Genomic DNA, 115,343 nt, shown 5'->3' on the forward strand with positions numbered 1-115,343 from the left:
CCGCCGCTCGCGGCCGTCCTCGTACTCCCGGCGCATGCGCGCAGGATCGGCGAACACCGCGCCCCCTGGACGTCCCGCAGGAGCGGCTGGACCGTCGTCGTGCACGGACGGGGCGCCGTCCGCCGCGACGCCGGCCATTTCAGGTCCGGTCCGCACCGTCACCTGCTCGAGCGCCTCACCAGCACCGCGCACGAGCGCGGCGCCCTTGCGGAACAGATACAGCGCACCGAGCAGGAGCACTGCGAGAGCGCAGGCGCCCAGCGCCACCCAGATGAGGATCCACGACCACCACGGCACGCCTGCCAGCCTAGCGGGTGCTGGAGGGGCCCGAGTACGCGGAGAGCGCACGCACGAGCCACCCTCGGCACGCCTCCACGGCCTGCGGCGGCCCCTCCAGGGCGGCCGCTCCCCCGAATGGAGCGAGGAACGAGGGCAGCCAGTTGAGGTCGGCCACGCGCAGCCGCACACGGCGGCTGCCGTCGGCCAGATCGCGCCCGTCCTGGGAGTCGAAGCTGGTCTCCGCCCATCGCGCCTCAGGGGCGAGACGCACCATGACGTCGAGATCGCCCGGTCCGCCCATGAACGAGGTGTCGGCTCCCCGGTCGATCTCCGGGGGAAGGGGCACCGGATCGCCCTCCTCGGCCGTGAGGATCCTGTCCACGCGGAAGATCCGGCGCCCACGGGCCCGGTGGCAGAAGCTGTTGACGTACCAGCGGTCGGCATCGGAGAAGATCCCCAGCGGAGTGATGAGCCGCTCGGTCACCTCGTCCTTGGTGGTGTTCAGGTACTGCAGCCGGACGGTGCTCCCCGATGCGGCGGCGGCGGCGAGCATCGGGAGCAGCTCTGCGTTGCGCTGAGGCTCCGAGCGCACATCGACCTGCGGGAGGCCGCGGCGGCCCTCCACGGTGCTCGCCCCGACGCGGTCTGCGAGCCGCAGCAGCGCGGGGGCCGACTCGCGCGGGGCGAGGGGCAGGAGGGCCTTGAGGCCCAGCTGGAGCGCCACTGCCTCCCCGGGGGAGAGCCTCTTGGGCCTGGAGAGTTCCTCGGCGTTGGCCAGGGTCACGACGCCGTCGTCCTCCCGGACGTCGATGTAGCTCTGGAAGCCCGCCGAATCGATGGGTCCGGCCTCGGCGAGGAGCTCCAGCTCCTGGCGGACGCGTCGCGGCGTGATGCCGAACCGTTCGGCGATGGCGTCGACGGTGACCGGTCCCGCGACGAGGAAGGGCACGAGGTCCATGAGGCGCTCGAGCCTTTCGGAGCCGGAGGTGACCCGGCGCGCCTCCTGCTTCGTCTGCTCCTCGGCGGCACCGGGCGTGCCCAGAGCGGCCAGCGCGCCGCGCAGCAGCCCGGCGACGGCGTCTGCCAGCTCGGGCGGGTCCAGGACCGCAACCGCGTCACCGAACCCGGCGAGCCGCTCGGCGGCAACGCCGAGGTTGCGGAACGCGAACGTGCCTTCGTCGAACCCATCGCCGGCTCCCGACGGCTTCCACTCCCGGCGGAGGTCCAAGGCGCGCCCTTCCGCGATCCGCAGCGTCGCAATCTGCTCGGGAAGCTCGTCGAGCCCGTTGAGGGCCTCATGCACGGCGCCTTCGCCTGGCGGGTCGAAGGCGTCCGGCGCGCCGATCTCCACACCGCCCCGTACGCGCGAGAGCCGGAACACGCGCAGTGCCCCGCGGTCCACGTCGTGGCCTGCGAGATACCACTGCCCGTAGCGCTGGCCCAGGCCCCATGGCTGGACATGCCGACGCCGGGTCTCGCCTGTGCTCGTGGCGTGGTAGTCGAACGTGACCTCCGCACCTCGGGTGGCGGCGTCTGAGAACGCCGTCCAATGGGGGTCGAGCCGTACCCGCGGCTGGACCTGGGACGGCGGGGTCTCCGGCAGCGCGCCCGCGGCCTCGAGACGCCGCAGGGCCCGCTGCGCGTCAGCACCGGCCACGGCGTCGTCGCACGCGAGGGCGGCGAGGGCCAGCCACGTGGCCTCCTCGGGCGTGAACTCCTGCGGTGGGAGCCGGAAGCCCTTGGGGTCGATCCGGTATTTCGGGACCTCTTGGTCGCTGTCCCAGCGCTCGAACCCGAGCTCCTCGAGGATCACCGCGCCCATGGCGCGCAGGTCGGCCTTGTCCCGCTCGAACTTGCGGAGCACCGCGGCGGTCTCGGGATCGTTCTCATCGGCCGTCTGTCCGAAGGCGATGGGATGCTCGTAGACGTCCCTCAGGATCCTGTCCCTCGACAGCCCCAGCTCGGTATGGAGCAGTGCAATGAGGAGGTTCAGGAGCCGGGACGTCTTCGCTTCGGACACAGTCAGCAGGCTATCGGCAAATCGGCGGCGGTGATGCGGACGGGCGGCGGGCAGCATGCGCTGCCCGCCGCCCGTCGTCGTGCGTGGTGGGACTCAGCGGACGCCGACGAGGTCCACCACGAAGATGAGCGCCTCGTTCGGCTTGATTGCCCCGCCCGCGCCGCGCGAGCCGTACGCGAGCTCGGAGGGGATCTCGAGGCGTCGGCGGCCGCCGACCTTCATGCCGAGCAGGCCCTGGTCCCAGCCCTGGATGACCTGTCCCACACCGACACGGAAGTCGAGCGGGGTGCCGCGGTTCCACGAGGAGTCGAACTCCTCACCCGTGGACCAGGCCACGCCGACGTAGTGGGTCGAGACGGTGTCCCCCGCGGTGGCTTCCCGGCCGTCGCCCTCGATGAGGTCGATGACCTTCAGCTCGGTGGGAACGTCGCCCTCGGGGAACTCGATCTCGGGCTTCTGGCGGTCGTACTGGCGCTGTCCGAAGGACATGGGGCCTCCTGATGGGGTGGTGCGGTTACCTGACGCGAGGCAACACTACTTGACGCCGAGGATGTCGACGACGAACACGAGGTCGCCCTTCGCCTTCCCCTGGCCCTGGTCGCCATAGGCCTGGGCCGCCGGGATGACAAGCAGTACTCGGGAGCCGACGGTCTTGCCGGCCAGTCCCTTAGTCCAGCCGGGGATGACTCCCTGGAGGCTGAACGTCGCGGGCTGGCCGCGGTCGTAGCTCGAGTCGAACTTCGTGCCGTCCGAGAGGTTCACGCCGACGTAGTTCGCCACGATGGTGTCGGTCTCCTTGACCTTGTCCCCGTGGCCCGTGATGAGGTCCTGCGCCACCACGTCGGTGGGCTTGTTGGCGCCCTTGACGTCGATCTGCGGAACACCCTTGTCATCCGTCGTGACCTTCGGCAGGCCTGCCGGCAGGTTCGTCACGGCGTCCCCCTCAGGCTTGGTGAGGGGCTGGACGGTGTCCTTGACCGAGAGGATCTTGATCACGAGCAGCGTCGACGCGGCGGACTCGGGGTCCTCGCTCGTGGGCTGGGCCGGGGTCGCGTACGCGACGTAGGAGCCGACCTTGGCGCCGACCAGGCCGTTGTAGACCACCGCGCTGCCCTGCTTCAGCTGGTCGCTGAGCTCGACCTTCTCCGAGGTTCCCTTGCTGAAGGTGTCCTCGAGAACGGAGCCGTCCGCACCGTTGAGCGCCACGTAGCCGATCTCGACGGTCTGACCCGCCTTCGCGGCGTCGCCGTTGCCCTCCTGGAGCATCTTGAAGGTCTCATCCTTCACCGACAGCGGCTTCGGGAAGTCGACCGTGGGGGCCTTGTCGCCCGGGGTCACCTTGAGCTGGTCGAGCGCGGCCACCTGGCCGGCGTTTGACGGCGTCGGGGCCGACGGCGCGGGAGAGCTTCCGCAGCCGGCCACAAACAGGGCAAGCGGCAGCAGCAGGGCGAGGAGACGGCGCACTGGTCAACTTCCTGTGGGGGATCCCGCCACGCGGCGTGGCGGCGGACTGCCCGAAAGGGCCTAAAGCAGGGTACCCGGTCAGCCTGTGAAGGGCCTGAGGGTATCGAGGAGCTCATCCACCCGCGGATCCTCATTCGCAAACGGATCCTTGCACAGGATCGTGTGGTGGGCCCGGTCATTGAGCTTGAGGTGCACCCAGTCGACCGTGTAGTCGACCCCGGCCGCCTGTGCGGCCTTGACGAACCGGCCGCGCAGCCGGGCCCTCGTGCTCTGCGGGGGCGTAGTGGTCGCCTCCGAGATGGCGGCCTCGTCGACCACCCGTGCGGCCGCGCCGCGGCGCTGGAGCAGGAAGAACAGGCCTCGCTCTGGGCTGATGTCGTGGTACGTGAGGTCCAGCTGGGCTATCCGTGCCGAGTCGAGGTCCACGCCGTGGGCCTCGCGGTAGCGGTCGATCAGCTTGCCCTTGATCGCCCAGTCCACCTCGGTGTCGATGGCGCGAGTGTCCTGCGACTCGATGGCCTCGAGGGTACGCTCCCACAGGTCGAGGATGCGCTCGACATGCGGGGTGTGGGCACCGTGGGCAGCGACGAAGTCCTTGGCCTTCTCGAGGTACATCTGCTGGAGGGCCAGCGCGCTTGACTGCTGGCCGTTGGCCAGGCGCACGGGCGCCTTGCCCGTGAGGTCGTGGGAGATCTCGCGGATGCTGCGGATGGGATTTTCCATCCTGGCATCCCGCATCACGGTGCCGGCCTCGATCATGCGCAGGATGAGGTCAACGGTGCCGACCTTCATCATCGTGGTCGTCTCGGACATGGTCGAGTCGCCCACGATGACGTGGAGGCGGCGGTAGTGCTCGGCGTCGGCGTGGGGCTCGTCCCGGGTGTTGATGATGGGGCGCGAGCGGGTCGTCGCCGAGGAGAGGCCCTCCCAGATGTGGTCGGCCCGCTGGGAGAACGCGTAGACAGGACCCTGCGCCGTCCTCAGCACCTTGCCCGCGCCGCACAGGAGCTGCCGCGTGACGAGGAACGGTATGAGGACCTCCGCGAGGCGCGAGAACTCGGTGCGGCGCGGAATGAGGTAGTTCTCGTGGCTGCCGTAGGAGTTGCCAGCGGTGTCGGTGTTGTTCTTGAAGAGGTAGACGTGGCCGTCGAACCCCTCCTCGGCGAGCCGGTGCTCCGCCTCGGCGATGAGGTCCACGAGGATGCGCTCCCCCGCCCTGTCGTGGGCGATGAGCTGGGCGATGTCGTCGCACTCGGCGGTCGCGTACTCGGGGTGGGAGCCCACGTCGAGGTACAGCCGCGAGCCGTTTCCGAGGAAGACGTTGGACGAGCGGCCCCAGCTGACCACCTTGCGGAAGAGGTACCGCGCCACCTCCTCCGGGGCCAGTGGCCGGCCCTGGGGACTCGAGTAGGCGATGCCGAACTCCGTCTCGACCCCATAGATGCGACGATCCATCGCCTAGACCGCCTGCTCGGGAGTGCCGTCGAGGATGCCGCCCAGCTCGTCGGGGCTGATGCGGCGGAAGGCCCGCCGGCTCCCCCGCGTCGTCTCCGAATCGCGGTCGAGGACGGCGACCTCGAGGGTGATCGGCTCGGTGCGGTCCTCCTGGAGCGCGCGAGCCGCGAGCCGGATCGCCTCGTCGAAGGCCGCCTCCGAGGTCCAGCCGCCGATCACGGCCTCGGCGACACGCTCGGCGTTGCCGCCCATCACCACGAATCGCCTCTCGTCCGCGATCGAGCCGTCGAACGTGAGCCGGAAGAGGTGGTCGTGATCGACGTCGCTGCCGACCTCGGCTACGGTGAGCTCCACTTCGAAGGGCTTCTGCTCCGCCGTGAAGACGGCACCCAGGCTCTGGGCGTAGACACTGGCGAGGCCGCGGCCCGTCACGTCTTCCCGGTCGTAGGAGTAGCCCCTCACGTCCGCATAGCGGACGCCTGCCTGCCGCAGGCTCTCGAACTCGTTGTACTTGCCGACCGCCGCGAAGGCGATCTTGTCGTAGATCTCCCCCACCTTGTGCAGCGAGGGTGACGGATTCTCCGCGACGAGGGCGATGCCCTCCCTGCAGCTGAGGACCACCACCGAGCGGCCGCGCGCGATGCCCTTGCGCGCGAAGTCCGCCCGGTCCTTCATGAGCTGCTCGGGCGAGACGTAGAACTGCTGCGTCATCTCAGGCCTCCCGTCGGGCGATGCTGCGTTCGGCGAGGATAGCTTCCGCGGTGGTTGCGAGCTCCCGCTCGGCGACGCGGCGGCTTCCGAGCCGGGTGACGGTGTAGACCACGGGCCAGACCTGCCGGACGGGATCTGGCCCTCCGGTGGCAGAGTCGTCGTCGGCGGCGTCGTACAGCGCCTCGAGCGCGACGTGCACGGCGTCCTGCTCCGCAAGGCCAGGACTCCAGAGCTTCTTGAGCGCGCCTCGTGCGAAGACTGAGCCGGAGCCGACGGAGTGGTGCTCGAGCTCCTCGTAGCGGCCGCCGGTCACATCGTAGGAGAACAGCCGACCTGTGGCGTTCTCGAGGTCGAAGCCCGCGAAGAGGGGGACTGCCGCAAGCCCCTGCATTGCGAGCGGCAGGTTGCCGCGCACCATGGCTCCGAGCCTGGTCGCCTTGCCCTCGAGGCTCAGGAGCGTGCCCTCGATCTTCTCGTAGTGCTCGAGCTCGACTTGGAAGAGGCGGGCGATGTCGATGGCGATCCCCGCGGTTCCGGCGATGCCCAGTACAGAGAAGCGGTCCGCCGGGAACACCTTCTCAATGTGCCGGCTCGCGATCATGTTCCCCATCGTCGCGCGACGGTCCCCGGCCATCAGGACACCGCCGGCGAACGCGAGAGCGACGATCGTCGTCGCCTGCGGGGCGGCGTGCGGCAATGCCGCCGCGGCGTCGACTGGCAGGGTCCTATTGAAGGGCAGGAGGTCCGGTCTGGTGGCCGCGAGGTGCTCGGTGAAGGAGGAGGTCGCGGCGGAGACGACGCGCTCGGCGAGGAAATCGTTCATGTGTGCCCTACTGCCCGCCCTTCTGGACAAAGCCTCGCACGAACTCCTCGGCATTGGTCTCGAGGACGTTGTCGATCTCGTCGAGGAGATCGTCCACGCCCTGGGTGCTGTCGCTGTCTTGGGCGCCACCGGGGGCGGCCGCGGGGACGTCGACGTCCACGGCCTCCTCTTCGCCGCGCGGTTCTGTGCTCTTCTGCTCTTGGCCGGCCATGGCCGCCTCCTTGCGTCGGTGCCCCGAGCGGGGCCGTTCCTGCTAGGTCTCCTGATCCCTATACTGTCACTTTTCCCCACCGTGTCATCGGGGACGCGCCCGCATGGCAGTGCTCCCTAGGTGCGTCGTTCGCCGAGCAGCGCAGCGAGGAAATCCTCGATCCGGGCATGCTCGTCGAAGAGCGCGTGGGTGAGGGCCTTGGTGCCGCGCAGCGGCTCGCGGGTGGGCACGCGCTGCAGCCGGTAGCTCCCCGGCTGGGAGAAGACCACGGAGTCCCAGCTCGCGCTCACCACGCTCCCGGGGAAGCGCTTGATGCTCGTGCCGCGGAACCAGGCCCGCGTGTCGGGCGGGGGCTCGACGACGGCCGCCGCGATCGAGCTGTCGTCGACCATCGTCTCGAGGGCCCCGCGTGCGGCGAGCCTGAGCGCGATCCCCCGTTCCGGACGGACATCGGACCACTGGATGTCGACGAGGCCCAGCCGTGCGTCGCCCCATGCGAGCCCGTCCCGCCTGCGGAAGCCCTCGAGCACCCGCAGCTTGGCGAGCCACTCGACATAGCCGGCCGCGGCGTCCCGGTCCCCGCCCAGGTCGGTGAGGGCCTTCTCCCAGCGGCGCAGCACCTCGGCAGTGTGCCCGTCGCCCCCGTCGGCAGACGCAACCCCGGTGTCGGCGGCCAGCTTGGCCGCGGCCTCGAAGTACATCCACTGCAGCTCGAGCCCCGTCACGTGCCTGCCGTCGAGGAGGCGGACCTTCTCGACCAGATCGGTGTCGTGGCTGAGCCGGTGCATGGCCATGACGGGCTCATGGACCTCGACCTGGGGGGCCCTGCCGGCCTCGATCAGGCTCAGGACAAGCGCCGTCATGCCGAACTTGAGGTAGTTGGCCACATGGCTGACGTTGGCGTCCCCGACGATCACGTGGAGGCGCCGGTACTTGTCCGCGACAGCGTGCGGCTCGTCACGGGTGTTGATGATCGGGCGCCGCATCGTCGTCTCGAGGCCCACCTCGGCCTCGAAGTAGTCGGCCCGCTGGCTGATCTGGAAGCCGGGCCCGGAACCGTCCTGGCCGAGGCCGACGCGCCCGGATCCGCACACGAGGGGCCGCGAGACGAAGAACGGGATGAGCCCTGCCACAAGATCGGAGAACGGCACGGCACGCGGCACGAGGTAGTTCTCATGGGAGCCGTAGGAGGCTCCCTTCCCATCCGTGTTGTTCTTGTACAGGTTGACCGGTTCCCGCGCGGACTCGGCCGCGAGGGCCCGCACCGTGGACAGCGCGACGGCGTCGCCGGCGAGGTCCCAGAGGAGGGCGTCGCGGGGATTCGTCACCTCCGGGGAGGAGTACTCCGGATGCGCGTGGTCCACATAGAGCCGCGCGCCGTTGCCGAGCACGAGGTTCATGAGCGCCGGCTCCTGGTCGCCGTCGAGCTCGATCTCCGCCGGCCCGTGCGCCAATGCGACGGCCTCGGCGGTGAGGATAGGCTCGTCCGTGAGCTGGTCGGGGTGCGCCCGGGACCGGGGCACCGACCAGCCGCGTGCGTCCCGCAGGGGCGTCTCGTCGGTGTAGTCCCAGCTCGTGCCGGGATCAGCCGGCCGCGAACGGGTCAGCCGCGCGTACGCGGCGATCACCTGCGAGGACAGGTAGGTCGCGTTGGCGCCCGGCGAGTTCGGGGCGTGGATCCCGAACTCGGTCTCCGAGCCCATGACGCGCTGGGCTCCCCCGGCCGGGAGGCCGGGGCTCACATCGCTGCTCACGGCACCCCCTACAGGTACTGCCCGGTGCTGGGCGTCGTCTCGATCGTCCGGCCCGGCTCGGCACCGCCCTTGCCCTGCACGATCGTTCGGATGTAGGTGATCCGCTCGCCCTTCTTGCCGGAGATACGCGCCCAGTCGTCGGGGTTGGTCGTGTTGGGCATGTCCTCGTGCTCGCGGAACTCGTCCGCGACGGCGCGCAGGAGGTGCTCCATGCGCAGTCCCTTGGAGCCCGTGGTGAGGAGCTCCTTGATCGCGGCCTTCTTCGCGCGGTCCACGACGTTCTGGATGACTGCCCCGGAGTTGAAGTCCTTGAAGTACAGGATCTCGGTGTCGCCATTGGCGTAGGTGACCTCGAGGTACTCGGTGGACTTCTCGGTGGCGTACATGGCCTCGACGGTGCGCTGGATCATCGCCGCGACGGTCGCTTGGCTGTCTCCGTGGTGCTCTGCGAGGTCCGAGGCATGGATCGGGAGGTCGTCCGTGAGGTACTTGGAGAAGATGTCCGCGGCGGCCTCGGCATCCGGACGCTGGATCTTGATCTTCACGTCAAGGCGCCCCGGGCGCAGGATCGCCGGGTCGATCATGTCCTCGCGGTTCGAGGCGCCGATGACGATCACGTTGTCGAGCCGCTCCACACCGTCGATCTCGCTCAGCAGCTGCGGCACGATCGTCGTCTCGACATCGGAGGAGACGCCGGTGCCGCGGGTGCGGAACAGCGAGTCCATCTCGTCGAAGAAGACGACCACCGGGCTGCCGTCGGAGGCCTTCTCACGGGCACGGGCGAAGATGAGCCGGATGTGCCGCTCGGTCTCGCCCACGTACTTGTCGAGCAGCTCGGGTCCCTTGATGTTCAGGAAGTAGCTCTTGACGTCCGCGTTCCCCGCGCGCTCCATGGCGCGGGCTGCCAGGGAGTTGGCGACGGCCTTGGCAATGAGGGTCTTGCCGCATCCGGGAGGGCCGTAGAGCAGGATGCCCTTGGGGGCCTTGAGGCCGTGCTCCCGGTACAGGTCGGGGTGGAGGAAGGGCAGCTCCACCGCGTCGCGGATCTGCTCGATCTGCGAGGCGAGGCCGCCGATGTCCTGGTAGCTGATGTCCGGGACCTCTTCGAGGACGAGGTTCTCGACCTCGGATCGGGGCACCTTCTCGAGGGCATAGCCCGTGCGGTTGTCCACAGACACGGCGTCGCCGACCCGGAGCCGCTCGAGCTGGAGCGGGCCCGAGAGCCTCAGGACGCGCTCCTCGTCTCCGCGGCCGATCACGAGGACCCGGTCGTTGCCGAGGAGTTCCTTGATCGTCACGAGCTCTCCGGAGCGCTCGTATCCGAGTCCGGCCACCACCTCGAAGGCCTCGTTGAGGAGGACCTCCTGGCCGACCGCGAGCTCGGCGAGGCTCACGAGGGGGCTCAGCCCCACGCGCATCTTCCGGCCGCTCGTGACGACGTCGACGCTCTCCTCGGTCACGGCCGCGGACGCTCCTCCGGCTGGCCGCCTGCGGTTGAGCTGGACGATGCTTCCGAACGAGTACGGGGGCTGCCCCTCATGCTCGAGTGCCGCCTTGAGGCGCAGGATCTCCGCCTTGGCGGTCTTGAGCATCTCGGTCATGCGCGTGTTGTTCCCGGTCGCGGCGGCGAGCTGCCGGTCGACGGCGCGCAGCTTGTCCCGGAGCACGTTGATCTGCCGCTCGGCGATGCTCAGCTGTTCCGCATGTGCGCTCGGGGGCACCGCATCGGGGCCGGTGCCTGCCTGTCCGTTCTCCACCATCGCAACCACGTCCTCTTCGTCCATGCCGCCCGTCGGGCCGCCGGGGTCCCCGGCGCGAGCGCCGGAACCCCTCATAAAACGACACTAGCGCGGCATGGTCCCGAGGTACCCCTGCGACAGTCCTTGGAAACCGAACAGTTACATGCAGGTTTCCGCATGGTGGACGGGAGGCATCAGGCCTCGGAGTTCCCGGCCCTCGCGTCGCGTGCGGCACGGCGCAGCTTGCGGTCGGAGACAGCGCGTTCGCCCATGGATTCGGGCGTCCAGGCGTTGAGGTCCTCCTCGCTGAACTCCGCCTTGTTCCTCTTCTTGCGCACGAGAGGCTCGACGCCCTCGGCGAGTCGGCGGGTGACGAGGAGGAAGCCCGTGTGGCCGACCATGCGGTGCTCGGGGCGCACCGCGAGGCCCTCGAGGTGCCACCCCCGGACCATCGACTCCCACGCGTCCGGCTCCGTGAACCGGCCGTCGGCACGGATCGCCTCCGCCGTGCGGGAGAGCTGCGTCGCCGTCGCGACATAGTTGATCCACACCCCTCCTGGCGCCAGGACCGTGGCCACGGCGTCGAGGCACTCCCACGGGGCCAGCATGTCCAGGACCACCCGGTCCACGCTTCCGGGCTCCTCCGCCGCGACCACCTCGTCCTGGAAGTCGCCGATGGAGATCCGCCACGCGGGGTGTGGGCCGCCGAAGATCGTCTCCACATTCCCCTGTGCGATGTCCGCGAACTCGCGGCGCCGCTCGAAGGAGTGGAGGTACCCGCCGTCGCCCACGGCGCGCAGGAGGGAGATCGAGAGCGCACCGGAGCCCACGCCGGCCTCAACCACCCGTGCGCCCGGGAAGATGTCCGCCATGGTCACAATCTGCCCCGCGTCCTTGGGGTAGACCACGGCCGCGCCGCGGGGCATGGAGAGGACGAAGTCGCTCAGGAGCGGACGCAGGGCCTGGTACTGGTGCCCGGCCGTGTTGGTCACGACCGAGCCGTCCGGCCTGCCGATGATCTCGGAGTGGTTGAGGAAGCCCTTGTGGGTGTGGAATGCCCCGCCCTCGGCCAGCGTGATCGTGTTCATCCGGCCGCGCTCGTCGGTCAACTGCACGCGCTCGCCCGCGCGGAACGGTCCTCGGCGCGACGCCGCGCCGGTGGGTCCGTCCGTGGTGGTGGGCTGGGGGCTGGAGCTCATGGGGTCCTCTCGGGGGCTAACGGGCGGGGCGGACGGGACGGCCGGAGATGACGGAGACGACGTCGCGCTGGCTCAGCAGACCGACCACGCGTCCACTGCCGTCCACGACGGCGTACTCGGTGCCGGCCAGCTGGGCAAGGTACTGGACCAGCTCCTGTCCGGCCGCGGTCTCGGGAACGTAGGCACCCGGGGCGAGGGCATAGCCGACGGCCGTGACCGGCGTCGTGCTCCGTGCCGCCTCGGGCACGCGCGAGACCGCGGAGGGGTCGACGACTCCCTGCGGCTTGCCGTCAGGCGAGCAGAGGACGACGGCGATGCCCGCCTCCGCGCCGGCCCGCACCGCTTCCTCCACGGTGGCGAAGTTCGGCACGCCGACGGCGGGGCGCGCGAGCTGCCCGGCGACCACGCCCGGCAGGCGCGACCTGAACCCGGCGTGGCGGATCGAGGCGGTGGCGCCCTGCCAGAGGAAGGCCGCGACGAGGAGGGTGATCATGGTGAAGGGCAGGTCGAGCTCCTGGCCCCTGGCGACCGGGAGGGCAACGGTGAGGACCACGATGCCCACAACGATCGCCCGGCCCGTCCAGCCGGCGGCGATGGTGCCCTTCTCCTGAGAGCCGGTGGCCCTCCACACCGCGCTCTCCACGATCCGGCCGCCGTCGAGGGGAAGGCCGGGGAGCACGTTGAACACCGCGATGAGGAAGTTCGCCCACATGAAGATGTTGACCAGGATGTCCGCGACCCCGGTGAGCGTCACGCCGCTGACGACAAGCCACGCGGCGGCCGCGAGGACGAAGTTCGCGGCGGGTCCGGCGAGGGCGACCAGCACTGAGCGGCCGGGCGAGGCGGTGAACGCCTCGAACTGCGTGTGGCCGCCCCACAGGTTCAGGACGATCTTCTGGCTCGGCCACCCGAAGGCCCGGGCAGTGAGGGCGTGGGCCAGCTCGTGCACGAGGACGGACAGGAGCAGCAGGACCGCGTAGGCGAAGGCGACGAAATAGGCGGCGGCACCGAGCTGGGGCTGCCGGTTCGCGAGCGTCGGCCCGTAGACGACCACCGTGAAGGCGGCCACGATGAACCACGAGTAGGCCAGAACGATGGGCACGCCGGCGATGCGCCCGAGGGGAATGCCCTCACGCCTGCTCTCCGCCTGGTGGCCGCCGCTCACGCGGTGCTCCCGGCCTGGGCCGTCGCGAGGGAGGCGCGCAGTGCGGCGGCGAGGTCTCCTGGCGTCCGCCCCTCGAGGGTCTCCCAATGGCGGGCGCCGAGGTGCACGGGCACCGCGAGGGCGTTGGGCACGACGACGGTCGCGAGCCCCGCGGCGACGGCGGAGGTGGCCCCCGGGACGGAGTCCTCGATGGCCACGCACTCGGCGAGGGCCAGCCCCGGGACACTGTGGGCGAGCCGCTCGAAGCCGAGGCGGTACGGCTCGGGGTCCGGCTTGCCGCGGGAGACAGAGTCGCCCGTCACGACGGCGGTGAAGGTCCCCTCGGGCAGGTGGTCGACGATCCGGTGGGCCATCGGCGCTTCGGACATGGTGACCAGGGCGCACTCCACGCCACGCGCCCTCAGGGCAGCGAGCAGGTCGCGGGCGCCCGGCCGCCACGGCACAGCCTCACCGAGCTGTTCGACGACCCGGGCGGTGAGGGTGTCGATGATCTCGCGCACGCCGAGCTCCACTCCGCCGTCCTGGAGGAGGCGGGCCGAGGTGGGAAGTGCCTGTCCCACGAGCCGCATGGCCTGCTCGTGCGTCCAGACGCCGCCGAAGCGCTCCACGAGCTCCCGTTCCGCGGTGATCCAGTAGGGCTCAGTGTCGACGAGGGTGCCGTCCATGTCCCACAGGACGGCACGCAGGCCGGCTCCTTCCTCGGGGCGGCCACCGTCCTCACGCACGCTGGCGGCACGGCGAACAGTCGGGTCGGCAGTGGGATCATCGGCGGGCAGACGCATATGGACCAGTCTACGGGGGCTCCCGGAGCGCTCTGGCCGCGAGGGTTAGGCTGGTCCGATGAACGAGTTCGACGCAGACGCCCCGGCCCCGCACCCCGGCCTCTTCCCGACGCCCGCGGAGGGCGAGAGGGTCACCGTCATGCTCGCAGCGTTCGAGGGCTGGAACGATGCCGGAGAGGCCGCGAGCGACGCGCTGCGCTACCTGCGCCGCGCCTTCGGCGCGCAGCGTGTAGGGGCGATCGACGCCGACGACTTCTACGACTTCCAATTCACGCGCCCCACGGTGCGCCAGACGGGGTCGGGACGCCGTCGCATCAAGTGGCCGACCACGAAGGTCTCGACGGCCCGCGTCGAGGGGCATCCCGTGGATCTCGTGTTCATCCAGGGGACCGAGCCCTCCTACCGCTGGCGGGCGTTCACCGATGAGCTGATCGAGTATGTCGACGACCTCAACGTCGACTACCTCATCGTGGTGGGCGCACTCCTGGCCGATGTGCCGCACTCGCGGCCGATCCCGGTCACGGCGACGAGCGAGGACGACGGGCTGCGCGAGAGGCTCAACCTCGAGGCCTCCCAGTACGAGGGCCCCACCGGGATTGTGGGCGTCTTCGCCGACGCGGCGGACCACCACGGGACCCCGACGGTCTCCCTGTGGGCGGCCGTTCCCCACTATGTGGCGCAGGCGCCCTCCCCCAAGGCGCAGCTCGCCCTCCTGCACCGGATCGAGGAGCTCCTGCAGGTTCCGCTCGACACGAATGAGCTCGCCGAGGACGCAGAGGCCTGGGAACGTGGCGTCAACGAGCTCGCGACCGAGGACCCGGAGGTGGCCGCCTACATCCACCAGCTAGAGGAGGCGAAGGACACCGCCGAGCTCCCCGAGGCCACCGGCGAGTCGATCGCCCGCGAGTTCGAGCGCTACCTCAAGCGGCGGGGCAAGGACAACCCGCCCGCCGGCGGGATGAACTGAGCCTGCCGGCCTGGGCCTGCCGGCCGGCGGCCACGCAGTCCTAGAGCTTGACGCCGAGCAGCGCGTCGACCGCCGAGGCGACCAGTTCGCCGTCGTGCGCGCTCGCCTCGGCGCCCGCGAGCGACTCCTCAGCCCACTTGTCCACCGCGGCGAGGGCGCGCGGCGCGTCGAGGTCGTCCGTGAGGGCCCCGCGGATCTCGGCCAGCAGGGGCTCGCCGGAGCCGGGCACCGCGCGGGCGACGCCGCTGCGCCAGTCCTCGAGCCGGCGCACCGAGGCGTCGAGCAGCTCCTGCGTCCACTCCCAATCCGAGCGGTAGTGGTTCGCGAGGACCGCGAGGCGGATCGCGGCCGGCTCGACGCCCGCCGTGCGCAGCTTCGAGACGAGGACGAGGTTGCCGCGGGACTTGCTCATCTTCTCCCCGTCGAGGCCCACCATGCCGGTGTGGGCGAAGTGCCGGGCGAGCGGCACGTGGTGCAGGCTCCAGGCGTGGCCAGCACCCATCTCATGGTGCGGGAACGCCAGGTCTGACCCGCCGCCCTGGACGGTGAAGGGCGAGGGCAGGAACTTCTGGGCGATGACTGTGCACTCGATGTGCCAGCCCGGGCGGCCGGCCCCGAGGGTCCCGCCGTCCCAGTGCGGCTCGCCGAGGCGCGCCTCGCGCCACAGGATCGGGTCGAGGGGGCTGTGCTTGCCTGGGCGCTCCGGGTCGCCGCCGCGTTCGCCGAAGACCGCGATCATCTCGGCAACGGTGAGGTGCGAGACCGTCCCGAGACGCCAGGCCTCGGGGGAATCGGCGCGGCGCGTGGCCTCGGTGACGTCGTAGTAGACGTCGCCGTCGGGCTCGCCCTCGGCGCCCGCGAGCTGGTACGCGAGGCCGTCCTCGAGGAGGCGCTCGACCTCAGGGACGAGCCACGGGATCGACTCGACGGCGCCCACGTAGTGATCGGGGGCCAGGACCCGCAGGGCCTCCATGTCGGACTGGAAGAGGTCGATCTGCTGGTGGGCGAGGGTCCGCCAGTCGACGCCGGTGGCATCAGCGCGCTCAAGGAGGGGATCGTCGACGTCGGTCGTGTTCTGCACATAGCGGACGGTGCTGCCCGCGTCGCGCCAGATCCTGTTGAGCAGGTCGAAGGCGAGGTAGGTGGAGGCGTGGCCGAGATGTGTGGCGTCGTAGGGGGTGATGCCGCAGACGTACATCGACTGCTCGGGTGCCGTGGCGATCTCGACGGTGTCGCGCAGCTGGGTGTCGTAGAGCCGGACGGGGCCGGCGGCGCCGGGCAGCTGCGGGACGGGGGTCTGCCTCCAGGTTTTCACCTGTCCACTCTAGTGCTCGGCGGAGATGACCCCGAATCCGAGCAGGACGTAGAGGAACGCGCCCAAGGCGATGCGGTACCAGACGAAGAGGCGGTACGAGTTGTGGGAGACGTACTTGAGGAACCAGCCGATGATGATGTACCCGACCACGAAGGCGACGATCGTGGCGAGGGCAGTGTCCACTGGTCCGTAGGGGCCGGTGCCGAACCCGTCTTTCAGGCTCTTGTACAGCTGGTAGAGGCCCGAGCCGAACACCGCGGGGATCGCGAGGAGGAAGGAGTACCGCGCTGCGGCCTCGCGCGTGTAGCCCATGAAGAGGCCGGCCGTGATGGTGCCGCCGGAGCGCGAGACGCCGGGAATGAGGGCCAGCGCCTGCGCGAAGCCGTAGATGATGCCATGCCTCGTGCCGAGGTGGTCGAGGGTGCGGGCGTGCCGGCCGACGGCGTCCGCCACGGCGAGGATCAGGCCGAAGACGATCAGGGTGGTGGCGGTGATCCAGAGCGAGCGCAGGACGGTCTCGATCTGGTCCTGGAAGAGGAGGCCGAGCACCACGATCGGGATGCTGCCGATGATCACGAGCCAGCCCATCCGGGCGTCCGGATCGTTGCGCTGCACCCGCCCCACGAGGGAGCCGAACCATGCCCCCACGATCCGGACGATGTCCCGCCGGAAGTAGATGATCACGGCAGTCTCGGTGCCGAGCTGGGTGATGGCGGTGAAGGCCGCCCCCGGGTCCTGGGCGTTGGGCAGGAACTCCCCCACGATGCGCAGGTGGGCGCTGGAGGAGACGGGCAGGAACTCCGTCAGGCCTTGGATGAGTCCGAGGAAGGCGGCTTCGAGTAGGTGCACGCGTGCCACTCTAAGGGCAGGCGTGCGCCTTCTCAGAAGTCCCGGCCGGCCAGCGCGTCCTCGCCGTCGTCGGCGTTCTCGTCGTCATCGCCGTCGTCCCCGTCGCTGTCATCCTCGTCATCGTCGTCGTCATCGTCGTCGTCGTCCGAGTCGAGCAGGTCCATCGGCAGGTCTTCGCCATAGGCGTCGTAGAGCGCATCGGCGTAGGCCTCGAACGCGTCGGCGACGGAGAAGAAGGCGGCCTCGACCGCTGGGTCCTCGTCCCCGCGCCGGTTCGAGGCGGCGGCGAGATGTTCCTCCAATGCAGCCGTAAGCGAACCGAGGGCCACGCGGGGATCAATGCTCATGGGTGCCACGGTAGTCTGAAATCAGTGGGCGTGCCTAGGGAACCTGTCGTGGTTCTGGGGAGCGCCGGTGCAGCAGCAGGAAGCGAGGGCCATGAAGGAACGGATCCTCTCCACCGCGGAGTCCTCCGGTCACGGATCGCGGCCCGCGGGACCCGGCCGGGCCTACGAGTACCTCGTCCTCTCGGTGGGTCCGGGCGATTCGATCGCCGAGGCTCGCCAGCGGGTGCGGGAGCACTCGGAGTACGGCCGGTGGGAGCTCGAGCGCAGCCGCCTGTACATCGGCGGAGGCCGGCAGTATGTGCTTCGCCGGAAGGTCATGCTCGTGGAGCGGACGGCCTAGCTACCCCTCCAGGGGGCCGAGGAGGTTGGCCGCCACGGTCGCGTGGGCCGATTCCGGATCGGATGGGTGGTACAGGCCGGCCAGCGCGTCCCGGTAAAGGCGTTCGAGCTCGCTCCCGCGGAAGTATCCGCCTCCCCCGCCCACGCGCATCGCCCCATCCACCACGGACTTGGCCGTCTCGCTCGCGCGGTGCTTGAGGCCGCTGAGCGCCCGGAACCATGCCGGCCCCCGGTCCACGAGCCCGTCGAGGTCCGCCGCCACGGCGTCCAGCTGCGGGATCATGGCGTCCACGGCCATGCCGAGCTCGGCGATCTGCCAGCGGATGTCAGGATCCTGCGAGTAGGCCCGGCCGCCGTTGCGGTGCGAGCGGCGGCGATGAGCGGCGTCGACCGCCAGAGCCAGCGCCCGCTCGGCCACGCCGGTGTAGACCGCCGCGAGGAGCGTCTCGAAGACGGAGAAGATCCCGAAGGTCAGCAGGTCCGGCGTGGGGCCCACGGGCAGCTTGCGCACGATCCGGTCCGGGGATGCCGTGGCGCCCTCGAGCACCGTGGTGCGGGACTGGCTCGCCCGCATGCCGAGGGTGTTCCAGTCGTCGAGGTGCCGCCATCCGGGCCGGTCGCGGCGGATGAATCCCCAGACCAGCAGGTCCTCAGGGCCCGTGGCGTCCTTCCCGAAGGTGCCCATACGCGTCCAGACGGGTGCGAGGCTCGTGAAGACCTTGGTGCCGGTGAAGCTGTAGCCGCCGTCCGGCTGCGGGACGGCGTCAGTGATCGAGTCGAACAGCACCGCGTCGTTGCCCGCCTCGGAGACTCCGAACGCGAACACTTCCCCGGCGGCGGCCTCCTCGAGCACGAATTCCAAGGTCTCGTCGCCGCGGTCTGCGAGGACCTTGGCCACGCCCGTCCAGACGAGGTGCATGTTGACGGCGAGTGCGGTGGCGGGGGCTGCCTGCGCGAGGCGGCGCTGGAGACGCACGACGTCGGCCATGCCGGCTCCGAGGCCGCCCTCGCCTCGGGCGACGAAGGCCTTGAGGTAGCCGGCGGCCACGAGGGCATCGAAGTCTTCCTGGAAGAACTCGTTGCGCTCGTCGTACCCGCCGGCACGGGATCGGATGTCCTCGATGAGCGCGTCGGGCAGCACGGCCCCGGGATCCAGCGGCACGGCGTCCTCCTCAGTAGGTGGTGAGCAGCCGGTGCAGCACGCGCGCGCCGAAGGTGAGCGCCTCTGCAGGCACCCGCTCGTCCACGCCGTGGAACATGGCCGGGAAGTCGAGGTCCGGCGTGAGCTTGAGGGGGGCGAAGCCGTAGCCGGTGATGCCCAGCCGGCTCAGGGACTTGTTGTCGGTGCCTCCCGAGAGCGTGTAGGGCAGCACCACCGCGTCCGGGTCCTCGGCGTTGAGCGCGCCGACCATGGCGTCCACGAGCGGCCCCTCGAAGGGCGTTTCGAGGGAGACGTCGTGGTGGATGTAGTCGAACTCGATGCCGTCCCCGGCGAGCTCCTTGAGCTTTTCGAGCACGAGCTCGTCTTGGCCCGGCAGGGTGCGCGTGTCGATGCGGGCCTCGGCGGCGCCGGGAATGACGTTGTCCTTGTAGCCGGCCTTGAGCACGGTGGGGTTGGATGTGTTCTGGAGGGTCGCCCCGACGAACCGGGCCACGGTTCCGAGCTCCCGGAGGAGGATGTCCGGGTTGTCGGGATCGAACTCGACTCCGGTCAGCTCCGTGACGCCGTCAAGGAAGCGCCGTGTGGTGTCGGTGAGCTCGATGGGCCAGCGGTAGTCACCGATCCGGGCGACCGCGCGGGCCAGACGCGTCACCGCGTTGTCGTCGTTCACGTGAGAGCCGTGCCCGGCCCGGCCCGCCGCCCTGAGACGCAGCCAGCCGAGGCCCTTCTCGGCCGTCTGCAGCAGGTAGGCGCGTTTCCCGCCGATCTGGGCGGAGTAGCCGCCGACCTCGCTGATGGCCTCCGTGGCGCCGTCGAACAGCTCTGGACGGTTGTCCACCGCCCAGCTCGCACCGTATGCGCCGCCGGCCTCCTCGTCGGCGAAGAGGGCGATCACGAGGTCGCGCCGCGGTTTGGTGCCGGTGCGCTGCATCTGCCGGACCACGGAGAGGATCATCGCGTCCATGTCCTTCATGTCCACGGCGCCGCGGCCCCAGATGAGCCCGTCCTTGAGCTCTGCGGCGAAGGGGTCGACGCTCCAGTCCTCCTTCTGGGCCGGTACCACGTCGAGGTGGCCGTGCACCACGAGGGCTCCCGCGCCCGGGTCGGTACCCTCCAAGCGCACGACGACGTTGGCCCGCCCGGGTGCCGACTCGAAGAGTTCCGGCTCGAGGCCAACATCGGAGAGAAGCCCCGCCGCGTACTCGGCTGCTGCCCGCTCCCCCGGGCCGGAGCCGTCCCCGAAGTTGGACGTGTCGAAGCGGATGAGGTCCTGGCAGATGGCCACCACCTCGTCTTCCGCAGTCAGCTGCTTCTCGACGGGCGTCCGGTTCTCGGCAATGCGGTCAGTCACGGGTCCTCCTGGAGCTCCTGGCGGTGGGTCCAGCCTAGTCCCGGCGGTCACGCGCCTCCGATTTCAGCCTCGGGCCGGTCATCGTGTAGAGTCTTTCTCGCTGCCCGGGAGGGAAACGAGTGATCGTGATGCTTCCGGACGTGCCGCCTGCGCGGGTGGCGGAATGGCAGACGCGCTAGCTTGAGGTGCTAGTGCCCGAATAGGGCGTGGGGGTTCAAGTCCCCCTCCGCGCACCACGGGAAGCCCCGGTCTTCGGACCGGGGCTTCCGTGCGTTTGTGCCCGGCTCGGCGCCCGGCTTCCCCCGCGCTCCGGTCCGCCGCGGCACCGTTGATGGTGTATGGTTGGATATCGCTGCCGGGGCCGGAAATGCATCATGAATCCGATTCTGGAGGCCGCCTGCGCGGGTGGCGGAATGGCAGACGCGCTAGCTTGAGGTGCTAGTGCCCGAATAGGGCGTGGGGGTTCAAGTCCCCCTCCGCGCACCACGGGAAGCCCCGGTCTTCGGACCGGGGCTTCCGTCGTCTCGCGGTATTCCCCTGGGCAGAACGGCCCATGTCCCTGCCTTCCAGCAGACCTAGAGTGAGCAGAGTCCACAGGGGATTGATCCGAAGGAGATTTCCATGAAGGCATGGCAGTTCACCGGCACCAACAAGCCGCTTGAGTTCAACGAGGTCCCGGAGCCGCACGCCGGGCCGGGCCAGGTCGTCGTGGAGGTGAAGGCCGCGGGCGTGTGCCACTCGGACGTCACCGCGCTGGACGACCCGGGCTGGATGCCCCTCTTCCCCGAACTCCCCCGCACGATGGGGCATGAGAACGCCGGCGTCATCACCGAGGTCGGCGAGGGGATGGAGCAGTGGAAGGTCGGCGACCGGGTCGGCCTCGCGCCCGTCATGAGCGACGGGGATGCGCTCGGCTACGGCAAGTGGGACGGCGGGTTCGGTCCGAAGCTCGTCGCGACCTCGGACAACCTTGTCAGGCTGCCCGATGAGGTCCCGTTCGATCTTGGCGCCATGGCCACGGACGCAGGCCTGACCGCCTACCACGCGATGATGAGCGCGGGCGGCGCCAAGGCGGGCATGAAGGTCGGCGTGATTGGTCTCGGCGGCCTCGGCTACATCGGCGCCCGCGTCGCGGTGCTGTCTGGGGCCGAAGTCTACGGCGCGGAGATCAACCCGGAGACGCAGAAGCTCGCCGACGAGATCGGCCTGGCAGGAGTGGCGGACTCGATCGACGCGTTCAAGGACAAGAAGCTCGAGCTCATCGTGGACTACGCCGGGTTCGGGACGACGACGGCCGCGGCCATCGAGACGCTCGGCGAGTTCGGCACCCTCGTGCAGGTGGGGATGGGCCGCCTTGAGGCGACCATCAACACATATCCGATCATCATCAACCAGCTCGCGATCAAGGGCTCCAAGTCCGGCACGAGGGAGGACCTCGAGGGCATCTATGAGCTCATGAAGACCGGCAAGCTGAACCCGCCGATGAACCTCATCACGCAGGCGGACATCCCGGACGCCATCGACAAGCTGCGCGCCGGCGGGGTGATCGGCCGCTTCATCGCGATGTACGAATAATCCGTCGCATCGAGCCCCCGCCCGAAGAGACTGGCGGCTCGAATCCCGCGCACGACGGCGCCGCCGCTCACCTCGGTGGGTTGCGGCGCCGTCTGTGCGTCGCGGGACCACCGATCCGACCAGCGCATCACGAGTCGGTCGCAGAGCCCGTCCTCATGCCGCCGTGTGGAAGACGTACTCCCCGCCGGGGAACTCTACTCGGTGGCCAACGATCTCCCGGTTGCCTGGCAGAGGCGGCGCCGTGGACGTGTAGCGATGGCCAGTTGGTGTGGTCACCGTGACTGTATGCCGGGTGGCCGGAGTGGTCGTCTCATGCCACCCGGGCGCCTCCTTGGCCTGGTTGCAGTGTTCGCACAGGCCCTGGCCGTTCTCCACGGTGGTGGGGCCGCCTCGCGCCGCCGGAATGACGTGATCGAACTGCCGGATGGGTGCATCGCACCACGGATTCAGACAGGTCACGTCCCGCGTGGCGATGAACTGCTTGAGCCCGTCCGGGAAGGCCCGCGAGCGCGATTCCATCGCGACCAACGCCCCGGCTCCTGGCTTCGTGTAGAGCCGGCGGAGGGCGGCTCTGCCCTCGGCTGTCGCATTGCCGATGAGCTCCCTCCCCACTTGAGCCGGGATCATCCCATAACCTGCGAGCACTGCTGGATCCGCGGACCCACCGAGGAGGGAGGCATCGGTGATGACGACGTTCGCCTCGATCCGGACGTCCTTGGCGTTGCACTGCCCTGTCAGCCGCTCGACCACAGTGTCCGCCATGAACTGGTCACGGGTCCGGCCGGCGAGCTCATCCGTCCCTTCGGCCCGCGCCGAGTCCGCCGCCGCCGTCAGCGCCTTGTAGGCCGCGATCGCCTGAGCCGCCGGAAGCAGGCACGAGAGCACCGCCATCGAATCCGGCGCCGGCCTCACGGTCACGCGCCGCTCGGATTCGGCCCTGCGGGCACGCTTGACGGCAGCGGCGGGGTCCAGACGCTGCGCATGGGCGCGCGCCTCCGCAACCAGCTGACGGTCCCCTACGCCGCCACGCGCGTATACCGGCACCATGGCCTCATCGACCCGGACACGGTCCTCGACGCTCAGGGATGCCGTCTCGCGGGCCATGAGAGTAGCCCGCCATTCGTTGGTCCGTCCGCCGGCCAGGGCGTTGAGGGTGTGGGGCATCTCGTTGACGAGCGCTTTCGCGAGGCCGACCAGCCGGCCGCCCCTTGATGGCGACTCGCAGCGGGCCAGGGCGACCGCTTGACCGGCCTCGATGCCAGAATCCACCTCCCGGGGTCCCTTGCCGATTTGCTCCCCCGAGGGCCCCGGAGCCTGGGCCGCACGCCGCTCGCGGATCCGCTTCTCGAGGAGCACCGTGTCCCGCGCCTGCCGTGCCGCGGCTGCGGCCTTGAGCCGCTCCGTGGCGGCAATCCGGTCCACGAGCTCGGCCTCGCCCAGCGCGGCGTCCTCATCGAATGGCGTGCCGAGCGCGGTCGTCCACGAGGTGAGCTCCGCGACCGTCGGGCTTCCGCCCGCGCCCAGTTCAGAGGCCACACCCGCGAGAACCCGCGAGAAGTCGGCAGGGTCATGCGGAAGCGCCACCCCTGCAGGCCTCTCGAGGGGCTCCGCCCTCGCCACCTCTTCGAACATGTGTTCGAGTCTATTCGAGCGCCGTACTCCCGGCCACCCCTGTGGAGGACAAGTGGGCTGACTATGAAGAAGGGCGGCTACCGTCAGTAGCTCCACTCCCAGCCCGCCGGTGCGCCCGGTGCCGTATAGACGAGGGTTCCGGCTCCGGCGGGCACATCGAACGCGAGCTTTCCTGTGGCCTTCTCGCCCGGGCCCATCGTGTGCGGCAGTTCCTCGGCGCTGTCGAGGCACATGAACGGCACGATGTTCCCGTTCACGGTCGTCCCGTTCCCGACGATGGCCTTCCAGCCGAACATGTTCAGCGAGAAGTCCTTCGTGATGGTCTTGGCGAGGGCCGCGGTCGTCTCGACATCGAACGTCGCGACGACGATCTGTCCGTTCTTCGGCTGCTGCGCGTACTGGGCGGTGCACGCCGCCCCCGCGTCGATCGACTTCACGACGAACGTCGCCACCGTTTCGCCGTTGTAGGTCTGGCTGGCCGGCTCGCCCACCTTCTTGATGAGGTTGCCGCGGCTGCTCTTCTCGCCAGCCGGAGCGGACGACGGCGCCGACGCACCGGGCGCTGCCTCGCCGGCCGCCGCCTGGGCCGAGAACAGGCATCGGATGGTCAGCCGGCCGGGTGGCCGAGACACGGCGGAGCGCTCCCTTCTCGATCAGAGCGAGCGGTACCAGGACGCGGCCGCCCGACCCAGGCACTGCAAGGTCCGAGGGAAGCGTGAATTCAAAGGAGATCGCGCGGCGGGTGGCGCCGGCGACACCGAGGCTGATCGAGTCGACCCGCCGGTGCACCCAGAGGGGCGCCCCGAACAGCAGCGCGGCGATCCGCCGGCCCCCTCGCGTGACGGGCCGACTAACCACTCAACCTGCAAGAACTGACCACTCACAGTGCCCACAGCAATCCGCGCCGAGCACCACAGAAGGTAAGCGGCGCCATCGTGCGCCAGGCCGCGGAGGAGAACTGTCAGACGGCGCGGATACGGTGCCTTCGTAGGCTGAATCTGGTGCGGGGAGGAACCACAGTGCGCGCTGTTGAGGTGACATGTACCCGGAGCTCGACGTGACTGGTGCTCCGGCCGAGTGGTGGCAATGGTTCGCATTGTTGGGCCCCGTCGCGGCACCGCTCATCATCGCCGCGGCGACACTGACCGCAGCCGGTGTCGCGGCCAGTATCGCCCTGCGCACGCTCCGTCAGCGCGACCTCGCGGATCGCCGCGCCGAATGGTGGAGGAGCACCCAATGGGCCTTCGACGCCATCGAGTCCGGCGTCTCAAGCCGAAGGCAGCTGGGCCTCGGGGTCATGGAAGTTCTCGCAGAGAGCGAGCTGCCCTCCACGGAGGAGGTCGGATTGTGGCCCGAACGTGGCGTTCCTGGCTCCGCGCCGCCGAGCACAATCTGGACGCCCAAATCATCATCGAGAACAATGGAAGCAGCGATGCAGAGAGCGAGGGCCAGGATGACGATGATCATTCCCCCGAGGGCGGCGCCGAAGGACGGAGCGAAGCCCCGTGTCGTGCACATGACGAAGGATGAGCTCCGCGAGCAGATCCTGGCGGCCCGCCTCCGCGTGACCACTGACAAGCGTCTGGGCCTTGAGACTCCAGAGTGGGTGAAGGACTTGGCGAAGCTCGAGATCTGACCACACAACGACGGCGCCGCTCACCACGCAGGTGAGCGGCGCCGTCGTGCGCCAGACCGCGGTGCGTGAACCGAAAGACTCAGGCGAGCCGGGACACCGACCCGACGAAGTGCCGCCGGCCCGACTTGGCGTTCCAACCCACGAACTCCGACCGCTCCCACGCCCCATCCGCGGCGACCGAGTCGGCGATGTTCACGGACACCCGCGCCGGCAGGAACACCGGGGCCTCGAACTTCACGTCCCAGGCGAACGAGTCGCCCTTGCCGGCTCCGACCTCGGCGAGCGCGCGGGAGGCCGTGTACATCCCGTGCGCGATGGAGCGCCGCATGCCGAGCGCCCGGGCCGAGAGCGAGCTGAGGTGGATCGGATTGAAGTCCCCGGACACCGCCGCATACTCGCGACCGGTCTCCGATCCCAGCTGCCACACGGCGGTCGGCAGGGGCGCCCGGAAGTCCTCGCGCGGCTCCGACGCACGGGGCTTGTCGATCCCGGGCAAGAAGACCCCCCGTGCGATGTTGGTAGAGACCCCGCGCCACACAGGCTCTCCTCCCCCGGCCCGGCGCACCTCCGCGACGACGTCCACGAGCGTGCCCGCGCGGTGGCCCGCAAGGTTCTCGGCCCAGGCCGTGATGTCGAGCTCGTCGCCATACGCGATGGGCTCCCGATACTCGACGTGATTGCGCACGTGCACCAGGCCCAGCAGCGGCAGTGGGAAATCCTCGCGCGCCAGGACGCTCGTCGCCACGGGGAAGGCGAGGGTGTGCACGTACCCGGCGGGCACCACGTCACGCGCGGGCTCACCCAGCAGGTGCTGGTAGCTCGTGAGCTTCCCGAGGTCGGGGCGCACGACGGCGACGTGGTGCCTCGCGCGCGGAAGCCGCCTCGCGCCGTTGTTCTTCGACACCATGAGCCGGGCTGCACCCGCCGCAGCGCCGGCGAAGAGCTTTGTGAGGCTCGGGGACTCGGGAAGCTCAACCGTCTCAATCCCCCGGGCGGGAGCGCTCATTGGCCCATCCAATACTGACCGCACACGCGCAGGACGTTACCGGAGATCCCGCCCGCCGCATCAGAGGCCAAGAACCCTATCGCCTCGGCGACGTCCACGGGCTGGCCGCCCTGCTGGAGCGAGTTGATCCGCCTCCCGACCTCGCGCATCGCGAGCGGGATCCTCGCGGTCATCTCCGTCTCGATGAACCCGGGAGCGACGGCGTTGGCGGTTCCACCGCTCCCGGCGAGCCGGGCAGCGGTCGAGCGCACCATTCCCATCACGCCGGCCTTGGATGCCGCGTAGTTGGTCTGGCCGCGGTTGCCCGCAATGCCGGACGTCGAGGCGACCGAGACGATGCGGAAGCCCTCACCGAGCCTGCCGGAGGCGAGCAGCGCGTCGTTGATGCGCAGCTGCGCGGCGATGTTCACGGCGATCACGGAGTCCCACTTCGCGGCGTCCATGTTGGCCAGCAGCTTGTCCCGCGTGATTCCGGCGTTGTGGACGAGGATGTCCAGGCCGCCGTGCCGGGACAGGGCGTGCTCGAGGATCCGCTCCCCCGCGTCCGGTTTGGTGATGTCCAGCTGGAGCGCGGTGCCGCGGACCTCGTTGGCCACCTTCGCGAGCGAGTCGCCCGCGGCGGGGACGTCGACGACCACGAGCGTGGCGCCGTCGCGCGCGAGCGTCCTGGCGATCGCCGCACCGATCCCCCGGGCCGCGCCGGTGACCACGGCGACCTTCCCCGCGAGCGGCTTGTCAGGATCGTCCGGCAGCTCGCCCTTGGCTGTGCCCACGGTCAGGAACTGCCCGTCCACGAACGCCGAGCGGGCCGAGAGGAAGAATCGCAGCGCACCGAGGGCGCTCGGCGCGTCCGCCTCGACGCCGTCCGCGAGCAGGATCCCGTTGCCGGTCGCCCCGTTCCGCAGTTCCTTGGCCAGCGAGCGCAGGGTGCCCTCGACCCCGGCGCGGGCCGCGGCGAGCGCGGGCTCGTCCGCGGTGGAGGAGCGGCGCGAGACCGTGACCACGCGAGCACTCGGGGCGAGGGCGCGCAGCGCTGCGCCGGCCGCGAGCACGGGGGCCGAGAGGTCCTCGGGGCCCGAGACGCCGTCAAGCGCAATGACGATCCCGCCCAGCGTTGTCCCTGCCGCGGGCGCGTCCCGCAGGATTTCGAGGTCCCAGCCCTTCATCGCGGTCTCGAGCGCGTCCGCCCCGGCGCCGGATCCGACGAGGAGCACGGGCCCGGGCACGAGGGGGGCTCCGGGCTCGTACCGGCGCAGCCGCACGGGCTGGGGCAGGCCCAGCCTCTTGGCCAGGTCGCGGCCCCACCCCCGCGAGACGAAGTCGGTGTACTTGTCTGCCATGTGTTTCCCTTCCCCCGTCCTACTGCTCAGCGGCCCTCGAGCACGGCCACGACGCCCATGCCGCCCGCGGCGCAGACGGAGATCAGGCCGCGTGCCGGCCGGCCGAGATCCCCGGCCTGGGTGCGCTCGTGCAGCTGCTTCGCGAGCGTGGCGACGATGCGGCCGCCGGTCGCCGCGAAGGGGTGGCCCGCCGCGAGCGAGGAGCCGTTGACGTTGAGCTTGGCACGGTCCACCTTGCCGAACGCGCCGTCGAGGCCGAGCCGCTCTCGGCAGAAGTCGGCGTCCTCCCACGCGGCGAGCGTCGCGAGGACGGTGCCGGCGAAGGCCTCGTGGATCTCGAAGTAGTCGATGTCCTCGAGCGTGAGGCCGAGGCGGGCCAGCAGGCGCGGCACCGCGAACACCGGCGCCATGAGAAGCCCGTCCTTGCCGTGCACGAAGTCCACCGCAGCGGCTTCGCCGTCCACCACGTCGGCCAGGATCGGGAGGTCCCGCGATCGGGCCCAGTCCTCGGAGGCCAGGAGCACTGCGGATGCGCCGTCCGTGAGCGGAGTGGAGTTGCCCGCCGTCATGGTCGCGTCGGAGCCAAGCTGCTTGCCGAACACGGGCGAGAGCTTGCCGAGCTTCTCCAGGGAGGAGTCGGCGCGGAGGTTCGAGTCCTTCGTGAGGCCGCGGTATGGGGTGACGAGGTCGTCGAAGAACCCGCGCTCGTAGGCGGCGGCGAGGTTCTTGTGGGAGGCGAGCGCAAGCTCGTCCTGCGCCGCACGCGTGATGCCCCACTGCTTGGTGGTGAGCGCCTGGTGCTCCCCCATCGAGAGCCCGGTGCGCGGCTCACCCGTGCCCGGTGCGTTGGGTGCGAGGTCCTTCGGACGAAGGCGGGAGACGGCCTTGAGCTTCTGCTGGAGCGTCTTGGCGCGGCCCAGTTCGAGGAGCACGTCGCGCAGGCCCTCGCTCACGGCGATCGGCGCGTCCGAGGTCGAGTCCACGCCGCCGGCGATACCCGACTCGATGCGGCCGAGCTTGATCTTGTCGGTCAGCTGCAGGACCGTCTCAAGCCCGGTCGCGCACGCCTGCTGGACGTCGTACGCGGGCGTCTCGGGGCTCAGGGCGGAGCCGAGGACGCACTCGCGGGTGAGGTTGAAGTCGCGGCTGTGCTTGAGGACAGCGCCGGCTGCGACCTCGCCGATGCGCTCGTCCTGCAGCCCGAACCGCGCGACGAGGCCGTCCAGCGCCGCCGTGAGCATGTCCTGGTTCGAGGTGCGGGTGTAGGCGCCGTTGGCCCGGGCGAACGGGATGCGGTTGCCGCCGACGACGACCGCCTTTCGGATGGCCGAGCCAGTGGCTGCAGCGGGGCTTGCCGAGGGGGTGGTGGGCATTGAGTCCTCCGGGAGATTCTGTGACCTGAGTTACCGATACCTAGCGTACCTGATACGCTGGGTATCGTGAACTACCCCCCTACCGCTCCGGGCCCGGTCACGGGCCGGGCCCCCGCGCACGACGCCGCACCGGCAGCGAGCGTCGACGGCCGCACCGCCCGCTGGGCGAACCACCGCGAGGAGCGCCGAGTCGAGCTGGTCCAGGAGGCCCGCCGTGCAGTGCACCGCCTCGGGCCGGACGTGCCGATGGAGGAGATCGCCGCCGCAGCCGGAACCTCCAAGTCGGTGTTCTACCGGTACTTCCGGGACAAGGCGGGCCTTCAGGCGGCCATGGGCTCCCTCGTCCTCGCGCAGATGCAGGAGCGCATCGCGGAGGCCGCCGCTGCCGCCCAGACCCCGTACGAGGGCCTGCGGGCCATGGTGTCCGCCTACCTCGGCATGGCCGTCCGCTCACCGAACGTCTACGAGTTCGTCACGCGCGTGCCCCAGGACTCGCAGGCCACCGCCGGGGAGGCCTTCGTGACGTTCTTCGACGCCGTCGGGTCGATGATCCAGGAGCCCATGTCGCGCTACCTGAGCCCCGCCGCATCGGCCACGTTCGACTACTGGCCGGCGGCGGCCATCGGCCTCGTCCGCACGGCCGGCGAGCGCTGGCTGAACGCCGCCTCCACCCCGGACAAGCCCACCCTCGAGCACATGGCCGGCCTGATCGCCGACTGGCTCTTCGCCGGCATCAGCGCCCAGGCGAGTGCCGCCGTCATCCGTGAGAACCACCCCGCGTCCCGTCCCGCAAAGGAGAACCCATGACCAGTCTCGCCGATTCGCCGAACCTCCCCGCCGGCACCGAGACAGACGTGCCCGACGCCGAGCAGGCCCCCCAGGTGGACGTCGCCGCACTGGGAGAGCTGCTCCTCGGCACGTGGGCCGAGGTCCGCAAGGAGGCCCGTCAGCTCGCCGCCAAGCCGGAGCTCCACAAGCTCGAGGGCCTGACCCACACCGAGCACCGCGAGCGCGTGTTCGGCCAGCTGAAGATCCTCGTCGACGAGGGCGCCATCCAGAGGGCCTTCCCGAAGTCCCTCGGCGGCCAGGAGAACCACGGCGGCAACATCGCCGGCTTCGAGGAGCTCGTCACGGCGGACCCGTCCCTGCAGATCAAGTCCGGCGTGCAGTGGGGCCTGTTCGGAGCGGCGGTCCTGCACCTCGGCACCGAGGAGCACCACAGGAAGTGGCTGCCGGACATCATGGACCTGACCGTTCCGGGCGCGTTCGCGATGACCGAGATCGGCCACGGCTCCGACGTCGCGAGCATCGCCACGACCGCTACCTACGACGAGGCAACGGACGAGTTCGTCATCAACACCCCGTTCCGGGCCGCATGGAAGGAATACCTCGGCAACGCCGCGAAGGACGGCATCGCCGCCACCGTCTTCGCGCAGCTCATCGTCAAGGGCGTCAACCACGGCGTCCACGCGCTCTACGTGCCGATCCGCGACCCGCAGACCAAGGAGCCGCTGCCCGGGATCAGGACCGAGGACGACGGCGTCAAGGGCGGCCTCAACGGCATCGACAACGGCCGCCTGTGCTTCGACAACGTCCGCGTCCCCCGGTTCAACCTGCTCAACCGCTACGGAAGCGTCGACGAGCACGGCAACTACTCCTCCCCCATCGCGAGCCCGGGGCGCCGGTTCTTTACGATGCTCGGCACGCTCGTGCAGGGGCGTGTCTCACTCGACGGCGCCGCCGTGGCGGCCTCCAAGGTGGGGCTCACGGCCGCCATCCGGTATGCGGCCGAGCGGCGCCAGTTCAACGCCTCCTCCGACACGACCGAGGAGGTGCTCCTGGACTACCAGCGCCACCAGCGCCGGCTCTTCCCGCTGCTCGCGGCCACCTACGCCATGAGCTTCGCCCACGAGGAGCTGCTGGCGAAGTTCGACGGCGTGTTCTCCGGCGCGCAGGCCACGGACGAGGACCGCCAGGACCTCGAGACGCTCGCCGCGGCGCTCAAGCCCCTCTCCACATGGCACGCGCTGGACACCCTCCAGGAGTGCCGCGAGGCGTGCGGCGGAGCCGGCTTCATGATCGAGAACCGGTTCGCGTCGCTGCGCGCAGATCTCGACGTCTACGTCACGTTCGAGGGCGACAACAACGTGCTCCTCCAGCTCGTGGCCAAGCGCCTCCTGAACGACTACGCGAAGGAGTTCCGCTCCATGAGCGTCGGGGCCCTGGCGAAGTTCGCCCTCGGCCAGGCCCGCGGCGTGGCGCTCAAGACCGGACTCGGCGCCGTCGCACAGTTCATCGCCGACTCGGGCCGCGCGCAGCGCTCCGCCCTGGCCCTGCGGGACCCTGACACCCAGCGACTCCTCCTCGCCGAGCGGGTGCAGACCATGGTGGCCACGGCGGCCCAGTCGCTCCAGGGGGCCACGAAGCTGCCTCAGGGCGAGGCCGCCGCGCGCTTCAACACCGTGCAGAACGACCTCATCGAGGCCGCCCGCGCCCACGGGGAGCTCCTCCAGTGGGAGGCCTTCACCGAGGCGCTGGAGAAGGTCGAGGATGCGGGCACTCGCCAGGTCCTCACATGGCTTCGGGACCTGTTCGGGCTCACCCTCATCGAGAAGCACCTCGAGTGGTACCTCATGAACGGGCGCCTCTCGATGCAGCGCGGCCGCACCGTCGGCGAGTACATCAACCGCCTCCTGGTCAAGCTGCGTCCGCACGTCCTCGACCTCGTGGACGCGTTCGGCTACACGCAGGAGCACATCCGCGCCACCGTGGCCAGCGGCGTCGAGGCACGGCGCCAGGAGGAGGCCGCCGCCTACTACGAGGCGCTCAGGGCCTCGGGCAAGGCCCCCGTGAAGGAGAAGAACAAGGGCAAGGCCGCCAACCGGTAGCGCTTCCCTTCCCCCTCCCGGCGGCCGGGGCTAGCCTGAAGGCAGGACCCGGCCGCACCGGCGCCCGGGGCAGACCAGGAGGAGTCCATGGCCGAGGGATGGGGCCGCAGAGGCCCATGGGACATGATGCCGGAGGGCATGCGCAGGTTCGGGCTGCCCGAGCAGTTCAAGCGCTTCGTCGACGAATGGGAGACCTCATGGCTGCGCACCGAGCAGTACCGCGACGCGGACTCGCTCGTGGTGCGAGTCGAGCTGCCCGGGATCGACCCTGAGAGGGACGTAGAGGTCACCGTCCACGACGGCGTGCTCTCGATCAAGGCCGAGCGGCGCGAGGACGTCGAGAAGAAGTCCAAGAACGGGTACCGCAGCGAGTTCAAGTACGGCTCGTTCGCCCGCGCGGTGGACCTTCCGCGGGGGGCGCGCGGCGAGGACGTGAGCGCAAGCTACCACGACGGGGTGCTCGAGGTCCGCGTTCCGGTCGCCCCCGAGTCGGGGCCCGGGCCCACGAAGGTCAACGTGAGCCGGGACTGACCGCGGCCTCTGCGCCGAGCAGGTGAGCACGACAACGGCGGCGCACCCCGCGCGGGGGGCGCCGCCGCCGTCGTCCGCGTCTCGGTGCCGGCACAGCGTGCGCGGCCGCGCCGTGGCACGGGCGTGCTACAGCACGCTGCGGTACACCTCGAGGGTGGTCTGCCCGATCGTCTCCCACGAGAAGTCGCGCTCGGCGCGGGCGCGGCCCGCCTCGCCCATCGCGCGGGCGCGCTCAGGATCCGAGACAACCTCGGTGAGGGCCGCTGCGAAGTCGGCCACGAACTTCTCCGGGTCCAGGGGCGTGCCGGTCCCGTCCGTGACCTGCTCGATGGGCACGAGGAGACCCGTGGTCCCGTGGTCCACGACCTCGGGGATGCCGCCCGTCGCCGTGGCGACCACGGCCGCCCCGCACGCCATCGCCTCGAGGTTCACGATGCCCAGCGGCTCGTAGATGCTCGGGCAGGCGAACGCCGTGGCGTGGCTGAGGACCTGGATGAGCTCGTTCCGCGGGAGCATCCGCTCGATGAGCACAACCCCCTCGCGCTCGGCGCGCAGCCCGTCGATCAGCGCCTCGGTCTCCTTGGCGAGCTCGGGCGTATCCGCCGCGCCGAGGCACAGCACGAGCTGCACGTCCGCCGGGAGCTTCGCCGCGGCCCGCAGGAGGTACGGGACCCCCTTCTGGCGCGTGTTGCGGCCAACGAACACGACCGAGGGCTTGGCCGGATCGATCCCCAGCGCGCCCAGATGCTCCGTGCCCTCGTCGCGGCCCCAGCGCGAGACGTCGATGCCGTTGTGGACGACGCGGACCTTGTCCGGGTCCACGTCCGGGTAGCAGCGCAGGATGTCCGCCCGCATGCCGTGCGAGACGGCGATGATCGCGTCGGCCGCCTCGTACGCCGTCTTCTCCGCCCACGAGGAGAGTCGGTAGCCGCCGCCCAGCTGCTCGGCCTTCCAGGGGCGCAGCGGCTCGAGGCTGTGGGCGCTGAGCACGTGCGGGATGCCGTGCATGAGGGAGGCCAGGTGGCCGGCCATGTTGGCGTACCAGGTGTGCGAGTGCACGAGGTCCGCCCCCGCGACGTCGGGGACGATGCCGAGGTCGATCCCGAAGGTCTGGAGGGCCGCATTCGCGTTCGCCAGGTACTCGGGCACCTGGTAGGAGGTGACGGCCGCGCCGTCGACCTCCGGCTCCCGCGGCGCGCCGAAGGCGTGCACGTGCAGATCGACCTCGCGCGCGAGGACCCTGCTCAGCTCTGCCACGTGGACCCCCGCGCCGCCGTAGATCTCCGGGGGGAATTCCTTGGTCACAATGTCGATTCGCACGGAATTCAACGTAGTGGGTCAAGGGATCGTGATCTAGTGTGAAGACAACCGCGCTCCGCAGCCGCGGAGGCCGGGTTACATGGGCCTTAACGAGAGATGACGGGGGTTGCGCAGTGGCACCGAAGAAGGTTTTGGCGATTGTCCTCGCGGGCGGCGAGGGTAAGCGCCTCATGCCGCTGACGGCAGACAGGGCCAAGCCCGCGGTCCCCTTCGCCGGGGGATACCGGCTGATTGACTTCGCGATGTCCAACCTCGTCAACTCGGGGTATCTCCAGATCGTGGTGCTCACGCAGTACAAGTCCCACTCGCTGGACCGGCACATCTCCGAGACCTGGCGCCTGTCCCCCCAGCTGGGCAACTACGTCGCGTCCGTGCCCGCGCAGCAGCGCGTGGGCAAGTCGTGGTTCCTCGGCAGCGCGAACGCGATCTACCAGTCACTGAACCTCATCTACGACGCGCAGCCGGAGATCGTCGTCGTAGTCGGCGCGGACCACGTGTACCGGATGGACTTCGAGCAGATGGTCCAGTCCCACATCGCCTCCGGTGCGAAGGCCACCGTTGCCGCAGTGCGGCAGCCGCTGGACATGGCCAACCAGTTCGGGGTCATCGAGACCGACCCGGGCGCGCCGGGGATGATCAAGGCGTTCGTCGAGAAGCCGGAGACCACCCCGGGCCTGCCGGACGACCCGCAGCAGTTCCTGGCCTCGATGGGCAACTACGTCTTCGACGCCCACGCGCTGGTCGACGCCCTCAAGGCCGACGCCGAGCGGCTCGACACGAAGCACGACATGGGCGGGGACATCATCCCGTTCTTCGTCGAGCGCGGCGAGGCCGGTGTCTACGACTTCACCAAGAACGAGATCCCCGGTGCGACCGACCGGGACCGCACCTACTGGCGGGACGTGGGTACCCTCGACTCGTTCTACGACGCCCACATGGACCTCATCTCCCCGCTGCCCGTCTTCAATCTCTACAACCTCGAGTGGCCCATCTACACCCACCAGACCGTCTCGCCGCCGGCCAAGTTCGTCCGCGGCGCGGGCGGGACGGTCGGCACGGCGCTGGACTCGATCGTCTCGAACGGCTCCGTCATCTCCGGCGGGATCGTCGAGGGCTCGGTCCTCTCCCATGACGTGCGGGTCGATTCCGCCGCCCGCGTCCTCGACTCCGTCCTCATGGACTGCGTCCGCGTCGGCTCCGGCGCCGTGGTCAACCGCGCCATCGTGGACAAGAACGTGGTCATCCCGCCCGGAGCGACCGTCGGCGTGGACGAGAAGCTCGACCGCCTGCGCGGCTTCGAGGTCACGGCCTCCGGGATCACCGTGCTGTCGAAGGGCCAGGAGGTCCCCGAGCCGGACGGCGACGAGCGCCGCCTCGCCGCCGCGTGGCTCGCCAAGCTGCCCAAGTCGCTCGAGGAGATCGCCGCCGGCATGCCGGAGGTCGCCGAGAAGATCCAGGAGAAGCACGCCACTGCGGCGCGCGCCGCCCGGGGCGAGCCCACCGACGACGGAGCGTCGGCGCCGTCGGCCGCGACCCACACGCGGCACTGAGCCCGAATCCCACCGGAGCACGACGGCGCGCACGCTCGCCCGGGTGAGCGCGCGCCGTCGTGCTCGGTGCGGCACCCGGGGGCGCCGGTAGAATGGGAAGCCATGAGCTCCCCTGACACACCCGCCGAACTGACCCCTGAGGAGATCCAGGCCGCCCTCAAGGTCCTCGGCACGATCCATACGTACGACGAGGAGCACCCCGACTACGTGGCCGTGCGCCGCGCCACGGGCAAGATGTTCAAGGCGCACCGGCGGTTCACCCGCACCCAGAAGCGGGACGCGATCGCCGAGGCGGACAAGGCCGTCATCGCCCAGACCGCCACCGCAGCGCCCGACCGGATCGACGACGAGACCAAGGGCAACAAGCTCAAGCCCTCCGCGACCGGCCAGGTGGCCGGCCACCTCATCAAGTCCCGGCCGTGCTACATCTGCAAGCAGCACTACACCCAGGTCGACGCGTTCTACCACCAGCTGTGCCCCGAGTGCGCGGCGATGAGCCACGCCAAGCGCGACGCCCGCACAGACCTCACCGGGCGGCGCGCCTTGCTGACCGGCGGCCGGGCGAAGATCGGCATGTACATCGCGCTGCGCCTCCTGCGCGACGGCGCCCACACCACCATCACCACCCGGTTTCCCAAAGACGCGGCGCGACGGTTCGCCGCAATGGAAGACTCGGCGGAGTGGCTCGACCGGCTCACCATCGTGGGGATCGACCTGCGCGACCCGGCCCAGGTCATCTCGCTCACCGACGCCCTCGACGCCGAGGGGCCACTGGACATCATCATCAACAACGCCGCGCAGACCGTGCGGCGCTCAGGCAACGCGTACGCGCCCCTCGTCGAGGCCGAGTCCGAGCCGCTGCCCGCCGCGCTGCTGGCGGCGAACGGCGGCCCCGAACTGCTCACCTTCGGCCACGCCCACGACAAGCACCCGCTCTCCATCGCCGGCTCCGTGTCGTCGCACCCCGCGCTCGCGGGAGATGCGGTGACAGCGCTCGCGCTCTCGACCGGCTCTGCGTCGCTCGAGCGGATCGAGGCAGGGACGGCGATCGATGCCGGCGGCCTCGTGCCAGACCTCGCCACCATCAACTCCTGGACGCAGGTGGTGGACCAGGTCGACCCGCTCGAGATGCTCGAGGTCCAGCTCTGCAACGTCACCGCACCCTTCCTGCTCGTGTCGCGGCTGAGGGCGGCCATGCGGCGCTCGACGGCGCGGCGGAAGTATGTGGTGAACGTCTCCGCGATGGAGGGGCAGTTCGGGCGCAAGTACAAAGGCCCCGGGCACCCGCACACCAACATGGCCAAGGCCTCGCTCAACATGATGACGCGTACCTCCGCCGGTGAGATGTTCGAGACCGACCGGATCCTCATGACCGCCGTGGACACCGGGTGGATCACCGACGAGCGGCCGCACTACACCAAGGTCCGGCTCGCGGACGAGGGGTTCCACGCTCCGCTGGACCTCGTGGACGGTGCAGCGCGGGTGTATGACCCGATCGTGATGGGTGAGGCGGGGACCGACCTCTACGGCGTCTTCCTCAAGGACTACAGGCCCAGCCCCTGGTGAGCCGTTGCGGGGTCCCGTCCCGTCGCTTGCGGGGTCCCGTCCCGGCACATGCGGGGTCCCGTCCCTAGGCGGCCCGCCGCTCAATCATCAGGGCGCGCAACTCCCGACGTGGACGCGCGAAGTCATCGCTCAAGTCAGCAGCCACGACGCGAATGGTTGCCCACCCCTGCCGCCCGTACTGCGCGTCCCGCCAATCATCCTTCAGCATCTGCTCCGGACTGTTGTGGTGTTTGCCCTCGTACTGGAGTGCTATACGCACGCCTCTATAGCCTTGGTCGGCGCTCGGTGAGTACGGATCTCGCGGGTCAAGCCGGATCTGCAGTTCAGGCTCAGGAAAGCCGTGGGCCATGAGGCTCAAGCGAAGAAGGGTTTCAGGGACAGAGTCTGAGCCGACCCGCATGTCGGCCAGCGCATCCCTGCATCGGCCGACGCCCTTCACCTTCTTGTGCGCCCGGAGCATATCGAGCAGCTGCCCCTTCGTTGCATAGGGCGCCGACCGCCCCTCGAATGCCGGGCGAGGACGGCGGATGAGCTGGTCTCCCACCGCAATCAAGGCAGCGGGCGTGAGTTCCTGGGCCAGATCCAGCCATGTGCGAGCCGGACTCGATAGGCGTAGGCCAGCAAATACATCGACCTCTCCTGGCATGATCTTCACCCGATGCCCGACGACGCCGGGCCGTCGGACTCGGGGCAGGTGCGTGGGCTTGCTGAGATGGATCAGTGCGTGTTCGTCCACCCAGGGCGGCAGCCACAGGCCATGCAGGTGCGCGGCCGTACGATGGGACCCCCACGCGTCCGGCTGGAGGCGCAGATGCGTCTCGAGACGTTGATTTAGATCGAGGGAGCGACCGTCCGACGGCTCGTAGATGCCGCGGCTGGTCTGCCGGACATCCTCAAGGCGCAGCTGCCGAAGGTCGACGCCGAGCCCACGCGCTTCCGCAGCAGTGAAGCTCCGTTGCAGGAGATTCCGAAGGTCGTACTCATCTGCCATGGGCCCATCGTGGCACGAGCGACACACGACGTTGCGAGTTATCCACAGGCAACCGGTGCGGGACCCCGCAACCCACCGGACGGGACCCCGCAACCCACCGGACGGGACCCCACAACCCACCGGACGGGACCCCGCAACCCACCGGACGGGACCCCACAACACACCGGACGGGACCCCGCAACCCACCGGACGGGACCCCGCAACCCTCAGGCGAGGCGGGTTATCTCCACCGACACCTCGAGGTGCGAGCCGCCGCCGCCGGAGAGGACGCCCTTGAGCGGCGGGACGTCGCGGTAGTCCCGTCCGCGGGCCACGGTGACGTGGAAGTCCCCCGCGGGCTTGTGGTTGGTCGGGTCCCACGAGCGCCACTCGCCGTCCCACCATTCGAGCCACGCGTGGGACTGGCCGGCCACGACCTCGCCGATCCCAGCCGAGGACCTCGGGTGGAGATACCCGGAGATGTACCGCGCCGGGATGCCGAGGCTCCGCAGCGACCCGATGGCAAGGTGCGCGAGGTCCTGGCAGACGCCCTGGCGCTGGTTCCAGGCCTGCTCGGCGTCCGTCGTCACCGCCGTGGAGCCGGGCATGTACCGCATCTCGCCGGCCATCCAGTCGAACACCGCGTGCGCCGCCTGGTTCGGATCCTTCCCCTCGACCAGGCCCGGCACGAGGCCGAGCACCTCGTTCCCGGGGCCGGAGAGGCGCGACTGCGGGAGCCAGTCGCTGAACTGGTCCTCGACCTCGGGACTGCGCAGTCGCTCCCAGGGGACAACCTCGCCCTCCACGGGCACGCGCTCCACCCGGTGCACCTCGACCGTGGTCGAGGAGACGACCTCGAGGTACTCGTGCGGGATCTGCATGTCGAACGCCGTGACACGCGAGCCCCAGTAGTCCTTGTAGGAGCTCACGGCCGCCTGCGTGGGCGCGACACGCACCTGGGACTCGAGCACCACCTGCTGGGGCTCGGTCAGCGGCGTCATGCGGGCCTCGTTGTAGGAGAGCGTGACGCGCTTGTTGTAGCGGTATGCGGTGCGGTGATGGATCTTCAGCCGGGTCATGAAACCTCTCCCACCCAGGCCTGCTCGTCGGCCTTGTTGAAGTACTTGCGCGAGACCGCGTCGGAGGTCTGGGCGACCGCGCGCTGGACGCGCTCCATGTGCTCGGGCAGTTCCGCCATGAGGTCGTCCGGCCGGTGGAACTCGAGGAAGGTGCGGGCCTGTCCCACGATGCGCCGCGCGTCGTTGATCAGCCCCACCCGGGTGTCCGACGGGTCGAGCTTCTCGAGGGCGTCGTCGGCGTCGCGCAGGGCGTAGACGATGGACCGGGGGAAGAGCCGGTCCATGAGGAGGAACTCGGCGGCGTGGCGCTCGTCGAACGCAACACGCCGGGTCCGCAGGAAGGACTCGTACGCCCCGGCGCAGCGCAGCATGTTGACCCACGACATGCCCGCGGTGTGCACCTCACGGGTCGAGAGCATCCGCGCGGTCATGTCGGCGCGTTCGAGGGAACGGCCGAGCACGAGGAACAGCCACCCCTCGTCGTGGCTCATGGTCGTGTCCGCGAGGCCCCGGACCATGGCGGTGCGCTCGAGGACCCAGTTGCAGAACCGGTAGGTGCCCACCACGTCCTTGCGGTGCTGGCTGAGCCCGTAGTAGGTCGTGTTGAGGCATTCCCACAGGCTCGAGGAGACGGTCTCGCGGGCGCGGCGCGCGTTCTCGCGGGCAGCCCCGAGGGAGCCGGCGATGCTGGTCGCATGCGAGCGGTCGTAGGCGAGGCTGTTCAGGAGGTCGCTGAGCCCGAACTCGTCCTTCTCCGGGCGCGACCCCATGACGGCGAGGAGTTCCTGCGCCACGCTGCGCTGCTCGAGCCCGGGCAGGTGGTTGAGCCGCTCGAGGTGCACGTCGAGGATGCGCGCGGTTCCGTCTGCCCGCTCGACGTACCGACCGATCCAGAACAGGGATTCAGCGATGCGGCTGAGCAATGCGGCCTCCTAGAGCTCGGGGGTAAGACGGACGACGGCGGGAACTCGCCGCTGCGGGCACGTTCACTGCTGCTGCTGCTGCTCGGCCTGGCGGTCGCGCCAGTTGCTCTCGACCGGCCAGACGCTCGTGCGCTCACGGATGCTGAGCGAGTGCCGCGGCTCGGCCTCGATGGGCACGTCGGAGGACTGGGCGAGGACCCAGGTGTCCTTCGAGCCGCCGCCCTGGCTCGAGTTCACGATGAGCGAGCCTTCCTTGAGCGCCACGCGGGTGAGGCCGCCGGGGAGCACCCAGACGTCCTCCCCGTCGTTGAGTGCGAAGGGGCGCAGGTCCACGTGGCGGGGCCCGAACCGGCTCCCGGAGAGGGTCGGCACCGTGGAGAGCTGCAGGACCGGCTGGGCGATCCATCCGCGCGGGTCGGCGATCACGCGCTTGCGGAGCGTGTCGAGCTCCTCGCGGCTCGCGTCGGGACCGATCACGAGTCCCTTGCCGCCGGAGCCGTCCACGGGCTTGACCACGAGCTCGTCGAGCCGGTCGAGCACCTCCTCGCGTGCGGCGTCCTCCTCGAGCCGGTACGTGTCGACGTTGGCGATGATTGGCTCCTCGCCGAGGTAGTACCGGATGAGGTCCGGCACGTAGGAGTACACGAGCTTGTCGTCCGCCACGCCGTTGCCCACGGCGTTGGCGATCGTGACCCCTCCCGCGCGGGCGGCGTTGACGAGGCCCGGGCACCCGAGCATCGAGTCGGAGCGGAACTGGAGCGGGTCGAGGAAGTCGTCGTCGATCCGCTTGTAGATGACGTCGACGCGCTGCTCGCCGGCGGTCGTGCGCATGTACACGCGGTTGCCGCGGCAGATGAGGTCGCGTCCCTCCACGAGTTCGACGCCCATGAGGCCCGCCAGGAGCGTGTGCTCGAAGTAGGCGGAGTTGAAGACGCCGGGGGTGAGCACCACGACGGTGGGCTCGTCGACGCCGGCGGGCGCCGTCTTGCGCAGTGCCGAGAGCAGCCGCCGCGGGTACTCCTCGACCGGGCGGATGGGCTGCTGGCTGAAGGCCTCGGGCAGGCCCTTGGCCATGGCGCGCCGGTTCTCGAGCACGTAGCTTACGCCGGAGGGGACCCTGACGTTGTCCTCGAGCACACGGAAGGTCCCGGCGGCGTCGCGGACCACGTCGATGCCCGAGATGTGCACGCGCACTCCCCCGGCAGGCTCGAACCCGTGCACCTGGCGGTGGAAGTGCTGGCTCGTCGTGATGAGGCGGCGCGGCACCACGCCGTCGGCCACGACCGTCATCTTGGAGTACACGTCGTTGAGGAACGCCTCGAGTGCCTTGACGCGCTGGGCCACGCCGCGCTCGAGCACGTCCCAGTCGCCCGCGGAGATGATGCGGGGCACGATGTCCAGCGGGAAGGGCCGCTCCTCGCCCGCGTAGTCGAAGGTGACGCCGCGGTCGAGGAACGTGCGGGCCATCGATTCGGCCCGGGAGCTGACGTCGCCGAGGTCGAGCTCTGCGAGGGCATCCGCCAGGTGGCGGTAGCTCGGGCGCGCCGTCTGGGGAGGCGCGAACATCTCGTCGTACGCGCCGGTACGCTCGGCGGCGACAGAGTAGTCCTCGAAGAGATCAGGCATAGAGGACAGCTTTTCACCAATCGCCCTCCGTCGCATATTCGGCACTCCCCGGAGCGTGTTCTCCTGCCTGCGTGGTTGAATGGCGTGTGCCAACTCACAGCATCACCCGCGAGGAGGCCGCCGAGCGCGCCCGCCTCCTCCACGTCGACTCGTACCACGTGACCCTGGACCTGCGGGGGGCCGAGGATCCCGGGGCGGACTCCTTCCCGACCACGAGCGTCATAGAGTTCCGCGCCGAGCCCGGCGCCGAGACGTTCGCGGACTTCCTCGGGGAGTCCGTCACCCGAGTTGAGCTGAACGGCCGGCTCCTCGACGAGTCGCTCGTGTACGACGGCGCGCGCATCCGCCTCACGGGCCTCAAGGCCCAGAACCGGCTCGAGGTCACAGGCCTCGCCCGCTACTCGCGCAGCGGGGAGGGCCTCCACCGCTTCGTGGACCCGGCCGACGGCGCCACCTACCTCTACACCCAGTGCGAGCCTGCCGACGCGCGGCGGTACTTCGCCAACTTCGAGCAGCCCGATCTGAAGGCGACGTTCGCGTTCACGGTGCTCGCGCCGTCGTCGTGGGCCGTGAGCGCGAACGGGCTGGAGACCGCCTCCGCCCAACCCGTGGACGGAGACGCTGCCAGCGCACGCTGGGAGTTCGCGCCCACTCCGGTCATGCCCACATATTTGGCCGCGGTGCTCGCCGGGCCCTACCACCGCGCCGAGGCGTCGTGGACGGGGGTGACGCGCGACGGCGAGCCGCTCACCGTGCCGCTCGCCGCGTACTGCCGCGCCTCGCTGGCCGAGCACTTCGACGCCGAGCGCATCTTCGACCTGACCCGGCGCGGCCTCGACTTCTACCACTCGGTGTTCTCCCCCGCCTTCCCGTGGGGCAAGTACGAGCAGGCGTTCGTCCCGGAGTACAACCTCGGCGCCATGGAGAACCCCGGGCTCGTGACGTTCACGGAGCAGTACGTGTTCGCCTCCCGGGCTGCCGAGTCCCAGTACGAGGGCCGAGCCAACACCCTCATGCACGAGATGGCGCACATGTGGTTCGGGGACCTGGTCACGATGCGCTGGTGGGACGACCTGTGGCTCAAGGAGTCGTTCGCCGAGTTCATGGGCACCCTCGCCGTGGACCGTGCCACGGACTTCTCCGCCTCCTGGGTGAACTTCGCCAACCGCCGCAAGGCGTGGGCGTACCTGCAGGACCAGCTGCCCACGACGCATCCGATTGTGGCGGACATCCCCGATCTCGAGGCGGCCGAGCAGAACTTCGACGGGATCACGTACGCCAAGGGCGCCTCCGTCCTCAAGCAGCTCGTAGCCTATGTGGGCGAGGACGCGTTCCTCGCGGCGGCGCGCGAGTACTTCGCGAAGCACGCCTACGGCAACACGAGCCTCGCCGACCTGCTCGACGCGCTCGAGCGCGCCTCGGGCCGTCCCATGCGCGAGTGGGCTGCGGCCTGGCTCCAGACGGCCGGGCTTCCCGTGCTCGCGACGATCGTCGAGACCGAGACCCGGCCGGACGGATCGCACGCAGGCGGCGAGCGGCTGGCCCGCGTGGCGGTACGGCAGACAGCGGTGGACCCCGTGACGGGGAAGGATGCGCCGCGGCCGCACGTGCTGCGCATCGGGCTGTACTCGCGCCGGCCCAGCGGCGCCATCGAGCGCACCCACCGGGTCGAGGTGGAGCTGCCCGACGACGCGGAGGACGGGGTGACGGAGGTCCCCGAGCTTGCAGGGCTGCCGGTGCCGGACCTCGTCCTCGTCAACGACGAGGACCTCACCTATGCCAAGGTCCGCCTCGACGCCCGCTCGGAGGAGACGGTCCGCGAGCACCTCGGCGAGATCGCCGACCCACTCGCCCGCGCGCTGGCCTGGACCGCGCTGTGGCATGCGACGCGCGACGGCGAGGTCCCCGCCGCGGCGTACGTGCGCGCCGTCGAGCGCTTCGGTGCTTCAGAGGGCACCGTCGGTGTCCAGCTCGCAGTGCTCGACAACGCCCGCACGGCGATCGAACGCTACACGCACGGGGAGGGCCGCAACGACCTGCGCAACCCGTACCTCGCGGCGGTGGCCCGTGAGCTGAAGGCCGCCGCGCCGGGCTCGGACCAGCAGCTTGCCTGGGCCCGCGCGCTCGCCAAGGGCAGCCGCTACGGCGGCCGCGAGCTCGACCTGGTGCGGGGCCTCGCCGACGGCACCGCGGCCGTTCCCGGGCTCGCCGTGGACCAGGACCTGCGCTGGGCGCTGTGGCAGGCGTTGTCGGCCCAGGGCCGGGCCACGGTGGAGGAGCTCGACGCCCAGCTCGCGCAGGACCGGACCGCCAAGGGCGCCGTGGGCCACGCCGTCGCCGTGGCGGCGAGGCCCGACCCGAGGGCCAAGCAGGAGGCCTGGGAGGCCGCCGTCGAGCGGGACACGCTCTCGAACGACCTGCTCGGGGCCACCGTCGAGGGCTACATGCTGGGCTGGGAGGCGCTGCGCCAGCCCTTCATCGAACGCTACTTCGCGATGCTCACGCGGGTGTGGGCGGAGCGCTCCCAGGAGATCGCGACGCGGCTTGTGGCTGGGCTGTTCCCGTCCGACTCGACGCTCGCGTGGGACCAGCAGCCGGAGGAGAACCCCGTGCTGGAGCGCACGGATCAGTGGCTGCGGGAGAACGCCTCGGCGCCCGCGGCGCTGCGGCGGATCATCGTCGAGCAGCGGGACCACCTGTACCGGGCACTGCGCGCACAGCACCGGTCGCGGCTGGGATAGGCCGCAGCTCAGGTCAGTCGACCCTTGCCGCCGCGCGGCGCCCGCCGGGAGAATCCGACCATGGCCAGACTCAGGGTGCACAATTTCGCGATGTCGCTCGACGGCTTCGCGGCCGGGACCGACCAGAGCCAGGAGAGCCCACTCGGCCTCGGCGGCGAGTCGCTCCATCCGTGGATCTTCGCCACCCGCACCGGGCGGGCGATGCTCGGCGAGGAAGGCGGCAGCGAGGGCCTCAACGATGACTTTGTACGGGCTGGCGAGGACGGCATCGGCGCGACGATCATGGGCCGGAACATGTTCGGTCCGGTCCGTGGCCCGTGGCCGGACGTCTCCTGGCGCGGCTGGTGGGGTGAGAATCCGCCGTTCCACCACCCGGTCTACGTCATGACGCACCATGCCCGGCCGGACGTGCAGATGGCGCGCGGGACCGTCTTCAGGTTCATCGACGCGGCGCCGCGAGAGGTACTGGCGATGGCGGTCGACGCCGCCAACGGGCTCGATGTCCGACTCGGCGGGGGCGTCTCAACGGTGCGGGCGTTCCTCGCCGAGGGCCTCGTCGACGAGATGCACCTCGCGATCGCCCCCGTGTTCCTCGGCGACGGCGAGCGGCTGTTCGGCGACGGGGTCCCGCCCGAGGGCTATGCAAGCGACCCCCTCGTGGTCGGCGACGGCATTGCCCACGCGGTGATCCGGCGGGCGTGACGCCCCCGGGCTTGCAGACCCGGGCCTCCTGACGCGCGGGGAGCCTACGGCACCCGGTGCAGCCACTCCCGGGTGGCGAACTTGCGCTCGGCGAGGGCGCGGGCGTCGTCGAGCGAGTCGCCGGACAGCGAGACCCGGCGCGCACCATAGCGGCCCTCGAACGTGGACATCATGGTCTCGAAGATGTCCTCCCGGGACATCCCCGTCTGACGCTTGAGCGGGTCCACGCGCTTCTGCGCGCTCGCGATGCCCTTGTCCGAGATCTTCTCGCGCCCGATGCGCAGGACCTCGGTCATCTTGGCCGCGTCGATGTCATAGCTCATGGTGACGTGGTGGAGCATGGCGCCGTTGGCGAGCCGCTTCTGGGCGGCCCCGCCGATCTTGCCCGCCTCCGTCGCGATGTCGTTGAGCGGCTTGTAGAAGGCGTGGACCCCGGTCTTCGCGAGGGCCTCCATGACCCACGCGTCGAGGAAGGGGTAGGAGTCGGCGAAGGAGAGTCCGTCCACGAGCGAGGTCGGCAGGTAGAGGGAGTAGGTGACGCAGTTCCCCGCCTCCATGAACATCGCGCCGCCGCCGGAGATGCGACGCACCACCGTGACCCCGTACTTCTCGACGCCGTCCGGGTCCACCTCGTTGCGGTAGGACTGGAAGCTGCCGATCACCACGGAGCGCTCGTCCCACTCCCACAGGCGCAGGGTGGGGTTGCGGCGGCCGTCCGCGACCTCGCGGGTGAGCACCTCGTCCAGGGCGACATTCTCGGTAATCGTCAGGGTGATGGGCGGGAGGATCTCCCACTCGTGGTCCGCCCAGGTGGTCGCGTGGCCGAGGGCGCGGCGGACGGCGACGGCCACGGCCTCCGGGTCGAAGCCGAACATCACCGTGGTGGGCCCGACGGCGTCGCTCACCGCCTGGGCGATCGTCGCGTTGGGTGCCTGGGTAGAAAGGCCCACGAGCGCTTCGTTGATGTCCGCGAGCGCCTCGTCCGGCTCGAGGAAGAAGTCGCCGTTGATGCTCGCGGCGGTGATCTCGCCGCCGTCCGCCATCAGGTCCGCGACCACGAGCTTGCCGCCGGGGACCTTGAATTCACCGTGATAGTCAGCCACGGCACCCAGCCTAGACCCGTCCGCGAGCTGGCCCGGAGACGGCGAAGGCGCCCTCCCCGGGGGACGGCGCCTTCGCGCGGCAGAGGCCTTGACCGGCAGGATCGGTCTGGTCAGGCCTTCTTGCCGAAGTTCTTGAAGCGGGCGTTGAAGCGCTCGACACGGCCGGCCGAGTCCATGATGCGCTGCTTGCCCGTATAGAACGGGTGCGACTCGGAGGAGACCTCGACGTCGATGACGGGGTACGTGTTGCCGTCTTCCCACTCGGTGGTCTTGTCAGAGGTGACGGTGGAGCGCGTGAGGAACTTCTTGCCGGAGGCGAGGTCGTTGAAGACGACGTAGCCGTACTTGGGGTGGATATCAGACTTCACAATGGGCCCTTTGCTTGTGCCCCTGGATTTTGCCAGAGGCCAGGTGTGAACGCCCTCCCGTTTGGAGGGCCAGCAGTCCATGGTATCAGCCGACCGAGTACTACAGTGAACGCATGGCTCCCAACCGCCATCCGCTCGACGACCTTCGCGAAACCATCGGCCGGTTGGCCGATCAGCTCAAGCTGCCCGGTTCGGAGCGCGTTGACGACCTGGTCGGCGATCTCATCGGTGCGAGGCCGGGGCCCGGCCGGCCGCTGTCCGAGGTGCAGGCCGAGCTCGACGCGCTGGTCGGCCTGGAGACGGTGAAGGAACAGGTGCGGGGCCTTGTCGCACTGCTTCAGGTCCAGGCACGCCGCAAGGCGCACGGCCTGCCGGAGGTGGCCACCTCACAGCATCTGGTCTTCCTCGGGAACCCGGGCACGGGAAAGACCACAGTGGCGCGGCTCCTCGCGGAGATGTACCGCGCGGTCGGCCTGCTCCAGAAAGGCCACCTCGTTGAGGTCGACCGTTCAGGCCTGGTGGGGCAGTACGTCGGCGCGACTGCCATCAAGACGGACCGCGTCATCCGGCGCGCGTTGGACGGCGTCCTGTTCATCGATGAGGCCTACGCGCTGGCCCCGGAGGACGGCCGGATGGACTTCGGACCCGAGGCGATCGAGGTTCTGCTCAAGCGGATGGAGGACCACCGCCACCGGCTGGTCGTCATCGTGGCCGGCTACCCGCGGCTGATGGAGTCGTTCCTGCTCTCGAACCCCGGGCTGCGCTCCCGCTTCGCCCGCGAGATCACGTTCCCCGACTACTCCGTGGACGAGCTCCAGACGATCTTCCACCAGATGCTGGCCCAGCACGAGTACACGCTCGAGCCGGGTGGGGACGAGATGCTGCGCCGCATCCTCACCGGGCTCCACGCGAGCGAGGACTCGGGAAATGCGCGGTTCGCGCGCACACTGTTCGAGCAGGCGCTCAACCGGCAGGCACTGCGGCTGTCCCGCGACGGGGAACAGAGTCTCGACGCGCTCGACCGTGAGGCCGTCGTGACGCTCACCGCGGACGACATCGTGGAGGCAGCCCTCGCCTTGGGCGAGGAGCCTGAGCCCGAACCGACGCCGGAGCCGGAGCGGGAGCCATCACGCTGGTGGCGCTGGCTGGCCTGAGCTACCGCGTCGCGTAGAAGGCAACCGCAGACGAGGCCGCGACGTTGAGCGAGTCGACGCCGTTCATCATCGGGATCGTGACCCGCCGGTCAAGGACTTGGTCCGTCTCCGGTGTCAGGCCCTCGCCCTCGGTGCCGAACACCAGGGCGAGGTTCTCGTGGTCCTCGGCGACCAGCTCGTCCAGCGTGATCGCCCCCTCCCCTAGCGTCATCCCGGCCACCACGTAGCCTGCCTCCTTGAGCAGCGCGGCGTCATCGGGCCAGGACTCGATCCGCGTCCACGGCACCTGGAAGACAGTACCCATCGACACACGGATCGCGCGGCGGTAGAGCGGGTCCGCGCACTGCGGCGTGACCAGCACGGCGTCGACACCGATCGCCGCCGCGCTGCGGAAGACCGCGCCCACGTTCGTGTGGTCGGTCAGGTTCTCCAGCACTGCGATCCTCGAGCGGGGCTTCCCTCGCAGCCCGGCAAGCAGCTCGGCCACGGGTATGGGCTCGGGGCGGTGCATTGCGGCCATGGCGCCGCGGTGGAGGTGGAAGCCCGTGATCGCCTCGAGGAGCTCGGGCGGCCCGACGTAGGCGGGCACATCGGGGTGGGCGGCGAGGACGTCGGCGAGGCCCTCGAGCCACTTCTCGGCGAGGAAGAAGGATCGCGGCGTGTGGCCGGCGTCGAGCGCTCGGCGGAGCACCCGGGAGGACTCCGCGATGTAGAGGCCCTCCGCGGGCTCACGGACCTTGCGCAGGTGCACATCGGTGAGCTGGGTGTAGTCGGCCACACGGGGATCGTCGGCAGAGGTGAGCCTGACCACCTGGCCCGGCCGCGCGCCGTCGTGCGTACTCTGGGTGCTGTGCGCCGTGGTTCCGGGTTCAGCCATTGATGAGCTTGCCGACCATGTTCACGAGCGCCACGATGCCGAGGATCACGATGACGATCCGCAGCACGAGCGGCTTCATCCGCCGGCCGATCCCGGCCCCGAGGAAGCCGCCGAGCGTGGAGCCGACCGCGATGAGCAGGACGGCGAGCCAGTTGATGCGGTCGAACGCGAAGATGAGGTATGCGGCCGCGGCGATGAGGTTCACCACGAGGCTCAGCACCACCTTGATGGCGTTGGACTGCTGCAGCGTGCCGTGGAAGAAGATGCCCAGCACGCCCATGAGCAGCACGCCCTGGGCAGCGGTGAAGTAGCCGCCGTACACGCCGATGAGGAAGACCAGCACATACAGGATGAGCGGGACCTTCTGCAGGTCGGCCTGCTCGGGCGTGATGTGCTCGAGCGCCTGCCGGGCCTTGGCCCACGCCGAGAGCCTGGGCTGGAAGATCACCAGCAGGATCGCGACGACGATCAGCACCGGTGCGACATAGGCGAACACGGTCTCGGGCAGGTTCAGCAGCAGGAACGCACCGAGCAGGCCGCCCACGAGCGAGACCGGCAGCAGCCTCAGGAGGGTCCGCTTCGCGCTGACGGCCTCGCGGCGGTACCCGTAGGCACCGGAGAAGCCGCCCGCCACAAGGCCCATCGCGTTCGAGATGATCGCATTGACCGGGTTGTAGCCGAGGGCGACGAGGACGGGGAACGTCACGAGCGAGCCGGAGCCCACGATCGTGTTGATCGTCCCGGCCCACAGGCCGGCGAGGAAGATGAGGACGTCGCCCCAGAAGGTGTTCACCGTGCCGCGGCGGCTGCGCCGGCCTTGGCGACGGCGGTGTACCGGCCGTCCTGCGCACGCACGTCGAGCGGCAGGCCGAAGGTCGCGCTGAGGTTCTCCTCGGTCAGGGTCGCGTCGAGGGGCCCCGCGGCGACGATCCCGCCGTCGCGGAGGAGGAGAGCGTGCGTGAAGCCAGGTGGCACCTCCTCGAGATGGTGGGTGACGAGCACGAGGGCGGGCGCGGCGTCGTCCGCGGCGAGTTCCGAGAGCTTGTACACGAGTTCCTCGCGGCCGGCCAGGTCGAGGCCGGCGCCCGGCTCGTCGAGAAGCAGCAGCTCGGGGTCGGTCATGAGGGCGCGCGCGATCTGGACGCGCTTGCGCTCCCCCTCGGACAGCGAGGCGAACACGCGTCCCAGCAGGGGGCCCATCCCCCACTCGTTCAGGAGGCGGAAGGCACGGCGCTCGTCGTCCTTCTCGTACTCCTCGCGCCACCGTCCGGTCACCCCGTACGCGGCGGTCACGACGACGTTGAGGACCTTCTCGTTCTCCGGAATCTGGTTCGCGAGGACCGCCGAGGACAGGCCGATGCGCGGGCGCAGCTCGAACACGTCGACCTTGCCCATCGTCTCGTCGAGGATGCCGACCCTGCCGCTCGAGGGGTGCAGGCGGGCGGCCGCGATGGAGAGGAGGGTCGTCTTTCCCGCGCCGTTGGGGCCGAGGATGACCCAGCGCTCCCCCTCGTTGACCTGCCAGTCGATCCCATCCAGCAGCTTCTTCGTCCCGCGGACCACGCTCACGCCAGACAGCTGGAGAACATTGCTCATGGCCTCTGACATTAGTGCAGGTCGTTCACCGCTCGCGAACTCCGGCCCACACGGCGCGGAAACCCGCCGGAAAGTAGAATCGTCGCTATGCCAGCTCACTTCGCCGCAGTCCTGTATGCCCGCTCGCTCACAGCCGACGACGCCGCTGCCGCCACCCGCGCGCTCGAGGGCGCCGGTGCCGCGGTCGGACCCTTCGAGGCACCCGCGGCGCTGGCGGACGACGCGCCGTACGCGGTGCTCGCGGCAGAGGTGAAGCTCGACGCCGGCCGCGTCGCCTCCGCCCGCGACGCCCTGGCCGCGCTTCCCGTGACCGCTGCCCTCGTGCCCGCGGCGCTGCGGGACGCCGAACGCAAGCTGCTGATCATGGACGTCGACTCGACCCTCATCCAGCAGGAGGTGATCGAGCTCCTCGCCGACTACGCCGGCAAGAAGGCCGAGGTGACCGCCGTGACCGAGGCGGCCATGCGTGGCGAACTGGACTTCGCACAGAGCCTGCACGCCCGCGTCGCGACCCTCGCCGGGCTCCCGGAGAGCGTCATCGCCGGGGTGCGCGGCGCCGTCGTGCTTTCCCTCGGTGCCCGCGACCTCGTCGAGGCGTTCCACGCGGGCGGCCACGTGGTGTGCGTCGTCTCGGGCGGCTTCAGCCAGATCCTCGACCCGCTTGCGGAGGGACTGGGGCTTGACCACTGGCGCGCCAACGACCTCGAGATCCACGACGGCGCCCTGACCGGCCGCGTCCTGGGCGAGGTCGTGGACCGCTCGGTGAAGGAGCAGATGCTGCGCGCGTGGGCCGGCCAGCACGGCATCCCGCTCGAGCACTGCGTCGCCGTGGGCGACGGCGCGAACGACCTCGACATGCTGGGCGCGGCGGGGCTCGGGGTTGCGTTCAACGCCAAGCCGAAGGTGCGCTCCGAGGCGGATGCCGCCATCGACCTGCCGAACCTTGACGTCGTGAGGTTCCTCGCTGGGGTGTGACGCCCGAGTGCGGTGTCAGCGCTGGAAGTCGCCTGCGCCGCCCACGAGCTCGGTGTGGCCGGTCTCGACCTCGGCCGTGACCATCTTCGCTACCTCCACGGCGAACTCGTCGACCGAGTACAGCTTCCCGGCGGCCTCCCGACGGGACTCGATCGCGCCGGGCGTGGCGCGCTCGAGCAGCGTGGCGGTGATGGTGCCCTCGATCATGTCTCCCGAGACGACGACGAAGGTGATGCCCTTCTCGCTCAGCCACGGGATGAGCTCGCGCAGGGCGGTCTCGCCGGCGCGCTTGGACCGCGCCACGGGCTCGTAGGCGTCCATCGTCTCCACCGAATCGATGAAGTGCGCCTGGTGGCTTGTGACGAACACGACGCGCGAGCCCGGCTTCATGCGCTCCGCGGCGGCCTTGAGCATCGCGACCTGGGCGTCCCGGTTGAGGCGCAGGGCGTAGTCGTCGCCGAGCCCGCTCTCCATGCCGCCCGAGGCGTTGAGCACGAGGACGTCGAGCGAGCCGAACGAGTCGACGGCCGCCTGGGCGAGGGCGTCGACGTCGGCCTGCTGCGTCAGGTCGCCGCCCACGGCGACGGCGCGGCCGCCGGCCGCCTCGATCTCCGCCACGATCTTGTTGGCGCGCGGCGCCTTCTGGCGGTAGTTCACGACGACGGCAGCGCCCTCGCCTGCGAGGATCTTGGCGGTGGCCGCCCCGATGCCGCGCGACGAGCCGGTGACGATCGCCGTCTTGTTGTCCAGAAGTCCCATGCGAGCTCCTCTTCCTGGTCTGCTTGGTGGGCCGATACGCCCTGTGGATCAGTGACTGCGAACCATCATGCCAGCGTCAGTGGCCCATCCCGAGGCCGCCGTCCACCGGGATGACGGCACCCGAGATGTACGAGGCCTCGTCGCTCGCGATCCAGCGGACCACGTTGGCGACCTCGTCCGCGTCCGCGAAGCGGCCGGCCGGGACCCGCGAGAGATAGTCCTTCTGCGTCTCCTCGGGCAGCTCCGCCGTCATGTCCGTCTGGATGAAGCCGGGGGCCACGACGTTGGCGGTGATCCCGCGGGAACCGAGCTCGCGGGTGAGCGAACGGGCCAGGCCCACGAGGCCGGCCTTGGACGCCGAGTAGTTGATCTGGCCCGGCGCGCCGTACAGGCCCGAGACGGACGAGATGAGCACCACGCGGCCCCGGCGGAGGCGGATCATGCCCTTGGACGCCCGCTTGACCACCCGGAAGGCACCCGTGAGGTTCGTGTCGAGCACCGACGTGAAGTCGTCCTCGCTCATGCGCAGCAGGAGCGTGTCCTTCGTGATGCCCGCATTGGCTACCAGCACCTCAACGGGGCCGTGCGCCTCCTCGACTTCCTTGAACGCAGCGTCAATGGACGCCTCGTCCGTGACGTCCGCCCGCACACCGAGGATCCCCTCGGGCAGCTCGGTCTCGGTGCGGTAGGTCACGGCGACCTTGTCGCCGTTGGCGAGGAAGGCCTTGGCGATCGCCAGGCCGATCCCGCGGTTTCCGCCGGTGACGAGGACGCTGCGCGGGGCTGGTGCTTCCGGACTCACTGTGCTCCTAGGGGGTAGTGGGAGGCTGGACTCGGCATCTCGCCGGTTCAGGGTGCATCCTAGCCAAAGCGGGCAGGGATTCGCCGCGCAGGGGCCGGGGTGGGACAATGGAGGGTGCTTGGGAGTGTGATGACCAGAGACAACCACGACGCGGACGAGGCCGAGTTCAACGGCGCCGACGACGCCGGCGTGCCCGGCGAGGTCCACAGCATCACCTCAGCCGCTCCGGGCCACAGTGTCGACATGCACCAGCGGATGGTGCGGTATGCGGTCGCCATGGGCATCCGCATGGTCTGCATCGTCGCCCTCTTCTTCCTCGACGGCTGGTTCAAGCTCGTCGCCGTGGCCGGAGCCGTGTTCCTCCCGTGGGTCGCCGTGGTGATCGCGAACGCGCAGACCAAGGCCGACACGTACGACAGCGAGCTGTTGGACCACATCTCGTACGGCGAGCTCGGCACCGGCTACGTCGAGGACACCGGCTACGTCGCGGACCGCGGCGCCGACTGGGCCGGAGACACGATCCCCGGTGAGACCATCCCGGGAGAGACGGTCGACGACGCGGAGCCGGCTCGCGAGGACCACCGTCGCCCGGATTCCTCCCGCGACCGCAGGCCCGAGGAGGGCGCCGCGTGAGCATCTTCTCCCTGCTGCCGGGCGATCCGGCGGCGCCCGAGACGCCGATCTGCTCGCGCAAGGGCTGCCGGGAGGCCGCCCAATGGCGGCTGCTCTGGAACAACCCCAAGATCCACACCCCTGAGCGCCGGAAGGTCTGGCTCGCGTGCGGCGAGCACCGTGACTGGCTCGAGGACTATCTCCGGACCCGGATGCTCTGGCGTGAGACCCTGCCCTTCGAGGAGACCGCGACTCCCTGATGTACCGTTTCCTGTTCTCCCGCCGCTGGCTCAGCTACCTCGTGCTCGCGATCATCTTCGCGATCGCCTGCGTGCTGCTGAGCCGGTGGCAGATGTCCCGTCTGGACGAGGCGAAGGCCAACGTGGACCTCGTGACCAGAAACTACGACGCCACGCCCGTGCCCTTCGCGCAGGCCGCCGGCGACTTCTCCTCGCTGCCCGCGGGCCACGAGTGGAAGCAGGTCGAGCTCCACGGCTCCTACCAGACCGCGGACACGCGCGTGGTGCGCAACCGCCCCAACAACGGCCAGCCCGGATACGAGGTGGTCGTCCCGTTCCGGACAGACTCCGGACAGACCGTAATCGTGGACAGGGGCTGGCTCCCCATCGGCAACAAGGAACAGGGCCGGCCCGACACCGTCCCCGCGCCACCGGCGGGGGCCGCGACCGTCGTCGTCCGCCTGCGGCCCAGCGAGCCTGCCCTCGACCGGGGGGCGCCCGAGGGCCAGCTCGCCTCGATCGACCTGCCCGCCTACGCGCAGCAGCTCTCCTACCCGATCCTGACCGGCGCGTACGGGCTGCTCGCGAGCGAGGACCCGGCCCCGGCCCAGCCTGCCCCCGCCGCGCTCCCCAAGCCGCAGCCCGATGAAGGCACGCACCTCTCGTATGCGCTGCAGTGGCTCGCGTTCGCGGTGCTCATGTTCATCGGCTTCGGCTACGCGGCTCGCCAGCAGGCCCGCAACGCGGCGATCGACGCGGCCGCCGAGGCCGCGGAGGCCGCCGCCGAGCTCGAAGGGGACGCCGCGGCAACCGCCGGTCCGGAAGCGGGCGCGGACGACGACGCGGCCCGGCTCGCGCGCGAGGACGCCCGCCGCACGGCCAGGGAGGCCGCCGAGCGCGCCGCACGCTTCGCACCGCGCCGGAAGAAGCGCCCGACGGCCGAGGAGGAAGAGGACGCGATCCTCGACGCGCAGGGGTTCCACTGATGGCGGCCACTCCCTGATGGCGCGCACCGCCGTGCCGGATGCGGCCGCCGGGAGCGACCCCACCGCCGTCGAGCGCGTACGGACTGCCCTGACCGCGGCGGGCCTGCCCGACACTGTCGTCACGCTCACTGAGGACGTCCCGACCGCTGCGGCCGCCGCGCAGGCTCTGGGCTGCGATCTCGGGGCGATCGCGAACAGCCTCGTCTTCGAGCACGACGGCGCGCCCCTCCTCATCCTCGCGAGCGGCGCCGCGCGCGTGGACACACGGCTCGTCTCGCGCACGCTCGGGGGAAAGGTACGCCGCGCCGCCCCGGAGTTCGTGCTCGAGCACACCGGCCAGCGGGTGGGCGGGGTCGCCCCCGTGGGGCACCCCGAGCGGCTGCGCACCCTCATCGATGTGCACCTCGCCGGCTACCCGCTCCTGTGGGCGGGAGCGGGCGACCACCAGTCGATGCTGTCCATCAGCTACTCCGACCTCGCCCGGATCACCGCAGCCGAGGAGCTCGAGGTCCGGTAGCCCCTACGCGAGCGTGATGAGGTCCAGGTAGTCCGCGCTCCACAGGTCCTCGACGCCGTCCGGGAGCAGGACGACGCGCTCGGGGTTGAGCGCCTCGACCGCGCCCTCGTCGTGGCTGACCATCACGACCGCGCCCTTGTACGTCTTGAGCGCGCCGAGGATCTCGCGCCGGCTGGCCGGGTCGAGGTTGTTGGTCGGCTCGTCGAGGAGCAGGACGTTGGCGCTCGAGGCCACGATCGTTGCCAGGGCCAGACGGGTCTTCTCGCCGCCGGAGAGGACCCCGGCAGGCTTGTCGACGTCGTCGCCCTGGAAGAGGAACGAGCCGAGGATGCCGCGCACGTCCGCATCGCCGAGGTGGTCGGGGGCGGCGCTGCGCATGTTCTCGAGCACCGTCCGCTCGGTGTCGAGGGTCTCGTGCTCCTGGGCGTAGTAGCCGATCTTGAGCCCGTGCCCCGCGCGGACCTCGCCGGTGTCCGGCTCGTCCACCCCTGCGAGCATGCGCAGGAGCGTCGTCTTGCCCGCGCCGTTGAGCCCCAGGATCACCACGCGGGAGCCCCGGTCCACCGCGAGGTCCACGTCGGTGAAGATCTCGAGCGAGCCGTACGACTTGGACAGGCCCTCCGCGGTGAGCGGCGTCTTGCCACAGGGTGCGGGCTCCGGGAAGCGCAGAGCGGCCACGCGGTCGGCCACGCGCTCTTCCGCCACGCCGGCGAGGAGGCGCTCGGCGCGCTTGGCCATGTTCTGCGCCGCGACGGCCTTGGTGGCCTTGGCCCGCATCTTGTTCGCCTGGTCCATGAGGACCTGGGCCTTCTTCTCAGCGTTGGCACGTTCGCGGCGCCGCGCGCGCTCGTCCGTCTCACGCTGGGCGAGGTAGCGCTTCCACCCCATGTTGTAGATGTCGATGACTGCACGGTTGGCGTCGAGGTGGAACACCTTGTTCACGGTCGCCTCGAGCAGCTCCACGTCGTGGGAGATGACGATGAGGCCGCCCTGGTGGGCCTTGAGGAAGTCGCGCAGCCACGCGATCGAGTCCGCGTCGAGGTGGTTGGTCGGCTCGTCGAGCAGGAGCGTGTCCGCTGCCGAATAGAGGATGCGTGCGAGCTCGACCCGGCGGCGCTGGCCGCCGGAGAGCGTGCGCAGCGGCTGGTTCAGGATGCGGTCCGGGAGGGCCAGATTCGCGGAGATGGCGGCGGCCTCTGCCTCGGCGGCGTATCCGCCTCCGGCGAGGAATTCGGCCTCGAGCCGGTCGTAGCGCGCCATCGCCTTGCGCTGGATCTCGGGGTCATCGCTGGCCATCTCGGCCTGCGTGGTGCGCAGCTTGCGCACGACGACGTCGAGTCCCCGCGCGGAGAGGATGCGGTCCCGCGCGAGCTGCTCCATGTCCGGCGTGCGGGGGTCCTGCGGGAGGTAGCCGATCTCCCCCGAGCGGGTGACCGTGCCCGCAGCCGGCAGCCCCTCACCCGCGAGGACCCGTGTGAGCGTCGTCTTGCCCGCGCCGTTGCGCCCCACGAGCCCGATCTTGTCGCCCTTGTCGACCCGGAAGCTCACCTCATCCATGAGCAGCCGGGCGCCGGCGCGGAGTTCGAGGTTGGAGACAGTGATCACTTCGGGAAGGGCCTTTCGGGGGTGGGGGCCCGACGATGGGCCTCACCCCATGCTATCGGCCCCGGCGGCTGCCCCCTGACGGTCCGAGGCCCCGCGGCCCTGCTGCTCGAGGCGCTCGCGCTGGGGCACGACGACGTATTTGGGGTCCCGGGTCGAGGCTCGGCCGGCCTCGAAGACGCCGAACCGGAGCAGCGCTGAGCCGGCCGCAACCGAGAGGCCGCTCAGGGTGCTCACCAGGCGTGAGGACCGGCCGCCGAGAGCGAGGCCGACGGCTCCGCCGACGGTGAACCCCTTGGACAGCCGCAGCAGGGTACCCGCCCGCCCCTGGTGGAAGGTCTCCGCTGACAGCTTGCCGCTGCGCTCCATCGTCAGGCTCATCGCCGTCTCGACCGCCGCTCCTGCGATGGCCATCCGGCGCGCGGGACCGCCTTCGGCCAACGGGGCGAGCGCGGCGGCGACGCCGCCCGCGGATGCCGCGGCCGAGCCGGCGAACACGAATGGCATGACGTCATGGGCGTCGTGCCATGCCGGGACCGCGGTGTCCGAGACGAGGACGGCGGTGTAGGTCGCGACGGCCGAGCCGGTGATCCCGGCCCCGATCCCGGCGGCCTTCCCCGCGCGGGGGAAGATGCCGAGGACATTCGCCGCCGCGCTTGCGCCCGCGAGCGGCCCATAGACGGAGAGGATCCAGGAGCCCACGCTCATGGGCGAGGTCGGCTTGGCAACGCGGAGCATGTTGACGAACCGTTCCGGGCGCCCCAAGTCGTGCACGAGGGCCACCACAGAGGCCGAGATGGCCGTGAGCGCGGTGAGCTTGGCCGCCCGTTCGAGCCGGTGCCGGCCCGTGTGCTGCGCGCCCGCGGCGAGGATCGAGGACGCACCGGCGAGGCCGCCGGCGAAGATGTAGCCGGCGATGTCCAGGGCCTCCCACGTGGGCTCCTTGAGAACGGGGCGGCCGTAGTACGAGGTGAACTCCTCGGTCCGGCGGCGGCGCGGGCTCACTTGCGTCCTCCCCAGAACACGAGCGCCGCTCCGGCGAGCAGGCCCGCGGCGGCGCCGGCCGCGCGCTTCCACATGGCCGGCAGATCCCGCGTGGTCACGATCGGGTCCGGCGGAAGGCCGTAGGCCTCGGGCTCGTCGAGCAGGAGGAAGAAGGCGCCGTCGCCGCCCACGCCGTTGTCCGGGTCACGGCCGTAGAGCTGGGCGTTCTCCTCGCCCCGCTCGTGCAGCTCCGCCAGGCGCGCGTCGGCCCGCTCGCGCAGCTCGTCCAGTTCGCCGAACTGGATGGACTTGGTGGGGCAGGCCTTCGCGCACGCCGGCTCCTCGCCGACCTCGAGCCGGTCGTAGCACATGGTGCACTTGAAGGCCCGGCCGTCGTCCTTGCGCTGGTCGATGACTCCGTAGGGGCAGGCGGACACGCAGTAGCCGCATCCGTTGCAGACGTCCTGCTGCACCACGACGGTTCCGTGCTCAGTCCGGAAGAGGGCTCCCGTGGGGCACACGTCGAGGCACGCCGCGTGCGTGCAGTGCTTGCAGACATCGGAGGACATGAGCCATTTGACCCCGTCGTGCCCCGAGGGGTCGGCGGCAGGGACCTGCTTCTCGATGAACGCGACGTGCCGCCAGGTGTTGGCCCCGAGCGCCGAGGTGTTGTCGAACGATTCGCCCGTGAGCTCGAGGTTCGAGTCGGCGGGGACGTGGTTCCACTCCTTGCAGGCGACCTCGCACGCCTTGCAGCCGATGCACAGGCTCGTGTCGGTGAAGAATCCCTTCCGCGGGACCCCGACCGTCGGCATCCCCAGCGATGTCACGCTCATTTCCTGATCCCTTCCAGCCCGGTGTTCTCGTCGATCCCTGCCCGCTGCCGGTAGTCGGCGACGAGCGAGAGGAGTTCCTTCCCGCGGGGGCGCCGTCCGGGACGGATATCCACCGTGAGGGCCTTGACCTCCTGGATGTGCACGTTGGGGTCCATGACGATCGAGGAGAGCTCGTTCATCGCGTCCCCCTTGCTCAGTCCGTTGGGGCCCCAGTGGTACGGCATGCCGATCTGGTGGGCCGTGCGGCCGCCGACCGTGAGCGGCCGCATGCGGTCCGTCACGAGCACGCGCGCCTCGATGGCTCCCCGGGCCGAGACGAGAGTGGCCCATCCCCGGTGGGTCAGTCCCCGCTCGGCGGCGAGCGCCGGGGAGACCTCGCAGAAGCTCTCCGGCTGCAGCTCCGCCAGATACGGCAGCCAGCGGGTCATGGCCCCCGCAGTGAAATGCTCCGTGAGCCGGTAGGTGGTCAGGATGTAGGGGTAGACGTCCGCCCCGGGCTCCCGCCCGCTGGGCTGGTAGCGGTTGCCCTCGCGGGGCATGACCTTCCTCAGCGGGTTGCGCTGCTGGCCGTAGAGCGGATTCTCGAACGGCGATTCCTGCGGCTCGTAGTGCGTGGGCATCGGGCCGTCGGAGAGGCCGGCCGGGGCATACAGCCAGCCCTTGCCGTCCGCCTGCATGATGAACGGATCGGTCCCGGCGAGCGCGTCCGGCCCGCGTGCGCCCTTCGGCGGCCGGTAGCTCGGAGGCTTGGTCGGCTCGAAGTCCGGCACGTCGCCGCCGGTCCACTTGCCCTCATCCTCGTCCCACCAGATGAGCTTCTTGCGCTCGCTCCACGGACGCCCTTCCGGGTCCGCCGAGGCCCTGTTGTACAGCTCCCGCCGGTTCGCCGGCCACGCCCAGCCCCATTCGAGGCCTGCCGGGGTCTGCTCCTGGTGGGGCTTGCGCCGGGCCGCCTGGTTGACCCCATCCGCGCGCACGCCGCAGTAGATCCAGCAGCCGCACGTGGTGGACCCGTCGTCCTTGAGCTCCGTATAGGCCGAGAGCGGGGAGCCGTCCGGGCCAGCGCCGTTGATCTCGGCCAGCACCGCCTCGGCATCAGGCTCGTCCTGGCTTCCGGTGGTGGGGTAATCCCAGGTGAGGTCGAGGACGGGGCGATCGACGTCGTCGTCCGCTCCAGCGAGCAGGGCGCGCACCTTGTTGCCCAGATGCCAGACGAACCACAGGTCACTCCTGCGGTCCGCCGCCGGCTCGATCGCCTGGTCTCGCCACTGGAGGAGGCGGTTGGTGTTGGTGAAGCTGCCGGCCTTCTCGGTGTGCGCCGCGGCGGGGAAGAAGAACACCTCCGTGGCGATGTCCTCGGTCTTCAGCTCTCCGGTGGCGATCTCGGGGCCGTCCTTCCACCACGTGGCGCTCTCGATGAGGGAGAAGTCCCGGACCACGAGCCAGTCGAGGTTCGCCATGCCCATGCGCTGCAGATGGGTGTTCGCGGAGCCGACCGCAGGGTTTTCGCCGAAGAGGAAGTAGCCCTTGCAGGTCCCCTCGAGCTGGGCCTCGACGGTGTCGTACGTGCTGTGGCTTCCCGTGATGCGCGGAAGGTAGTCGAAGCAGTAGTCGTTGTCTGCCGTGGCAGCGTCGCCCCACCAGGACTTGAGGAGGCTCACCATGTAGGCGCGGGAGTTGCCCCAGAAGCCTGCCTGGGGCGAATCCGCCTCGATGTACGAGTCGAGGTCGAGGTGATGCTCGGCGTGGGGGCTCGGGAGGTAGCCGGGCAGCAGGTCGTAGAGGGTTGGGATATCGCTCGAGCCCTGGATGCTCGCGTGCCCGCGCAGCGCCATGATGCCGCCCCCCGGGCGGCCGATGTTCCCCAGGAGCAGCTGCAGCACCGAGGCGGTGCGGATGTACTGCGTGCCGGTGGTGTGCTGCGTCCACCCCACCGCGTACGCGAAGGCGGTGGTCCGTTCCCTGCCCGAGTTGGCCGTGATGGTCTCCGCCACCTCGCGGAAGAGGTCCTGCGGGATCCCGCACACCTGCTCCACCATCTCAGGGGTGTAGCGGGCGTAGTGCCGCTTGAGGACCTGGAACACGCAGTGCGGGTCCTGCAGGGTCTCGTCGCGGTCCCATTCGCCCTGGACGGACGCGCCGCCCGAGCCGTGCGACTGGGCGTGGGAGGACCCACCGACCGTGCTGCCGCCTTGGAAGTCCGAATCGCGCTCGCCGGACGACGGCGCCGCGTAGCCGCCCTTGTACTGCCAGGAGTCCGTGTTGTAGGCGCGGTTCTCGGGATCGAAGCCGGAGAAGAATCCGTCGAGGTCCTCGGTGTCCTTGAAGTCCTCCGAGAGGATCGTGGCTGCGTTCGTGTAGTTGACCACGTAGTCGTGGAAGTAGGCGTCATGCCCGAGGACCCAGTTGATGAGGCCTCCGAGGAAGGCAATGTCGCTTCCCGCCCGCAGCGGCACGAACGTGTCGGCCATGGCGCTCGTCCGGGAGAACCTCGGGTCGACGTGGATGATCTTGGCCCCGCGCTCCTTGGCCTCCATGACCCACTGGAAGCCGACGGGGTGGGCCTCGGCGAAGTTGGACCCCTGGATGATGATGCAGTCGGCGTTCTGCAGGTCCTGCAGGTACGTGGTCGATCCGCCGCGTCCGAAGCTCGTCCCGAGTGCGGCGACCGTGGAGCTGTGGCAGACCCGGGCCTGGTTCTCGACCTGGACGATGCCCATGGCCGTGAACAGCTTCTTGATGAGGTAGTTCTCCTCGTTGTCCAGCGTGGCCCCGCCGAGGCTCGCGATGCCGAGCGTGCGCCGCGTCCGCCTGTCCTTGGCCTCCCACTCCCAGGTCTCGCGCCGGGTGTCGACCATGCGCTGGGCCACCATGTCCATCGCCGTGTCGAGGTCGAGGCGCTCCCACTCGGTCCCGTGCGGTCGGCGGTAGAGGACGTAGAGCTCGCGGGAGTCCCCCGTGGTGAGCTGGAGGGAGGCCGATCCCTTCGGGCAGAGCCGTCCCCGGCTGATCGGCGAGTCAGGGTTGCCCTCGATCTGGATGACCTTCTCGTCCTTGACGTACACCTTCTGCGCACACCCCACCGCACAGAAGGGGCAGACCGAGTCGACTACCCGGTCTGCCGTATCAGTGCGCGCCCTGAGGTTCTCGGTGGCGCGGGATTTCGCCGCGTGGTGCCTGCCTGTCGGATCGTGCTCCAGCATCTGGCGCAGTACCGGCCAGCCGAGCGGACTTGCCATGGGACACTCCTCCCAGTCTCATTTCCGCCGCTGCGTGACCTGCACCACAGCGCACGGGAGCCATCCTAGCCCTGCACTCCCGATGCCCGGCCAGAGCCCGAGTCAATCTTCCGCACCGTCCCGCACGAGCAGGCCCTCGCTGTCCGCAATGGCAGACAGGGCGAGCTCCCGGTAGCCCACCGAGTCGAACAGCACCGTGATCCGGTCCGGTTCCACTCCCATGACCAGGCCCGGACCCCAGTCGCGATGACGTACCGGGTCCTGCATCGACCATCCGTGCGGCGTCGCGTCCTCGCGCTCCAAGGCCTGCTCGCGGCTGCCTGCCTCTTCACAGCGGTCGCAGTTGCCGCACCACGGAGGCGCCTCCTCGCCGAAGTAGTTCAGGAGCCACTGCCGGCGGCACAGCTCGGTCTCCGCGTACCCACGGGCCATCTCCACGCGCGAGGCGTCCACCCGCCGTCGTGCCTCCTCTTCCTTCGCGGCGCGCCCGACGGCGTCGGCACGCCCCGCGCCGTGGGCCGCCTGGAAGCCCCGACGGCCCGCGCGGACCGACCCGCTCGCCTCGAGGAGGGCGAGCGCACGGGCCTGGGCCCGGGCGCTCAGTCCCGTCTCGCCGCGGAGGGCAGCGGGACGCACGGGTCCCGCTGCGCTCACGGCCTCGAAGACGGCGGCCAGCTGCTCCTCGGGTACCGATCCCCCCGCGAAGAAGCGCTGGAGGCCGAGGTCCTCTGACCGGTAGTGGAGGACGGCGAGCGCCGGGTCCCCGTCGCGCCCGGCCCGGCCGATCTCCTGGTAGTAGCTGTCGAGGGAGTCGGGGATGTGCGCGTGGACCACGAGCCGCACGTCCGGCTTGTCGATTCCCATGCCGAAGGCGGTCGTGGCCACGACGACGTCGAGCTCGTTGGCGAGGAAGCGCGCGTGGACATCGGACCGTTCTGATGCCCTGCGGCCTGCGTGGTAGGCCGCGGCACGCAGCCCACGCTCCGTGAGGGCATCCGCGTAGTCCTCGGTTGCCCGGCGCGTGGCGGTGTATACGAGCGCAGGGCCTCCGAGCTCGGCGACCTCGTCCAGGACGGCGGCACGCTTCTCGGCCTCGGCCGCGTGCCGCGCGACGCGGAGGGCGAGATTGGGCCGGTCGAAGCTCTGCACCACCACGAGCGGGTCCACCAGGCCGAGCCGCTCGACGATCTCCGCCCGCGTGTGCGGGGACGCGGTGGCCGTGAGGGCCACGGTCGTCGGGTGGCCGAGCCGGTCCACCACTCCCCCGAGGACGAGGTAGTCGGGGCGGAAGTCGTGTCCCCACGCCGAGATGCAGTGGGCCTCGTCCACGACGAAGAGGGACGGCCGCAGTCCTGGGAGCCGGGAGATGACGTCCTCACGGACGAGCTGCTCGGGAGCGAGGAACACGAACGTGGCGTCCCCGTCCTCGAGGGCCTGCCAGGCGCGACGTTCTGCCCGGGCCCCGACCGACGAGTTCAGCGCGACTGCCCGCCCTGGTCCGAGGATCCCGTTGAGCGCGTCCACCTGGTCGCGCTGGAGGGCGATGAGGGGGCTGACGACGACGGTGACCCCGCCCAGCGCCGCCCCCAGGACTTGGTACACCGCCGACTTGCCGTGCCCGGTGGGCATCACCGCCAGCACGTCGCGGCCAGCGGCGGCGGCCTGGACGGCCTCGAACTGGCCCTCGCGCCACTCGTCGAATCCGAAGCGCTCGACCGCAATCCGGCGGAGCTCATCCTCAGGGGGAGACTGGATCTGTGTCATCGCCCCTTCGCCTACCCGCCGCCTCCCCAGGGGAAACGCCGGTCGGTGCGGGACGCTGTTGTCGGCGGCCGCCAACTGTGGCCGGGCTGCCTGGTGGGGCGCCGACAAAATAGAGCCCGTGCACGGTGCGTAGCCTGTCAGGGAGACCGCTAGAGGCGGCAGCAGAGGAGGAACCATGGCACGCATCGAGATCGACGGCGTGTCCGTCGCCGTCCCCGTCGACGAACCCGTGGGCGGTTCTGCGGCGCCGGCCTCGAAGGTGCTGCTCGATCGCCTCGGCGCGTCGCTCACCGAGCCGCGCATCGCCGTCGTGGGCGCCAACGGATCCGGGAAGTCCACGCTCCTGCGGCTGCTCAACGGGCTCGTAGAGCCCTCGTCGGGCAGCGTCCGGATCGACGGTCTGGACACGGTGCGCGATGGGCGCGCGGTGCGCCGGCGCGTCGGGTTCGTGTTCACGGATCCGCTCTCCCAGCTGGTCATGCCGACAGGACGTGAGGACGTAGAGCTCTCCCTGCGCCGCACGCACCGGGACCGGGCGGAGCGGGCAGCCGCTGCCCAGGCGGTCCTCGACAGGTTCGGCCTGGGGGCGCTCGCCGACCAGAGCGTGTACGAGCTCTCCGGCGGTGAGCGGCAGCTCATGGCGCTCGCGGCCGTGCTCGCCGTCGGGCCCGAGGTCCTCGTCCTCGACGAGCCGTCCACCCTCCTCGACCTGCGCAACCGCGAGCTCCTGCGCCGCACCCTCGCGGGACTCGACCAGCAGGTCATCCTGTCCACCCACGACCTCGAGCTCGCGCTCGACGCGGACCGGGTCCTCGTCATCGAGGGCGGCCGGATCGCGTACGACGGCACGCCGTCGGAGTCGGTCGCCTTCTACCGCGCCCTGTGCGCCGCGCCGGTCGGAACCCTACGCCAGCTCGGGACCGCACGCCAGCGCACGACGGCGGGCGGCTGCTGATGCGCGGCCGCGCGGCCGGAGGTCTGCTCGCCGGCTATGTGCCGGGCGATTCGTGGCTGCACCGGAGGCCCTTGGCCGCGAAGTTCCTCGGGGCCGTGGCGGGGGGCGCTGCGAGCTTCGTGCTCCTTGACTGGCGGGTGTCCGTGGGCGTTCTGGGCCTCGCGGTGGCGGCGTGGCTCTCGGCGCGGCTCGGGCTGCGGCGCCTCATCGCGTCCTGGAAGCTCGTGCTGCCGATCGCGCTCGTCCTCTTCGCGTTCCAGTGGTGGCAGCAGGGGCCCGAGACGGCGACCCGGATCGTCGCGAATCTCCTGCTGTGCTTCGTCGCTGCCGGGATCCTCACGGCGACCGTGCCGCTCGAGCGCCTGCTCGACGCCGTCGCCTCCCTCGCGCGCCCGTTCCGGCGTTTCGGGGCGGACCCGGAGCGGTTCGCGCTCGCCATCGCGATCATGCTGCGGAGCATTCCGGTGCTCGCCGGGGCCTTCGCCGACGTCGGCGATGCGGCCCGCGCGCGCGGGCTCGAGCGGAGCGTGCGGGCCCGGACCGTCCCGGTGGTGCTCTCGGCCGTGGCCTATGCGCGGCGCACGGGAGACGCCCTCGCGGCAAGGGGCCTCGGCGACGACTGACGCCTCAGGCCGCGCCGACCGTCAGGCAGAGGGTCTAGCGCACCACCGTCCGGTGGCCGGCGTCCAGCCGATGGGTCCATCCACGCGAGTCGAGGTGTTCGAGCAGCGGGATGGCGACCCGGCGGGTGGTGCCGAGCGACTGGCGTGCCTGGCTCGTGGTGAACGGCTGCTCGAGGCCGGCCAGGATGCGCATCGCGAGAGCCGGCGCACTCGGGAGGAGCACGACCCCGTCGCGCAGCCGCAGCACGCGCCCCACCCGTTCGGCGGCGGCCAGCTCCCGGGCCCCGAGGCGCAGCGCTGCCAGCTCGTCGGCCTCGGGCGCTTGGAAGGGAGAGGCCGTGAGCCGTCGCTCCAGCTCCGCAATCGCGGACTCGGCGGCTCCGAGACTGCCGTGGGCGCCAGGGAGCCGGATGTGGCCGCCCTCCTGGTCCAGGCCTGCGCCGCGGACGACGTGCGCCACGAGGCGTTTATCCGGGAGCGCGAGCAGGTCCCGGACGGCCCCCATCGACAGGCCCGGCGCCAAGGGGTCCCGCTCCGCGAGGGCCTCGAGTGCGGCGCGCAGCCGCTGCTGCCACGCCTCGAGGACAGGAGCGTGCACCCACCACTCTCCCAGCACCCTGACGCCTTGGGGCGGGGCGGGATCCTTGCCGGCGACGAGCCCCAATCGCCTCAGATGCTGCTCCTGGACCGCACCACGGGAGGCCACTTCGCCCGCGACGTCGCCTGCGGGGTCCATGGAGGCCAGGCGTTCCGCCCAGCGGGCGCCGTCTCCGCGCCGTCGTAGGACCGGCGGATCGGCGTCGAGGACCCGTGCCCCGCCCAGGACGGACCGGCTCCCCGGGTCCCGCAGCACGAGACGGTCTCCGAGGACGAGGGGCAGGTGACGCTCGAGGACAAGTCGCGCATGGTCGGTGCCGAAGGGACGCAGCCGCGCCGCGACGGAGGCTGTGCCGACGTGCACGACGATACGCTCCGGGACCTCGGTGTACAGGGCGCCGGTGGTCCTGCGGATGCCGAGCAGGCCCGTGGACGGCCAGGCATCGGGCGTGACGAGGGCGTCCCCACGGCGGACGTCGGCGGCTGGGACGTCACGGAGATTCAGGGCTACCCGGCTGACCGGTCCCACTGACGGGTACGCGGAGTCACGGCTTTCCAGGCCACGGACCGCCACGCGCCGGGGATCGCCGTGCCCGACCAGCTGGAGCACGTCACCCTGCACGAGGGTTCCGGCACCGAGCGTGCCGGTCACCACCGTTCCCGAGCCGGTGATGGTGAACGACCGGTCTACCCAGAGCCGCACCCGGCCGGAGGTGATGGGATCCGGCACGCCGGCCAGGACGGCGTCGAGCGTGTCGCGGAATTCCGCCAGGCCGGTGCCTTCGGTGGCGGACACGGCAACGGCGGGCGCGTCGCGCAGGCCCGTCCCGGCCAGCTCCCTGCGGGCCTGGGCGAGCACCTCGGCCACCCGCTGGGCGGACGCCCGGTCGGCTCGGCTGAGCACCACGACGCCGTGCTCGATGCCCAACGCGGCGACCGCGTCGCGGTGGTCGCCGGACTGTGCCTGCCACCCCTCGTCGGCGGCGACGACGAAGCAGACGACGGGGGCCGGTCCGATTCCCGCGAGCATGTTGCCGAGGAAGCGCTCGTGGCCCGGAACGTCGACGAAGGCGACCTCCTGCCCGGACGCCAGCGTGGTCCAGGCGTAGCCCAGGTCGATGGTGAGGCCGCGGCGCCGTTCCTCCTCCCACCGGTCGGGCTCCATGCCGGTCAGGGCGCGCACGAGCGTGCTCTTGCCGGAATCGACGTGCCCGGCGGTTGCCACGACGTGCATCGCCTCAGCCCGCCCTGCCTGCCGGCGCGTCGTCGAGGGCCGCGAGCGCCTGGCGCACTGCGGCGAGGACGCGCTCGTCGTCCTCTTCCGGCACGCAGCGGAGATCGACCAGGCACGAGCCGTCGTGGACGCGCGGCAGCACGGCCGGCTCGCCCGTGCGCAGGAGGACCGCGAGTCCTTCGGGGAGGCGGAGCGCCCACCCGGCCAGCGGGACACCGGGGGCACCGCCGCCACCCACCCTGCCGTCATGCGGTACGAGGGGCACGCCGAGGGCTTGGGCCAGCGCCTCCGTCCGGCGCCGCAGGTCACGCCCGTCCGCGTGCAGCGAGCGGACGACCGGCGGCGGATCGCCGGCCACGGTCGCCTCGAGGGCGGCAAGGGCGAGCTTGTCGGCCCGGACGGCACGCGCGAGCGGGTGGCGGGCGAGCCGCGCGATGATCTCCCGGCGCCCGAGCAGCAGACCCGCTTGGGGACCGCCCAGGAGCTTGTCGCCGCTGGCGATGACGACGTCGGCCCCGTCGGCCAGTGCCGTCGCCGCGTCGGGTTCGTGCGGCAGGCACGGGTCGGGGGCGAGCAGCCCGCTGCCGAGGTCCGCGACGAGCGGCGCGCCGTTCGCGGCCGCCAAGGAGCTCAGCTCCCGCAGCGGTACCGCGGAGGTGAATCCCTCCACCCGGAAATTGCTCGGATGGACCTTGAGCACGCAGCCCGTCTCGGGGCTCAGGGCGTCGGCGTAGTCGTGCAGGTGGGTCCGGTTGGTCGCGCCCACCTCGTGGAGCACGGCCCCGGTGGACTCGATCAGGTCGGGCAGGCGGAAGCCAGCCCCGATCTCGACGAGTTCCCCGCGGCTGACCACGACCTCCCGGCCGGCCGCGAGGGCTGTGGTGGCGAGGACCAGCGCAGCGGCGCCGTTGTTGACCACGAGCGCATCCTCGGCGGCGGGACACGCGGCCAGCAGGGCCGCACGGGCGCCGGCGCCGCGCCGGGAGCGGGTGCCCTCGGCCAGGTCCAGCTCCACGTCGACGTAGCCGCTGGCGGCCAGGAGAGCGTCAATCGCCTGAGCGGACAGGGGGGCGCGGCCGAGGTTGGTGTGGACGACGACGCCCGTGGCGTTCAGCACGGGCCGCAGGGTCGTCGCCCGGCGCGCGGCGAGGGCGGCCACCACGGACTGCCCCACGCGGCCCGGCTCCAGCTCACCGCGCCGAGCCTGCTCCTGGGCCTTCCGGATGACGTCGCGGATGACCCGCTCGCTCAGCCGCTTCCGGGCCTCGTGCACGGCCGGCAGGGCCAGCAGATCGTTGGTACGCGGAATCAGGCGGCGAGGGTCGACGTCGTCCACATCTCCTCCTCAGGGCACGGCATCGGCGGCCGGCGATTGGCGGTGGCGGACGGGAATCGAACCCGCCAGACCGAGATGCTCGGTCTCACCGGTTTTGAAGACCGGGGGGCCCACCAGGACCCGGACGCCACCGGAGCCCAATGTAGCAGGCACGTGGAGGGTAGGCTGGCCGGGTGAATGAGGCCCGGACGTCACTTCCGCAACGCGACGACGGCGCGGTCGGCGCGCCCCGACTGACCGGGTACGCCCACGGCGGGGGATGCGCCTGCAAGATCCCTCCCGGCGAACTCGAAGACGCGGTTCGGGGGCTCGTGGGCCAGCCGGGTGCCGACGTGCTGGTGGGCCTGGACAGCGGGGACGATGCGGCAGCGGTCCTCGTGCGCGAGGACCTCGCGGTCCTCTCCACGGCGGACTTCTTCACCCCCGTCGTCGACGACGCCTACGACTGGGGGCGGATCGCCGCCGCCAACGCGCTCTCGGACATCTACGCGATGGGCGGACGCCCCATCATGGCGGTCAACCTCGTGGGCTGGCCCCGCGAGGTACTCCCGACGGAGCTGATGACCGAGGTACTCCGCGGCGGCCTGAGCATCGCCTCCGAGGCGGCCTGCCCGGTGATCGGGGGGCATTCCATCGACGATCCCGAGCCGAAGTACGGAATGGCGGTCACCGGCGTGGCCCATCCCGACGTGCTGCTGCGCAACGACGCCGCGCGCCCGGGGCTGCCGATCACGCTCACCAAGCCGATCGGCGTCGGACTCCTGAACAACCGCCACAAGCGGACCGGCGAAGTGTTCCCGGAGGCGGTGGCGACGATGACGCGCCTCAACCGCGACGCCGCCGAGGCCGCGGTGGCCGCGGGCGTGCGTGCAGCGACGGACGTGACGGGGTTCGGCCTCCTCGGGCACCTGTACAAGATGTGCCGCGCGTCCGGGGTCGGCGCGGTGATCGACCTCGCGTCGGTGCCGCTCATCGAGGGCGTCCGGGAGGCGCTGCAGGCCGGCTTCGTCTCTGGCGGGACCCGGCGCAACCTCGATTGGGTGCGGCCGCACGTCCATGCCGGACCACGGGTCTCTGAGGACGATCTGCTCCTCCTCGCGGACGCGCAGACCTCCGGGGGGCTGCTCGTCGTCGGCGAGGTGCCGGGGTACCCGGTGATCGGCCACACCGTGGCCGCCGAGGGCATCGAGATCCGCTAGGACACCGCCGGCACCAGTCAGCGCGCTGTCTCAGCGCGCGGTCGTGATCGAATCGTCGGTGACCCCTGCCGAGCGGCGGGCGGCCAGTCGGCGCTTCTGCGGTTCGATGGTGTAGCGCGGGTCCTCGGCTGAGGAGAGGCCAGCCTCGAGGAACCCGAACCGGGTGAGCGCGGAGGCGGCCAGCAGCGCCAGGCCCGACGCCGCGGCTGCCGCCCGGCTCCGTCCGGCCAGCAGCGTCCCCAGCCCGCCGGCGACCGCGAGCCGCTCGCTCCACTTCAGCATCACGCCCGCCCTGCCCCGGTGCAGGGGCTCGGCCGCCACGGGGTCCATGCGGTGCTCCATCACCCGCGTTGCCACGAGGTCGCCCGCGACGCCGAGCGCGGCGAGAGTGCGGGCAGGCCCTGCCTCGTGCACCGGAGTCGTGATCATGGCGAGCCCAGAAGCGGCGAGGGTTGCTGAGCTGACGAAGACGAAGGGCAGGTCCTCGTGCGCCGCGTTCCAGGTCGGCGTGGCGGTGTCGCCGAGCAGGACCGCGGTGTACGCCGCCAGAGGCCCGGCGAACAGCGCGGCCTCCACGCCCGCGGGCCCCTCGACGGCACGGAGCACCGGCCGCAGCGGACCCAAGGGCAGCCTGCTGCCGCTCAGGCGGTCGATCTCGGCCGCCGCCGAGACCGCCGTGCCGACGCTGAAGGCGCTGAGGATCCACGAGCCGACACTCATGGGCGAGGTGAGCTTGAAGGTCCTGAGCATATTGAGGAAACGCTCCGGCCTGCCGAGGTCCTTCACGAGGGCGGCGGCACCGAGGCCCACGGCCGCGAGGGCGCTGAGGCGGGCATTCCGGCGCAGGGCAGGGCGCCCGGTGAGCTGGCCGCCGAGGCCGAGCAGGGCGGAGCCTCCGGCGACCCCGCCGAGGAACAGGTAGGCGGCGACGTCGTCGCCCCACGGTGCTGGTTTGACGACGGGGCGCCCGTAGTACGAGGTGAACTCCGGCTCGGGCACCATCGGGATTTCCCGTGAACCGTCACCGCCGTCCCGGCGCCCGGCGTCGCGCCGGCCACCGCGCGCGCGGCGGGTCGGCTGGGGTGGCCGAAAGGTGTCGAAGTCCGAGTGGGTCACGCCCGTCCTCTCACAAAGGCCAGTGCGGCTGCGGCCACCATTCCGGCTACAGCCAGGCCGGCGCGCCTGTACATCTGCGGCAGATCCGCCGTGGGCACCCTCGGGTCCGGCGGGAGACCGTAGACCTCTGGCTCGTCGAGCAGCAGGAAGACCGATCCGGTTCCGCCGACGCCGTCGAGTTCGTTGGCGCCGTAGAGCCTCGCCTCCGTCATGCCCTGCGCGTGCAGCTGGGCGACCCTTTCCCTGGCGGTCTCCACCATGTCGTCGTGGTCGCCGAACTTGATGGACGTCGTCGGGCACGCCTTCGCGCAGGACGGCGTCTCCCCGACCACGAGCCGGTCGTAGCACAGGGTGCACTTCTGGGCGACGCCCACATTCGGGACAGCCGGGTGCTCCGCGTGTCGGTCCTCCCGCTCGGCGGCGACGGCGACCGTCCCGTCGCGGCGGCGCTCGATCACCCCGAAGGGGCACCCGGCCACGCAGGTCCCGCAGCCATTGCAGACGTCGTCCTGCACCACCACAGTGCCGAACTCGGTGCGGAACAGCGCGCCGGTAGGACAGACGTCGAGGCATCCGGCGTGGGTGCAGTGCTTGCACACGTCGGAGGACATCAGCCACCGGAAATCGGCGGTGTCCGGCGGCGTCCTGTCCGCCTCGGCAAGGTCCTGTGCCGCATCCGCCGCAGCGGCAGGAGGACCGATGCGGGGCATGCCCAGATTGACGAGTGCGCGCCCGGACTCCCGGGCCTCGACGATGCGCTCGCTGCCCTGTTCGATGAAGGCGACGTGGCGCCAGGTGCTCGCACCCAGTGCCCCCGTGTTGTCGTACGAGGACTCGAGCAGCTCGAGGTTCCCGTCCTGGGGGTTGTGGTTCCACTCCTTGCAGGCGACCTCGCACGCCTTGCATCCGATGCAGATGGAGGTGTCTGTGAAGAACCCCTTGCGCGGCTCGTGCGTCTCCCAGTGCGCATCGGCGGCGGGATCGGTCGGCCCGGACAGCTGGCCCATCTAGTCCTCCCTCCTCACGTCGTTCCCCGGGGTGCCTTCTCCGCCCGGGCCCGGATCGATGCCTTCGGCGGCGGGATCGGTGACCGTGCTGTTCCCGGTGTCCGGAGTTGCCCCCGCACGCTTCTGATACTCGGCCACAAGGGCAAGCAGCTCCGCGCCGCGGGGTCGTCGGCCCGGCCGGATGTCGCAGGAGGCGACCTTGGATTCCTGGATCTGGACGTTCGGGTCCAGGGTCACGCCCAGGAGGTCGTTGGCAGCGTCGCCGCTGACCACCGCGTTCTCCCCGACGCCCCAATGGTAGGGCAGGCCGATCTGGTGCACGGTGTGCTCGCCGACCGTCAGCGGCTTCACGCGTTCCGTGACGATCACCTTCGCTTCGATCGCAGAGCGGGCCGAGATGATCGTGGCCCACCCGTAGGGCTCGAGCCCCCGCTCGGCGGCCAGCTCCGGGGAGACCTCGCAGAACATCTCCGGCTGCAGCTCCGAGAGATACGGCAGCCAACGGCTCATGCCGCCGGCCGTGTGGTGCTCAGTGAGCCGGTAGGTGGTGAAGACGTAGGGGTAGACGTCGGCTCCGCTGGCACCGGCGCTCGGCGCGCTGAGATTGTCGGAGCGTGGGAACCGCAGCCGGGCGGGGTTCTGCTGCTGCGGATAGAGGGCGTTGGCGACGGGCGATTCCTGCGCCTCGTAGTGCGTGGGAAGGGGTCCGTCGACCAGCCCTTTGGGCGCGAACAGCCAGCCTTTGCCGTCCGCCTGCATGATGAACGGATCATCTCCGCTCAGGGCGGCCGGGCCCCCGAGGTCGGGGTCGGGCTGGCTGCCCGGCGCGCGGTCGAGCGGGAAGTCCGGCACGTCGTCGCCGACCCACCGCCCTTGCTCCGCGTCCCACCAGACGTACTTCTTCCGCTCGCTCCAGGGCCTGCCCGCAGGGTCGGCGGAGGCGCGGTTGTAGAGGATCCGACGGTTGGCGGGCCAGGCCCATCCCCATTCCGGCGCCGCGGGCCCTTGCTCGTGGCCCGGCTTGCGGTTGGCAGCGTGGTTGGTGCCTCCCGCGTACACCCCCGTGTAGATCCAGCAGCCCGCGGCCGTCGAGCCGTCGGCGCGCAACTCGGTGTAGGACGAGAGCTCCCTGCCCGCGTCCGGCCCCGAGAGGTGGCGCCCGTTGATCTCGGCAAGCACAGCCTCGGGGTCGGGATCGCCGTGCGCGTCGGTCGGGTAGTCCCAGGTGAGGTCGAGCAGGGGGCGGTCGCGTTCGTCGTCAGAGCCGGCGAGCTTCTGCCGGATGCGCTGGCCGAGTTCGTAGAAGAACTGGAGTTCGCTCTGGCACTCCCCTGGCGGTGAGATCGCCTGATGCCGCCACTGCAGCAGCCTCTGGGTCTGGGTGAACGAGCCAGCCTTCTCCACGTGGGTGGCCGCGGGGAGGAAGAACACCTCGGTCTCGATGTCCTCGGTGCGCAGTTCCCCGGACGCGATTTCCGGGCCGTCCTTCCACCACGTGGCCGACTCGATGAGGTTCAGGTCCCGCACCACAAGCCACTTCAAGTGGGACATGCCGAGGCGCTGCATCCTGCCGTGGGCGGAGCCCACCGCGGGATTCTGTCCGAGGAGGAAGTAGCCCTCGACCTCGTCATCGAGCATGGCCATGACCGTCTCGTAGGTTCCGTGGGCACCGGTCAGCCTCGGAAGGTAATCGTAGGCCCAGTCGTTCTCCGCGCTCGCGGCGTCGCCCCACCAGGCCTTCAGCAGGCTGACGGTGTAGGCGTCCGCCTCGGCCCAGTAGCCCTTCTGCTTCTTCGACGCGATCGCGTCCAGATACTCCTGGAGCGTGTCATGCCGGCCGGCACTCGGCATCGGCAGGTACCCGGGCAGCAGATTGAAGAGGGTCGGAATATCGGTCGAGCCCTGGATGCTGGCGTGGCCGCGCAGGGCCATGATTCCGCCGCCGGGACGGCCCATGTTCCCGAGGAGGAGCTGCAGGACCGCGGCTGCGCGGATGAACTGTGCCCCCAGTGTGTGCTGGGTCCAGCCCACGGCGTAGGCAAAGCACGTCGTCCGCTCGCGCCCTGAGTTCTCGGTGACGGCGCGCGCGAGGTACTCGAAGTCGGCGATGTCGATCCCGCACATGTCCCGCACCATCTCGGGCGTGTACCGCGCATAGTGCCGCTTGACGATCTGGAAGACCGTCCGCGGATCCTGCAGGGTATCGTCGCGCTGCACCTGTGCGTGCTCGAGCGGCGGCCCGCCGCTGCCCAGCGTGTGCCCGGCCGCACGGGCCGAAGCGTCGGCACCGTGCTCGGTGCCCGCACCGGGCTCATCGATCGTGCCGCCCCCGCCTTCGGCATACGCCCACGACGCCTTGTCGTACGCTCCCGTCTCGGGATCGAAGCCGGAGAAGAGGCCCCCGAGATCCTCGGCGTCGCGATAGTCCTCATGCACGAGCGTGGCGGCGTTGGTGTACGCCTTCACATACTCGGTGAACCAGAGGTCGTTCGTGATGACGTAGTTGATGAGCGCGCCCAGCAGGACGACGTCCGAGCCGGCACGAATGGGTATGTGCCGGTCAGCGACCGCGGAGGTGCGCGTGAACCTGGGGTCCACGTGGATGACCTTCGCCCCGCGGGCCTTCGCCTCCGCTACCCACTGATAGCCCACAGGGTGGCACTCGGCCATGTTCGAGCCCTGGATGACGATGCAGTCGGCATTGGCCATGTCCTGCAGTGACTGCGTGGCACCACCACGTCCAAACGAGGCTCCCAGACTGGGAACCGTGGCGGAGTGTCAAATACGGGCCTGGTTCTCGGTCTGCACCGCCCCGGCAGCCGTGAAGAGCTTCTTGATGAGGTAGTTCTCTTCGTTGTCCAGCGTCGCACCGCCCAGCGAGGCGATCCCCATCGTGCGGCGCAGCAGCCGTCCGTGCCCGTCCTGCTGCTGCCACGTCCGGCGGCGGCTCTCGATGAACCGGTCCGCCACCATGTCGATGGCCTTCTCCAGATCCAGGTGCTCCCATTCGGTGGAGCGGGGGGCGCGGTAGAGCACGCGCGTCTGGCGGCCCGGCGAGTTCACGAGCTGCTCGCTCGCGGAGCCCTTGGGGCAGAGCCGGCCGCGCGAGATGGGCGAGTCGGGATCGCCTTCGATCTGGACGACCTTCTCGTCCTTGACGTACACGCGCTGTCCACACCCCACTGCGCAGTAGGGGCAGACGCTCTGCACGACCCGGTCCGCGGTGGCCGTCCGCGGGGCGATCGCCTCCGTGCGGGGCGATGTGACCGAGGGTCCGCGGCCGAACAGGTCGCCCGTGCTCATCTGCCGGACGACTGGCCACTGGAGGAAGCTTCGCCGTGCCATGTCCGCGAGCATATCCCACGGCACGCGTGAGCAACAGGACGAGGCTGGCGAGTCGGAGGGCCGCCCCTCAGGCTCGGGCCGTTGCCGTCCTGAAGAGGGCCGCCGTCCCGAGGCCGCCCGCCGAGCTGATCATCGCCAGGACCAGCGAGCCCTCCGGCAGCGACTGTGCCCTTGCCAGAAGCCTCACGACGGACACGGCACCCGACGCCCCGTAGGCGTGGCCGAGGGCGAGCGCACCGCCGTCCGTGTTGAGCACCGCATCGAGCCTCTCCCCCACGAGCCCGAGCCGGTCGGTGCAGGCCAGGACCTGCCCGGCGAACGCCTCGTTGAACTCGACAGCCGCGAGGTCCTCGACGCCGACGCCGAGTCCTCCCAGCAGCCGTTCCGCCGCTGCGGCGGCCCCCAGGCCCAGTCGGCGCGGGTCGACTCCCACGGTCTGGGCGCCAAGGAATTCGAGCGCCGCCGAGCCGACAGGCAGCGCCAGCGCATGCACCGCCTCCCCGGTCGCCACGAGCACGGCCGCGGCACCGTCCGCGTCGAAGCACGAGTTCCCAGCCGTCACCGTGCCGCCCGACACAAACGCCGCCGGGAAGCGGGACAGGAGCTTCGCGTCGAGCCGCGCGCGGGGTCCATTGTCCTCACCCACGAGAACCCCACCGGCGGCGCGGACGGCGACCAGCTCGCCGTCGTACGCCCCCGAGGAGGCCGCGGCGAGCGCGAGCGTGTGGCTCCTCAGCGCGAGGGCATCCTGGCGCTCGCGGGTGACTCCGGCCTCCCGGGCCACGGTCTCAGCGGCAAAGCCCATGTCCGGATCGCCCGGCTCCGGTTCGCCCTCACGGAGGGGCGCGTGCTGGGCGCGGCGGTAGAACTCGAGGGAGCCGTCGGCGAGACGCCGGCCCCGGGCGGGCGCGGTGCTGATCGACTCCGCTCCCCCGGCGAGGTACGCCTCCCCGGCACCGGCCTGGGCGAGGCGGCACGCCAGCACGATCGCGTCGAGGCCGGAACCGCACTGGCGGTCCACGGTGACGCCCGGCAGCGACTCGGGCAGTCCCGCCGTCAGTGCCGCGAGCCGCGCGAGGTTCCCGCCTCCTCCCGCGGCATTGCCCACCACGACGTCGGCAAGCAGGGACTCGGGCACGCCCGAGCGGTCCACGAGCCCCCGCAGGACCGGTGCCAGGAGATCGTGGACTGCCACATCCCGCAGAGCGGTGCCCGCTCGCGCGAGGGGAGTCCGGAGTGCCGCGACGATGAGGGGACCGCGCCCGGGGAGGCCACCGGCGCTAGGCGAGGGGTGCGGCACGGCGGTCCCCCTCGAGCACCCACCGCTGGAACTCCGCGCGGGAGAGCTTGCCGCGCTCGGTGACAGGCAGCTCATCGAGATGCACGTACTGGAGCGGGCGCTTGGCCGGCGTGAGCCTGCCTTCGAGGGCAGCCCGGACCTGTGCCTGGCACAGCCCTGCGTGCGATGGCACGATCCCGGCAACCACCCGCTGCCCGCGGACATCGTCCGGGACCCCCGCCACAACAACCTCGGCCACGCCGGGCAGCATCGCGAGTGCGGCCTCGACCTCGTGGGGGTAGACGTTGTGGCCGCCGGTGTTGATCATGTCCTGGGTCCGGCCGAGCACGTGCAGTTCCCCCTGGGACAGGAAGCCCTGGTCGCGCACCGTGCACATTCCGCCGAGCCGGGTGAAGGCGCGGCCGTCGTCTCCCCACACGTAGCCGTCCGAGACGAACGGGCTTCGGACGCAGATGTTGCCGGTATCCCCTTCCTGCACGGGCGATCCGGAGTCGTCGAGGATCGCGAGCTCCACGCCCTCGAACGCGCGCCCGACGCCGGTCCCCACCTCGGCCGGCGACGCACCCGGCCTGTGGCTGCTCGCGGCGACGAAGGAGAGCTCGGAGGCGCCGTAGTACTCCCAGACCACCGCACGCGGGGCCCATCGGCGCACGGCGTCGAGCGTGCGCCGGTCCAGCTTCTGCCCGGAGCAGACGACGGCGGTCACGCCGCTCGCGTCGACATCGCCGGCGAGCCCGCGCTCGGCCAGGACACGCAGCATGGTGGGGACGAGGACGAGCCTCGTGATGCCCCGGCCGCTGATCTCCGCGTGGGCGTCGCCGACGTCGAACGACGGCAGTGTGTGGAAGGCGGCACCAGCCCACAGGCATTCGGAGAGCGTGTAGAGGTTCAGGCTCGCCGACAGCGGGCCGGGCGCGAGCACGGTGTCCTGGGGAGAGAGGCCGAAGGCGGCCGTGGAGGCCTCGAAGGACCGCGTCCACGAACGCCGCGAACGGCTGAACGCCTTGGGCACGCTCGTGGTGCCGGAGGTGAGGCCCACGAGGAAGCTCGACTCCGGGCCTCCGTCCGTCAGCTCCTCGGGATCGAGGCGGCGATCAGCGGCGGCTCCCCACCGCTGGGCGAGCCGATGCCCGACCTCGCGCGTGAGCCCGTCCGGCCATGCCGGGTCGAGCACGGCACACTCGCGCCCGCCGGCCACGCCGGCGGCCCACCGTACCGCGAAGTCCACGCCGTTGCGGGCGCTCAGGACGGCGGTCGGCTCGCCCGAGCGCGCGAGCGCCGAGGCGGCCTCGTGCAGCCCGCTCCACGTGAGCATCTCGCGGCCGCAGACGACGGCGGGCTCGTGCGGCTTCTCCGCCGCCCAGCGAGAGAGGCGGTCAAGGAAGGGCATTCCCCAAGTCTATCGGCGCGGTTCCCTCGAGGCCGGGGGCGCGTCATCGGACGCAAGCTACCCTTGGGCCATGAGTTTCAATGACGGCGCCCAGCTCGATCCGTCGCAGGTCGAGGACCGGCGCGGAAGCGGCGGCGGCGGCCTGGGGCGGGGCACGATGATCGGCGGCGGCCTGGGCGGTGCCGTCCTCGTCCTCATCCTGACCCTGCTCGGCGTCAACCCCAACATCCTCGGCGACCTCACGGGCAACGGGCAGGACTCGGCCCAGCAGCAGCCGGTAGGCGGTGCGGGAGGCACGAGCGAGTGCAAGACCGGCGCGGACGCTGCCTCCCGCCTCGACTGCCGCATCGTGGGAACGGTCAACAGCGTCAACGCCTACTGGACCGGATACTTCAACAGCAATGGCAGCAATTACACCAAGCCGCAGGCCGTGATCTTCTCCGGGCAGACCCAGACCGGCTGCGGGCCTGCCACGACCGCCGTCGGTCCGTTCTACTGCCCCACCGACACGACCGCCTACTTCGACCCCGGCTTCTTCGATGAGCTCGTGACCCGCTTCGGCTCTTCCGGAGGTCCACTCGCCCAGGAGTACGTCGTGGCGCACGAGTTCGGGCACCACGTCCAAGACCTCATCGGGACCCTCGGCTACGCCCAGCAGGATCCCCAGGGGCCGCAGTCCGGCAGCGTCCGCGTCGAGCTCCAGGCCGACTGCTTCGCGGGGATGTGGGCCCACGCGGCGAGCACCACGAAGGATCCGTCCACGGGCCAGCCGTTCCTCCAGCCCATCACGCAGAAGGACGTCCAGGACGCGCTCTCCGCCGCCGCCTCGGTGGGCGACGACCGCATCCAGAAGGCCGCCACCGGCCGCACCAACCCCGAGACCTACACGCACGGCACGAGCCAGCAGCGCCAGACGTGGTTCATGCGGGGCTTCTCGAGCGGCGACCTCAACCAGTGCAACACCCTCACGGGGAGCGTCTAGCCCCAACCAGGCTGGAACGTTCCAGGCTGGAGCACGACGGCGGCCGGCCGCCTCCCTTGAGCGGAAGGCGGCCGGCCGCCGTCGTCGGTTCTCCCGGGCGTCCGGGACCTCAGATGTTGAAGCCGAGCGCGCGCATCTGGTCGCGGCCGTCCTCGGTGATCCGCTCGGGACCCCATGGCGGCATCCACACCCAGTTGAGGCGCCACTCGTCCACGACACCGTCGAGGACCTGGCCGACCTGCTCTTCGAGGATGTCCGTGAGCGGGCATGCGGCGGTGGTGAGCGTCATGCTGATGAGCAGCGCACCGTCCTCGCCGTATTCGAGCCCATAGACGAGCCCCAGGTCCACGACATTGACGCCGAGCTCCGGGTCGATCACGTCTTTGAGACGCTCCTCGACATCCTCGAGCGCGGTCGGTGCGGGCTGGATCTCTGTCATCGCTGCCTTCCCTCTAGCGTTTCTGGTCGCCGTGGGCCCTGGATCAGGCCTGCGCGGACGCGGCGACGTAGCGGTCGTAGCCCTCGTCCTCGAGGCGGTCGGCGAGCTCGGGGCCGCCCTGCTCGGCGATCTTGCCGTCCACGAACACGTGGACGAACTGCGGCTTGATGTAGCGCAGGATCCGCGTGTAGTGGGTGATGAGCAGCGTGCCCATGTTGCCCTCGTCCTGGGCGCGGTTGACGCCCTCGGAGACGACCTTGAGCGCGTCGACGTCGAGGCCCGAGTCGGTCTCGTCGAGCACGGCGAACTTCGGCTTGAAGAGCTCGAGCTGGAGGATCTCGACGCGCTTCTTCTCGCCGCCCGAGAAGCCCTCGTTGACGTTGCGCTGGGCGAAGTCGGCGTCGATGCGCAGCTGCTCCATCGCGGCCTTGACGTCCTTGGTCCACGTGCGGATGGCCGGGGCCTTGCCGTCGATCGCGGTCTTGGCGGTGCGCAGGAAGTTCGTCATGGTCACGCCGGGGATCTCGACCGGGTACTGCATGGCCAGGAACAGCCCTGCGCGGGCGCGCTCGTCCACGCTCATCGCGAGGACGTCCTCGCCGTCGAGCGTGATGGAGCCCGAGGTGACCGTGTAGCGCGGGTGGCCCGCAATGGTCGAGGCCAGGGTGGACTTGCCGGACCCGTTCGGGCCCATGATCGCGTGCGTCTCGCCGGTCTTCACCGTGAGGGTCACGCCCTTGAGGATCTCCTTGACGCCCTGCTCGGTCTCGATCGAGACGTGAAGGTCCTTGATCTCCAGAGTCGACATGTGGTGCTCTCCTAGTGCCCGGTCCCCCGGGCGAAGTCAGAATGTGTGGAAGGTGGGGTCAGTTGTCGCCGGCGTCGAGCTCGCGCTCGACGGCCTCGGTGAGGTGCTCCTCGATGGCCGGAACGCCGATCTTCTGGATGATCTCGTTCAGGAACCCGCGCACCACGAGGCGTCGGGCCACATCCTCGGGGATGCCGCGGGCCATGAGGTAGAAAAGGTGCTCGTCGTCGAAGCGGCCGGTCGCGCTCGCGTGGCCGGCGCCCTCGATGAGACCGGTCTCGATCTCGAGGTTCGGCACGGAGTCGGCGCGGCAGCCGTCGGTGAGGACCAGGTTCTGGTTCTTCTCGTAGCTGTCGGTGCCCTCGGCCTGCTTCTGGATGAGCACATCCCCGATCCACACGGTGCGCGCGTCCTTGCCCTGCAGCGCGCCCTTGTACAGGACGTTGGAGACGCAGTTGGGCTGCGCGTGGTCCACGTACGTGCGGTGCTCGAGGTGCTGGCCGGCGTCGGCGAAGTACAGGCCGTACAGCTCGGCCTCGCCGCCGGGCGCCGCGAAGCGGGCAGTCGGCGTCATGCGCACGAGCGAGCCGCCGAGGGTCACCGCGATGTGCTTGAGGTGGGCGTCGCGTCCGATCTTCACCTGCTGGCTCGACGCGTGGATCGACGTGTCGGCCCACTCCTGCAGCGAGACGACGGTGAGGTCGGCGCCGTCCTCGAGGACGATCTCGACGTTCTCGGAAACGACGGCCTCGCCGACGTGGTTGAGCACGACGACGCCGCGCGCCCCGTGCTCGGCGACGATCACCAGATGCTGGGCTGCTGCAGCAGTGCCGGCCCCGGTGAGGGTGACCAGGATGCGCTCGTCGAGCGTGACGCCCGCGGGCACGGTCAGGACGGTCGCCTCGGCGAAATGGCTCCACGCGTTGGCGGACACGCGGTCCTCCGGGATGCCCGCGGAGCCGATGCGCCGGTCGTCACGGCCCACGGTCTCGACACGCGCCAGCTCGGGCGCCTCGACGGCGACGGCCGGGGCGGCGCCGTCGAGCGCTGCCGTGTGCAGGCCTCCGAGCCGCTTGAGGGGAGTGAAGCGCCACTCCTCCTCGGTGCCCTTGATGGCGGGAAAGTCCTCGAGGCGGTACGACGTCAGCCGGCCGGCGCGCGAGCTGTCGGGGACGCCGTAGCCGCCGCCGTGCGAGTGGGACTTGGCGGCAGCTCCCCCCAGCGGGGAGAGGGTCTGCTCGGCGGGCTCGAGCGGAGTCAGGCTCTCGCCCTCCTCCGTGAGTCCGGGGATCGCCGGGGCGCCGATGCCGTTGTTCTGGGTGCTCTTCGTGTCAGTCATCTCGGTCATCAGCCGACGGACCCTTCCATCTGCAGTTCGATCAGGCGGTTCAGTTCGAGGGCGTACTCCATGGGGAGCTCGCGCGCGATGGGCTCGATGAAGCCGCGCACGATCATGGCCATGGCCTCGTCCTCGGGCAGACCGCGGGACATGAGGTAGAAGAGCTGCTCCTCGGAGACGCGGGACACGGTGGCCTCGTGGCCGAGCACCACATCGTCCTCGCGGATGTCGATGTAGGGGTACGTGTCCGAACGGGAGATGGTGTCCACGAGCATCGCGTCGCAGCGCACAGTGTTGGCCGAGTGCTTGGCGCCCTCTCGGACCTGCACGAGGCCGCGGTACGCGGAGCGGCCGCCGCCGCGGGCCACCGACTTCGACACGATGGACGACTTGGTGTTCGGGGCGATGTGCACCATCTTGGAGCCGGTGTCCTGGTGCTGGCCCTCGCCCGCGAAGGCAATCGAGAGAGTCTCGCCCTTGGCGTGCTCGCCGACCAGGTACACAGCCGGGTACTTCATGGTGACCTTCGAGCCGATGTTGCCGTCGATCCACTCCATGGTGGCGCCCTCGTGGCAGATGGCGCGCTTGGTCACGAGGTTGTACACGTTGTTCGACCAGTTCTGGATCGTCGTGTAGCGCACGCGGGCGCCCTTCTTCACGATGATCTCGACGACTGCAGAGTGTAGCGAGTCGGACGTGTAGATCGGAGCCGTGCAGCCCTCGATGTAGTGGACGTACGAGTCCTCGTCCGCGATGATCAGCGTCCGCTCGAACTGGCCCATGTTCTCCGTGTTGATGCGGAAGTACGCCTGCAGCGGGATCTCGACGTGGACACCCTTGGGCACGTACACGAACGAGCCGCCCGACCACACGGCGGTGTTGAGCGAGGCGAACTTGTTGTCGCCCGCCGGGATCACGGTGCCGAAGTACTCCGTGAAGAACTCGGGGTGTTCCTTGAGCGCGGTGTCCGTGTCGAGGAAGATCACGCCCTGGGCCTCGAGGTCCTCGCGGATCTGGTGGTACACGACCTCGGACTCGTACTGCGCCGCGACGCCGGCCACGAGGCGGGACCGCTCGGCCTCCGGAATGCCGAGGCGCTCGTAGGTGGTGCGGATGTCCTCGGGGAGGTCCTCCCACGACTGCGCCTGCTTCTCGGTGGAGCGCACGAAGTACTTGATGTTGTCGAAGTCGATGCCCGAGAGGTCGGCGCCCCACAGGGGCATCGGCTTCCGGTCGAAGTACTTCAGACCCTTGAGGCGCAGATCGAGCATCCACGCCGGCTCGCCCTTCTTGGCGGAGATGTCGCGGACGACGTCCTCGTCGAGCCCCCGTCGGGCGTTCGCGCCGGCGTCGTTCTTGTCGGCCCACCCGTACTCGTACGTGCCGATCCCATGGAGCTCAGGGTTCTTCTCGAGGATCTCGGCGATCACCGTGGACCCGGCACCCGCCTGGTCGCCGCCCCTCGAAGTGCGGTTCTCAGCTATCTGATCCGTCATCACGGCCTCTCTTGCTGGTCGATTGTGGTCTCCAAGGCGGGGCCCACGAGCTGGGCCCGCCCAGTAGGAATGTGGGTGGTGCAGACGTGGCCGCCCTGGGCGAGCGTGGAGAGCCGCCGCACGTCCACGCCCAGGAGGCGGGAGAACGCCGCGGTCTCGCTGTCGCAGAATTCGGGGAACTCGGCGGCGAGCTGCTGGACGGGGCAGTGGCCCTGGCACAGCTGGATGCTCGCCAGGTGCGCCGGGAGCGGCGCCTTCCCCTGGACGGTGGCCGCGGACGCCACGAAGCCGTCCGCCGTGAGCGCCTCCGCCAGGGCACGCGCCTTGGCGGCGACGTCGCTGCCCGCCGCGTCCACGAGCGGACGGTAGCGTCGCTCCATGGCCGCAAAGCGCTCGTGGGCGAAGTCCTCTACTGCGCTCGCCCCGCCCAGCTCGGACAGCCGCTCGAGCGCCATGCGCGCGATGTCGAGGTAGTCGTCGCCGATGGTCGACTGGCCCCGCGAGGTCAACACGTACCGCCGGGCCGGGCGGCCGGCCCCGGTGCCTGAGGGCGCGATGCGCTTGACTTCGACGACGCCGGCCTCGGTGAGCGCGTCGAGGTGCCGGCGGACGGCGGCGGGGGTGACGTTGAGCATCTCCCCGAGCTCGGCGGCGCTCACAGGGCCGTGCTCGAGGACTGCGCTGAGGACACGGTCGCGCGTGCGGTCCTCGGCGTCGGGCCGCGGTTCAGCCTTGGCCACCTTCGCAGGGGCCACCTTCACAGAATACACAAGACAATCATGCCCTAATATCCTGCCCGCCTCCAGTAAGGAGACGCTAATCACCCTGACCCCACTACTACCCCGCGTAGAATGGGCAGGTGCTACAGACCGGTGCCCCCTGCCTCGAGATCGAGGGCCTCGTGAAGGATGTCGGGCCCATCCCCTCCCTCGACGGCCGCATGAAGCGGGTCCTCGCCGGCGTCGACCTGACCGCCAACCTCGGCGAGATCACCGTGATCCTCGGCGTGAACGGCGCGGGCAAGACCACCACGCTCGAATGCGCACAAGGCCTGCAGAAGCGGACCGAAGGCTCCGTGCGGCTGCTCGGCCGCGATCCCGAGAAGGCGGACGCCGAGCTGCGTTCGAAGGTCGGCATCATGCTCCAGGAGGGCGGGCTGCCGCCCTCGGCACGCCCCCTGGCGCTCCTGCGCCACGTGGCCGGCATGTACACCGACCCGCGGCCGGTCGACGAGCTCGCCGAGCGCCTCGGCATCCACGAGTTCGCCTCCACCACGATCCGCCGGCTCTCGGGGGGCCAGAAGCAGCGCGTGGCACTTGCCGCAGCGCTCGTCGGGCGTCCAGAGGTCGTCTTCCTCGACGAGCCCAGCGCGGGCCTCGATCCCCAGTCACGCCAGCTCGTCGTCGAACTCATCGAGGGGCTGCGCAGGGACGGGCTGGGAATCGTCCTCACCACGCACCTGCTCGACGACGCCGAGCGCCTCGCCGACGTCGTGCACATCCTCGACCACGGACGCGTCGTCACGAGCGGCACGGTGGCCGAGATCCTCGCCGAGCGCCGCGACGTCCAGACGCGGCTCACGCTCAGGGCGCAGCCTGGGCTCGACCTTGCCGAGGCCTTCGGAACACGCGCCGCGGACGGCGGCCAGCTCACCGTCAGCGAGGCGAGCGCCGGCCTCTACACGGTCGACGGCGAGCTCGCGCCGCCCGACCTCGTTGCGCTCACCTCATGGCTCGCCGCACGGGGCATCATGCCGGAGACGCTCGAGCTCGGGCGTGCGAACCTCCAGGACGTCTTCCTCGCGATCGCGGCCGAGTCGGCCACAGCAGACGCGGCGCCGCAGGCCTCCGGACGCGCCCGGACCGGGAGGGCGGCATGAGCGCAGCGACACTGACCCGCAGGGTCTGGCAGCAGGGCAGGTACGAGACGGTGACGATGCTGCGCAACGGCGAGCAGCTCACCCTCATGCTCATCCTGCCCCTCTTCGCCCTCATCGGACTCACCCTGACCCCGGTGCTCGACGGGCTCGGCCACAGCCGGATCGACGTCGCGGCCCCCGGCGTGCTCGCACTGTGCACCATGAGCGTGGGTTTCACGGGCCAGGGCATCGCCACCGGATTCGACCGCCGCTACGGCGTGCTCCGCTTCCTCTCCACCACTCCCCTAGGGCGGGGCGGACTCATTGCAGGGAAGGTGCTGGCAGTCCTCGTGGTGCTCGCCGTCCAGATCGCGGTCATCGGAGGCGTCGCGCTCACCCTCGGCTGGCATCCGGGAGTCGAGGGGAGCCTGCTCGGCATCGCGCTGCTCGCGCTGGGCGCCGCCGCCTTCACGGCACTCGGCCTCCTCATCGCCGGCACGGCCCGCCCCGAGGCCACCCTGGCTGTGACAAACCTCGTGTGGATCCTGCTCGGAGTGCTCGGCGGGATCGTCATACCCGCCCAGCGGATCCACGCACTCGCTCCCATCGTGGGGTTCCTCCCCTCCGGGGCACTCGGCGACGCCGTGCGCTCCGCCTTCCTCGACAACACCCTGAACGTCCCTGCCGCCGCGATACTCGTCCTCTGGACCGTGCTCGCCGGCGTCGCCGCCATCCGCTGGTTCCGTTGGAGCTGATCCCATGACCGATACATCCCTCACGCGGCTCTCCCGCTTCACCGCACGGCTCCCCCGCGAGGTCGACGGGCGCATCCGCGCCATGGCGATAGCCTCGCTCATCGGGCAGATCGTGCTCATCGTCACCGGAGGGGCAGTCCGCCTGACGTCGTCCGGCCTCGGCTGCCCCACCTGGCCGCGCTGCACCACGGGATCGCTCACCACGACCCCCGAGATGGGCATCCACGGCATCATCGAGTTCGGCAACCGGCTCCTCACGTTCGCCCTGACGGCGGTGGCCGTCATCATGCTCGTGATGCTGTGGAACCTCCGCAAGGAGCGCAAGGACCTGTTCTGGCTCGCGATCGGGCTCCTGCTCAGCGTCCCCGCCCAAGCGGTCATCGGCGGCATCACGGTGCTGACCCAGCTCAACCCGTGGGTCGTCGGCCTGCACTTCCTCGTGTCCATGGCCCTCGTGGTCCTCTCCATGCTGCTGGTCAACCGGGCCTACGGGCGCACCGGCCGCTTCATGGACCGCACCTACCCGCCACTGCCCAGCTCCATGGCACCCACCATGCTCGTCACCGCCGTCGCAGCAGCCGCCGCAGTGGTGCTCGGCGTCGTCGTGACCGGCGCTGGCCCCCACGCCGGCGACGCGAACGCGCCTCGGAACGGCCTCGACTGGGACCTCTTCTCCCACATCCACGCCGTCCCCGCCTACCTCGTCACGTTCGGCGCGCTCTTCGCGGTGGTCCTGACGATCGTCCGCCGGATCCCGGGCACGTTCCGCAACGGCGCGCTCGCACTGCTCGGCCTCACCGTGCTGCAGGCCGCCATCGGCATCACCCAGTACTACACGGGCATCCCGGCGCTCCTGGTCGGCACGCACATGCTGGTCTCGGCCCTCCTGATGGCCGCCGCGGTGAACGTGGCCGACGTCGCGAAGTACAGCCCAACCGCGTAGCCACCGGCGCGGGGTGCTGACCGCCACCGCCGCTGGCGCTTGCGGATCGACGGTCCTGCGGGGCCGCGGGACCGGGGACCCCCCAAGGACACGACCACAGACATGGCAGAGAAGGGCCCTGGAGCATGCTGCAGGGCCCTTCTCGTTGTGCCATGGTCACATCAGAAGACCACGGCTGAGCGGCTCAGCCGAAGAGCGGGGAGCCGACGAACGGGTCGACGGCAAGAGCGAGGAACAGCACGGTGAGGTAGCTGATCGAGCCGTGGAAGACCTTCATGGCCTTCTTGTCCTGGATCTCTTCCCGCTGCGCACGGCTGTACAGCGCGTGGGACTCGTAGAGGAACCAGCCGCCGACAGCCACGGCAGCGATGGTGTACACCCACCCGGCATGGCCGAGAGGAACCATCAGGAGGGATGCGATGACCATCGCCCACGCGTAGAGGACAACCTGGACGGACACGATCTTCGCGCCCGCCACCGCACCGAGCATCGGGACGTGGGCATTGCGGTAGTCCTCGCCGTAGCGCATGGACAGCGGCCAGTAGTGCGGGGGCGTCCACAGGAAGATGACCAGGAAGAGGATGACCGCGGGCCACCCGATGGTGTTGGTGACGGCGGACCAGGCGATGAGCACGGGGAAACAGCCTGCAGCCCCGCCCCACACGATGTTCTGGGTGGTGCGCCGCTTGAGGATCAGCGTGTAGATGACGACGTAGAAGAAGATTGCCGCCGCGCCGAGGACGGCCGAGAGCGGGTTGGCACCGAACCAGAGGATGGCCAGCGAGGCGATGCCCAGAACCCAGGAGAAGACGAGTGCCTCGCGCGGCGTGACCTCCCCGGTCACGAGCGGCCGGTTCTCGGTGCGCCGCATGAGCCTGTCGATGTCACGGTCGATGTAGCAGTTAAAGGAACCTGCGCTCCCCGCCGCGAAGGCCCCGCCCACGAGCGTGGCCAGCATCAGTCCGATCGAGGGAAAGCCGCGCTCGGCGTAGATCATGGTGGGCAGCGTGCTCACGAGCAGGAGTTCGATGATGCGCGGTTTGGTGAGGGCCACATACGCCTTGACCTTGCGGCGCAGGCCGAGCTTGGCTGGCCTGGACGGGACTGCGACGGGTGCGTCTGCTGTACTCACGGATGCGCGACTCTTCTACTCGGGATGGTCGGCCTCCGGGTGCACGGAAGCCGCCTCCATGATACCCGCGCCGGGCGCCAGGGCCCGGCCACATGGGGTGGCGGCGCGTATTCACAGTGTGGAATTTTCGGCAATGTCCTCTGCCCCTCGGGGGCGGCGTGGCTAGTATGTGAGCTGGATGCCTGGCCGTCCCGCTGACTGTGCGTAGCGGGCCGCGGTGCGGGTAGAGAGATCCCAGACAAATCGTTTCGATGGTGAACGGCTGGCAGGATGCGATGCAGGGCCCACCATTCGCGTGCCCCGTGACGTGCTGCCGACCGTCAGCAATGGAGAGGGGCCGGTGTACGTGCCTGCTGTGGATGTGCAAGAACTGACCTGGACCGACGTCGACCGCAAGGCTGTTGACACGATCCGGGTGCTCGCGGCCGATGCTGTGCAGAAGGTGGGCAATGGCCACCCCGGTACGGCGATGAGCCTCGCCCCGGCGGCGTATCTGCTGTTCCAGAAGGTGATGCGGCATGATCCTGCGGACCCGCAGTGGATCGGCCGTGACCGGTTCATCCTCTCCCCCGGGCATTCGTCCCTCACCCTGTACATCCAGCTGTTCCTGGCCGGGTATGGGCTGGAACTGGAGGATCTCGAGTCGCTGCGCACGTGGGGCTCGCTGACGCCTGGGCACCCGGAGTACGGCCACACCCCGGGGGTGGAAATCACCACGGGCCCGCTGGGCCAGGGTCTGGCCTCCTCTGTGGGGTTCGCCTACTCCCAGCGCCGCGAGCGGGGCCTGTACGACCCGCAGGCGCCGGCGGGCGAGTCGCCGTTCGACCACACGGTGTGGGTGATCGCCTCGGACGGGGACATGCAGGAGGGGGTGACGTCGGAGGCCTCCTCTCTGGCAGGGGTGCAGGAGCTGGGGAACCTCGTGGTCATCTACGACGAGAACCACATCTCGATCGAGGACGACACGGACGTGGCGTTCACCGAGGACGTGCTGGCACGGTACGCGGCGTACGGGTGGCACACCCAGCGGGTGGACTGGACCGCCACCGGTGAGTACAAGGAGGACGTCCCGGCCCTGTACGAGGCGCTGCTGGCAGCGAAGGCCGAGACGTCCCGGCCCTCGATCATCTCGCTGCGCACGATCATCGGCTGGCCCTCGCCGACCAAGCAGAACACAGGCAAGATCCACGGCTCTGCCCTGGGCACCGAGGAAGTCGCGGCGCTGAAGGAGGTCCTGGGCTTCGACCCGGAGGAGTCCTTCGCCGTGGACCCGCAGGTCCTGGAGCACACCCGCCGGGCCGTCCAGCGCGGCGAGGAGGCGAAGGCAGCGTGGCAGGAGTCCTTCGACGCGTGGGCCGCGGCGAACCCGGAGGCCGCCGCGCTGCACGAGAGGATCCAGGCCCGGCGCCTGCCTCAGGGGTGGGAGGAGTCCCTGCCGGTGTTCGAGGCCGGCAAGGACGTCTCGACCCGTGCCGCGTCGGGGAAGGTCCTCAACGCCATCGGCCCGGTCCTGCCGGAGCTGTGGGGCGGATCAGCGGACCTGGCCGAGTCGAACAACACCACGATCGAGGGCTCGCCCTCGTTCATCCCGGCCGACCGCTCGACGGCGGCGTGGCAGGGCAACCCGTACGGGCGGGTGCTGCACTTCGGCATCCGCGAGCACGCCGCGGCGGCGATCGTGAACGGGATCACCCTGGGCGGGAAGACCCGGGCGTTCTCGGGCACGTTCCTGATCTTCTCCGACTACCAGCGCCCCGCGATCCGCCTCTCGGCCCTCATGGGCATCCCCTCGGTGTACGTGTGGACGCACGACTCGATCGGCCTGGGCGAGGACGGGCCCACCCACCAGCCCGTGGAGCAGCTGGCCTCGCTCCGGGCCGTCCCCGGTCTGGACGTGGTCCGCCCCGGCGACGCGAACGAGGTTGCCCAGGCCTGGAAGGCCATCCTCGAGAACACCCACAACCCGGCCGGGATCGTTCTGACCCGCCAGAACCTCCCCACCTGGGACCGCGGCCAGAACGGATCGGGCCAGAACGGATCGGGCCAGAACGGCTTCGCGGACGCGTCCGGGGTCGCCCGCGGCGGGTACATCCTGGCCGAGGCCCAGCGCGACGGTGCCGAAGTGGAGCCCGACGTGATCCTGATCGGCACCGGCTCCGAGGTCCAGCTCGCCGTCGCCGCCCGCGAGGCACTCGCCGCCGAGGGCATCGCCGCCCGGGTCGTGTCCATGCCCTGCGTGGAGTGGTTCGACGCCCAGGACCCGGACTACCGCGAGTCCGTACTGCCCGCCGCCGTGCGGGCCCGGGTCTCGGTCGAGGCCGGCGTGGCCCTGACCTGGCGCCGCTTCGTCGGGGACGCCGGGCGCTCCGTCAGCCTCGAGCACTACGGCGCCTCCGCCGACTACAAGACCCTCTTCACCGAGTTCGGCATCACCGCCGAGGCCGTCACCGCCGCCGCCAAGGACTCCATCGCCGCCGCGGCGGCCTGACCCGAAGGAGCACTCCCATGACAACCCCCACCCAGGCGCTCTCCGACGCCGGCGTCTCGATCTGGCTCGACGACCTCTCCCGGCCCCGTCTCGAGGACGGCTCCCTCAAGGCCCTGATCGCGGAGAAGAACGTCGTCGGCGTCACCACCAATCCGACGATCTTCCAGACCGCGATCACCAAGGGCCACGGCTACGACGACCAGCTGCGTGAGCTCGTCGCCTCGGGGGCCGACGCGGAGAAGGCGGTGTTCGAGATCACCACCGCCGACGTCGCTGCCGGCTGCCGGCTCTTCGCCCCCGTCGCCGAGGCCACCAACGGTGTGGACGGGCGCGTCTCGATCGAGGTCGACCCCCGCAAGGCGTGGGACACCGCCGGCACGATCGCCGAGGCCAAGCGCCTGCACGGGAAGGTCGCCGAGCCCAACGTCTACATCAAGATCCCGGCCACCGTCGAAGGCCTGGAGGCGATCGCCGAGACCCTCGCCGCCGGGATCAGCGTCAACGTGACCCTGATCTTCTCCCTCGAACGCTACCGCGCCGTGGTCAACGCGTTCATGATCGGGCTCGAGAAGGCCAAGGCGGCGGGCCATGACCTGTCCCAGATCCACTCCGTCGCCTCCTTCTTCGTCTCCCGCGTGGACACCGAGGTCGACACGCGCCTCGACACGATCGGCACCGACCAGGCCAAGGCCCTCAAGGGCAAGGCCGGCCTGGCGAACGCCCGCCTGGCCTACCAGATCTACCAGCAGGAGTTCACCACCGAGCGGTGGAAGCTCCTCGCAGACGCCGGTGCGCTCCCCCAGCGCCCCCTCTGGGCCTCCACCGGCGTGAAGGACCCCGCCTACCCGGACACCCTCTACGTCACCGGCCTCGTCGCCCCCAACGTGGTCAACACCATGCCCGAGAAGACCCTCGAGGCCACCTATGATCACGCCCAGGTCACCGGGGACACCATCACCGGAACCTACGCGGAATCGAACGCCCACCTCGACGCCCTCGCAGCGCAGGGCATCGACTACAACGACGTCGTCACCGTCCTGGAAACCGAGGGCCTGGACAAATTCGTCGCCTCCTGGAACGACCTCCTCACAGACGTCGAAACCACCCTCAGCGAAACGGCCCACGGAGCACGCGCATGAGCGCCCTCACCTTTGAGGCCACCGGCGCGGCCCTGGAGGCCGTCGAGGCGCACATCGGGCAGCTCGTGTCCGATTCGGTGGCGAGCCGCATCTTCGGCAAGGACCACACCCTGTGGGGCAAGGACGCCGAGGAGGAGTCGTCAAAGCGGCTCGGATGGGTCGAGGCGGCCTCCGTGTCGCAGACGCTCGTGGCAGACATCGTGGCCCTGCGCGACGAATTCCGCTCGGAGGGCGTAGACCGGATCGTGCTGTGCGGCATGGGCGGCTCATCGCTCGCTCCGGAGGTCATCACCGCGACGGCGGGTGTTCCGCTCGTCGTCCTCGACTCGACGGACCCCGAGCAGGTCGAGGCCGCGCTCTCGGAGCGGCTCGAGAACACTGCCATCGTCGTCTCCTCGAAGTCGGGCTCGACCGTGGAGACGGACTCCCAGCGGCGGGCCTTCGAGTCGGCGTTCACGGCGGCGGGCATCGACGCGCGGCGGCGCATCGTCGTGGTGACCGACCCGGGCTCCCCCCTCGAGGGCGCGAGTCGCGAGGCGGGGTACCGTGCGGTCTTCACGGCGGATCCGACAGTCGGAGGCCGCTACTCGGCCCTCACTGCCTTCGGCCTCGTGCCCTCCGGCCTTGCAGGGGCCGACATCCAGGCCCTGCTCGACGAGGCTGAGGAGGCTGCGGAGATCCTCCGGGAGGACTCCGAAGACAACATCGGGCTCCAGCTCGGCGCCGCCCTCGGCGGCACCTCGCCCCTGCGGGACAAGATCGTCATCGTCGAGGACGGCTCGGGCATTGCCGGCTTCGCGGACTGGGCAGAGCAGCTCATCGCCGAGTCGACGGGCAAGATCGGCAGGGGCCTCCTGCCCGTCGTCGCCGGGAAGGAAGCGCCCGAGGTGACCGGCGCCGCGCCGGACGTGCTCGTGGTGCGTCTCGTCTCCACGGACGGTGAGCCCACGCTGGGAGCCAACGAGGCCGCCGTCGGCGGTACGCTCGCGACCCAGATGCTCACGTGGGAGTTCGCGACGGCAGTGGCCGGCAGGCTCCTCGGCATCAACCCGTTCGACCAGCCCGACGTGGAAGCAGCCAAGGCCGCCGCCCGGGGTCTCCTCGACGCCCAGCCCGAGGCCACGCCGGCCCGCTTCACCGAGGGAGCCATCGAGGTGCGCACCGGCGACGCCGGAGAGTGGCTCGAAGGCGCAACGACGGTCGACGACGCCGTCAAGGCGCTCCTGGGCCAGCTCGGTCCCGACGGCTACCTGAGCGTGCAGGCCTACCTCGACCGGCTTGCGTACCCGGAGCTCGCCGGGGTGCGGGACCAGTTCGCCGCCGCCACGGGCCGCCCCACCACCTTCGGCTGGGGGCCGCGCTTCCTGCACTCGACGGGCCAGTACCACAAGGGTGGTCCGGCCGTCGGCGTGTTCCTGCAGATCACCGCGGACACGGATCAGGACGTCACGATCCCCGAGAGGCCGTTCACCTTCGGCCAGCTCATCGCAGCCCAGGCCGCGGGCGACGCCCAGGTGCTGGCCGAGCACGGCCGCCCTGTCCTGCGCCTGAACTTCACGGACCGGGCGGCCGGCGTGAAGCAGCTGTGCGCCATCGTTTCCGCGCTCCCGGCCGAGGAAGCACCCGGCCGCTGAGATGGCACACCGCCTGCCCGGCACCTTCGCCGGGCAGGCGGCTCGCGTCCGCCCCGGACCAGAAAGGCATCATGCCAGAGAACGACACCACCGCGAACGGGACGTCGGCCCGCGCGAGCCGGCGCAATCCCCTGCGCGACCCACGTGACCGGCGGCTGAACCGGATCGCAGGCCCCTCATCCCTCGTGCTCTTCGGTGTCACGGGCGATCTGGCCCGCAAGAAGCTCATGCCGGCCGTGTACGACCTGGCGAACCGAGGACTGCTCCCTCCCAGCTTCGCGCTCGTGGGCTTCGCCCGCCGTGAATGGGAGAAGGAGGACTTCGCGGAGGAGGTCAAGGCCTCGGTGAAGCAGTACGCCAGGACACCCTTCGACGAGACGGTGTGGGCGCAGCTGAGCGAGGGCGTGCGGTTCGTCCAGGGCACGTTCGACGACGACGAGGCGTTCGAGAACCTCAAGGCGACCCTCGAGGAACTGGACGAGAAGCGGGGAACGCGCGGCAACCACGCGTTCTACCTCTCGATCCCGCCCAAGGCGTTCGAGCAGGTCTGCCGGCAGCTCTCCGACCATGGGCTGGCGCAGCCGGAGCCGGGCAAGTGGCGCCGAGTGGTGATCGAGAAGCCGTTCGGGCACGATCTGGCCTCGGCCCGCAAGCTCAACGACATCGTCGAGTCCGTCTTCCCGCCCGACGCGGTCTTCCGGATCGACCACTACCTGGGCAAGGAGACCGTCCAGAACATCCTGGCCCTGCGGTTCGCCAACACGCTGTTCGAGCCGCTGTGGAACTCCAACTACGTCGACCACGTCCAGATCACCATGGCCGAGGACATCGGCACCGGCGGCCGCGCCGGCTACTACGACGGCGTCGGCGCTGCCCGCGACGTGATCCAGAACCACCTCCTGCAGCTGCTGGCTCTGACAGCCATGGAGGAGCCCATCTCCTTCAACGCCGAGGACCTGCGCGCGGAGAAGGAGAAGGTCCTCGCCGCGGTCAAGCTGCCCGCAGACCTCTCCGCCCACTCGGCCCGGGGCCAGTACCTCGGGGGGTGGCAGGGCGGTGAGCTCGTGAAGGGCTACCTCGAGGAGGACGGGATCCCCGCCGACTCGATCACCGAGACGTACGCCGCGATCCGGCTGGACATCAACACCCGCCGGTGGGCCGGGGTGCCGTTCTACCTGCGTGCGGGCAAGCGGCTCGGGCGCCGGGTCACCGAGATCGCCGTGGTGTTCAAGCGCGCCCCCAACCTCCTGTTCCAGGACCAGGCCGAGGACGAGTTCGGGCAGAACGCGGTCGTCATCCGTGTCCAGCCCGACGAGGGCGCCACGATCCGCTTCGGCTCCAAGGTCCCGGGCACCCAGATGGAGGTCCGCGACGTGAGCATGGACTTCGGCTACGGCCACTCCTTCACCGAGTCCTCCCCGGAGGCCTATGAGCGGCTCATCCTCGATGTGCTGCTCGGGGAGCCGCCGCTGTTCCCACGGCACGAGGAAGTCGAGCTCTCCTGGAAGATCCTCGACCCGTTCGAGGACTACTGGGCGAGCACGGGCGAGCAGCCCGAGCCCTACGCCCCGGGCAGCTGGGGGCCCTCCTCGGCCGATGAGCTGCTGGCCCGCGATGGACGTTCCTGGAGGCGACCGTGATCATCGACCTGCCCAACACCACCACCTCGAAGATCTCCAAGGAGATCACCACACTGCGCCAGCGCGGCGGCGTCGTGGCCCTGGGCCGCGTCCTCACGCTCGTGGTCATCACGCGCCACGGCTTCGAGGAGGAGGCCATCGAGGCCGCCAACGAGGCCAGCCGCGAACACCCCTGCCGCATCATCGTCCTCGTCGACTCCGGCAGGGACTCCGCAGACCGCCTCGACGGCCAGATCCGGGTCGGCGGCGACGCCGGCGCCTCGGAGGTCATCGTCCTGCGCGGCTACGGCCACCTCGCAGAGGAGAGCGAATCGCTCGTCGCCGCCCTCCTGCTCCCCGACGCCCCGATCGTGGCGTGGTGGCCCCACGGCGCTCCGGACAACGCCAGCGCGACCTCGATCGGCTGCATCGCCCACCGCCGGATCACGGATTCCGGCAACGAACCGGACCCTGTGGCCGCACTCTTCCACCTCCGTGACACCTACCGTCCCGGGGATACGGATCTGGCATGGACGCGCCTGACCAACTGGCGCATCCAGCTCGCCGCAGCGCTGGACCAGGTGGACCCCAGCCCCGTCACAGCCGTGACCGTCGAGGGCGCCTCCGACTCCCCCAGCACCGTCCTCCTGGCCGCGTGGCTCGGGCAGGACCTCGACGCCCCCGTGACGATCGTCGCGGATCCGGCGGGGACCGGCATCCGGCGCGTACGCCTCTCACGACGAAGCGGGGACGTCCAGCTGTACCGTCCGGGCCTCACCGTGGCGGAACTGACACAGCCCGACCAGCCGTCCCAGAGGATTGCGCTGCCGCGGCGCAGCCTGCAAGACTGCCTGACCGAAGAGCTGCGCAGGCTCGACCCAGACGAGGTCTACGGCGAGGTCCTCGCCTCGGGACTGCCGCGCACGAACCTGAGGAGTGTGCAGCCCAGTGAGCGCTGATCCCCGCGTGAGCATCCACCCCGATTCCTCGGTCCTGGTGGCCGCAATCGCAGCCAGGCTCATCACGAAGCTTGTCGACACGCAGGACAGGTACGGCGAGGCCACCATCGTCCTCACGGGCGGTTCGATGGGCATCGGCACCCTCGAGGCCGTGGCCGCGTCCCCGGCACGATTGGCCGTCAACTGGTCCAAGGTCAACATCTGGTGGGGTGACGAGCGCTTCGTCGAGGCCGGCTCGGCCGAGAGGAATACGACGCAGGCCGACCGGGCACTGCTCGACCACCTCCCGCTCGACCCCGCACGGGTCCACCGCCCGGGCGCTGCCGGCGAGTTCGCGACGTCGGACGACGCCGCGGCGGACTATGCGCGCGAGCTCGCCGACGCCGCGGCCCAGGAACACGAGAGGGACACCTCCGACACGCGTCCGGAGCGGCCCGGCCGGCTTCCCCGCTTCGACGTCCTGCTCCTTGGGGTCGGGCCGGACGCGCACGTGGCCTCCCTGTTCCCCGAGATGGCCGGGATCCGCGAGACGGAGCGCACCGTGATCGGCGTCGAGCAGGCGCCCAAGCCGCCGCCGTCGCGCATCTCGCTGACGCTGCCGGCGATCAAGTCCGCCGAGGAGGTGTGGATGCTTGTGGCCGGCGAGGACAAGGCGGGCGCGGTCGGCCTCGCCCTGGCCGGGGCCGGTCCCGTCCATGTCCCCGCCGCCGGTGCCAGGGGTCGGTCTCGCACGCTCTGGCTCATCGACGCCGCGGCGGCGGCACGGGTGCCTCAGGACCTCGTCCGCAAGGAGCCCGCATCGGCCTGAGGGCGGCTCAGCTCCAGACATCAGAGGAGGCCGGGAACAGCAGCTGCTGTTCCCGGCCTCCTCTGTGCTACGGCTGGATCAGGAGTCGGCCACGTTCGAGAAGCGCAGGATCAGGCCGAGGGCGATGATGACGACGCCCCACGTGATGCCCAGCACGATCGTGAAGCGGTTGAGGTTCCGCTCGGCGACACCAGAGGACGCGAGGCCTGAAGACATCCCACCGCCGAACATGTCGGACAGCCCTCCGCCACGCCCCTTGTGCATCAGGATGAGCATGGTCAGCAGGAGGCTCGTGATGCCGAGCACGATCTGCAGGATGATCTGGAGTACTTGCACAGGTCTGCCTCGTGGCCTTCCGTCAATGGTGCGGAGTGGTTGCAGGGCCCGCGGCGGCGCTAGGCCGTCGCGTGGCTCTCGAACCTGACAATGCTAGCAAATTCGCCTGCGTCGAGGCTTGCCCCGCCCACGAGCACGCCGTCCACGTCCTTCTCGGCGAGGATCGCCGCGGCGTTGGACGCCTTGACGGAACCCCCGTAGAGGAGCCTCGTCGCGGAGGCCGCCTCGTCCCCGAAGAGCGATGCGAGCTCCGCACGGAGGGCGGCGCACATCTCCTGCGCATCCTCCGGGCCGGCGACCTCACCCGTGCCGATCGCCCACACCGGCTCGTACGCGACGACGAGCTCGGCCGCCTGCTCCGCCGTGAGGCCCGCGACGTCCGAACGCAGCTGCCCCAGCGTGTGCTCGACGTGGGTGCCGGCCTGGCGCACCTCGAGGCCCTCGCCGACGCACAGCACGGGCGTGAGCCCGTGCCTGAACGCGGCCTTCGTCTTGGCGTTGAGGGTCTCGTCGGTCTCCCCGTGGATCGTGCGCCGCTCGGAGTGGCCCACGAGCACATAGCGGCACCCGAGCTTGGCGAGGAAGGCCCCGCTGATGTCTCCCGTGTACGCCCCCGAGTCGAACTGCGAGAGGTCCTGGCCGCCGTAGACGAGCTTCAGGTCATCTCCGGCGACCAGGGTCTGCACGCCGCGGAGGTCCGTGAACGGCGGGAACACGGCCACCTCGACCCGGCCGAAGTCGTGCTTGGCGTCGTCGAGGGTCCAGGCGAGCTTCTGGGTGAGCGTGATCGCCTGGACATGGTCCATGTTCATCTTCCAGTTGCCCGCGATGAGGGGCGTGCGGTCGAACGTGCCGTTCGTGGGGGTGGACACAGTGGCTCCTTGGCTGGTTCTGCTGTGGTGGGCTCAGGCTCCGAGGGCCGTCAGGCCCGGGAGCTCCTTGCCCTCGAGGTATTCGAGGCTCGCGCCGCCGCCGGTGGAGATGTGGCCGAACTGGCCGTCCTCGAAGCCGAGCGTGCGGACCGCTGCCGCGGAGTCGCCGCCACCGACAACGGTGAGGGCGCCGGCTGCGGTGGCATCGGCGAGGCCTTGGGCAACAGCCTTCGTGCCTGCGGCGAACGCGGGGAACTCGAAGACGCCCATGGGGCCGTTCCAGAAGACGGTCCTGGCTCCCGCGATCTCCTTCGCGAAGGCCGCGGCGGTGTCGGGCCCGATGTCGAGCCCGATGCCGGAGGAGCCGAACGAGGTGGCCTCGATCGCATCGGCGGCGGCCACCTCGTGGTCAGCGTCGGCGGCGAACTTCGACGCGACCACCACATCGGTCGGCAGCACGAACTCGGTGCCGGCCGCCGCCGCGCGGGCGAGGTAGTCCGTGACCGTGCCGATCTGGTCCTGCTCGAGCAGGCTCGACCCGACGCTGTGGCCCTGGGCGGCCAGGAACGTGAACAGCATGCCGCCGCCCACGAGGAGCTTGTCCGCCTTGCCGATCAGGTTGTCGATCACCGCAAGCTTGTCGGACACCTTCGAGCCGCCGAGCACGACGACGTACGGGCGCTCGGCGCCCTCGGTGAGCCGCTTGAGGACTTCGACCTCGGTCCGGACGAGCTCGCCGAGGTAGGCCGGCAGGACCTGCGCAATGTCGTACACCGAGGCGTGCTTGCGGTGGACAGCCCCGAAGGCATCGTCCACGTACGCGCCGTTTCCGCCTGTGAGAGCGGCGAGCTCGTGCGCGAAGGCGGCCCGCTCGGCGTCGTCCTTGCTCGTCTCCCTGGGGTCGAAGCGGACGTTCTCGAGCACGAGGACCTCACCGTCGGCAAGGCCGGCGGAGAGCGCCTTGGCGCTCTCCCCGACCGTGTCCTCGGCACGTTGGACCGTGATCCCAGCATCCCCCGCGAGTTCGCTGAGCCGGTCGGCGGCGGGCTTAATCGAGTACTTGGGATCCGGGGCGCCCTTGGGTCGGCCCAGGTGCGCCATGACGAGGACACGCGCCCCCGCCTCGGCGAGCTTCTGGATCACGGGCAGGGAGGCGCGGACGCGGCCGTCGTCGGTGACGGTGGAACCGTCGAGCGGCACGTTCAGGTCGCTGCGGACCAGAACGTGCCGCCCACGGACACCATCGGCGAGCAGATCGTCGAGAGTGCGTGCAGTCATGAGGTCAGGCTATCCGAGTTCTGCCTACGTTACGGCGCCCTCAGAGCTTCGCGGCGACGAGCTCGGTGAGATCGACCAGGCGGTTCGAGTAGCCCCACTCGTTGTCGTACCAGGACACGACCTTGACCTGGTTGCCGATCACCTTGGTGAGGCCTGAGTCGAAGATCGACGACGCCGGGTCCCCGACGATGTCGGTGGACACGATCGGGTCCTCGGTGTAGGTCAGGTAGCCCACGAGCGGTCCGGACTCCGACGCTGCCTTGAGCGCCGCGTTGACCTCGTCCTTGGTGACCTCGCGCGAGACGGTGACGGTCAGGTCTGTCGCGGAGCCGGTGGGGATCGGCACGCGGATCGCGTAGCCGTCGAGCTTGCCCTTGAGCTCGGGAAGGACGAGGCCGATGGCCTTCGCGGCACCGGTCGACGTCGGCACCATATTGATCGCTGCGGCGCGGGCGCGGCGGAGGTCCCGGTGCGGCCCGTCCTGGAGGTTCTGATCCGCCGTGTAGGCGTGGACGGTGGTCATGAGGCCGCGCTCGATCCCGAACGCGTCGTTGACTGCCTTGGCAAGCGGGCCGAGGCAGTTGGTCGTGCACGAGGCGTTGGAGATGACGTGGTGGTTCGCCGGATCGTACAGGCCGTCGTTGACGCCCATGACGATGGTGATGTCCTCGTCCGTGGCCGGCGCAGAGATGATGACCTTCTTGGCGCCCGCGGCAAGGTGCTTCTTGGCGCCCTCGGCCTTCGTGAAGAAGCCGGTGGACTCGATCACGATGTCCACGCCCAGGTCGCTCCACGGGAGGTTGGCCGGATCGCGCTCGGCGAGGACCTTGATCTCCTTGCCGCCGACGACGATGAAGTTGTCCTTGACCTCGACGGTCTCGCCCAGGCGGCCCGTGATGGAGTCGTACTTGAGGAGGTGGGCCAGCGTCTCGGGGCTCGTGAGGTCATTGACCGCCACGATCTCGAGGTCCGCGCCCTGGGCGAGAGCCGCGCGGAAGAAGTTGCGGCCAATCCTGCCGAAGCCGTTGATGCCAATTCGAGTGGTCACTCTGGTCGATCTCCTTGATGCTCAGTCGAGCATCTGCGAAGACTGCTCGAACTGTTTGACGGTCCCGCACATCGTTGGGCAGAGTTTTGCACAGGGAAAGGCCGACAGCCCGAGTCTCCATTGTCCATGGCTGAAAGGCCGTACGGGCCTTTCCGCCCCCCATCCTACGGGGAAAGGGCCCGTCTCGGAACAGACGGGCCCTTTCGCACGGAATGTCACAGAATGTGACGCACATCTCCGCGAAGACGTGCGTCGGGACCAGAGGTCAGGCCGGCAGGATGAGGCCCTTCGCACCGGCCCGGGCCGCCTCGAAGCGCTTGGCGACGTCCGCCCAGTTGACGATGTTCCAGAACGCCTTGACGTAGTCGGCCTTCACGTTCTGGTAGTCGAGGTAGAAGGCGTGCTCCCACATGTCGAGCTGCAGGACGGGCGTCGTGGCGACGGGGACGCCGTTCTGCTGGTCGTACATCTGCTCGATCACGAGGCTGCCGCCGATGGGCTCGTAGGCGAGGATCGCCCATCCAGAGCCCTGGATCGTCGTCGCAACCGCCGTGAACTGGGCGCGGAACGCGTCGAAGGAGCCGAAGAACTCGTCGATCGCCGAGGCGAGCTCGCCCTCGGGCTTGTCGCCGCCCTCGGGCGAGAGGTTGTTCCAGAAGATCGAGTGGTTGACGTGGCCGCCGAGGTTGAACTGGAAGTCCTTGGACAGCTTCGCCGCAGCCGCGCCGTCGCCGTTCGCGCGGGCTTCGGCCATCTTCTCGAGGGCCGTGTTGGCGCCGGTCACGTACGCCGCGTGGTGCTTGTCGTGGTGGAGCTCCATGATCCGCGCAGAGATGTGCGGCTCGAGTGCCGCGTAGTCGTACGGGAGATCAGGCAGTACGTAGGTCACAACATCCTCCATCGGTTGACTTCCCGCGCCACGTTCCGTGGCGTGCGGGCTGGTGACGTCTCCATCCTAAGCAGATCAGCCGTCCAGCATGTCGGGCGTGACGCTGGCCTCCGTGCCCGGGATGCCGGCGTCCGCCGCCTTCTTGTCCGCCATCGCGAGCAGCCGGCGGATCCGTCCGGCGATCGCGTCCTTCGTCATGGGCGGGTCCGCGAGACGCCCGAGCTCGTCCAGGCTGGCCTGCTTGTGGGCGACCCTGAGCTCGCCCGCATACCGCAGATGCTCGGGGACGTCCTCGCCGAGGATCTCGAGTGCACGCTCGACCCGTGCGCCCGCAGCCACCGCGGCCTGGGCGGAGCGGCGCAGGTTCGCGTCGTCGAAGTTCGCGAGCCGGTTCGCGGTCGCCCGCACCTCCTTGCGCATACGGCGCTCTTCCCAGGCCATGAGGGCGTCGTGCGCACCCATGCGCGTCAGGAGCGCCGCGATGGCGTCACCGTCGCGCACGACGACGCGGTCCACCCCGCGTACTTCGCGCGCCTTGGCGGCGATTCCGAGGCGGCGGGCGGCGCCGACGAGGGCGAGGGCGGCCTCCGGTCCGGGGCACGTGACCTCCAGGGAGCTCGAGCGGCCGGGCTCGGTGAGCGAACCGTGGGCGAGGAAGGCGCCCCGCCAGACCGCCTCCGCATCGGCGGCGGAGCCGTTGACCACCGTTGAGGGCAGGCCGCGGACGGGCCGGCCCCGGTTGTCGAGGAGGCCCGTCTGGCGTGCGAGCGCCTCGCCGTCGCGCACGACCCGCACGACATACCGGCTCCCCCGCCGGAGTCCGCCGCCCGAGACCACGATGATCTCGCTGGGGTGCCCGTAGACCTCCGCGATTGCGGTGCGGAGACGCCTGGCGGTCGCCGCGAGGTCCACCTCCGCCTCGATGACGATCCTCCCCGAGATGATGTGCAGGCCGCCGGCGAAGCGGAGCACCGAGGAGACCTCGGCCTTGCGCTCGGAGGACCTCTTCACCGTCAGGCGCGACAGCTCCTCCTTCACGCTCTGGGTCAGTGCCATCGCTGTCCTTCCTGCTTGCGCTGCGCTCGTTCCGTGGCGCCTGTCATCGGCCGCCGCGGGAGGGGCCTCCCCCGGTGAAGACCTCGTGGTAAGCCCCGGCCAGGCGGAGCGGGTCGTGCGCCGACCGTTGGCCGGAGGACCTCACTCTATCGAAATGGACCTCGGCGCCGAGTTCCGCGGCCACACTCGCGAACTCGTCCCGGTCCTCGACGGACGCCTCGTCGGCGATGACGGCGTCCACCATGAATTCAGGGGCCACCCGTCGGATCGCCCGCAGGTGGTCGGCGGCCGACATGCCGGTGGTCTCCCGGGTGTCCAAGGTGAGGTTCATCGTGAGGCAGCGGCGCGCCGGGGTATCGGTCAGGGCCTGGCGCAGCTGCGGCAGCAGCAGGTGCGGGAGCACCGAGGTGTACCACGAGCCGGGCCCGAGCACGACCCAGTCGGCAAGCTCGATCGCGCTGAGCGTCTCGGGGCACGCCGGCGCATCGCCGGGGATGAGGCGGACCTCCTCGAGCCGACCCGAGACGGCGCACGCGGCCTGGCCGCGGATGGTCTCGATACGGGCGGGACCGCCGTGGGCTCCCGCCGCCGCCACGGAGACGTCCCCCTCGATCGTGAGCGGCACGCGCGACATCGGCAGGACCTGGCCACGCGCCCCGAGCAGCGCGCCGGCCCAGCGCAGGCCGTCCACGACGTCGCCGAGGAGCTCCCACAGCGTCACGATGAGGAGGTTGCCCATCGCGTGGTTCTCGAGGCCGCTCATGCCGGTCGGCGAGGTGAAGCGGTGCTGCATGACGTCGCGCCAGGTGCGGCCCCAGTCGGTGTCGTCGCACAGCGCCGCGAGGGCCATCCGCAGGTCCCCGGGCGGGAGGACGCCGAAGTCCTTGCGGAGGCGGCCGGAGGACCCGCCGTCGTCGGCCACGGTCACCACGGCGGTGAGCTCAGTGGTGAGGAGGCGCAGCGCGGAGAGCGACGCGGCGAGGCCGTGGCCCCCTCCGAGTGCGACCACGGAAGGGCCTTTGGGGATGCCTCCCTCGCTCCCTGCTCCCGGCCGGACGAGCGGGAGCTGCCCCGTGAACAGCGCGCTCACTCGCGGCCCAGATCGCGGTGCGAGGTGGTCAGGGTGACGCGCGGGAGCTGCGCGAGGCGCTTGGAGAGCTCCTCCGCGACCGCCACGGACCGGTGCTTGCCGCCGGTGCAGCCGATGGCAATGGTGGCGTAGTGCTTGTTCTCCTTGCGGTAGCCGGCGAGGACCGGCTCGAGGGCATGCACGTACCGCTCGACGAACTCCTGAGCGCCGTTCGCCACGAGCACATACTCCCGCACGTCGGGATCCAGCCCCGTGTGGGGCCGCAGCTGGGGCACCCAGTGGGGGTTCGGGAGGAAGCGCACGTCCGCGACGTAGTTCGCGTCGGCAGGAAGGCCGTACTTGAAGCCGAAGCTCATGACGTTCAGCCGGAGCGTCACTGGCCCCTTCTCGGAGAAGAGCTCCGTGATGGCGGTCGCGAGCCCGTGGACATTGAAGTCCGAGGTATCGAGCACGAGTGTTGCGTGCTCGCGCAGTTCGGCGAGGATGGACCGCTCCGCGGCGATGCCGTCGGAGATCCGGCCGCCCTCCTGGAGCGGATGGGGCCGCCGGCCCTGCTCGAAGCGGCGGATCAGCACGTCGTCGCTGGCATCGAGGAACAGCACGCGGTACTCGGTGCCGCTCGACGAGAGCTGGGCCAGCGCTTCCCGGATGTCGGCGAACAGCGCCTTGCTGCGCACGTCCATGACGACGGCGAGCTTCGGGATGCGCTCGGCGGCGTGCTGCACAAGTTCCGACAGCGTCCCGAGCAGCTGGGGCGGAAGGTTCTCGACGACGTACCAGCCGTGGTCCTCGAGCGCATTCGCAGCGGTGCTCCGTCCGGCTCCGGACATCCCGGTGACGATGAGCAGCTCGGACGCGGTGGGCTTGACGGGGGTCAGTTCGCTCTGGTTCTGCGCCGTGTCGCTCATGGCCCCAGCCTAGCTAAGAGTCAAGCACTTCGCCGGTGGAGTAGTTGACGGCGGGGACCATCTCGGCGCCGGCAGTGCCGTGGAGCCGCGCGTGGATGGCGGCGGCGAGCGCCGGACCCACTCCGCTGACGTCGGTGATCTCCGTGACACTGGCCGCCTTCAGACGCTTGAGCGAGCCGAAGTGCGCGAGCACCGCTTTGCGCCGAGCCGGCCCGAGGCCCGGCACCTCGTCCAGGACCGACGCGGTCATGGACTTGCCGCGCTTCTGCCGGTGGAACGTGATGGCGAAGCGGTGGGCCTCGTCGCGGATGCGCTGGAGGAGGTAGAGGCCCTGCGACGCCCTCGGCAGGATCACGGGGAAGTCGCCCTCGGGCAGCCAGACCTCCTCGAGCCGCTTGGCGAGGCCGACGACGCGGATCTCGTCCCCGATGCCCAGTTCGGCCAGGGCGCGCACCGCGGCGGTCACCTGCGGCTGGCCGCCGTCGACGACGACAAGGTTGGGCGGGTAGGCGAACTTGCGGTTCTGGTCGCGATCCTCGACAGGGAGGTCCCGTTCGGCGAGGTAGTTGCGGAACCTGCGCGTCAGGACGTCATGCATCGCGGCGGTGTCGTCCCGCGCGGCGTCGCCCGTGATGGAGAATTTCCGGTACTCGCTCTTCTTGGCGAGCCCATCCTCGACGACGACCATCGAGGCGACGACGTTGGTGCCCTGGACGTGCGAGATGTCGAAGGACTCGATCCGCAGCGGCGGCTCGGGCAGTTCGAGGGCCTCCTGCAGCTCTTGGAGGGCCAGCGAGCGTGTCGTGATGTCCCCCGCCCGGCGGCTCTTGTGCAGGCGCAGCGCCTGCACGGCATTCTCGTGCAGTGTGGCCGCGAGGGCCGCCTTGTCTCCGCGCTGGGGCACCCGCAGCTCGACCTTGGCCCCCCTGAGGCCCGAGAGCCAGACGGTGAGCTCCTCGGCGTCGTTCGGCATGACGGGCACGAGCACCTCTCGAGGGAGGCGCCCGTTCGTCTCCTCGTGGTCGCCGTAGACCTGCTGCAGCAGGTGGCCCACGAGCTCGGACGGCGTGGTGTCCTCGACCTTCTCCACGACCCAGCCCCGCTGGCCGCGGATCCGGCCGCCGCGCACATAGAACACCTGGACTGCCGCCTCGAGCTCGTCCTCCTCGATGGCGAACACGTCCGCATCGGTCTCCTCCGAGAGGACCACGGCGTTCCGCTCGAACACCTTGCGCATCGCGATGATGTCGTCCCGCAGCCGTGCGGCGTTCTCGTAGTCGAGGTCGGCGACGGCGTCCGCCATCTTGCGCTCGAGCTGGACGATGAAGCGCTTGGCCGCTCCCCCCATGAAATCGCAGAAGTCCTCGGCGAGGGCGCGGTGGTCCCCTTCCGAGATGCGCCCCACGCACGGCGCCGAGCACTTGTCGATGTAGCCGAGCAGGCAGGGGCGTCCGCTCTGCTCGGCCCGCCGGAATACGCCGGCGCTGCAGGACCGGACGGGGAAGACCCGCAGGAGGGTGTCCATCGTCTCGCGGATGGCTCCGGCGGTGTAGGGGCCGAAGTATCGCGTTCCCTTGCGGCGTTCGCCGCGCATGACCTGCACGCGCGGATACTTCTCGGCCATCGTGACCGCGAGGTAGGGGTAGGTCTTGTCGTCACGGAACGCGAGGTTGTACCGCGGTCTGAACTCCTTGATCCACGTGTACTCGAGCTGGAGCGCTTCGAGCTCGCTGCCGACCACGGTCCACTCGACGCTCGCCGCGGCATGGACCATGGCGTAGGTCTTGGGAAGCAGGGTGGCCGGGTTGGCGAAGTACGAGGTCAGCCGCTGGCGCAGGCTCTTGGCCTTGCCCACGTAGATGACCCGGCCGTGCGGATCGCGGAACCGGTACACTCCGGGGTCTGTCGGGATCTCCCCGGTCTTGGGCCGGTAGCTCGCTGGATCTGCCACTGGTCCAGTCTAGGCGGGGCTACTGGTGGGCTGGCGGCTTGTTGTAGCCGCTCGCACGCTCCTGCCCGCTCAGCGCGGCGATGGCGTCCATGATCCTGTCGGTCGCCTCACGCCGCAGCGGCAGGGAGTGGTCGGGGCCTGTCTTGTCGAACCACAGCGGCTCGCCCACCCGCATCTCGAAGTGCTGGGGCCTGATGCCGTTCTTGTCGGCGGGCTGGAGCTTCTCCGTGCCGATGAGCCCGACCGGGACCACCGGCGCTCCCGTGGTCAGTGCGAGCCAGCCCACCCCAGTGCGGCCGCGGTACAGGAGGCCGTCGCGGGACCGCGTGCCCTCGGGGTAGATGCCGATGGCCTCGCCTTGGTCGAGGATGTCCAGGAGGGTCTTGAGCGCCGCGACGCTCGCAGCCTGCTCTCCGCGCTCGACGGGGATCGACCCCACACCCTCGAAGAACGCCTTCATGAGTCTGCCCTTGACGCCTTTGCCCGTGAAGTACTCGGCCTTGGCGAAGAACGCCACCCGCCGGGGCATGAGGGCCTGGATGATGACCGAGTCGAGGAACGAGAGGTGGTTCGAGGCGACGATGAAGGGGCCTGACTCCGGCACCCTGTCGAGTCCGGTGACCGTGGGGCGGCAGAGGCCGCCGATCATGCCGCGGATGCTCTGGCGCGTCATGGAGTAGATCAGCATGCCGGCGCCTCCGCAGCGCGCAGGACCACGGCACCGATGGTGCGCTCGAGCTCGTCTGCGTCGGCGACGATTCCGACCAGCCCCAGGCGGTCCAGCTCGCCCTCGGGAGCGAAGCCCCACGCCACGCCGATGCACGGGATGCCGTTGGCGGCAGCGCCTTCGGCGTCGTGCCGGCGGTCCCCGATCATCACCGAGCGCGCGGGGAGCGCGTGGTTGGCCGTGAGTGCCGCGCGGACGATCCCCGCCTTGCCGTCGGCGGCCGGGGGCAGCGTCTCGTCCGGCGCGCCGTGGATGCTGTGGAAGTGAGCGTCCAGGCCATGGAGGGCCAGCAGCCTCTTCGCAAGGTTCTCGGGCTTCTGCGTGGCCACGGCGAGGTGGAGTCCCCGCTGGCGGAGGCGCACCAGCAGCTCCGGGATCCCGGGATAGGGGCGGCTCTCGGCCATGCCGTGGGAGATGTACCGCTTCCGGTAGGTGTGGACGACGGCGTCGAGCAGGTCCTCCGGGACATCGGCCACGCGGCGGAGGGACTCGAGCAGCGGAGGCCCCACCATGCTGGAGAGCCCCTCAGGGCCCGGAACGCGGAGACCATGGACCTCGAGTGCGTACGCGATGCCTCCCGTGATGCTTCCCGCGGGGTCAACGAGGGTGCCGTCCAGGTCGAAGATCGCGAGCGCGGGTCCGTCAGTCACCGGGACAGTCTCGCACACCCTGCGGGAGCGGCCGAAACTCTCCCCGACCCGGCATGACTCATGCGGCATGGACGCGCTGACACATGCCACTGGAGCAATACATCAGCCCGTCGGCAGAGCCCCACTTGCCTCCGACCTCGCTCAGGATGCGCCGAGGACCTCCGCCAGGAAGGTCCCGGTATAGCTGCCTTCCACGCGGGCCACCTGCTCGGGCGTCCCCGTGGCCACGATCCTGCCGCCGCCCGAGCCGCCGTCCGGCCCCAAGTCGATGATCCAGTCGGCGCTCTTGATGACGTCCAGGTTGTGCTCGATCGTGATGACGCTGTTTCCCTTGTCCACGAGGGACTGCAGGACGAGCAGCAGCTTGCGGATGTCCTCGAAATGCAGTCCGGTGGTGGGCTCGTCCAGCACGTAGACGCTGCGCCCGTTGGAGCGCTTCTGCAGCTCGGCAGCGAGCTTGACCCTCTGCGCCTCGCCGCCTGAGAGTGTCGTGGCGGGCTGTCCGAGGCGGACGTAGCCGAGACCCACGTCGACCAGCGTGTTGAGGTGCCGGGCGATCGGGGTGAACGCGGCGAAGAACTCGGCTGCCTCGTCGATGGGCATGTTCAGCACATCGGCGATGGTCTTGCCCTTGTAGTGGACTTCGAGGGTCTCGCGGTTGTAGCGGGCGCCGTGGCAGACCTCGCACGGGACGTACACGTCCGGGAGGAAGTTCATCTCGATCTTCAGGGTGCCGTCACCGCTGCACGCCTCGCACCTGCCGCCCTTGACGTTGAACGAGAACCGGCCCGGCATGTAACCGCGCACCTTGGCCTCGTTCGTCTCGGCGAACAGCTTGCGGATGTGGTCGAAGACCCCGGTGTAGGTCGCCGGGTTCGACCGGGGGGTGCGGCCGATCGGACTCTGGTCCACGTGGATCACCTTGTCGAGGTGTTCCAGCCCCTCGATGCGGGTGTGCCGGCCGGCCACCTGCTTGGCCCCGTTCAGCCGGTTCGCGAGCACCTTGTAGAGGATGTCGTTGACCAGCGTGGACTTGCCCGAGCCGCTCACCCCGGTCACGGCCGTGAGGACGCCCAGAGGGAACGTGACGTCCACCCCCTGCAGGTTGTGCTCGCGGGCGCCCACGATCTTGAGCTGGCGCTTGCGGTCCACCTTGCGCCGCGCCGAGGGGATCCCGATCGAGCGGCGCCCTGCGAGGTAGTCACCGGTGAGCGAGGCGGTATTGGCCTTGAGCTCTTCGAGGGAGCCCGAGTGGACCACCTCTCCCCCGTGCTCGCCGGCGCCGGGGCCGATGTCCACGATCCAGTCCGCCTCGTGGATGGTGTCCTCGTCGTGCTCCACGACGATGAGGGTGTTGCCCAGGTCCCGCAGCCGCGTCAGCGTCTCGATGAGCCGCCGGTTGTCGCGCTGGTGGAGGCCGATGCTCGGCTCGTCGAGCACGTACAGGACGCCGACGAGGCCGGAGCCGATCTGCGTCGCGAGCCTGATGCGCTGCGCCTCGCCGCCCGAGAGCGTGCCCGCCGCCCGTTCGAGGTTGAGGTACTCGAGGCCGACGTCGAGGAGGAACTGGAGCCGCGCGTCGATCTCCTTGAGGACCTGCGCGGCGATCTGCTGCTCGCGGGGGCTCAGCGTGAGCGTGGCAAGGAACGTGCGCGCCTCACGCAGGGGGAGCCGGGACACCTCGGCGATCGACCGTCCGCCCACGAGGACCGAGAGGGACGCTGGGTTGAGCCGGGCACCGCCGCACTCCGGGCACGGGATCTCCCGCATGTACTCCTCGTACCTGTCACGCGCCGAGTCGGACTCCGTCTCGAGGTGCTTGCGCTGGATGTACGAGACGGCGCCCTCGAAACCCGTGCTGTACTTCCGCTCCCGGCCGAACCGGTTCCGGTACTGCACGACAACCTTGTGGTCCTTGCCGTAGAGGACGGCATCCCGCGCATACTCGGGCAGGCTGTGCCACGGCGTGGTCATCGAGAAGCCGAGTTCGTCGGAGAGGCCCTCGAGGAGCCGGGTCCAGTACTCCTGCGTCGCGGTGCCGAGCGACCAGGGCGCGATGGCGCCTTCGGAGAGGCTCAGCTCGGAGTCCGGCACCACGAGGTCGACATCGACCTCAAGCTTCGTGCCGATGCCGGTGCACGCCGGGCACGCTCCGAACGGATTGTTGAACGAGAAGGATCGCGGCTCGATCTCGTCGATGGCGAGCGGGTGCTCGTTGGGGCACGCGAGGTGCTCTGAGAACGCCCGGACGCGCGCGTCGTCGTCCGCCTCGAGATCGACGAAGTCGGCGAGGACGCGTCCCTCCGCGAGACCGAGCGCGGTCTCCACCGAATCGGCGAGCCGCTGCCGGATGCCGTCCTTGACCACGAGCCGGTCCACCACGACCTCGATCGTGTGCTTGAACTGCTTGCCGAGCTTGGGCGGCTCGGTGAGCTGGATGAGCTCTCCGTCGACCCTGGCCCGCGAGTAGCCCTTCGCCGCGAGTTCCTTGAACAGGTCGACGAACTCCCCCTTGCGGGCGCGCACGACCGGGGCCAGCAGCTGGAAGCGGGTGCCCCCGGGCAGCTCGAGGAGCTGGTCCACGATCTGCTGCGGCGTCTGGCGCGTCACCGGCTCGTGGCAGATCGGGCAGTGAGGGTGGCCGACGCGCGCCCACAGGAGGCGCATGTAGTCGTAGATCTCGGTGATCGTGCCCACCGTCGAGCGCGGGTTCTTGCTCGTCGACTTCTGGTCGATCGAGACCGCCGGCGAGAGTCCTTCGATGAAGTCGACGTCCGGCTTGTCCACCTGGCCGAGGAACTGCCGCGCGTAGGCCGAGAGCGACTCGACGTACCGGCGCTGCCCCTCGGCGAAGATCGTGTCGAAGGCGAGGGAGGACTTCCCGGAGCCGGACAGGCCCGTGAAGACGATCATCTTGTCCCGCGGCAGGTCGAGGTCCACATTGCGGAGGTTGTGCTCGCGAGCGCCCTTGACGACGAGGCGGGACTGGTCATGGTGCTTGATGCCGTCCCGAAGGAGCGCATCGGCGGTCGACGACGCGGCGCCCGGGATGAGGGCACCCTCGTTCAGGGGGGTGGAATCGTTGAGGGTGGACAGACTCTGCACCTGTCTATGGTAGTGGACGCCAGCCGCATTCGAAAATTTCTTCGATCACATCACAGCTCAGGCCGTGGGCTGACCGCGGCGGGCATAGGCCGCGCTGAGCAGCGCGACGGCTTCCTCGAGCGTGCAGCCGTGGGAGACCGCGGCGCCGGCAAAGGCAGAGGCAGCAGTCCTGAGCTCTTCGTCGCGCCTGCCGCGCGGCGCCACGGTGGTCCCGGCACGGCCGGCTGTCGCCAGGACACCGGCCTCCTCGAGCTCCCGGTAGGCGCGGGCGACGGTGTGCGGGGCAACACCGAGCTCGCCAGCCAGGCTCCGCACCGAGGGGAGCTTCGCGCCCACGGCGAGTGCACCGGCGTCGACCATCTCGAGGATCCGGCGGCGCAGCTGCTCGAACAGGGGAACCGCGAGCTCTTGGTTGGGGCGCCAACGCCCGGGGAAGTCGCCCTGTGCCATTGGCCCAGCCTAGCGAAACTGCCTAGGGTGGCGGTATGAGCACCCTCGTGAAGGACCTCGGCCGGCTGACTGTGCGATCCATCTCGGTGAGCGAGATGGACAACAACGTCTACCTGATCACCGCCAAGCGGTCCGGCGCCCAGGTCCTCATCGACGCCGCAGACGACCTCCCGGCGATCCAGGAGCTTCTGGCCGACGGCGCCGAGGACGCCGCGGAGCCGGCCCAGCTCGCCCTCATCGCCACCACACACCAGCATTGGGACCACGTGCGCGCGCTGGAGGGCCTCGTGGAGGCCACCGGCGCCCCTGTCGCTGCCGGACGGCAGGACGTTGCGGGGATCCCCGTGCCGGTCTCGGTGGTCCTCGACCACGGCGACGTCGGCAACTTCGACGGGTTCGACCTCACGGCGGTGCACCTGAGGGGCCACACCCCGGGATCGATCGCGTACGTCCTCGAGGAGGAGGACGCGCCCCCGCTGATCTTCTCGGGGGATTCGCTCTTCCCAGGCGGGGTGGGCAACACCCAGAAGGATGCCGACCGCTTCGCACTGCTCTACGGGGATGTCGTCGATCGGCTCTTCACGGTGTACCCGGACGAGTCAGAGGTCTATCCCGGCCACGGCAGGCCCACCACGCTGGGGGCCGAGCGGCCGCACCTGGGCGAGTGGCTCGAGCGCGGCTGGTAGCCGCCTCATGACCCAGACGACTCCCGGGCCGTCCAGCGATGCGGAGATCCCTGCGTACCTGGCCGCCCTCGGGCTGCCCGGACTGGCCGACATCCACGTGCACTTCCTCCCCGAGAACATGCTCGAGAAGGTGTGGCGGTACTTCGACGCCGCCGAGGAGAGCTACGGGTGGCCGTGGCCCATCGCGTACCGGGTGGGCGAGGAGGAGCGCCTGCGGCTGGCCCGGGGATTCGGGCTCGCAGCCATCCCCGCGCTCTCATACCCGCACAAGCCGGGCATGGCAGCGTGGCTCAACGCGTGGAGCGCCGACTTCGCCCGGCGCGTGCCGGACGCGATCCACTGCGCCACCATGTACCCGGAGCCCGAGGCCGGCCGATACGTGGCGGAAGCGCTCGACGCCGGGGCGCGCCTGTTCAAGGTGCACGTCCAGGTGGGGCGGTTCGGTCCCGACGATCCGCTCCTCGAGCCTGCCTGGGCCGAGCTCGAGCGGGCCGGGGTCCCGATTGTGATCCACGCCGGATCGAAGCCGCTTCCCGGAGAGTTCACCGGGCCACAGCGGGTACAGAGGGTGCTTGAGAGGCATCCGCGGCTGGCGCTCGTGATCGCCCATCTGGGGATGCCCGAGTACTGGGAGTTCGCCGACCTCGCGGCTCGGTACCCGCTGGTCCATCTCGACACGACCATGGTGGCCACTGACTTCACGGAACGCTTCGCTCCCCTGCCCGAGGGCTTCTCCGATCGACTCTCCGACCTGGCAGACAAGGTCGTGCTCGGCTCCGACTTCCCCAACATCCCCTACCCGTACGCTCACCAGCTGGAGGCGCTCGCCGGGCTCGGCCTCGGGGACGACTGGATGCGCAAGGTGCTGTGGGAGAACGGATCGCGGCTGCTCGGGCTGGCCGGCTGAGGCACGGCCCACCGGGGCGCGGCTACGCCGGCTTCCGCCCGACGCAGAAGATCCGGCGGAACGGGTACACGGTCGTCACGACGCCGTCACGCTCCACAGCGGGATAGGCGTCGAAGAGCAGCTGGTTGTACTGTTCCTCGAACTGTGCCGCCTCGGCGGCCGAGAGGGCGTCCAGGACAGGCCGCATGCCGGTCCCCCGGACCCAGGTGAGGACGGCGTCCTCCCCCGTGAGGACCTGCAGGTAGGTGGTCTCCCACACATCGGCGTCCCAGCCCGCCTCGAGCATGAGGTCGAGGTACCCTCTCGGCTCGGAGACCGGATCCGTGTGGCGCAGGACGCCGCGCAGGCGGTGCTCCCACTGCGACGACTCCGCGAGCTCGCGCAGGAGGGCGTGCGAGGGCGACGAGAAGCTGCCGGGCACCTGGACCGCGAGCCACGCCCCGGGCGCGAGCTGCTCCAGCCAGCGTCCCATGAGGCCCTGGTGCCCCGAGACCCAGTGGAGCGCCGCGTTGGAGACCACCACGTCGACGTCTTCCTCGGGCTCCCAGTGCAGGATGTCACCGTGGGTGAACCTGAGGCCTTCCCTCCCCGCGTACCGCGAGCGCGCGGCGTCGAGCATCGCCTCTGAGCTGTCCACTCCCTCGACCTCGGCGCCGGGCCAGCGCTCGGCGAGCGAGGCCGTGAGATCGCCGGGCCCGCAGCCGAGGTCGACGACGCGGCGGGGCGCCGCGGCGGCGATGCGTCCGGTGAGATCGTAGAAGGGCCGCGAGCGGTGGTCGCCGAACGCGGTGTAGAGCGCCGGATCCCACGTCGGAGAGGTCATGGATCCACGCTAATCCCGATAGTCTGAGGGCGCCATGCGACTCGACAGCCTCCTTCCCGCGCCGTCCTCCCTCTCCGACCAGGACGGCTCGCTGCCCGACGCGGTGTACGACGCGTTCGTCGGGTGGGCCGAGGGCAGAGGACTGACGCTGTACCCGGCCCAGGACGAGGCCGTGCTCGAGATCGTCTCCGGCTCCAACGTGATCCTGGCCACGCCGACGGGGTCCGGGAAGTCCCTCGTGGCGATCGCCGCACACTTCCACGGGCTCGCCACCGGAAGGCGCAGCTACTACACAGCCCCCATCAAGGCCCTCGTCTCCGAGAAGTTCTTCGCCCTGTGCGAGATCTTCGGCGCGGAGAACGTCGGCATGGTCACCGGAGACTCATCCGTGAACCCGGAGGCGCCGATCATCTGCTGCACAGCGGAGATCCTCGCCAACCACGCCCTCCGCGAGGGCGCGGCGGCCGAGCTGGGGCCCGTAGTCATGGACGAGTTCCACTTCTACTCCGATCCCCAGCGCGGCTGGGCGTGGCAGGTCCCGCTCCTCGAGCTCCCCCAGGCGCAGTTCCTCCTCATGAGCGCGACGCTCGGGGACGTGAGCCGCTTCGAGAAGGAGCTCACCGACCGCACGGGACGCACGACGACGACCGTAGCCCATGCGGACCGTCCGATTCCGCTGCACTACTACTACGAGGAGAAGCCGGTCCACGAGACGCTCGAGGAGCTCCTCGCGACGAAGCAGGTCCCGGTCTATGTGGTCCACTTCAGCCAGCTCGAGGCGATTGAGCGTGCCCAGCAGCTCATGAGCGTGAACATGTGCACGCGCGAGGAGAAGGACCGTATCGGCGAGCTGATCGGAGGGTTCCGCTTCGCGGCCGGGTTCGGCAAGACCCTGAACCGGCTCGTCCGGCACGGGATCGGGGTGCACCACGCGGGCATGCTCCCGAAGTACCGCAGGCTCGTCGAGCAGCTCGCCCAGGCAGGACTGCTCAAGGTCATCTGCGGAACAGACACGCTGGGCGTCGGAATCAACGTCCCCATCCGCACGGTGCTCATCACGGCCCTGAGCAAGTTCGACGGGACCCGGACGCGCCACCTGAATGCGCGCGAGTTCCACCAGATCGCCGGGCGCGCAGGGCGGGCCGGGTTCGACACGGCGGGGACCGTCGTCGTGCAGGCGCCCGAGCACGTCGTCGAGAACAACCGCGCCATGGACAAGGCGAGGGCGAAGTTCGGAGACGATCAGCGCAAGCTGCGCCAGGTCGTGAAGAAGAAGCCGCCCGAGGGCTTCGTCTCCTGGGGGCGTCCCACCTTCGAAAAGCTCGTCGAGGCCGCGCCCGAGCCGCTCTCGTCGAGCTTCACGGTGACCCACGCGATGCTCCTGAACCTCATGGCGCGCCCCGGCAACCCGTTCACGGCGGCGCACCGGCTGCTGACCGAGAACCACGAGCCTCGCCCCGTCCAGCTGCGCCTCATGCGCCGCGCGCTCGGGATCCTCCGCGAGCTGATGGCCGCGGGCGTCGTCGAGCGCATCCCGGAGGACGAGCTCACCTCGGAGCAGCGGGCGAGCGGCCACACCCTGCGCCTCACGGTGGACCTCCAGGAGAACTTTGCCCTCAACCAGCCGCTCTCCCCGTTCGCCCTCGCGGCGCTCGACCTCCTGGACCCGGAATCGCCCTCCTACGCCCTCGACGTCGTCTCCGTCATCGAGGCAACGCTCGAGAAGCCGCGGCAGATCCTCTCGGCCCAGCTGAAGAAGGCCAAGACGGAGGCGCTCACCGCCATGAAGGCGGACGGGCTCGAGTACACGGAGCGCATGAACGCGCTGGACGCGGTCACCTACCCCGAGCCCCTCAAGGAGCTCCTCGAGGCCGCGTTCGAGACGTACCGCCGCCACGCGCCCTGGGTGGGCGACTTCGAGCTTGCCCCCAAGTCCATCGTGCGGGACATGTACGAACGGGCCATGGACTTCGGCGAGTTCGTGCAGTTCTACGGGCTGGCACGCAGCGAGGGCATCGTGCTGCGCTACCTGACCGATGCGTTCAAGGCGCTGCGCCAGACTGTGCCGCAGGATGCGCTGCGCGAGGACCTCGAGGACCTCATCGCATGGCTCGGCGAGCTCGTGCGGCAGGTGGACTCGAGCCTGCTGGACGAGTGGGAGGAGCTCACGAGCGGCAAGGACCTGCACGCGTTCGACGCCCCGCCTCCTCCCCCGCCGGCGCTCACCTCCAACATCCGTGCCTTCAGGGTCATGGTCCGCAACGAGCTGTTCCGGCGTGTGGAGCTGTTCGCGGACGAGGATTCCGAGGGCCTGGCCGCGCTCGAGGCCGGCGCCGCCGGCGATGCCGTCCTCGGGGTCGACGAGTGGGAGGATGCCCTCGACGCCTACTTCGAGGAGCACGAGGACATCGGCACGGGACCGGACGCGCGCGGGCCGCAGCTGCTCATCATCACCGAGGCGCCGGGGGTCTGGCACGTGCGGCAGATCTTCGACGATCCGGCGGGCAACCGCGACTGGGGATTCTCCGCGGACGTCGACCTCGAGGCCAGCAACGAAGCCGGGGCCGCGGTGATCCACGTGACCTCGGTGGGGCGCCTCGGCGGCTAAGTTGGGAGGCATGAGCGTTTCGTCTGCCCTCCGAAGGGCACAGCCGGCTGATGTCCCCGTCATCCTCGAGCTCATCCACGAGCTCGCCGCGTACGAGAAGGAGCCCGACGCGGTCCGGACTACCGTCAGGGCGCTCACGGACCAGCTGTTCGGCGAGAATCCCGCGATCTTCGCACACGTCGTCGAGGAGCGGACCGATCCGGACGGCGCGGCGCGCGTGGTGGGCTTCGCGCTGTGGTTCCTCAACTACTCTACGTGGGAAGGCACGCATGGCATCTACCTCGAAGACCTGTACGTGCGGCCCGAGACGCGCGGGCGCGGCTACGGCAGGGCTCTGCTCGAGGAACTCGCCCGGATCGCTGTGGAGCGGGGGTATGCCCGGGTCGAATGGGCGGTCCTGAAGTGGAACACCCCCTCGATCGGCTTCTACCGCAGCCTCGGGGCGGTTCCCCTGGAGGAGTGGGACACCTTCCGGCTGACGGGTGAGGCGCTGACAGAGTTCGGGTCCGCCGGAACCGTCGCGGCCCGGGAAGCCGCGCGGTGAGCACGACGGCGGGTGCGCGCCGCGGCGGGGCTGGCGCGGCGCCGTCGTCCGCCCACCGCATCCTCGGCCGGCACGAGTTCCGGGGGATGCGGACCGCCGAGCACCTCTTCG

At 70.2% G+C, this 115,343-nt stretch carries 102 protein-coding genes and 3 tRNA genes (2 of these 105 running past the window's edge); 37 read left to right on the forward strand and 68 right to left on the reverse strand.

Annotated elements, in window-relative coordinates:
* The 13 genes from IE231_RS00775 to IE231_RS00835 form a co-directional block, all read right to left on the reverse strand.
* Positions 1–297 carry the 5' portion of a hypothetical protein gene (locus IE231_RS00775; RefSeq protein ID WP_189692030.1) on the reverse strand. The gene continues 84 nt to the left of window position 1, outside the view, so only the first 297 of its 381 coding nucleotides appear in the window; it begins with the start codon at positions 295–297; the stop codon falls past the left edge of the window.
* 10 nt (positions 298–307) lie between these two features.
* Positions 308–2,299, reverse strand: a complete 1,992-nt coding sequence (locus tag IE231_RS00780) for a helix-turn-helix transcriptional regulator (RefSeq protein ID WP_189692031.1) — start codon at positions 2,297–2,299, stop codon at positions 308–310.
* A gap of 93 nt (positions 2,300–2,392) precedes the next feature.
* Positions 2,393–2,788, reverse strand: a complete 396-nt coding sequence (locus tag IE231_RS00785) for an FKBP-type peptidyl-prolyl cis-trans isomerase (protein ID WP_189692032.1) — start codon at positions 2,786–2,788, stop codon at positions 2,393–2,395.
* Positions 2,789–2,833: 45 nt separating this feature from the next.
* The gene (locus IE231_RS00790) at positions 2,834–3,763 is read right to left on the reverse strand and encodes an FKBP-type peptidyl-prolyl cis-trans isomerase (RefSeq protein ID WP_189692033.1); all 930 of its coding nucleotides are present in this window, start codon (positions 3,761–3,763) and stop codon (positions 2,834–2,836) included.
* 78 nt (positions 3,764–3,841) lie between these two features.
* On the reverse strand, positions 3,842–5,218 hold the full coding sequence (gene pafA, locus IE231_RS00795; protein WP_189692034.1) for a Pup--protein ligase: 1,377 nt from the start codon (positions 5,216–5,218) through the stop codon (positions 3,842–3,844).
* Positions 5,219–5,221: 3 nt separating this feature from the next.
* Positions 5,222–5,929 (reverse strand): proteasome subunit alpha, encoded by a 708-nt coding sequence (prcA, locus tag IE231_RS00800; protein ID WP_189692035.1) that lies wholly within the window; start codon positions 5,927–5,929, stop codon positions 5,222–5,224.
* Between the two features lies 1 nt (position 5,930).
* On the reverse strand, positions 5,931–6,752 hold the full coding sequence (gene prcB / locus IE231_RS00805; protein WP_189692036.1) for a proteasome subunit beta: 822 nt from the start codon (positions 6,750–6,752) through the stop codon (positions 5,931–5,933).
* Positions 6,753–6,759: 7 nt separating this feature from the next.
* A complete protein-coding gene (locus IE231_RS00810) occupies positions 6,760–6,963 on the reverse strand; it encodes a ubiquitin-like protein Pup (RefSeq protein WP_189692037.1) in 204 nt (67 codons plus the stop codon).
* A gap of 116 nt (positions 6,964–7,079) precedes the next feature.
* Positions 7,080–8,666, reverse strand: coding sequence for a depupylase/deamidase Dop (dop, locus tag IE231_RS00815; RefSeq protein WP_189692287.1), 1,587 nt, complete (start codon positions 8,664–8,666; stop codon positions 7,080–7,082).
* Positions 8,667–8,725: 59 nt separating this feature from the next.
* Positions 8,726–10,477, reverse strand: a complete 1,752-nt coding sequence (arc, locus tag IE231_RS00820) for a proteasome ATPase (RefSeq protein ID WP_374189396.1) — start codon at positions 10,475–10,477, stop codon at positions 8,726–8,728.
* Positions 10,478–10,650: 173 nt separating this feature from the next.
* Positions 10,651–11,655 carry a tRNA (adenine-N1)-methyltransferase gene (locus IE231_RS00825; protein ID WP_189692038.1) on the reverse strand — a complete coding sequence of 335 codons (1,005 nt, stop codon included), beginning with the start codon at positions 11,653–11,655 and terminating at the stop codon, positions 10,651–10,653.
* 16 nt (positions 11,656–11,671) lie between these two features.
* Entirely contained in the window at positions 11,672–12,820 is a 1,149-nt protein-coding gene (locus IE231_RS00830) for a site-2 protease family protein (RefSeq protein WP_189692039.1), read from the reverse strand.
* Complete coding sequence (locus IE231_RS00835) at positions 12,817–13,602, reverse strand: HAD family hydrolase (RefSeq protein WP_189692040.1); 786 nt, start codon at positions 13,600–13,602, stop codon at positions 12,817–12,819. The genes IE231_RS00830 and IE231_RS00835 overlap by 4 nt, the downstream gene beginning before the upstream one ends.
* A 58-nt stretch (positions 13,603–13,660) precedes the next feature.
* Between IE231_RS00835 and IE231_RS00840 the strand changes: the two genes are divergently transcribed.
* Complete coding sequence (locus IE231_RS00840; protein WP_189692041.1) at positions 13,661–14,569, forward strand: PAC2 family protein; 909 nt, start codon at positions 13,661–13,663, stop codon at positions 14,567–14,569.
* Between the two features lie 40 nt (positions 14,570–14,609).
* Here IE231_RS00840 and mshC read toward each other — a convergent pair whose 3' ends face one another.
* Genes mshC through IE231_RS00855 form a run of 3 tightly spaced genes read right to left on the reverse strand, consistent with a single transcriptional unit; the run spans position 14,610 to position 17,080 of the window.
* Positions 14,610–15,884: a cysteine--1-D-myo-inosityl 2-amino-2-deoxy-alpha-D-glucopyranoside ligase gene (gene mshC, locus IE231_RS00845; RefSeq protein WP_189692042.1), complete on the reverse strand. Its 1,275-nt coding sequence runs from the start codon at positions 15,882–15,884 to the stop codon at positions 14,610–14,612.
* Between the two features lie 9 nt (positions 15,885–15,893).
* Complete coding sequence (locus IE231_RS00850; RefSeq protein ID WP_189692043.1) at positions 15,894–16,733, reverse strand: undecaprenyl-diphosphate phosphatase; 840 nt, start codon at positions 16,731–16,733, stop codon at positions 15,894–15,896.
* A 32-nt stretch (positions 16,734–16,765) separates the two neighbouring features.
* Positions 16,766–17,080: a hypothetical protein gene (locus IE231_RS00855; protein ID WP_189692044.1), complete on the reverse strand. Its 315-nt coding sequence runs from the start codon at positions 17,078–17,080 to the stop codon at positions 16,766–16,768.
* Between the two features lie 91 nt (positions 17,081–17,171).
* Between IE231_RS00855 and IE231_RS00860 the strand changes: the two genes are divergently transcribed.
* Positions 17,172–17,420, forward strand: coding sequence for a DUF5703 family protein (locus IE231_RS00860; RefSeq protein ID WP_236662798.1), 249 nt, complete (start codon positions 17,172–17,174; stop codon positions 17,418–17,420).
* Here IE231_RS00860 and IE231_RS00865 read toward each other — a convergent pair whose 3' ends face one another.
* Positions 17,421–18,575: an acyl-CoA dehydrogenase family protein gene (locus tag IE231_RS00865; RefSeq protein WP_189692290.1), complete on the reverse strand. Its 1,155-nt coding sequence runs from the start codon at positions 18,573–18,575 to the stop codon at positions 17,421–17,423.
* A 16-nt stretch (positions 18,576–18,591) separates the two neighbouring features.
* Complete coding sequence (locus tag IE231_RS00870) at positions 18,592–19,932, reverse strand: M20/M25/M40 family metallo-hydrolase (RefSeq protein WP_229866410.1); 1,341 nt, start codon at positions 19,930–19,932, stop codon at positions 18,592–18,594.
* A gap of 149 nt (positions 19,933–20,081) precedes the next feature.
* Here IE231_RS00870 and IE231_RS00875 point away from each other — a divergent pair.
* From IE231_RS00875 to IE231_RS00885, 3 genes are all read left to right on the forward strand, one after another.
* Positions 20,082–20,168, forward strand: a tRNA-Leu gene (locus IE231_RS00875).
* Positions 20,169–20,331: 163 nt separating this feature from the next.
* Positions 20,332–20,418, forward strand: a tRNA-Leu gene (locus tag IE231_RS00880).
* Between the two features lie 135 nt (positions 20,419–20,553).
* Positions 20,554–21,507 carry a zinc-binding dehydrogenase gene (locus IE231_RS00885; protein WP_189692045.1) on the forward strand — a complete coding sequence of 318 codons (954 nt, stop codon included), beginning with the start codon at positions 20,554–20,556 and terminating at the stop codon, positions 21,505–21,507.
* 153 nt (positions 21,508–21,660) lie between these two features.
* Here IE231_RS00885 and IE231_RS00890 read toward each other — a convergent pair whose 3' ends face one another.
* A complete protein-coding gene (locus tag IE231_RS00890; RefSeq protein WP_189692046.1) occupies positions 21,661–23,139 on the reverse strand; it encodes an HNH endonuclease in 1,479 nt (492 codons plus the stop codon).
* An 83-nt stretch (positions 23,140–23,222) separates the two neighbouring features.
* Entirely contained in the window at positions 23,223–23,771 is a 549-nt protein-coding gene (locus tag IE231_RS00895) for a DUF4352 domain-containing protein (protein ID WP_189692047.1), read from the reverse strand.
* Between the two features lie 425 nt (positions 23,772–24,196).
* On the opposite strand from IE231_RS00895, the gene IE231_RS00900 reads away from it, so the two are divergent.
* Complete coding sequence (locus IE231_RS00900; RefSeq protein ID WP_189692048.1) at positions 24,197–24,775, forward strand: hypothetical protein; 579 nt, start codon at positions 24,197–24,199, stop codon at positions 24,773–24,775.
* A 79-nt stretch (positions 24,776–24,854) separates the two neighbouring features.
* Here IE231_RS00900 and IE231_RS00905 read toward each other — a convergent pair whose 3' ends face one another.
* From IE231_RS00905 to IE231_RS00915, 3 genes are read right to left on the reverse strand one after another with little or no spacing between them, the layout of a single operon-like run.
* Positions 24,855–25,781 (reverse strand): MaoC/PaaZ C-terminal domain-containing protein, encoded by a 927-nt coding sequence (locus tag IE231_RS00905; protein WP_189692049.1) that lies wholly within the window; start codon positions 25,779–25,781, stop codon positions 24,855–24,857.
* Positions 25,778–27,121 (reverse strand): 3-oxoacyl-ACP reductase, encoded by a 1,344-nt coding sequence (locus tag IE231_RS00910; protein WP_189692050.1) that lies wholly within the window; start codon positions 27,119–27,121, stop codon positions 25,778–25,780. Before IE231_RS00910 ends, IE231_RS00905 begins: the two co-directional genes overlap by 4 nt.
* Positions 27,122–27,147: 26 nt before the next feature.
* Complete coding sequence (locus IE231_RS00915; protein ID WP_189692051.1) at positions 27,148–28,494, reverse strand: acetyl-CoA C-acetyltransferase; 1,347 nt, start codon at positions 28,492–28,494, stop codon at positions 27,148–27,150.
* Positions 28,495–28,560: 66 nt separating this feature from the next.
* Between IE231_RS00915 and IE231_RS00920 the strand changes: the two genes are divergently transcribed.
* From IE231_RS00920 to IE231_RS00930, 3 genes are all read left to right on the forward strand, one after another.
* A complete protein-coding gene (locus tag IE231_RS00920) occupies positions 28,561–29,301 on the forward strand; it encodes a TetR/AcrR family transcriptional regulator (protein ID WP_229866411.1) in 741 nt (246 codons plus the stop codon).
* Positions 29,298–31,382 (forward strand): acyl-CoA dehydrogenase family protein, encoded by a 2,085-nt coding sequence (locus IE231_RS00925; RefSeq protein ID WP_189692052.1) that lies wholly within the window; start codon positions 29,298–29,300, stop codon positions 31,380–31,382. Before IE231_RS00920 ends, IE231_RS00925 begins: the two co-directional genes overlap by 4 nt.
* Before the next feature lie 87 nt (positions 31,383–31,469).
* Positions 31,470–31,913, forward strand: coding sequence for an Hsp20/alpha crystallin family protein (locus IE231_RS00930; protein ID WP_229866412.1), 444 nt, complete (start codon positions 31,470–31,472; stop codon positions 31,911–31,913).
* A gap of 126 nt (positions 31,914–32,039) precedes the next feature.
* Here IE231_RS00930 and glgA read toward each other — a convergent pair whose 3' ends face one another.
* Entirely contained in the window at positions 32,040–33,233 is a 1,194-nt protein-coding gene (gene glgA / locus IE231_RS00935) for a glycogen synthase (RefSeq protein WP_194576511.1), read from the reverse strand.
* 170 nt (positions 33,234–33,403) lie between these two features.
* Here glgA and IE231_RS00940 point away from each other — a divergent pair, with 170 nt between their 5' ends.
* Together IE231_RS00940 and IE231_RS00945 are read left to right on the forward strand one after the other, a co-directional pair.
* Entirely contained in the window at positions 33,404–34,783 is a 1,380-nt protein-coding gene (locus IE231_RS00940; RefSeq protein ID WP_229866437.1) for a glucose-1-phosphate adenylyltransferase, read from the forward strand.
* 102 nt (positions 34,784–34,885) lie between these two features.
* A complete protein-coding gene (locus IE231_RS00945; RefSeq protein ID WP_189692054.1) occupies positions 34,886–36,349 on the forward strand; it encodes an SDR family NAD(P)-dependent oxidoreductase in 1,464 nt (487 codons plus the stop codon).
* A 64-nt stretch (positions 36,350–36,413) separates the two neighbouring features.
* Here the strand turns inward: IE231_RS00945 and IE231_RS00950 are convergent, their stop codons facing one another.
* From IE231_RS00950 to IE231_RS00965, 4 genes are all read right to left on the reverse strand, one after another.
* Positions 36,414–37,340 carry a hypothetical protein gene (locus IE231_RS00950; RefSeq protein ID WP_189692055.1) on the reverse strand — a complete coding sequence of 309 codons (927 nt, stop codon included), beginning with the start codon at positions 37,338–37,340 and terminating at the stop codon, positions 36,414–36,416.
* A 206-nt stretch (positions 37,341–37,546) separates the two neighbouring features.
* On the reverse strand, positions 37,547–38,398 hold the full coding sequence (locus tag IE231_RS00955; RefSeq protein ID WP_189692056.1) for a transglutaminase family protein: 852 nt from the start codon (positions 38,396–38,398) through the stop codon (positions 37,547–37,549).
* Complete coding sequence (locus tag IE231_RS00960; protein ID WP_189692057.1) at positions 38,395–39,321, reverse strand: alpha-E domain-containing protein; 927 nt, start codon at positions 39,319–39,321, stop codon at positions 38,395–38,397. The genes IE231_RS00955 and IE231_RS00960 overlap by 4 nt, the downstream gene beginning before the upstream one ends.
* A 63-nt stretch (positions 39,322–39,384) precedes the next feature.
* Entirely contained in the window at positions 39,385–40,947 is a 1,563-nt protein-coding gene (locus IE231_RS00965) for a circularly permuted type 2 ATP-grasp protein (protein ID WP_189692058.1), read from the reverse strand.
* 86 nt (positions 40,948–41,033) lie between these two features.
* Here IE231_RS00965 and pepN point away from each other — a divergent pair, with 86 nt between their 5' ends.
* Both pepN and IE231_RS00975 read left to right on the forward strand, forming a co-directional pair.
* Positions 41,034–43,688 carry an aminopeptidase N gene (pepN, locus tag IE231_RS00970; RefSeq protein ID WP_189692059.1) on the forward strand — a complete coding sequence of 885 codons (2,655 nt, stop codon included), beginning with the start codon at positions 41,034–41,036 and terminating at the stop codon, positions 43,686–43,688.
* A gap of 60 nt (positions 43,689–43,748) precedes the next feature.
* Entirely contained in the window at positions 43,749–44,390 is a 642-nt protein-coding gene (locus IE231_RS00975) for a dihydrofolate reductase family protein (protein WP_189692060.1), read from the forward strand.
* 44 nt (positions 44,391–44,434) lie between these two features.
* Here the strand turns inward: IE231_RS00975 and lplAB are convergent, their stop codons facing one another.
* Entirely contained in the window at positions 44,435–45,493 is a 1,059-nt protein-coding gene (gene lplAB / locus IE231_RS00980) for a lipoate-protein ligase LplAB (protein WP_229866413.1), read from the reverse strand.
* A gap of 110 nt (positions 45,494–45,603) precedes the next feature.
* Complete coding sequence (locus IE231_RS00985) at positions 45,604–45,861, reverse strand: type B 50S ribosomal protein L31 (protein ID WP_189692061.1); 258 nt, start codon at positions 45,859–45,861, stop codon at positions 45,604–45,606.
* A gap of 113 nt (positions 45,862–45,974) precedes the next feature.
* Here IE231_RS00985 and IE231_RS00990 point away from each other — a divergent pair, with 113 nt between their 5' ends.
* Positions 45,975–47,015 (forward strand): AAA family ATPase, encoded by a 1,041-nt coding sequence (locus IE231_RS00990; protein ID WP_189692062.1) that lies wholly within the window; start codon positions 45,975–45,977, stop codon positions 47,013–47,015.
* 1 nt (position 47,016) lies between these two features.
* On the opposite strand, the gene IE231_RS00995 is transcribed toward IE231_RS00990, so the two are convergent.
* The 3 genes from IE231_RS00995 to IE231_RS01005 are packed head-to-tail and all read right to left on the reverse strand — an operon-like array spanning position 47,017 to position 49,488.
* A complete protein-coding gene (locus IE231_RS00995) occupies positions 47,017–47,892 on the reverse strand; it encodes a TrmH family RNA methyltransferase (RefSeq protein ID WP_189692063.1) in 876 nt (291 codons plus the stop codon).
* The gene (locus IE231_RS01000) at positions 47,885–48,685 is read right to left on the reverse strand and encodes a sulfite exporter TauE/SafE family protein (protein WP_189692064.1); all 801 of its coding nucleotides are present in this window, start codon (positions 48,683–48,685) and stop codon (positions 47,885–47,887) included. The genes IE231_RS00995 and IE231_RS01000 overlap by 8 nt, the downstream gene beginning before the upstream one ends.
* On the reverse strand, positions 48,682–49,488 hold the full coding sequence (locus IE231_RS01005) for an ABC transporter ATP-binding protein (protein ID WP_189692065.1): 807 nt from the start codon (positions 49,486–49,488) through the stop codon (positions 48,682–48,684). The genes IE231_RS01000 and IE231_RS01005 overlap by 4 nt, the downstream gene beginning before the upstream one ends.
* Positions 49,489–49,575: 87 nt before the next feature.
* Here IE231_RS01005 and serB point away from each other — a divergent pair, with 87 nt between their 5' ends.
* On the forward strand, positions 49,576–50,463 hold the full coding sequence (gene serB, locus IE231_RS01010) for a phosphoserine phosphatase SerB (protein ID WP_189692066.1): 888 nt from the start codon (positions 49,576–49,578) through the stop codon (positions 50,461–50,463).
* A 15-nt stretch (positions 50,464–50,478) separates the two neighbouring features.
* Here the strand turns inward: serB and IE231_RS01015 are convergent, their stop codons facing one another.
* Positions 50,479–51,222 carry an SDR family oxidoreductase gene (locus tag IE231_RS01015; RefSeq protein WP_189692067.1) on the reverse strand — a complete coding sequence of 248 codons (744 nt, stop codon included), beginning with the start codon at positions 51,220–51,222 and terminating at the stop codon, positions 50,479–50,481.
* A gap of 76 nt (positions 51,223–51,298) precedes the next feature.
* The gene (locus tag IE231_RS01020; RefSeq protein WP_189692068.1) at positions 51,299–52,024 is read right to left on the reverse strand and encodes a beta-ketoacyl-ACP reductase; all 726 of its coding nucleotides are present in this window, start codon (positions 52,022–52,024) and stop codon (positions 51,299–51,301) included.
* A gap of 129 nt (positions 52,025–52,153) precedes the next feature.
* Between IE231_RS01020 and IE231_RS01025 the strand changes: the two genes are divergently transcribed.
* Genes IE231_RS01025 through IE231_RS01040 form a run of 4 tightly spaced genes read left to right on the forward strand, consistent with a single transcriptional unit; the run spans position 52,154 to position 54,378 of the window.
* Positions 52,154–52,657: a DUF3099 domain-containing protein gene (locus IE231_RS01025; protein ID WP_189692069.1), complete on the forward strand. Its 504-nt coding sequence runs from the start codon at positions 52,154–52,156 to the stop codon at positions 52,655–52,657.
* Complete coding sequence (locus IE231_RS01030) at positions 52,654–52,896, forward strand: hypothetical protein (protein WP_189692070.1); 243 nt, start codon at positions 52,654–52,656, stop codon at positions 52,894–52,896. The genes IE231_RS01025 and IE231_RS01030 overlap by 4 nt, the downstream gene beginning before the upstream one ends.
* A complete protein-coding gene (locus IE231_RS01035; protein WP_189692071.1) occupies positions 52,896–53,861 on the forward strand; it encodes an SURF1 family cytochrome oxidase biogenesis protein in 966 nt (321 codons plus the stop codon). The genes IE231_RS01030 and IE231_RS01035 overlap by 1 nt, the downstream gene beginning before the upstream one ends.
* Positions 53,862–53,877: 16 nt before the next feature.
* Positions 53,878–54,378, forward strand: coding sequence for a YbaK/EbsC family protein (locus tag IE231_RS01040; protein WP_189692072.1), 501 nt, complete (start codon positions 53,878–53,880; stop codon positions 54,376–54,378).
* Positions 54,379–54,381: 3 nt separating this feature from the next.
* Here IE231_RS01040 and IE231_RS01045 read toward each other — a convergent pair whose 3' ends face one another.
* The 5 genes from IE231_RS01045 to IE231_RS01065 all read right to left on the reverse strand — a co-directional run bounded on the left by IE231_RS01045 (position 54,382) and on the right by IE231_RS01065 (position 62,803).
* Positions 54,382–55,983, reverse strand: a complete 1,602-nt coding sequence (locus IE231_RS01045) for an ABC-F family ATP-binding cassette domain-containing protein (RefSeq protein ID WP_189692073.1) — start codon at positions 55,981–55,983, stop codon at positions 54,382–54,384.
* A gap of 42 nt (positions 55,984–56,025) precedes the next feature.
* Positions 56,026–56,985 carry an NrfD/PsrC family molybdoenzyme membrane anchor subunit gene (nrfD, locus tag IE231_RS01050; RefSeq protein WP_201896901.1) on the reverse strand — a complete coding sequence of 320 codons (960 nt, stop codon included), beginning with the start codon at positions 56,983–56,985 and terminating at the stop codon, positions 56,026–56,028.
* Positions 56,982–57,800 (reverse strand): 4Fe-4S dicluster domain-containing protein, encoded by an 819-nt coding sequence (locus IE231_RS01055; RefSeq protein ID WP_189692075.1) that lies wholly within the window; start codon positions 57,798–57,800, stop codon positions 56,982–56,984. Before IE231_RS01055 ends, nrfD (IE231_RS01050) begins: the two co-directional genes overlap by 4 nt.
* Positions 57,797–61,039 (reverse strand): formate dehydrogenase, encoded by a 3,243-nt coding sequence (gene fdh, locus IE231_RS01060; RefSeq protein WP_189692076.1) that lies wholly within the window; start codon positions 61,037–61,039, stop codon positions 57,797–57,799. Before fdh (IE231_RS01060) ends, IE231_RS01055 begins: the two co-directional genes overlap by 4 nt.
* 102 nt (positions 61,040–61,141) lie before the next feature.
* Positions 61,142–62,803 carry a RecQ family ATP-dependent DNA helicase gene (locus tag IE231_RS01065; protein ID WP_189692077.1) on the reverse strand — a complete coding sequence of 554 codons (1,662 nt, stop codon included), beginning with the start codon at positions 62,801–62,803 and terminating at the stop codon, positions 61,142–61,144.
* A gap of 175 nt (positions 62,804–62,978) precedes the next feature.
* Here IE231_RS01065 and IE231_RS01070 point away from each other — a divergent pair, with 175 nt between their 5' ends.
* Positions 62,979–63,758, forward strand: a complete 780-nt coding sequence (locus IE231_RS01070) for an energy-coupling factor ABC transporter ATP-binding protein (protein WP_189692078.1) — start codon at positions 62,979–62,981, stop codon at positions 63,756–63,758.
* Complete coding sequence (locus tag IE231_RS01075; RefSeq protein ID WP_189692079.1) at positions 63,758–64,381, forward strand: energy-coupling factor transporter transmembrane component T family protein; 624 nt, start codon at positions 63,758–63,760, stop codon at positions 64,379–64,381. Before IE231_RS01070 ends, IE231_RS01075 begins: the two co-directional genes overlap by 1 nt.
* A 34-nt stretch (positions 64,382–64,415) precedes the next feature.
* On the opposite strand, the gene selB is transcribed toward IE231_RS01075, so the two are convergent.
* The 3 genes from selB to IE231_RS01090 all read right to left on the reverse strand — a co-directional run bounded on the left by selB (position 64,416) and on the right by IE231_RS01090 (position 67,680).
* Entirely contained in the window at positions 64,416–66,212 is a 1,797-nt protein-coding gene (gene selB, locus IE231_RS01080) for a selenocysteine-specific translation elongation factor (RefSeq protein ID WP_189692080.1), read from the reverse strand.
* A gap of 4 nt (positions 66,213–66,216) precedes the next feature.
* A complete protein-coding gene (gene selA, locus IE231_RS01085) occupies positions 66,217–67,548 on the reverse strand; it encodes an L-seryl-tRNA(Sec) selenium transferase (protein ID WP_189692081.1) in 1,332 nt (443 codons plus the stop codon).
* Between the two features lie 37 nt (positions 67,549–67,585).
* A tRNA-Sec gene (locus IE231_RS01090) sits at positions 67,586–67,680 on the reverse strand.
* A gap of 41 nt (positions 67,681–67,721) precedes the next feature.
* Between IE231_RS01090 and selD the strand changes: the two genes are divergently transcribed.
* Positions 67,722–68,747 (forward strand): selenide, water dikinase SelD, encoded by a 1,026-nt coding sequence (selD, locus tag IE231_RS01095; RefSeq protein WP_189692082.1) that lies wholly within the window; start codon positions 67,722–67,724, stop codon positions 68,745–68,747.
* A 30-nt stretch (positions 68,748–68,777) separates the two neighbouring features.
* On the opposite strand, the gene nrfD (IE231_RS01100) is transcribed toward selD, so the two are convergent.
* The 5 genes from nrfD (IE231_RS01100) to IE231_RS01120 form a co-directional block, all read right to left on the reverse strand.
* Complete coding sequence (gene nrfD, locus IE231_RS01100) at positions 68,778–69,863, reverse strand: NrfD/PsrC family molybdoenzyme membrane anchor subunit (protein WP_189692083.1); 1,086 nt, start codon at positions 69,861–69,863, stop codon at positions 68,778–68,780.
* Positions 69,860–70,870, reverse strand: coding sequence for a 4Fe-4S dicluster domain-containing protein (locus tag IE231_RS01105; protein ID WP_189692084.1), 1,011 nt, complete (start codon positions 70,868–70,870; stop codon positions 69,860–69,862). The genes nrfD (IE231_RS01100) and IE231_RS01105 overlap by 4 nt, the downstream gene beginning before the upstream one ends.
* Positions 70,871–74,215 carry a formate dehydrogenase gene (gene fdh / locus IE231_RS01110; protein ID WP_189692085.1) on the reverse strand — a complete coding sequence of 1,115 codons (3,345 nt, stop codon included), beginning with the start codon at positions 74,213–74,215 and terminating at the stop codon, positions 70,871–70,873. It lies immediately after the preceding gene.
* Between the two features lie 67 nt (positions 74,216–74,282).
* Positions 74,283–75,515, reverse strand: a complete 1,233-nt coding sequence (locus IE231_RS01115) for a thiolase family protein (protein WP_229866414.1) — start codon at positions 75,513–75,515, stop codon at positions 74,283–74,285.
* Positions 75,496–76,905 carry a class I adenylate-forming enzyme family protein gene (locus IE231_RS01120; protein WP_189692087.1) on the reverse strand — a complete coding sequence of 470 codons (1,410 nt, stop codon included), beginning with the start codon at positions 76,903–76,905 and terminating at the stop codon, positions 75,496–75,498. Before IE231_RS01120 ends, IE231_RS01115 begins: the two co-directional genes overlap by 20 nt.
* Before the next feature lie 70 nt (positions 76,906–76,975).
* Between IE231_RS01120 and ypfJ the strand changes: the two genes are divergently transcribed.
* Positions 76,976–77,887, forward strand: a complete 912-nt coding sequence (gene ypfJ, locus IE231_RS01125; RefSeq protein WP_189692088.1) for a KPN_02809 family neutral zinc metallopeptidase — start codon at positions 76,976–76,978, stop codon at positions 77,885–77,887.
* A gap of 109 nt (positions 77,888–77,996) precedes the next feature.
* Here ypfJ and IE231_RS01130 read toward each other — a convergent pair whose 3' ends face one another.
* Genes IE231_RS01130 through IE231_RS01150 form a run of 5 tightly spaced genes read right to left on the reverse strand, consistent with a single transcriptional unit; the run spans position 77,997 to position 82,724 of the window.
* Positions 77,997–78,326, reverse strand: coding sequence for a metal-sulfur cluster assembly factor (locus IE231_RS01130; protein ID WP_189692089.1), 330 nt, complete (start codon positions 78,324–78,326; stop codon positions 77,997–77,999).
* Positions 78,327–78,369: 43 nt separating this feature from the next.
* Complete coding sequence (sufC, locus tag IE231_RS01135) at positions 78,370–79,134, reverse strand: Fe-S cluster assembly ATPase SufC (RefSeq protein WP_189692090.1); 765 nt, start codon at positions 79,132–79,134, stop codon at positions 78,370–78,372.
* 58 nt (positions 79,135–79,192) lie between these two features.
* Positions 79,193–80,482, reverse strand: coding sequence for a Fe-S cluster assembly protein SufD (gene sufD, locus IE231_RS01140; RefSeq protein WP_189692091.1), 1,290 nt, complete (start codon positions 80,480–80,482; stop codon positions 79,193–79,195).
* The gene (gene sufB / locus IE231_RS01145) at positions 80,482–81,969 is read right to left on the reverse strand and encodes a Fe-S cluster assembly protein SufB (protein WP_229866415.1); all 1,488 of its coding nucleotides are present in this window, start codon (positions 81,967–81,969) and stop codon (positions 80,482–80,484) included. The genes sufD and sufB overlap by 1 nt, the downstream gene beginning before the upstream one ends.
* Entirely contained in the window at positions 81,969–82,724 is a 756-nt protein-coding gene (locus IE231_RS01150; RefSeq protein ID WP_229866416.1) for a helix-turn-helix transcriptional regulator, read from the reverse strand. Before IE231_RS01150 ends, sufB begins: the two co-directional genes overlap by 1 nt.
* Before the next feature lie 104 nt (positions 82,725–82,828).
* Between IE231_RS01150 and IE231_RS01155 the strand changes: the two genes are divergently transcribed.
* From IE231_RS01155 to IE231_RS01165, 3 genes are read left to right on the forward strand one after another with little or no spacing between them, the layout of a single operon-like run.
* Positions 82,829–83,848, forward strand: coding sequence for an ABC transporter ATP-binding protein (locus tag IE231_RS01155; RefSeq protein WP_229866417.1), 1,020 nt, complete (start codon positions 82,829–82,831; stop codon positions 83,846–83,848).
* Positions 83,845–84,582, forward strand: coding sequence for an ABC transporter permease (locus tag IE231_RS01160; protein ID WP_189692093.1), 738 nt, complete (start codon positions 83,845–83,847; stop codon positions 84,580–84,582). The genes IE231_RS01155 and IE231_RS01160 overlap by 4 nt, the downstream gene beginning before the upstream one ends.
* 4 nt (positions 84,583–84,586) lie before the next feature.
* Positions 84,587–85,525: a COX15/CtaA family protein gene (locus IE231_RS01165; protein ID WP_189692094.1), complete on the forward strand. Its 939-nt coding sequence runs from the start codon at positions 84,587–84,589 to the stop codon at positions 85,523–85,525.
* Positions 85,526–85,709: 184 nt separating this feature from the next.
* On the opposite strand, the gene IE231_RS01170 is transcribed toward IE231_RS01165, so the two are convergent.
* Positions 85,710–86,657: a heme o synthase gene (locus IE231_RS01170; protein ID WP_189692095.1), complete on the reverse strand. Its 948-nt coding sequence runs from the start codon at positions 86,655–86,657 to the stop codon at positions 85,710–85,712.
* Positions 86,658–87,012: 355 nt separating this feature from the next.
* On the opposite strand from IE231_RS01170, the gene tkt reads away from it, so the two are divergent.
* The 6 genes from tkt (at position 87,013) to pgl (ending at position 95,304) form a co-directional block, all read left to right on the forward strand.
* Entirely contained in the window at positions 87,013–89,145 is a 2,133-nt protein-coding gene (gene tkt, locus IE231_RS01175; protein WP_189692298.1) for a transketolase, read from the forward strand.
* A 17-nt stretch (positions 89,146–89,162) separates the two neighbouring features.
* A complete protein-coding gene (tal, locus tag IE231_RS01180) occupies positions 89,163–90,284 on the forward strand; it encodes a transaldolase (RefSeq protein WP_189692096.1) in 1,122 nt (373 codons plus the stop codon).
* Positions 90,281–91,918: a phosphoglucose isomerase-related protein gene (locus IE231_RS01185; RefSeq protein ID WP_189692097.1), complete on the forward strand. Its 1,638-nt coding sequence runs from the start codon at positions 90,281–90,283 to the stop codon at positions 91,916–91,918. The genes tal and IE231_RS01185 overlap by 4 nt, the downstream gene beginning before the upstream one ends.
* Before the next feature lie 71 nt (positions 91,919–91,989).
* Positions 91,990–93,558 (forward strand): glucose-6-phosphate dehydrogenase, encoded by a 1,569-nt coding sequence (gene zwf, locus IE231_RS01190; RefSeq protein ID WP_189692098.1) that lies wholly within the window; start codon positions 91,990–91,992, stop codon positions 93,556–93,558.
* Entirely contained in the window at positions 93,555–94,496 is a 942-nt protein-coding gene (locus IE231_RS01195) for a glucose-6-phosphate dehydrogenase assembly protein OpcA (protein WP_189692099.1), read from the forward strand. Before zwf ends, IE231_RS01195 begins: the two co-directional genes overlap by 4 nt.
* Positions 94,486–95,304, forward strand: coding sequence for a 6-phosphogluconolactonase (pgl, locus tag IE231_RS01200; protein WP_189692100.1), 819 nt, complete (start codon positions 94,486–94,488; stop codon positions 95,302–95,304). Before IE231_RS01195 ends, pgl begins: the two co-directional genes overlap by 11 nt.
* Before the next feature lie 78 nt (positions 95,305–95,382).
* Here pgl and secG read toward each other — a convergent pair whose 3' ends face one another.
* From secG to IE231_RS01265, 13 genes are all read right to left on the reverse strand, one after another.
* Positions 95,383–95,640 (reverse strand): preprotein translocase subunit SecG, encoded by a 258-nt coding sequence (gene secG, locus IE231_RS01205; RefSeq protein ID WP_189692101.1) that lies wholly within the window; start codon positions 95,638–95,640, stop codon positions 95,383–95,385.
* 59 nt (positions 95,641–95,699) lie between these two features.
* Positions 95,700–96,512 (reverse strand): triose-phosphate isomerase, encoded by an 813-nt coding sequence (gene tpiA / locus IE231_RS01210; RefSeq protein WP_189692102.1) that lies wholly within the window; start codon positions 96,510–96,512, stop codon positions 95,700–95,702.
* A gap of 33 nt (positions 96,513–96,545) precedes the next feature.
* Positions 96,546–97,790, reverse strand: a complete 1,245-nt coding sequence (locus IE231_RS01215) for a phosphoglycerate kinase (protein WP_189692103.1) — start codon at positions 97,788–97,790, stop codon at positions 96,546–96,548.
* 40 nt (positions 97,791–97,830) lie between these two features.
* Complete coding sequence (gene gap, locus IE231_RS01220; protein WP_189692104.1) at positions 97,831–98,838, reverse strand: type I glyceraldehyde-3-phosphate dehydrogenase; 1,008 nt, start codon at positions 98,836–98,838, stop codon at positions 97,831–97,833.
* A gap of 265 nt (positions 98,839–99,103) precedes the next feature.
* Positions 99,104–99,727: a superoxide dismutase gene (locus tag IE231_RS01225; RefSeq protein ID WP_374189387.1), complete on the reverse strand. Its 624-nt coding sequence runs from the start codon at positions 99,725–99,727 to the stop codon at positions 99,104–99,106.
* A gap of 75 nt (positions 99,728–99,802) precedes the next feature.
* Positions 99,803–100,783: a DNA-binding protein WhiA gene (gene whiA, locus IE231_RS01230; protein WP_189692106.1), complete on the reverse strand. Its 981-nt coding sequence runs from the start codon at positions 100,781–100,783 to the stop codon at positions 99,803–99,805.
* A 43-nt stretch (positions 100,784–100,826) separates the two neighbouring features.
* The gene (locus IE231_RS01235; RefSeq protein WP_374189388.1) at positions 100,827–101,873 is read right to left on the reverse strand and encodes a gluconeogenesis factor YvcK family protein; all 1,047 of its coding nucleotides are present in this window, start codon (positions 101,871–101,873) and stop codon (positions 100,827–100,829) included.
* On the reverse strand, positions 101,870–102,781 hold the full coding sequence (rapZ, locus tag IE231_RS01240) for an RNase adapter RapZ (protein ID WP_189692107.1): 912 nt from the start codon (positions 102,779–102,781) through the stop codon (positions 101,870–101,872). The genes IE231_RS01235 and rapZ overlap by 4 nt, the downstream gene beginning before the upstream one ends.
* 13 nt (positions 102,782–102,794) lie before the next feature.
* The gene (uvrC, locus tag IE231_RS01245; protein WP_189692108.1) at positions 102,795–104,732 is read right to left on the reverse strand and encodes an excinuclease ABC subunit UvrC; all 1,938 of its coding nucleotides are present in this window, start codon (positions 104,730–104,732) and stop codon (positions 102,795–102,797) included.
* Positions 104,733–104,751: 19 nt separating this feature from the next.
* Positions 104,752–105,420 carry a lysophospholipid acyltransferase family protein gene (locus tag IE231_RS01250; RefSeq protein ID WP_189692109.1) on the reverse strand — a complete coding sequence of 223 codons (669 nt, stop codon included), beginning with the start codon at positions 105,418–105,420 and terminating at the stop codon, positions 104,752–104,754.
* Positions 105,414–106,109, reverse strand: coding sequence for an HAD hydrolase-like protein (locus IE231_RS01255; protein WP_229866418.1), 696 nt, complete (start codon positions 106,107–106,109; stop codon positions 105,414–105,416). The genes IE231_RS01250 and IE231_RS01255 overlap by 7 nt, the downstream gene beginning before the upstream one ends.
* 141 nt (positions 106,110–106,250) lie before the next feature.
* A complete protein-coding gene (gene uvrA, locus IE231_RS01260) occupies positions 106,251–109,112 on the reverse strand; it encodes an excinuclease ABC subunit UvrA (protein ID WP_229866439.1) in 2,862 nt (953 codons plus the stop codon).
* A 159-nt stretch (positions 109,113–109,271) separates the two neighbouring features.
* A complete protein-coding gene (locus IE231_RS01265; protein WP_189692111.1) occupies positions 109,272–109,664 on the reverse strand; it encodes a GntR family transcriptional regulator in 393 nt (130 codons plus the stop codon).
* A gap of 35 nt (positions 109,665–109,699) precedes the next feature.
* Here IE231_RS01265 and IE231_RS01270 point away from each other — a divergent pair, with 35 nt between their 5' ends.
* Positions 109,700–110,350: an MBL fold metallo-hydrolase gene (locus IE231_RS01270; protein ID WP_189692112.1), complete on the forward strand. Its 651-nt coding sequence runs from the start codon at positions 109,700–109,702 to the stop codon at positions 110,348–110,350.
* A 7-nt stretch (positions 110,351–110,357) separates the two neighbouring features.
* Positions 110,358–111,257 (forward strand): amidohydrolase family protein, encoded by a 900-nt coding sequence (locus IE231_RS01275; RefSeq protein WP_189692113.1) that lies wholly within the window; start codon positions 110,358–110,360, stop codon positions 111,255–111,257.
* Between the two features lie 22 nt (positions 111,258–111,279).
* Here IE231_RS01275 and IE231_RS01280 read toward each other — a convergent pair whose 3' ends face one another.
* Positions 111,280–112,080: a trans-aconitate 2-methyltransferase gene (locus IE231_RS01280; RefSeq protein WP_189692114.1), complete on the reverse strand. Its 801-nt coding sequence runs from the start codon at positions 112,078–112,080 to the stop codon at positions 111,280–111,282.
* 34 nt (positions 112,081–112,114) lie between these two features.
* On the opposite strand from IE231_RS01280, the gene IE231_RS01285 reads away from it, so the two are divergent.
* The 3 genes from IE231_RS01285 to IE231_RS01295 all read left to right on the forward strand — a co-directional run.
* Entirely contained in the window at positions 112,115–114,688 is a 2,574-nt protein-coding gene (locus IE231_RS01285; protein ID WP_189692115.1) for a DEAD/DEAH box helicase, read from the forward strand.
* A 10-nt stretch (positions 114,689–114,698) separates the two neighbouring features.
* Positions 114,699–115,232: a GNAT family N-acetyltransferase gene (locus tag IE231_RS01290; RefSeq protein WP_189692116.1), complete on the forward strand. Its 534-nt coding sequence runs from the start codon at positions 114,699–114,701 to the stop codon at positions 115,230–115,232.
* An 86-nt stretch (positions 115,233–115,318) separates the two neighbouring features.
* Positions 115,319–115,343, forward strand: partial view of an alpha/beta fold hydrolase gene (locus tag IE231_RS01295; protein ID WP_189692301.1) — the beginning only. 1,235 nt of this gene lie beyond the right edge of the window; only the first 25 of its 1,260 coding nucleotides appear in the window; the start codon lies at positions 115,319–115,321; its stop codon lies off the right edge, out of view.

The sequence above is a fragment of the Sinomonas cellulolyticus genome, from assembly GCF_014656475.1.
GTDB classification, from domain to species: Bacteria; Actinomycetota; Actinomycetes; order Actinomycetales; family Micrococcaceae; genus Sinomonas; species Sinomonas cellulolyticus.

Bases quoted from the DNA above. Each gene is read 5' to 3' on its own strand.
- IE231_RS01075 (WP_189692079.1), top strand. From the start codon at position 63,758: ATGCGCGGCCGCGCGGCCGGAGGTCTGCTCGCCGGCTATGTGCCGGGC.
- IE231_RS01290 (WP_189692116.1), top strand. From the start codon at position 114,699: ATGAGCGTTTCGTCTGCCCTCCGAAGGGCACAGCCGGCTGATGTCCCC.
- IE231_RS01265 (WP_189692111.1), bottom strand. From the start codon at position 109,664: ATGGCACAGGGCGACTTCCCCGGGCGTTGGCGCCCCAACCAAGAGCTC.
- IE231_RS00890 (WP_189692046.1), bottom strand. From the start codon at position 23,139: ATGTTCGAAGAGGTGGCGAGGGCGGAGCCCCTCGAGAGGCCTGCAGGG.
- fdh (WP_189692076.1), bottom strand. From the start codon at position 61,039: ATGGCAAGTCCGCTCGGCTGGCCGGTACTGCGCCAGATGCTGGAGCAC.
- pafA (WP_189692034.1), bottom strand. From the start codon at position 5,218: ATGGATCGTCGCATCTATGGGGTCGAGACGGAGTTCGGCATCGCCTAC.
- IE231_RS01040 (WP_189692072.1), top strand. From the start codon at position 53,878: ATGGCGCGCACCGCCGTGCCGGATGCGGCCGCCGGGAGCGACCCCACC.
- IE231_RS00950 (WP_189692055.1), bottom strand. From the start codon at position 37,340: ATGGCAGATGAGTACGACCTTCGGAATCTCCTGCAACGGAGCTTCACT.
- IE231_RS00860 (WP_236662798.1), top strand. From the start codon at position 17,172: ATGAAGGAACGGATCCTCTCCACCGCGGAGTCCTCCGGTCACGGATCG.
- IE231_RS00930 (WP_229866412.1), top strand. From the start codon at position 31,470: ATGGCCGAGGGATGGGGCCGCAGAGGCCCATGGGACATGATGCCGGAG.
- IE231_RS01055 (WP_189692075.1), bottom strand. From the start codon at position 57,800: ATGAGCGTGACATCGCTGGGGATGCCGACGGTCGGGGTCCCGCGGAAG.
- IE231_RS00940 (WP_229866437.1), top strand. From the start codon at position 33,404: ATGCCGCTGACGGCAGACAGGGCCAAGCCCGCGGTCCCCTTCGCCGGG.
- serB (WP_189692066.1), top strand. From the start codon at position 49,576: ATGCCAGCTCACTTCGCCGCAGTCCTGTATGCCCGCTCGCTCACAGCC.
- tal (WP_189692096.1), top strand. From the start codon at position 89,163: ATGACAACCCCCACCCAGGCGCTCTCCGACGCCGGCGTCTCGATCTGG.
- IE231_RS01065 (WP_189692077.1), bottom strand. From the start codon at position 62,803: ATGACACAGATCCAGTCTCCCCCTGAGGATGAGCTCCGCCGGATTGCG.
- whiA (WP_189692106.1), bottom strand. From the start codon at position 100,783: ATGGCACTGACCCAGAGCGTGAAGGAGGAGCTGTCGCGCCTGACGGTG.
- IE231_RS01015 (WP_189692067.1), bottom strand. From the start codon at position 51,222: ATGGGACTTCTGGACAACAAGACGGCGATCGTCACCGGCTCGTCGCGC.
- dop (WP_189692287.1), bottom strand. From the start codon at position 8,666: ATGGGCTCGGAGACCGAGTTCGGGATCCACGCCCCGAACTCGCCGGGC.
- IE231_RS01215 (WP_189692103.1), bottom strand. From the start codon at position 97,790: ATGACTGCACGCACTCTCGACGATCTGCTCGCCGATGGTGTCCGTGGG.
- IE231_RS01035 (WP_189692071.1), top strand. From the start codon at position 52,896: ATGTACCGTTTCCTGTTCTCCCGCCGCTGGCTCAGCTACCTCGTGCTC.
- sufD (WP_189692091.1), bottom strand. From the start codon at position 80,482: ATGACCGAGATGACTGACACGAAGAGCACCCAGAACAACGGCATCGGC.
- IE231_RS01130 (WP_189692089.1), bottom strand. From the start codon at position 78,326: ATGACAGAGATCCAGCCCGCACCGACCGCGCTCGAGGATGTCGAGGAG.
- zwf (WP_189692098.1), top strand. From the start codon at position 91,990: ATGCCAGAGAACGACACCACCGCGAACGGGACGTCGGCCCGCGCGAGC.
- IE231_RS01025 (WP_189692069.1), top strand. From the start codon at position 52,154: ATGACCAGAGACAACCACGACGCGGACGAGGCCGAGTTCAACGGCGCC.
- IE231_RS01105 (WP_189692084.1), bottom strand. From the start codon at position 70,870: ATGGGCCAGCTGTCCGGGCCGACCGATCCCGCCGCCGATGCGCACTGG.
- IE231_RS01280 (WP_189692114.1), bottom strand. From the start codon at position 112,080: ATGACCTCTCCGACGTGGGATCCGGCGCTCTACACCGCGTTCGGCGAC.
- IE231_RS00835 (WP_189692040.1), bottom strand. From the start codon at position 13,602: ATGCGTCTGCCCGCCGATGATCCCACTGCCGACCCGACTGTTCGCCGT.
- ypfJ (WP_189692088.1), top strand. From the start codon at position 76,976: ATGAGTTTCAATGACGGCGCCCAGCTCGATCCGTCGCAGGTCGAGGAC.
- IE231_RS01120 (WP_189692087.1), bottom strand. From the start codon at position 76,905: ATGCCCTTCCTTGACCGCCTCTCTCGCTGGGCGGCGGAGAAGCCGCAC.
- prcA (WP_189692035.1), bottom strand. From the start codon at position 5,929: ATGACGCAGCAGTTCTACGTCTCGCCCGAGCAGCTCATGAAGGACCGG.
- IE231_RS00915 (WP_189692051.1), bottom strand. From the start codon at position 28,494: ATGCCCACCACCCCCTCGGCAAGCCCCGCTGCAGCCACTGGCTCGGCC.
- prcB (WP_189692036.1), bottom strand. From the start codon at position 6,752: ATGAACGATTTCCTCGCCGAGCGCGTCGTCTCCGCCGCGACCTCCTCC.
- IE231_RS01165 (WP_189692094.1), top strand. From the start codon at position 84,587: ATGACCGATACATCCCTCACGCGGCTCTCCCGCTTCACCGCACGGCTC.
- IE231_RS00955 (WP_189692056.1), bottom strand. From the start codon at position 38,398: ATGACCCGGCTGAAGATCCATCACCGCACCGCATACCGCTACAACAAG.
- rapZ (WP_189692107.1), bottom strand. From the start codon at position 102,781: ATGAGCGACACGGCGCAGAACCAGAGCGAACTGACCCCCGTCAAGCCC.
- IE231_RS01070 (WP_189692078.1), top strand. From the start codon at position 62,979: ATGGCACGCATCGAGATCGACGGCGTGTCCGTCGCCGTCCCCGTCGAC.
- IE231_RS01285 (WP_189692115.1), top strand. From the start codon at position 112,115: ATGCGACTCGACAGCCTCCTTCCCGCGCCGTCCTCCCTCTCCGACCAG.
- sufC (WP_189692090.1), bottom strand. From the start codon at position 79,134: ATGTCGACTCTGGAGATCAAGGACCTTCACGTCTCGATCGAGACCGAG.
- IE231_RS00810 (WP_189692037.1), bottom strand. From the start codon at position 6,963: ATGGCCGGCCAAGAGCAGAAGAGCACAGAACCGCGCGGCGAAGAGGAG.
- sufB (WP_229866415.1), bottom strand. From the start codon at position 81,969: ATGACGGATCAGATAGCTGAGAACCGCACTTCGAGGGGCGGCGACCAG.
- IE231_RS01270 (WP_189692112.1), top strand. From the start codon at position 109,700: ATGAGCACCCTCGTGAAGGACCTCGGCCGGCTGACTGTGCGATCCATC.
- IE231_RS00990 (WP_189692062.1), top strand. From the start codon at position 45,975: ATGGCTCCCAACCGCCATCCGCTCGACGACCTTCGCGAAACCATCGGC.
- IE231_RS00825 (WP_189692038.1), bottom strand. From the start codon at position 11,655: ATGAGCTCCAGCCCCCAGCCCACCACCACGGACGGACCCACCGGCGCG.
- IE231_RS00965 (WP_189692058.1), bottom strand. From the start codon at position 40,947: ATGCCTGATCTCTTCGAGGACTACTCTGTCGCCGCCGAGCGTACCGGC.
- IE231_RS01005 (WP_189692065.1), bottom strand. From the start codon at position 49,488: ATGAGCAATGTTCTCCAGCTGTCTGGCGTGAGCGTGGTCCGCGGGACG.
- IE231_RS00925 (WP_189692052.1), top strand. From the start codon at position 29,298: ATGACCAGTCTCGCCGATTCGCCGAACCTCCCCGCCGGCACCGAGACA.
- arc (WP_374189396.1), bottom strand. From the start codon at position 10,477: ATGGTGGAGAACGGACAGGCAGGCACCGGCCCCGATGCGGTGCCCCCG.
- IE231_RS00905 (WP_189692049.1), bottom strand. From the start codon at position 25,781: ATGAGCGCTCCCGCCCGGGGGATTGAGACGGTTGAGCTTCCCGAGTCC.
- IE231_RS00995 (WP_189692063.1), bottom strand. From the start codon at position 47,892: ATGGCTGAACCCGGAACCACGGCGCACAGCACCCAGAGTACGCACGAC.
- IE231_RS01160 (WP_189692093.1), top strand. From the start codon at position 83,845: ATGAGCGCAGCGACACTGACCCGCAGGGTCTGGCAGCAGGGCAGGTAC.
- IE231_RS00785 (WP_189692032.1), bottom strand. From the start codon at position 2,788: ATGTCCTTCGGACAGCGCCAGTACGACCGCCAGAAGCCCGAGATCGAG.
- IE231_RS01275 (WP_189692113.1), top strand. From the start codon at position 110,358: ATGACCCAGACGACTCCCGGGCCGTCCAGCGATGCGGAGATCCCTGCG.
- IE231_RS00840 (WP_189692041.1), top strand. From the start codon at position 13,661: ATGAACGAGTTCGACGCAGACGCCCCGGCCCCGCACCCCGGCCTCTTC.
- selB (WP_189692080.1), bottom strand. From the start codon at position 66,212: ATGCACGTCGTGGCAACCGCCGGGCACGTCGATTCCGGCAAGAGCACG.
- IE231_RS00945 (WP_189692054.1), top strand. From the start codon at position 34,886: ATGAGCTCCCCTGACACACCCGCCGAACTGACCCCTGAGGAGATCCAG.
- IE231_RS00975 (WP_189692060.1), top strand. From the start codon at position 43,749: ATGGCCAGACTCAGGGTGCACAATTTCGCGATGTCGCTCGACGGCTTC.
- IE231_RS01185 (WP_189692097.1), top strand. From the start codon at position 90,281: ATGAGCGCCCTCACCTTTGAGGCCACCGGCGCGGCCCTGGAGGCCGTC.
- IE231_RS00885 (WP_189692045.1), top strand. From the start codon at position 20,554: ATGAAGGCATGGCAGTTCACCGGCACCAACAAGCCGCTTGAGTTCAAC.
- IE231_RS00910 (WP_189692050.1), bottom strand. From the start codon at position 27,121: ATGGCAGACAAGTACACCGACTTCGTCTCGCGGGGGTGGGGCCGCGAC.
- IE231_RS01250 (WP_189692109.1), bottom strand. From the start codon at position 105,420: ATGCTGATCTACTCCATGACGCGCCAGAGCATCCGCGGCATGATCGGC.
- IE231_RS00855 (WP_189692044.1), bottom strand. From the start codon at position 17,080: ATGAGCATTGATCCCCGCGTGGCCCTCGGTTCGCTTACGGCTGCATTG.